The organism is Streptomyces sp. NPDC102259 (assembly GCF_044766465.1).
In the GTDB taxonomy this organism is placed as follows: Bacteria; Actinomycetota; Actinomycetes; order Streptomycetales; family Streptomycetaceae; genus Streptomyces.
In genome coordinates, this window is sequence record NZ_JBIWMA010000021.1 from 1 (window position 1) to 115343 (window position 115343).

At 73.7% G+C, this 115343-nt stretch carries 72 protein-coding genes, 2 pseudogenes and 1 riboswitch; of the genes and pseudogenes, 27 read left to right on the forward strand and 47 right to left on the reverse strand.

The annotated features are described in order from the left end of the window. Positions 1-285, forward strand: a pseudogene (locus tag ACIRPU_RS34300) (IS110 family transposase); the annotation flags it as partial. A 237-nt stretch (positions 286-522) separates the two neighbouring features. Here the strand turns inward: ACIRPU_RS34300 and ACIRPU_RS34305 are convergent. The 3 genes from ACIRPU_RS34305 to ACIRPU_RS34315 all read right to left on the reverse strand — a co-directional run bounded on the left by ACIRPU_RS34305 (position 523) and on the right by ACIRPU_RS34315 (position 4608). After that, the gene (locus ACIRPU_RS34305; RefSeq protein WP_355702930.1) at positions 523-1491 is read right to left on the reverse strand and encodes a zinc-binding dehydrogenase; all 969 of its coding nucleotides are present in this window, start codon (positions 1489-1491) and stop codon (positions 523-525) included. Between the two features lie 152 nt (positions 1492-1643). Then, the gene (locus ACIRPU_RS34310) at positions 1644-2846 is read right to left on the reverse strand and encodes an acyl-CoA dehydrogenase family protein (protein WP_403874397.1); all 1203 of its coding nucleotides are present in this window, start codon (positions 2844-2846) and stop codon (positions 1644-1646) included. Between the two features lie 109 nt (positions 2847-2955). After that, positions 2956-4608, reverse strand: a complete 1653-nt coding sequence (locus ACIRPU_RS34315) for an acyl-CoA carboxylase subunit beta (RefSeq protein WP_403874398.1) — start codon at positions 4606-4608, stop codon at positions 2956-2958. 231 nt (positions 4609-4839) lie between these two features. On the opposite strand from ACIRPU_RS34315, the gene ACIRPU_RS34320 reads away from it, so the two are divergent. Then, the gene (locus ACIRPU_RS34320) at positions 4840-5631 is read left to right on the forward strand and encodes a putative protein N(5)-glutamine methyltransferase (protein ID WP_384110284.1); all 792 of its coding nucleotides are present in this window, start codon (positions 4840-4842) and stop codon (positions 5629-5631) included. 12 nt (positions 5632-5643) lie between these two features. Here the strand turns inward: ACIRPU_RS34320 and ACIRPU_RS34325 are convergent, their stop codons facing one another. The 14 genes and pseudogenes from ACIRPU_RS34325 to ACIRPU_RS34390 all read right to left on the reverse strand — a co-directional run. Continuing rightward, entirely contained in the window at positions 5644-6984 is a 1341-nt protein-coding gene (locus tag ACIRPU_RS34325; protein ID WP_403874547.1) for a condensation domain-containing protein, read from the reverse strand. Positions 6985-7003: 19 nt separating this feature from the next. Next, positions 7004-7822: an arylamine N-acetyltransferase gene (locus tag ACIRPU_RS34330; protein WP_403874400.1), complete on the reverse strand. Its 819-nt coding sequence runs from the start codon at positions 7820-7822 to the stop codon at positions 7004-7006. Positions 7823-7882: 60 nt separating this feature from the next. Then, a complete protein-coding gene (locus ACIRPU_RS34335) occupies positions 7883-23485 on the reverse strand; it encodes an SDR family NAD(P)-dependent oxidoreductase (protein ID WP_403874401.1) in 15603 nt (5200 codons plus the stop codon). A gap of 198 nt (positions 23486-23683) precedes the next feature. After that, complete coding sequence (locus ACIRPU_RS34340) at positions 23684-24952, reverse strand: cytochrome P450 (RefSeq protein ID WP_403874403.1); 1269 nt, start codon at positions 24950-24952, stop codon at positions 23684-23686. A gap of 41 nt (positions 24953-24993) precedes the next feature. Then, positions 24994-25704, reverse strand: a complete 711-nt coding sequence (locus ACIRPU_RS34345; RefSeq protein WP_403874405.1) for an O-methyltransferase — start codon at positions 25702-25704, stop codon at positions 24994-24996. Next, positions 25701-25934, reverse strand: a complete 234-nt coding sequence (locus tag ACIRPU_RS34350) for an MbtH family protein (RefSeq protein ID WP_384110297.1) — start codon at positions 25932-25934, stop codon at positions 25701-25703. Before ACIRPU_RS34350 ends, ACIRPU_RS34345 begins: the two co-directional genes overlap by 4 nt. A gap of 14 nt (positions 25935-25948) precedes the next feature. After that, complete coding sequence (locus ACIRPU_RS34355; protein WP_384110299.1) at positions 25949-27190, reverse strand: cytochrome P450; 1242 nt, start codon at positions 27188-27190, stop codon at positions 25949-25951. Next, positions 27187-30120, reverse strand: a complete 2934-nt coding sequence (locus tag ACIRPU_RS34360; RefSeq protein WP_403874408.1) for an amino acid adenylation domain-containing protein — start codon at positions 30118-30120, stop codon at positions 27187-27189. The genes ACIRPU_RS34355 and ACIRPU_RS34360 overlap by 4 nt, the downstream gene beginning before the upstream one ends. 1 nt (position 30121) lies before the next feature. Continuing rightward, on the reverse strand, positions 30122-31687 hold the full coding sequence (locus ACIRPU_RS34365; protein WP_403874410.1) for a class I adenylate-forming enzyme family protein: 1566 nt from the start codon (positions 31685-31687) through the stop codon (positions 30122-30124). A 204-nt stretch (positions 31688-31891) separates the two neighbouring features. Beyond that, on the reverse strand, positions 31892-32569 hold the full coding sequence (locus ACIRPU_RS34370; RefSeq protein ID WP_403874412.1) for an SDR family NAD(P)-dependent oxidoreductase: 678 nt from the start codon (positions 32567-32569) through the stop codon (positions 31892-31894). 104 nt (positions 32570-32673) lie between these two features. Next, positions 32674-33696, reverse strand: a complete 1023-nt coding sequence (locus ACIRPU_RS34375) for an LLM class flavin-dependent oxidoreductase (protein WP_384110308.1) — start codon at positions 33694-33696, stop codon at positions 32674-32676. Next, positions 33641-34942: a 3-deoxy-7-phosphoheptulonate synthase gene (locus ACIRPU_RS34380; RefSeq protein ID WP_403874415.1), complete on the reverse strand. Its 1302-nt coding sequence runs from the start codon at positions 34940-34942 to the stop codon at positions 33641-33643. The genes ACIRPU_RS34375 and ACIRPU_RS34380 overlap by 56 nt, the downstream gene beginning before the upstream one ends. Before the next feature lie 168 nt (positions 34943-35110). After that, a complete protein-coding gene (locus tag ACIRPU_RS34385) occupies positions 35111-35269 on the reverse strand; it encodes a type II 3-dehydroquinate dehydratase (RefSeq protein ID WP_403874417.1) in 159 nt (52 codons plus the stop codon). A gap of 76 nt (positions 35270-35345) precedes the next feature. Then, positions 35346-35495: pseudogene (locus ACIRPU_RS34390) on the reverse strand (type II 3-dehydroquinate dehydratase); the annotation flags it as partial. 382 nt (positions 35496-35877) lie between these two features. On the opposite strand from ACIRPU_RS34390, the gene ACIRPU_RS34395 reads away from it, so the two are divergent. Beyond that, the gene (locus tag ACIRPU_RS34395) at positions 35878-37185 is read left to right on the forward strand and encodes a LuxR C-terminal-related transcriptional regulator (protein WP_403874419.1); all 1308 of its coding nucleotides are present in this window, start codon (positions 35878-35880) and stop codon (positions 37183-37185) included. Between the two features lie 197 nt (positions 37186-37382). Here ACIRPU_RS34395 and ACIRPU_RS34400 read toward each other — a convergent pair whose 3' ends face one another. Further along, on the reverse strand, positions 37383-38618 hold the full coding sequence (locus ACIRPU_RS34400) for a CaiB/BaiF CoA transferase family protein (RefSeq protein ID WP_403874421.1): 1236 nt from the start codon (positions 38616-38618) through the stop codon (positions 37383-37385). Positions 38619-38624: 6 nt separating this feature from the next. Beyond that, on the reverse strand, positions 38625-39854 hold the full coding sequence (locus ACIRPU_RS34405; RefSeq protein WP_403874423.1) for a cytochrome P450: 1230 nt from the start codon (positions 39852-39854) through the stop codon (positions 38625-38627). A 418-nt stretch (positions 39855-40272) separates the two neighbouring features. On the opposite strand from ACIRPU_RS34405, the gene ACIRPU_RS34410 reads away from it, so the two are divergent. From ACIRPU_RS34410 to ACIRPU_RS34425, 4 genes are read left to right on the forward strand one after another with little or no spacing between them, the layout of a single operon-like run. Continuing rightward, a complete protein-coding gene (locus tag ACIRPU_RS34410; RefSeq protein ID WP_403874425.1) occupies positions 40273-41433 on the forward strand; it encodes a DegT/DnrJ/EryC1/StrS family aminotransferase in 1161 nt (386 codons plus the stop codon). Further along, positions 41430-42524, forward strand: coding sequence for a Gfo/Idh/MocA family protein (locus ACIRPU_RS34415; protein WP_403874427.1), 1095 nt, complete (start codon positions 41430-41432; stop codon positions 42522-42524). The genes ACIRPU_RS34410 and ACIRPU_RS34415 overlap by 4 nt, the downstream gene beginning before the upstream one ends. Continuing rightward, complete coding sequence (locus ACIRPU_RS34420) at positions 42524-43189, forward strand: HAD-IA family hydrolase (protein ID WP_355702908.1); 666 nt, start codon at positions 42524-42526, stop codon at positions 43187-43189. The genes ACIRPU_RS34415 and ACIRPU_RS34420 overlap by 1 nt, the downstream gene beginning before the upstream one ends. Then, a complete protein-coding gene (locus tag ACIRPU_RS34425) occupies positions 43186-44157 on the forward strand; it encodes an ROK family protein (protein ID WP_403874429.1) in 972 nt (323 codons plus the stop codon). Before ACIRPU_RS34420 ends, ACIRPU_RS34425 begins: the two co-directional genes overlap by 4 nt. A gap of 35 nt (positions 44158-44192) precedes the next feature. Here ACIRPU_RS34425 and ACIRPU_RS34430 read toward each other — a convergent pair whose 3' ends face one another. After that, on the reverse strand, positions 44193-45527 hold the full coding sequence (locus ACIRPU_RS34430; protein WP_403874431.1) for a LuxR C-terminal-related transcriptional regulator: 1335 nt from the start codon (positions 45525-45527) through the stop codon (positions 44193-44195). 571 nt (positions 45528-46098) lie between these two features. On the opposite strand from ACIRPU_RS34430, the gene ACIRPU_RS34435 reads away from it, so the two are divergent. After that, complete coding sequence (locus ACIRPU_RS34435; protein ID WP_403874433.1) at positions 46099-47706, forward strand: bifunctional 3-(3-hydroxy-phenyl)propionate/3-hydroxycinnamic acid hydroxylase; 1608 nt, start codon at positions 46099-46101, stop codon at positions 47704-47706. A gap of 244 nt (positions 47707-47950) precedes the next feature. Here ACIRPU_RS34435 and ACIRPU_RS34440 read toward each other — a convergent pair whose 3' ends face one another. After that, positions 47951-49147, reverse strand: coding sequence for a cytochrome P450 (locus ACIRPU_RS34440; protein WP_403874435.1), 1197 nt, complete (start codon positions 49145-49147; stop codon positions 47951-47953). Positions 49148-49334: 187 nt separating this feature from the next. On the opposite strand from ACIRPU_RS34440, the gene ACIRPU_RS34445 reads away from it, so the two are divergent. Beyond that, on the forward strand, positions 49335-50357 hold the full coding sequence (locus ACIRPU_RS34445) for an NADPH:quinone reductase (RefSeq protein ID WP_403874437.1): 1023 nt from the start codon (positions 49335-49337) through the stop codon (positions 50355-50357). 83 nt (positions 50358-50440) lie between these two features. On the opposite strand, the gene ACIRPU_RS34450 is transcribed toward ACIRPU_RS34445, so the two are convergent. Beyond that, positions 50441-51442: an acetamidase/formamidase family protein gene (locus ACIRPU_RS34450; RefSeq protein ID WP_403874439.1), complete on the reverse strand. Its 1002-nt coding sequence runs from the start codon at positions 51440-51442 to the stop codon at positions 50441-50443. Positions 51443-51648: 206 nt separating this feature from the next. Between ACIRPU_RS34450 and ACIRPU_RS34455 the strand changes: the two genes are divergently transcribed. Then, positions 51649-52269: an NADPH-dependent FMN reductase gene (locus ACIRPU_RS34455; RefSeq protein WP_355702900.1), complete on the forward strand. Its 621-nt coding sequence runs from the start codon at positions 51649-51651 to the stop codon at positions 52267-52269. A 243-nt stretch (positions 52270-52512) separates the two neighbouring features. On the opposite strand, the gene ACIRPU_RS34460 is transcribed toward ACIRPU_RS34455, so the two are convergent. Continuing rightward, the gene (locus tag ACIRPU_RS34460; RefSeq protein WP_403874441.1) at positions 52513-68526 is read right to left on the reverse strand and encodes a type I polyketide synthase; all 16014 of its coding nucleotides are present in this window, start codon (positions 68524-68526) and stop codon (positions 52513-52515) included. A gap of 269 nt (positions 68527-68795) precedes the next feature. Here ACIRPU_RS34460 and ACIRPU_RS34465 point away from each other — a divergent pair, with 269 nt between their 5' ends. Both ACIRPU_RS34465 and ACIRPU_RS34470 read left to right on the forward strand, forming a co-directional pair. Then, the gene (locus ACIRPU_RS34465; RefSeq protein WP_403874443.1) at positions 68796-69587 is read left to right on the forward strand and encodes a thioesterase II family protein; all 792 of its coding nucleotides are present in this window, start codon (positions 68796-68798) and stop codon (positions 69585-69587) included. A gap of 5 nt (positions 69588-69592) precedes the next feature. After that, a complete protein-coding gene (locus ACIRPU_RS34470) occupies positions 69593-70768 on the forward strand; it encodes a hydroxymethylglutaryl-CoA synthase (protein ID WP_403874445.1) in 1176 nt (391 codons plus the stop codon). Between the two features lie 56 nt (positions 70769-70824). Here the strand turns inward: ACIRPU_RS34470 and ACIRPU_RS34475 are convergent, their stop codons facing one another. Beyond that, positions 70825-71601, reverse strand: a complete 777-nt coding sequence (locus ACIRPU_RS34475; RefSeq protein ID WP_403874447.1) for an alpha/beta fold hydrolase — start codon at positions 71599-71601, stop codon at positions 70825-70827. Between the two features lie 64 nt (positions 71602-71665). Here ACIRPU_RS34475 and ACIRPU_RS34480 point away from each other — a divergent pair, with 64 nt between their 5' ends. Then, positions 71666-72097, forward strand: a complete 432-nt coding sequence (locus ACIRPU_RS34480; protein WP_403874449.1) for a MarR family winged helix-turn-helix transcriptional regulator — start codon at positions 71666-71668, stop codon at positions 72095-72097. 165 nt (positions 72098-72262) lie between these two features. Here ACIRPU_RS34480 and msrA read toward each other — a convergent pair whose 3' ends face one another. From msrA to ACIRPU_RS34510, 6 genes are all read right to left on the reverse strand, one after another. Beyond that, a complete protein-coding gene (msrA, locus tag ACIRPU_RS34485) occupies positions 72263-72775 on the reverse strand; it encodes a peptide-methionine (S)-S-oxide reductase MsrA (protein WP_403874451.1) in 513 nt (170 codons plus the stop codon). Between the two features lie 137 nt (positions 72776-72912). Next, complete coding sequence (locus ACIRPU_RS34490) at positions 72913-74001, reverse strand: FAD-dependent oxidoreductase (RefSeq protein ID WP_403874453.1); 1089 nt, start codon at positions 73999-74001, stop codon at positions 72913-72915. Then, positions 73998-74153, reverse strand: a complete 156-nt coding sequence (locus ACIRPU_RS34495; protein WP_403874455.1) for a hypothetical protein — start codon at positions 74151-74153, stop codon at positions 73998-74000. Before ACIRPU_RS34495 ends, ACIRPU_RS34490 begins: the two co-directional genes overlap by 4 nt. Before the next feature lie 215 nt (positions 74154-74368). Next, positions 74369-75130, reverse strand: coding sequence for a CbtA family protein (locus tag ACIRPU_RS34500; protein ID WP_403874457.1), 762 nt, complete (start codon positions 75128-75130; stop codon positions 74369-74371). Positions 75131-75154: 24 nt separating this feature from the next. Further along, complete coding sequence (locus tag ACIRPU_RS34505) at positions 75155-75376, reverse strand: CbtB-domain containing protein (RefSeq protein WP_307166805.1); 222 nt, start codon at positions 75374-75376, stop codon at positions 75155-75157. Between the two features lie 36 nt (positions 75377-75412). Continuing rightward, positions 75413-75555: riboswitch (cobalamin riboswitch) on the reverse strand. A gap of 79 nt (positions 75556-75634) precedes the next feature. Next, complete coding sequence (locus ACIRPU_RS34510; RefSeq protein ID WP_403874459.1) at positions 75635-76735, reverse strand: enoyl-CoA hydratase/isomerase family protein; 1101 nt, start codon at positions 76733-76735, stop codon at positions 75635-75637. Between the two features lie 555 nt (positions 76736-77290). On the opposite strand from ACIRPU_RS34510, the gene ACIRPU_RS34515 reads away from it, so the two are divergent. The 7 genes from ACIRPU_RS34515 to tgmB all read left to right on the forward strand — a co-directional run bounded on the left by ACIRPU_RS34515 (position 77291) and on the right by tgmB (position 84333). After that, positions 77291-78520, forward strand: coding sequence for a hypothetical protein (locus tag ACIRPU_RS34515; protein ID WP_403874461.1), 1230 nt, complete (start codon positions 77291-77293; stop codon positions 78518-78520). 134 nt (positions 78521-78654) lie between these two features. Further along, positions 78655-79215, forward strand: a complete 561-nt coding sequence (locus ACIRPU_RS34520; protein WP_403874463.1) for a (2Fe-2S)-binding protein — start codon at positions 78655-78657, stop codon at positions 79213-79215. Positions 79216-79266: 51 nt separating this feature from the next. Beyond that, the gene (locus tag ACIRPU_RS34525) at positions 79267-80262 is read left to right on the forward strand and encodes an FAD binding domain-containing protein (RefSeq protein ID WP_403874465.1); all 996 of its coding nucleotides are present in this window, start codon (positions 79267-79269) and stop codon (positions 80260-80262) included. Then, positions 80259-82385: a xanthine dehydrogenase family protein molybdopterin-binding subunit gene (locus tag ACIRPU_RS34530; protein ID WP_403874467.1), complete on the forward strand. Its 2127-nt coding sequence runs from the start codon at positions 80259-80261 to the stop codon at positions 82383-82385. Before ACIRPU_RS34525 ends, ACIRPU_RS34530 begins: the two co-directional genes overlap by 4 nt. Before the next feature lie 243 nt (positions 82386-82628). Next, complete coding sequence (locus ACIRPU_RS34535; protein ID WP_403874469.1) at positions 82629-82916, forward strand: DUF1232 domain-containing protein; 288 nt, start codon at positions 82629-82631, stop codon at positions 82914-82916. A 222-nt stretch (positions 82917-83138) separates the two neighbouring features. Then, positions 83139-83330: a putative ATP-grasp-modified RiPP gene (gene tgmA, locus ACIRPU_RS34540; protein ID WP_020129087.1), complete on the forward strand. Its 192-nt coding sequence runs from the start codon at positions 83139-83141 to the stop codon at positions 83328-83330. Positions 83331-83346: 16 nt separating this feature from the next. Beyond that, positions 83347-84333 carry an ATP-grasp ribosomal peptide maturase gene (gene tgmB / locus ACIRPU_RS34545; RefSeq protein WP_403874471.1) on the forward strand — a complete coding sequence of 329 codons (987 nt, stop codon included), beginning with the start codon at positions 83347-83349 and terminating at the stop codon, positions 84331-84333. A gap of 128 nt (positions 84334-84461) precedes the next feature. Here tgmB and ACIRPU_RS34550 read toward each other — a convergent pair whose 3' ends face one another. The 14 genes from ACIRPU_RS34550 to ACIRPU_RS34615 all read right to left on the reverse strand — a co-directional run bounded on the left by ACIRPU_RS34550 (position 84462) and on the right by ACIRPU_RS34615 (position 103432). Beyond that, positions 84462-84707 carry a DUF5133 domain-containing protein gene (locus tag ACIRPU_RS34550; RefSeq protein ID WP_355702884.1) on the reverse strand — a complete coding sequence of 82 codons (246 nt, stop codon included), beginning with the start codon at positions 84705-84707 and terminating at the stop codon, positions 84462-84464. Positions 84708-84812: 105 nt separating this feature from the next. Continuing rightward, positions 84813-86582, reverse strand: a complete 1770-nt coding sequence (locus ACIRPU_RS34555; protein ID WP_403874474.1) for an ABC transporter ATP-binding protein — start codon at positions 86580-86582, stop codon at positions 84813-84815. A 26-nt stretch (positions 86583-86608) separates the two neighbouring features. Then, positions 86609-87469, reverse strand: a complete 861-nt coding sequence (locus ACIRPU_RS34560; RefSeq protein ID WP_403874476.1) for an aldo/keto reductase — start codon at positions 87467-87469, stop codon at positions 86609-86611. A gap of 168 nt (positions 87470-87637) precedes the next feature. After that, entirely contained in the window at positions 87638-88915 is a 1278-nt protein-coding gene (locus ACIRPU_RS34565) for an ABC transporter substrate-binding protein (RefSeq protein WP_403874478.1), read from the reverse strand. Beyond that, positions 88912-90024 carry a branched-chain amino acid ABC transporter permease gene (locus ACIRPU_RS34570; protein WP_355702880.1) on the reverse strand — a complete coding sequence of 371 codons (1113 nt, stop codon included), beginning with the start codon at positions 90022-90024 and terminating at the stop codon, positions 88912-88914. Before ACIRPU_RS34570 ends, ACIRPU_RS34565 begins: the two co-directional genes overlap by 4 nt. Next, positions 90017-90913, reverse strand: coding sequence for a branched-chain amino acid ABC transporter permease (locus ACIRPU_RS34575; protein ID WP_384110422.1), 897 nt, complete (start codon positions 90911-90913; stop codon positions 90017-90019). Before ACIRPU_RS34575 ends, ACIRPU_RS34570 begins: the two co-directional genes overlap by 8 nt. Further along, a complete protein-coding gene (locus ACIRPU_RS34580) occupies positions 90910-91887 on the reverse strand; it encodes an ABC transporter ATP-binding protein (protein WP_403874481.1) in 978 nt (325 codons plus the stop codon). The genes ACIRPU_RS34575 and ACIRPU_RS34580 overlap by 4 nt, the downstream gene beginning before the upstream one ends. Next, a complete protein-coding gene (locus ACIRPU_RS34585; RefSeq protein WP_351756333.1) occupies positions 91884-92666 on the reverse strand; it encodes an ABC transporter ATP-binding protein in 783 nt (260 codons plus the stop codon). Before ACIRPU_RS34585 ends, ACIRPU_RS34580 begins: the two co-directional genes overlap by 4 nt. A gap of 494 nt (positions 92667-93160) precedes the next feature. Beyond that, positions 93161-94450 carry an acyltransferase gene (locus ACIRPU_RS34590; RefSeq protein ID WP_403874483.1) on the reverse strand — a complete coding sequence of 430 codons (1290 nt, stop codon included), beginning with the start codon at positions 94448-94450 and terminating at the stop codon, positions 93161-93163. Beyond that, positions 94447-96648, reverse strand: a complete 2202-nt coding sequence (locus ACIRPU_RS34595) for a glycosyltransferase (RefSeq protein WP_403874485.1) — start codon at positions 96646-96648, stop codon at positions 94447-94449. Before ACIRPU_RS34595 ends, ACIRPU_RS34590 begins: the two co-directional genes overlap by 4 nt. Positions 96649-96719: 71 nt before the next feature. After that, the gene (locus tag ACIRPU_RS34600) at positions 96720-97604 is read right to left on the reverse strand and encodes a hypothetical protein (RefSeq protein WP_403874487.1); all 885 of its coding nucleotides are present in this window, start codon (positions 97602-97604) and stop codon (positions 96720-96722) included. Between the two features lie 338 nt (positions 97605-97942). Continuing rightward, positions 97943-99331: a helix-turn-helix domain-containing protein gene (locus tag ACIRPU_RS34605; protein ID WP_403874489.1), complete on the reverse strand. Its 1389-nt coding sequence runs from the start codon at positions 99329-99331 to the stop codon at positions 97943-97945. Positions 99332-99439: 108 nt separating this feature from the next. Further along, on the reverse strand, positions 99440-102310 hold the full coding sequence (locus tag ACIRPU_RS34610; protein WP_403874491.1) for a LuxR C-terminal-related transcriptional regulator: 2871 nt from the start codon (positions 102308-102310) through the stop codon (positions 99440-99442). Between the two features lie 201 nt (positions 102311-102511). Further along, positions 102512-103432, reverse strand: a complete 921-nt coding sequence (locus tag ACIRPU_RS34615; RefSeq protein WP_403874549.1) for an alpha/beta hydrolase family protein — start codon at positions 103430-103432, stop codon at positions 102512-102514. 307 nt (positions 103433-103739) lie between these two features. On the opposite strand from ACIRPU_RS34615, the gene ACIRPU_RS34620 reads away from it, so the two are divergent. The 4 genes from ACIRPU_RS34620 to ACIRPU_RS34635 all read left to right on the forward strand — a co-directional run bounded on the left by ACIRPU_RS34620 (position 103740) and on the right by ACIRPU_RS34635 (position 108416). Further along, positions 103740-105527, forward strand: a complete 1788-nt coding sequence (locus ACIRPU_RS34620; protein WP_403874493.1) for a PucR family transcriptional regulator — start codon at positions 103740-103742, stop codon at positions 105525-105527. Positions 105528-105736: 209 nt separating this feature from the next. Then, complete coding sequence (locus ACIRPU_RS34625; protein WP_403874551.1) at positions 105737-107101, forward strand: diaminopimelate decarboxylase; 1365 nt, start codon at positions 105737-105739, stop codon at positions 107099-107101. 71 nt (positions 107102-107172) lie between these two features. Next, entirely contained in the window at positions 107173-107388 is a 216-nt protein-coding gene (locus tag ACIRPU_RS34630; protein ID WP_403874495.1) for a hypothetical protein, read from the forward strand. 137 nt (positions 107389-107525) lie between these two features. Then, on the forward strand, positions 107526-108416 hold the full coding sequence (locus ACIRPU_RS34635) for a Gfo/Idh/MocA family protein (RefSeq protein ID WP_403874497.1): 891 nt from the start codon (positions 107526-107528) through the stop codon (positions 108414-108416). Between the two features lie 132 nt (positions 108417-108548). On the opposite strand, the gene ACIRPU_RS34640 is transcribed toward ACIRPU_RS34635, so the two are convergent. Beyond that, the gene (locus ACIRPU_RS34640) at positions 108549-109436 is read right to left on the reverse strand and encodes a GNAT family N-acetyltransferase (RefSeq protein ID WP_403874499.1); all 888 of its coding nucleotides are present in this window, start codon (positions 109434-109436) and stop codon (positions 108549-108551) included. A gap of 230 nt (positions 109437-109666) precedes the next feature. Here ACIRPU_RS34640 and ACIRPU_RS34645 point away from each other — a divergent pair, with 230 nt between their 5' ends. Further along, complete coding sequence (locus ACIRPU_RS34645) at positions 109667-110758, forward strand: PP2C family protein-serine/threonine phosphatase (RefSeq protein ID WP_403874500.1); 1092 nt, start codon at positions 109667-109669, stop codon at positions 110756-110758. Here ACIRPU_RS34645 and ACIRPU_RS34650 read toward each other — a convergent pair. Next, complete coding sequence (locus tag ACIRPU_RS34650; protein ID WP_403874501.1) at positions 110715-112958, reverse strand: MMPL family transporter; 2244 nt, start codon at positions 112956-112958, stop codon at positions 110715-110717. The genes ACIRPU_RS34645 and ACIRPU_RS34650 overlap by 44 nt on opposite strands. A gap of 146 nt (positions 112959-113104) precedes the next feature. Here ACIRPU_RS34650 and ACIRPU_RS34655 point away from each other — a divergent pair, with 146 nt between their 5' ends. Both ACIRPU_RS34655 and sthA read left to right on the forward strand, forming a co-directional pair. Beyond that, positions 113105-113311 carry a hypothetical protein gene (locus ACIRPU_RS34655; RefSeq protein ID WP_355702865.1) on the forward strand — a complete coding sequence of 69 codons (207 nt, stop codon included), beginning with the start codon at positions 113105-113107 and terminating at the stop codon, positions 113309-113311. 62 nt (positions 113312-113373) lie between these two features. Next, positions 113374-114777, forward strand: coding sequence for a Si-specific NAD(P)(+) transhydrogenase (sthA, locus tag ACIRPU_RS34660; protein ID WP_403874502.1), 1404 nt, complete (start codon positions 113374-113376; stop codon positions 114775-114777). 37 nt (positions 114778-114814) lie between these two features. Here sthA and ACIRPU_RS34665 read toward each other — a convergent pair whose 3' ends face one another. Beyond that, positions 114815-115276 (reverse strand): DUF5709 domain-containing protein, encoded by a 462-nt coding sequence (locus tag ACIRPU_RS34665; protein ID WP_355702863.1) that lies wholly within the window; start codon positions 115274-115276, stop codon positions 114815-114817. Between the last annotated feature and the right edge of the window lie 67 nt (positions 115277-115343).

Below are 115343 nucleotides of genomic sequence, written 5' to 3' on the forward strand. Positions count from 1 at the left end.
CTCGGACTCGCGGCGTTCGGCGCGGTGAGAACCAAAGACACCTACCTGCAAGCCCGTTACAAGCGGCTCACCGCTCGCCGCGGCCCGCTCAGGGCCCTGGTTGCCGTCGAGCACTCGATCATCACCGCGATCTGGCACATGCTCACCGACAACGTCACCTACCGCGAGCTCGGCGGCGCCTACTTCACCCAGCGCGACCCCGAACGCGCCACCCGCCGCGCGATCAACGCCCTCAACCAGCTCGGCTACACCGTCACCCTCAACCCGCGAGGAGCCACAGCCTGACCACCCCACGCCCAAACACCCGGCAGCCCCAACGGCCACCGGACACCCAGTCCTGCCCAAACAACCCCTGACCTGGACCTATTTACGCGTCAGAGTCGATTTCTGCCGGACCTCCCTCTTCAGGCGCTTGAAGTCGGCACGCCCGGCCCCCGTTGCCGGCTCCGTCGAGGCCCTCGCGCCGCCGGGCCGGGCGCAGGGGCTGCCGGGGCGCACGCTCCGTGCGCCGTGCCACGCGTCCTACGGCCAGCTCAGTACGAGGTTGCCCCGGACGTCTCCGTCCAGCAGGCGTTTGAACGCCGCGCGCGCGTCCTGGGGCGGCAGCACGTCGTCCACGAGGGGCCGGATCCCCGTGGTGCGCATCAGCGCCAGCATCCGCGCGTACTCGTCCCGTGTGCCGCTGAACGACCCGACGATGTTGATCTGGTGGAAGTAGACCCGGTGCAGTCGGGCCGGTGAGACATCGCCGGAGGTGGCGCCGGCGACGACCACCGTGCCACCGGGGCGCACGCTGTGCAGGGAGTGCGTCCACGTCGCCCGGCCGACGCTGTCGATGACGGCGTCCACCTGTTCGGGCAGTTGCGCCTTCGGCTCGAACACCCCGTGGGCGCCCAGGCGTCCGGCCAGTTCTCGCTTGTCGGCGGTACGGCTGGTGGAGTACACCCGGAGTCCGCCGGCCGCCCCCAGCGTGATCAGCGCGGTGGAGAGTCCGCCGGCGGCGCCCTGCACGAGCACCGAGTCGCCGGGCTGCAGCCTGGCCTTGGTGAAGAGCATGCGGTACGCCGGCAGCCAGGTGCAGATCAGACAGGCCGCCTCGGCCCAGGTCAGCTGGTCAGGGACCGGCAGCAGGCTGGCCGCGGGAGCGGCGATGTACTCGGCCAGCGTGCCCGGCCGGGCGCCGGCGAGCTGCGCGGCCGGCAGGATCAGGGTCTCGTCCGCGGTGCCCGGCGGGGACTCCAGTACGGGATAGAGCGCCACGCGCCGGCCGTCGGGGTCCTCCCCCGCCGCCTCGCAGCCCAGGATCCGCGGATACCTGTCGTGGTTCAGGCCGACGCCTTTCAGGGTCCACAGGTCCTTGTGGTTGAGAGAGACGGACCTGACCCGGACGCGCAGCCACCCGTCGGGTACCTCGGGGTCGGGACGCTCGCCGACGACCAGGGCGGCCAGCGGGTCCTCGGCGTCGGGACGTGCCGCGTAGACGGCCTTCACCTTCCCGCCCTCCCGCCCCGGTGCAGGCCCGGCGGGCGATGGCCCGTGGCTCGAAGGGGAGGGGGAATGTCGTGCCGCTGCATGGCAACTCCTCGTGGTGCCGGGGGGGCGGGTGACGCGCGCTGCCGGGCGGCAGCGGAACGCTCGGACCGTCAGCGGAATGCCTGGGTGCCGGTGACCGCCCGGCCGATGCTGAGGGTGTGGACCTCTTCGGTCCCCTCGACGGTGACCACGGCCTCCAGGTTGGACATGTGCCGCATCACCGGGTATTCGAGGGTGATGCCGTTGGCGCCGAGGATGCTGCGGGCCGTGCGGGCGACCTCGGTCGCGGCGCGCACGTTGGCGAGCTTGCCGAGGCTGAGCTGCGTGGGCATCAGCCGGCCGGCCTCCTTCAACCCGGCCAGCCGCAGCGCGGTCATCCCGGCGTGCGTGAGGTGCACCACCATGTCCGCGAGCTTGCGCTGGGAGAGCTGGAAGGAGGCGAGCGGCCGGCCGAACTGCTCGCGAGCGACGGCGTAGTCGAGCGCGCTGGCGTAGCAGGCGCGAGCGGCGCCGACCACACCCCAGATGATGCCGAAGCGGGCCTCGTTCAGGCAGGAGAACGCGGTCTTCAGACCGCGGGCCCCGGGAAGGGCGGCCGAAGCGGGGACCCGCACCTCGTCCAGGGTGAGCCCGGCGGTGTTCGAGGCGCGCAGGGCGAGCTTGCGGGTGATCTCCTCGGCGACGAATCCCGGGGTGTCGGTGGGCACGAGGAAGGCGCGCACCTCGTCCTCGGCGTGCGCCCAGATCACGGCGACGTCCGCGAGGGTGCCGTTGTTGATCCACGCCTTGGTGCCGTTGAGCACCCAGTCGTCGCCGTCGCGACGGGCGTACGTACGCATCGAACCCGGGTCGGAGCCCGAATCCGGTTCGGTCAGGCCGAAGCAGCCGAGCGCTTCACCGGCGGCCATGCGGGGCAGCCACTCCCGCCGCTGCTCCTCACTGCCCCATCGGTGGATGGCACACATGGCGAGGCAGCCCTGCACGGACACGAAACTGCGCAGTCCGGAGTCCACCGCTTCCAGTTCGCGGCAGGCCACCCCGTAGGCGGTGGCCGAGAGCCCGGGGCAGCCGTAGCCGTCCAGCTGCATCCCGAGCAGCCCGAGCGCGCCGAGTTCCTTGGCGATCGAGCGGGGCAGCTCCGCGCGCTCGTACCAGTCGGCGACGTGCGGCAGCAGCTCGGTCGTCGCGTAGCCGCGCACGGTGTCGCGCACGGCCCGCTCGGCGGCGCCCAGTTCGTCGTCCAGAGCCAGGAAGTCATGGGGATCGGGTGTCTTCACCGGCTCGGAACGCGTAACGCTTTCGGAGAGACTCATATGTGCACGCCCTTTTCGGTCCGTCAGCTGTCAGGTCCGGTCCCGCTGTGTATCCGGTCGTTCCGTCGCGTCCCCGCCTCCCCCCTCCCCCCGGGGGGCCGGGTCCCGCTCAGAGCGGGATGTTCCCGTGCCTGCGGGGAGGCCCTTCCGCGCGTTTGGTCGCCAGGAGCCGCAGCGCCCAGCCGATGTGCGCGCGGGTGCGCGACGGCTCGATGACCGCGTCGACGTAGCCGCGCTCGGCCGCGCCGTAGGGCGTGGCCCGGTCCTCGTACTCCCGTACCAACTGGGCTCGGCGTTCCGTCAGTTCATCGCCTTCGAGGGCCGCCAGTTCCTTGCGGTACAGGATGCCGACGGCTCCCGCCGCGCCGGTCACGGCGATCTGCGCGGTCGGCCAGGACAGGTTGACGTCGGCGCCGAGGTGCTTGGAGCCCATGGCGCCGTACGCACCGCCGTACGCCTTGCGCGTGATCACCGTGATCTTGGGGACGACCGCCTCCGCGTACGCGTAGATCAGCTTGGCGCCCCGCCGGATGATGCCGTCCCACTCCTGGTCCACGCCGGGCAGGAAACCCGGCACGTCCACGAACGTCAGGACGGGCACGTTGAACGCGTCGCAGGTGCGCACGAACCGCGCCGCCTTCTCCGAGGCGTCGATGTCCAGGCAACCCGCGACATGGAGGGGCTGGTTGGCGACGATCCCGACGCTGCGCCCGTCCACCCGGCCGAAGCCGACGACGATGTTGGGCGCGAACATCCTCTGCACCTCGAGGAACTCGCCGTCGTCGAGCACCCTGGTGATGACCTCGTACATGTCGTAGGCCTGGTGGGCCGAGTCCGGGACGATCGTGTCGAGTTCGAGGTCGGTGGCGGTGGGCCCCTCGGCGCTCGAACCCGCCGGTCCCGGCGGGGAGAAGACCGGCGGCACGGAGAGGTTGTTGCTCGGCAGATAGCTGAGCAGGTCCTTGACGTAGGACAGCGCGTCGTCCTCGTCGGAGGCCAGGTAGTGCGCCACCCCCGAGCGGGCGTTGTGCGGGCGGCCGCCGCCGAGGGTCTCGAAGTCGACCTCCTCGCCGGTGACGGTCCTGATGACCTCGGGCCCGGTGATGAACATGTGGCTGGTCCGGTCGACCATGACGGTGAAGTCGGTGAGCGCCGGCGAATACACCGCGCCCCCGGCGCAGGCGCCCATGATCAGCGAGATCTGCGGGACGACGCCGGAGCAGCGGACGTTGTGGTAGAAGATCTCGCCGTAGCGGCCGAGCGTGCCGACCCCCTCCTGGATGCGCGCGCCTCCGCCGTCGTTGATGCCGACGAGCGGGCAGCCGACCTTGGCCGCGAGCTGCATCAGTTTGACGATCTTGTCGCCGTGCACCTCGCCGAGTGTTCCCCCGAACACGGTGGCGTCCTGGCTGTAGATGGCCACCGGGCGGCCGTCGATCGTGCCGGTGCCGGTGACGACGCCGTCCCCCGGGGCGTGACTGTGCTGAGCGCCGGGAGCCGGCGCATGCCGGGCCAGCGCGTCGAGTTCGACGAAGGAACCGGGGTCGAGCAGGGCGTCGACGCGCTCGCGGGCCGTTCCGCGCCCCTTCGCCCGCTGGCGTTCCACCCCGGCGGCGCTGCCGGCGTGTATCGCGGCGTCGGTGCGCCGTCGGAGGTCGGCCAGCTTGCCCGCCGTGGTGCGCGGGTCCGGCGTGTCGGGAGTGTCGGGGGTGTCGGCGGCCGCGACCGTGGAGACCTTCGCGGGGCCGGTGACCGTGCTCATGATCGCCCAGCCGCCCTCCACCGCGCGGCCCGCACGGCCGTCGACCCACAGTCGACGTCAACTTCCTTGGTCACAAACTCCATTGACCTCTCCTGCTAAGCTGCCTGAACCGTCCGTTGATCACCGTAAGTTGATATCCCCCCACGCCACATCCCCCGGCCTGACGGCACGTGACGCATCCGCGGCCGGCGCATCGGCGCGGCCGGCCGGGTTCTTCCCCGAAAGGCTTCGATGTCGATCACTCCCGCCGATGAGGTGCTGTCACGCACGGTGACCACCCTGCGTGGCGCTGGATGCGTGTTCGCCGAGGAGGAGGCGCAACTGCTCCTCGACGCGGCCGCGACACCCGCCGAGCTGGACGTGCTGGTGCACCGCCGCGTCGTCGGCGAACCGCTCGAAGTCATCCTGGGCTGGGCCGAGTTCTGCGGCCTGCGGGTCCGGGTGGACGCCGGTGTGTTCGTCCCGCGTCAGCGCACCCGCTTCCTGGTCGACCTCGCGGCGGAGCTGGCCCGGCCGGGCGCGGTCGTCGTCGATCTGTGCTGCGGAAGCGGAGCGATCGGCGCCGCCGTCGCCGCGCGGGTCCCCGGGATCGACCTCTCGTGCGCCGACGTCGATCCGCAGGCGGTCCGCTGCGCCCGGCTGAACGCCGGCCCCGACGCCCAGGTGTACGAGGGCGACCTCTACGACGCGCTGCCCGACTCGCTGCGCGGCCGCGTGGACGTCCTGGTCGTCAACGCGCCGTACGTGCCGACGGACGAGATCGCGCTGATGCCGCCCGAGGCACGCGACCACGAACCGAAGCACGCGCTCGACGGCGGCGCCGACGGTGTCGAGGTGCACCGGCGGGTCGCCGCCGGCGCGTCGGCGTGGCTGGTGCCGGGCGGCAGCCTTCTGATCGAGACCAGTGAGGAGCAGGCGCCGCTCACCGCGCGGGCGATGGCCGACCACGGCCTCGTCCCGCGCGTGTCGACGAACGACGAGATGTACTGCACGGTCGTCGTCGGAACCCGCGCGGGCGAGTAGCGCGCCGGGTCCTCACCCGACCGGAACAGGCGTACGGTCGGTGAACTCCCGCAAGGTCGCCCCGACATGGTCGTGGACCGCGTCCATCTGCTCTTCCGTGAAGCACTCGGTGCTGTAGGGCATCTCGATGCGGAAGCGGTCGCGGACCGTCGTCAGCGAGGCGAGCACCGGGCCGTGCTGCAGGAACGACGGCGCCTTGCTGGACACCGCGAAGCCTCGCATGTCGACGATCTCCAGTCCGGGCGGGGACGGCGGGAGGGTGACGCGTCCGATGTTGGTCATCACCAGGCTCGCCGCCAGCAGCTGCGGGGTGGCCAGCAGCCGGTCCAGCGAGCGCAGTTCCAGGGCCGGGTCACCCCGGTCGACCGCGGCGCTCAGGCCCGCGCCGAGACGACGGCCGAGCGCCACGAGGTCGGCCCCCGCCGGTACGTCGACCAGATCCTGGTACCACGAGGCCGCGGGGACCATCACCTCCCGGCTCAGCTCGGGCTCCACCCGCTCGCGCAGGTCGACCGTGGAGAAGCAGGCCAGCCGATGGCCGGCGTACTCCGCGGGCAGGGCCGCACGTACGGCTTTCAGAATCGCCGCGCCGACCAGCCCGTGCACCGACACCTCGGCGCTCCTGGCGTTGGCGAGGAGCGCGGTGGTCTCGGAGGCGGTCAGCCGGAGCCGGCGTGACTGGGTCCGGCCCCGCCCCGGCGCGACTTCGCCGGACCGGGCCGCGAGGTACGGAAGTGCGGCGACGGGGGCGCCCTCGGCCCGGTCGAGCCGTGCCTGCACGTAGGAGGCCACGTCGGCCTCGGTGACGGGTGCCAGGCGGTCGTCGATCGCCGCCGGCCAGTCCTCCTGGACGGGCCGGTCGGCCGGGAGCGTGCCGGCCTTGATGTCGGCGTAGTACCGCCACAGGCGGAAGCACAGGGCGGTCGCGCTGCGGCCGTCGCAGATCGCGTGGTCGACGCCGAGGAGCAGCGTGTCCTCGTGCTCGCCGGTCAGCAGCACCGCGCGGACCAGCGGGCCGCCCAGCGGCAGCGGCGTGTTCCACTCCTGGACCAGCACGTCCGGGCCGTCGGGACGCACGACCGGGCGCGGCAGCTCGTCGGGCTTCAGCAGGCTGAGGAAACCGCCCTCGGCGTCCTGTTCGAGGCGGCTGCGCAGTGAGGGGTGGTCGGCCAGCACCGCGGCGAACGCCGCGTCGAGCGCGTCGGGGTCGACGCCGCCGCGCACCGTGCACATGCGCACGGCCTGCGTTCGCATCTCCCCTGCGTACAGGCTCTCCGAGCGGGATAGGTGGCGACGCATGTGCATCCTGTTCTGTCGACGGGAGACGAGCGGGGTGGGCCCTGCGTCGAGCAGGGGGACGGTGTGCCGTGCTTCAGTCGAGCGTGCCGCCGAGGATCCGGTCCCGGACCGCGCGCAGCTCGTCGTCGTCGGTGATCGTCCGGGACCTCTCGATGCCGGCCCGCACCGTCAGGAGGCGGCGGCCCTTGAGCACCACCTGACCGTCGGCGACGGCCCGGCTGTGCAGCTGGGGCGCGCTCTCCTGGTTCACCGCGGCCAGCTTCACGTTCGCCAGGTCCTGGAAGGCGCACCACTCGGCCGGCTCGCGGACCTTCGGGGTGAGGCGGAAGACCACGCTCCAGCGCCCGAGCCGCGGCCTGCGCTGCAGGAGCACGCCGTCGCCGTCCTCGACGAGGCGGTAACGGCAGCCGTACTGCGCATGCTCGCGCCCGTCCGTGGCACCGTCGAGGCGCAGCGGTTCGAGGAAGGACGGTCCGGCGTATCCCACGTCGACGAGCCAACGCACGCCGTCGACGTGGGCCACCATCAGCATGTGCTCGACATCGACGCCGTAGTCCGCCTCCCCCTCGGCCGTGGTGCCGGCGATCAGGTCGGCCTCGTAGCCGAGGTCGCGCAGCAGGCGCTGGAACAGCCGGGTCATCTGGACGCAGCCGCCGCCGTGGCCCGCCGCGACGACGGCGTCGAAGGTCGCGTCCTGGTCGAAGTCGACCAGATCGACCACCTCGCCGCTCGCGGTCGGCACGGCCAGGGAGCCGGTGCTGCTGAACGGCACGGTTTCCATGTGCCGCTTGTGCAGCCGGACGAGGGTGGCCAGGTCGGGCGCGGGACGCCCGGCCCGCTCGCTGTCGTGACCCAGCCGTCGCAGATAGCTGTCGGTGTCGAACACGGTCACTGCCTCTCTGCCTCGGGGAGTGGCGCGGCGCGTCCGGTCGCTGCCGCGGGTGCGGATCTGTCAGGCATCGGCCTTCGTGCCCTCCATGCGTGCCAGCAGGTAGCCGGTGAGCGCGGCCGGGGTCGGGTGGCCGAAGACGGCCGCGGGCGCCAGCGCGGTGCCGGTACGGCCGCCGAGGCGCCGGGACAGCTCGATCGCCAGCAGCGAGTCGAGGCCCAGCTCGAAGAACCCGCGCCGCGCGTCGACCGGCTCGGCCGGATCCAGTTCGAGCACCTCGGTCAACTGCGCTCGCACCAGGTCCAGTACGGTCCGCTCCCGTTCCTCGGGGCTCTGCCCCTTCAGCAGGTCCTGCCACCCGTTCTCGACGGCCTCGCCCCGTTCCGCCGTGTGGGCGGCCGACCGCCGGCGCGACCGGACCAGCCCGCGCAGCAGCGGCGGCACGGGACGGCCCGCGGCCGGGGCGGCCCACTGTTCGGGCCGGCCGGGCACCGGGAACCCCTCGCCGGAGCGCAGTGCCTCGGACACCGCCGACAGCGTGACGTCCTGGTCCGGCGCACCGTCGGCCTCGGCCTCGGCCGCGGCGGGCAGCAGCACCGGGGCGCAGCCGGCGAGCCCGGCGGCCCGGCGGCGGGCGACGATCGCCCGCGCGAAGCCGTCGGCCGCGGCGTTCGCCGGATGGTGCGCCGGCCCCAGCAGGGCCGCTGCCGACGTGATCACCAGGAACAGGGCGAGCCGGTCGTCGGCGGTGAGCTCGTCGAGGTGCCGCAGCGACTCGCTGCGCGCGGCGATCACCTCGGTGAGCCGGTACGCGTCCAGTTCCGCGAGCCGGGTGTCGTCCGGCAGCCCCGCGGCGTGCACCACGCCGGTGAGCGGGTGGTCGTCCGGGATGCCGTCCAGCAGGCGTCGCAGCGCGTCCCGGTCGCCGGCGTCGCAGGCCCGTACGGTCACCGACGCGCCGAGCACGGTGAGTTCGGCGGCAAGCGCCTCGGCGCCCTCGGCGCCGGGTCCGCCCCGGCCGGCGAGGACGAGGTGGCGCACCCCGTGCTCGGCGACCAGGTGCCTGGCCACGCGGGCGCCGGCCGTACCGGTGCCGCCGACGATCACGACGGTGCCGTCCGGGTCGACGGCCGGGGCCGTCGCGTCCGTCGCGTCCACCGGTACCAGCCGCGGGACGTGCACCCGGCCGGCCCGTACGGCGGCCTGCGGTACGTCGGCGGCCAGGACGCGGCCGAGGCTCGCGTCACCGGAGTTGTGGTGCGGGGCGTCGGCGTCCTCGGGCGAGGTGTCGAGCAGCACGAACCGTCCCGGGTACTCGGCCTGGATCGCGGCGAACATCTCCCACACCGCCGCCGATGCCGGGTCGAGCCCCGCGGGACCGGCGCCCAGGGGACCGCCCGGCACCGCGGCGCGGGTGCGCACCACCAGCCGGCGGCCCTCCAGGTCCGGCTCGTCCAGCCACGCCTGTGCGACGGCGAGCGCACGCCGGCAGGCGTCCTCGGGCTCCCGGCCGGCGTCCACGTCGAACACCGCGGCCACGCCGTCCGCGGTCGACGGCTCGGCGGCGAGGGCGAACACGGCGCCGTCGCCGTCGACGGTGACGACCTCGACGGCGGTGCCCGCCTGCCCGGTGTCGAGCGGGACCCATTCCGTCCGCAGCGCGGGGCGCCGCCGGCCGTCCGGCGCAACGGTCGCCGGCCGGGCCGTGACGCGGGCCGCGGTGAGGACCGGAAGGCCCGCGTGGTCGACGGCTTCCAGCCGCACGCGGTCGCCGGTCCGCCGTAGCCGGACACGCAGCGCCGAGGCGCCGGACGCGTGCAGCACGACCTGCCGCCAGGCCGACGGGACGTGACCCGCGGGGAAGCCCGCCGCGTGGGCCGCGGCCTCCAGCAGCAGCGGGTGGACGCCGAAGCGGGCGGCCTCGTCGCTCCGGTCGGCGGGCACGGCCACCTCGGCGTAGGTGTCCGCGCCGCGCCGCCACACCGCGTGCAGGGCTGCCGGTACGGTGGCCCCGGTCGCCAGGGGCAGTTCGTCGAGACCGACCGGTTCGGCGTCCGTCGGCGGCCAGGGGGCCGGGTCGGGCTCGGGCGCGGCGGCAGTGGTCGTCGGCGACAGCACACCTTGTGCGTGCAGGGTCCAGACCGGGCGGCGCCGGTCCGTCGTGGCGGGCGCCGACCGCACGGTCACCGGGCGGCGGCCGCCGGCGACGGCTCCGTCGACGCAGATCTGCAGCCGCACCGCGTCGCCGGGGCGCAGAATCAGGGGCGTCCGCACCTCCAGCTCGTCCAGGTTCCCGCAGTCGACCTCGTCCCCGGCCCGGATGGCCAGCTCGACCCAGACCGAGCCGGGCACCTCGACCGGACCGCCCTCCGTGCCGGCGGTGAGCCAGGGCTGGTCGTGCGCCGAGAGCCGTGAGACGGCCATCAGCCCGTCCGACTGCGGCAGTTCGACCATCGTGGCGAGCAGCGGATGCTCGGTGCGGGCCAGACCGAGAGCGGCGGTGTCGGTCGTCGGCGCGCTGCGCAACCAGTAGCGCCGGTGGTCGAACGGATAGGTGGGCAGTTCGCGGCAGAGTTCCCGCCAGTCGGCCGGTTCGGCCGGCACCGTCGTCTCCCAGGAGACCGGCAGGCCGGCGGCGAAGGCCTCCGCGAACGCCGTCGTCAACCGCTCCCGGCCGCCCTCGCGGCGTCGCAGGGTGGCCAGCACCGGCGTGGTCCGGCCGGTGTCCTGGATGATGTCGAGGAGAGACGGGACCAGCCCGGGGTGGGCGGAGACCTCGACCATGGCCCGCGCGTCGGCGCTCACGGCGCGGACGGCGTCATCCAGTTCGACCGGCCGGCGCAGGTTGCGGAACCAGTAGTCGGCGTCCAGGACGTCGTCCGGGCCGATCCAGCGGCCGTCGACGGTGGAGTAGAACCGGCAGCCCGGGACGAGGCCGCGCGCCGGCCGTTCCCCGATGCCGTCCAGGGCGGCCAGCATCGGCTCCCGGAGTTCGTCGACGAGGAACGAGTGGGACGCGTAGTCCGCCCGGATCCTGCGGAACCAGAGCTGCTGGTCGGCCATGGCGGCGGCCAGCTCCTCGATGGCGGCGCGTTCGCCGGAGACGGCCACGGTCGCCGGACCGTTCACCGCGCCGATCTCCACCCGGCCCCGGTAGTCGGCGAGCATCTCGGTCATCCGGGCGCGGCTCACGCCGACCACCAGCATCGCACCGGTGGACGGCAGTTGCGCGGCCATGCGGGAGCGCAGCACGATCGCGCGCAACCCGTCCTCCACCGACAGCAGACCCGCGACGCACGCGGCGGCGATCTCGCCCTGGGACGCGCCGAGCACCACGTCCGGCACCACGCCGGTGGACGCCCACAGCTGGGCCAGGCCGGTCATCATGACGAACGAGGCGGGCTGTATCACGTCCACCCGGGACAGATCGTTCTCGCCGCCGAGCGCCTGCTCCAGCGTCCAGTCGAGGTCGTACTCGGCGAGCAGCGTGTCGCACCGCTGCACCCAGGCCCGGAACTCGGGCGAGTGGTCCATCAGTTCGCGGCCCATGCCGACCCAGTGGCCGCCCTGCCCGGGGAAGACGAACACCACGTCGGTGCCCGGTCCGGTGGAGCCGCCGGTCGGCGCACCGCCGGCGTCACCCGTGCCCAACGTCCGCAGCTGATCGACGAGTTCGGCGCGGTCGGCCGCGATCACGGTGGCTCGCGTCTCGTGGCGCGTCCGCCCGTGGGCCAGGGCGGCGGCCAGCGTCGGCAGCGGCGCGGTGCCGCGCTCGGCGAAGTCGGCCAACCGGCCCGCGAGCGCGGCCAGCCGGGCCGGGTTCCCGGCCGTCAGGACGAACGGCAGGGGGGCGTCCTCCGCGGGGATCCGTGACCGCTCGTCCGTGCGCTGCGGCGGCTCCTCCAGGATGAGGTGGGCGTTGGTGCCGCTGAGGCCGAACGCGGACACGCCGGCGCGGCGGGTCCGGCCGGGCCGGGACGGCCACGGCCGAGCGTCGGTCAGCAGCTGGATCGTGCCGCTGGACCAGTCCACCTCGGGCGTGGGGGCGTCCACGTGCAAGGTGGCCGGCAGGACCTGATGGCGCAGGGCCAGCACGGTCTTGATCACGCTCGCCACGCCCGCGGCGGCCTGAGTGTGCCCGATGTTGGACTTCACCGAGCCGAGCCACAGCGGCTGCTCGGGGCCGCGCCGGCCGTAGGTGGCCAGCAGCGCCTGGGCCTCGATCGGGTCGCCCAGCCGGGTGCCCGTGCCGTGCGCCTCCACGACGTCCACGTCGGCGGGCTCCACCCCGGCGACCGCGAGGGCGCGCCGGATCACCCGCTGCTGCGCCGGTCCGTTGGGCGCGGTGAGCCCGTTGGAGGCGCCGTCCTGGCTGATCGCGGAGCCGCGTACCACGGCGCTGACGGCGTGTCCGTTGGCATGGGCGTCGGTCAGGCGTTCCAGCAGCACCACGCCGACGCCCTCGCCGTTGCCGGTGCCGTCGGCCGAGGCGGCGAAGGCCTTGCAGCGGCCGTCGGCCGCGAGCCCGCCGTTCTTGGCGAACTCGACGTACGCGCCCGGCGTGGCCATCACGGTGACGCCGCCGACCACGGCCAGCGAGCACTCCCCGTTGCGCAGCGCCTGCATGGCCAGGTGCATCGCCACCAGGGAGGAGGAGCAGGCGGTGTCCACGGACACGGCCGGGCCGGTGAAGCCGTACACGTAGGACACCCGGCCGGAGACCACGGAGAGAGCGCCGCCGGTGCCGCGCAGGCCGTCGGACTGCGCGTCGCCGCCGAACATGCCGTAGCCCTGGCCCATCACGCCGACGAACACGCCCACGTCGGTGCCGCGCAGGGTGGCCGGGTCGAGGCCGCCGTCCTCCAGCGCCTCCCAGACCACCTCCAGCAGCAGGCGCTGCTGCGGGTCCATCGCCACCGCCTCGCGCGGGGAGATGCCGAAGAAGCCGGCGTCGAACTCCGCGGCGTCCGTCAGGAAGCTGCCGGCCTGCACCGGGAGGGTGGACAGGTCCCAGCCGCGGTCGGTCGGGAAGGGGGATCGTCCCTCCCCGCGGCGCATCAGCAGATCCCAGAAGTCGTCCACTCCCCGTACCCCGCCCGCCAGTCGGCAGCCGAGTCCCACGACGGCGATGTCGTCGTGCGCCCGGCCGGCCACCACCGGCGCCGCCTCGGCGGGCGCGGCGGTGCCGGCCAGCTCGTCGCGCAGGAATGCCGCCAGCTGCCGGGGGGTCGGATAGTCGTAGACCAGGGTGGCGGGCAGGGTCAGCCCGGTCGCGGCGCCCAGGCGGTTGCGCAGTTCCACCCCGCCGAGCGAATCCATGCCGACGGCCTGGAAGGCGTTGTCCGGATCGATGTCGTCGGCGGACCTGTGTCCCAGGACCAGGGCGGCCCGCGAACGGACCAGGGTCAGCAACCGCGACGCCTGCTCGGCCGGGGACCCGCCGGCCAGCGCGGCCAGCAGATCGCCCGCGACGGCCGTGCCGCCCGCGCGTCGACGCGCCCTGACGAGCTGTCGCAGCAGGGGCTGGACCGGACCGCCGGAGGCCGCGTCGGCGCGGGCGGCGGCGAGATCCAGTTTGATCGGCACCAGATGCGCCTCGCCGCTGTCGAGGGCGGCGTCGAGCAGGGCGAGTCCTTCGTCCGGACGCAGCGGCAGCACGCCGCCGCGGCTCATCCGGGCCCGGTCCGCGGCGTCCAGGTGCCCGGTCATGCCGCCGTCCTGGTCCCACAGGCCCCAGGAGAGGGCTACGCCCGGCCGGCCGGCCGCGCGGCGCGCCGTCATGAGTCCGTCCACGTAGGCATTGGCGGCGGAGTAGTTGGCCTGTCCGGCGGAGCCGAGCAGGCCGGCCGCCGAGGAGAACGCCACGAACGCGGCGAGACCGCTGTCCCGGGTCAGTTCGTCCAGGTGCCGCGCGCCCTCGGCCTTCGGGCCGAGGACCGCGGCGAGGCGGGCCGGATCCATCGCGCCGAGCAGCCCGTCGTCGAGGACCCCGGCGGTGTGCACGACGGCGGTGAGCGGACGGCCGGCCGGAATGCCGGCGAGGAGCGCGGCCACGGCGTCGCGGTCCGAGACATCGCAGACGGCCACGGTCACCGTGGCCCCCAGTGCGGACAGTTCGGCCACGAGTTCCTCGGCGCCTTCGGCCGCCGGTCCGCGTCGGCCGGCCAGCAGCAGGTGCCGGACGCCCCGGGCGCGGACCAGGTGGCGGGCCACGAGCGCGCCGAGGGAGCCGGTGCCGCCGGTGACCAGGACGGTGCCCTCGGGGTCCACGACGGGCTGCTCGGCGTTCTGCTCCGCGAGCGGCCCGGCGGGCGCCAGGCGGGGCACCAGGAGGGTGGTGCCGCGCATCGCCGCCTGGGGTTCGCCCGAGGCCAGGGCCGTGGCGACCGCCGCGTCGGTGTTCGCCCCGGAGTGCAGGTCGAGGTCGAGGTCGAGGTCGAGCAGCAGGATCCGGCCCGGCATCTCGGCCTGGGCGGCGCGTACCAGGCCCCAGACGGCTGCCGAGGGGACGTCGGTGACGGCGGCCGGGCCGGCGGGCACGGCGCCGCGGGTCACGACGACGAGCCGGGCGGCGGCCGGAGCCTCGTGCTGCCAGGCCTGGAGCACCGCGAGCACGTCCGCGAGCAGCGGCCGCGCTTCGCGGCCGACGGCGACCTCGAGCACCGCGGTGGTCGGCGGGCTGTGCCGCCGTTCGTCGTCCTCGGCCCCTGCGGTGATCCGCCCGGCGAACGCCGTCACGTCCGCGGGGCTCGTGACCGGAGCCGTCGCCGTCGTCGGCTGCTCGGGCGGCACCGTGGACGGCTCCGTGGCGGTCCAGACGACTCGGTACATCGCGTCCGCGGCGGCGGCACCGCCCACGTCCTGCGGGCGGATCGGCGCCGCCGTCCAGGAGCGGGCGGACAGGACCGGGAGGCCGGACTCGTCGGTCGCATCGAGGGTCCACCGGTCGTCGCCCAGCGGGGTCAGCGTCGCCCGCAGGCGGCGCGCGCCGCTCGCGTGCAGCACGACCTCCTCCCACACCGCGGCGACTGTGGCGTCTCCTGCCACCGCCCGCGTCACCGCGTCCAGCAGGGCCGGATCGAGGCCGAACCGCGGAGCGTCATCCGGGTCGGCGCCGTCGTCGGGGAGCGCGACCTCGACGTACGTGTCCTCGCCACGGCGCCACACGCCCAGCAGTCCGAGGCTCTCCGCGGGCGTCTCGACCTGCTCGGCCCCGGCCGGCGGCCAAGCGTGCGGCTCCGGGCCGGAGGCGGCCGGCGTGCGCGCGGACAGTTCACCGCTCGCGTGCCGGACCCAGCCGCCGGAGCCGTCCTGGGCGCCGTGGATCGTGACCGGACGGCAGCCCTGCTCGTCGGCCGCCCCCACGGCGATCTCCACCCGCACCCCGGCGTTCGGCGGAACGACGAGCGGGGTCTCGACGGCGAGGCGTGCCACCGTCCCGCAGCCGACCTCGTCGCCGGCCCGGACGGCCAGGTCGAGGAGGGCCGCGGCGCTCACCACGGTGACCCCGTGCACCCGGTGTTCGTCCAGCCACGGATGCGTGGCCGAGGACAGCCGGGCGGTACCGACGAGCCCGCCGGTGTCCGGCACGGGGACGATGGCGGACAGCAGCGGGTGGTCGGCGGCCACCTGCCCGAGGCCGGTCGCGTCGGTGCGTCCCGCGGCGGTCCTCAACCAGTAGTGCGTGCGGTCGAAGGCGTACGTCGGCAGCTCGACGGCGGGCGGGCCGGCCGGGAGCAACGTCCGCCAGTCGGCCGGTACGCCCCGTACGAACAGCTCGGCGAGCGCGCCGATCGCGGTCTGTGCCTCGTCGTGTCCGTCGCGCAGCATCGGCGTGCACACCGGCTCGGCGCCCGAGGCGGCGGCCGTCTCCAGCATCGGCCCGGTCAACGCCGCGCCCGGCCCGACCTCGACGAACAGCTTTCCGCCCTGGTCGAGCGCGGCGGCCATGCCGTCGGCGAAGCGCACCGTGCGGCGTATGTGCTCGACCCAGTAGTCGGCGCTGGCCATGTCGCCGTCCTGGTGGGCGACGACACGGATCCGCGCCGGCCGCCAGATGACGTCGGCGATCGCCGCGCGGAACTCGGCGAGCATCGGGTCCATGCGGGCGGAGTGGAAGGCGTGGGAGACCTGAAGTCGCTTGACCTTGCGGCCGCGTGCGCGCAGCGCGTCGGCGGCGGCGAGCACCGCGTCCTCGTCGCCGGACAGCACCACCGAGGAGGGCTGGTTGACGGCGGCGACGTCGACACCGGAGCCGAGGAACGGGCGGACCTCGTCCTCGCCCGCGGCCACGGCGGCCATGGCACCGCCGGCGGGCAGCGCCTGCATGAGTCGGCCGCGGGCGGCGACCACGGTCGCCGCGTCGTCCAGCGAGAGCATTCCGGCGACGTGGGCCGCCGTGATCTCGCCGATGGAGTGGCCGAGCAGCAGTCGCGGGCGGACGCCCCACGACTCGGCCAGGCGGAACAGCGCGGTCTCGACCGCGAACAGCGCCGCCTGGGTGTAGACGGTCCGGTCCAGCAGTGCCGCCCGCGGGCTGTCCGGTTCGGCGAGGACGACGTCCCGTACGGACGTCCCGACCGCGCCGGAGAGCCGGTCGTCCAGGCGGGCGCAGGCCTCGTCGAAGGCCGCCGCGTACGCCGGGAAGCGGGCGTACAGCTCGCGTCCCATGCCGGGCCGTTGCGAACCCTGCCCGGGGAACACGAACACCACTGACGCGGCGGCGTCGGCAGTCGCCGTCCCGACGGTGGCGCCGGGGACGGGCTCGCCCGCGGTGATCGCGTCGAGCCGTTCGACGAGGGTGTCCCGGTCCGCCGCGGCGACGACGGCCCGATGGGCGAGCAGGGCGCGGCCCTCGAGCAGGGTCCGCGCCGTGCCCGGCAATGACGGCCCGGTCGCGACGGCCGCGCGCAGCCGCTTCACCTGGCCCGCCAGAGCGAGCGGGCTGTGCGCCGAGACGACGAAGGGCAGTACGGCGTCGGCTTCGTCGTCCGGCGGTTCGGGCGCGGAGGCCGCGGTGCCGGGCACGTCCGGTTCGGCCGGGGCCTGTTCGAGGATCAGGTGCGCGTTGGTGCCGCTGATGCCGAAGGAGGAGACGGCGACCCGGCGGGGCCTGCCGGTCTCGGGCCAGGGGCGTTCCTCGGTGAGCAGGGCGACGGTGCCCGCGGACCAGTCGACGTGCGGCGTCGGCTCGTCCACGAAGAGGGTCGCGGGCAGGACGCCGTGTGTCAGGGCGCCGACCATCTTGATCACCGAGGTCACGCCGGCCGCGGCCTGGGTGTGGCCGAGGTTGGACTTGACCGAGCCCAGCCACAGCGGCCGGTCGGGCGAGCGGTCCCGCCCGTAGGTGGCGATGATCGCCTCGGCCTCGCTCGGATCGCCGAGCGTGGTGCCGGTACCGTGCGCCTCCAGCGCGTCGACCTCGTCCGGTGCGACCCCGGCGGCGGCCAGCGCCGCGCGGATCACCCGCTGCTGCGACGGGCCGTTCGGCGCGGTGAGGCCGTTGGACGCGCCGTCCTGGTTCACGGCCGAGCCGCGGATCCTCGCGAGGACGCGGTGGCCTCGGCGTCGCGCTTCGGACAGCCGCTCAAGGAGTACGACGCCCACGCCCTCGGACAGCACGGTGCCGTCGGCCGCGGCGGCGAAGGCCTTGCACCGGCCGTCCGCGGCCAGTCCGCGGGCGCGCGAGAAGCCGGTCACGCCGACCGGGGAGCCCATGACGGCGACGCCTCCGGCGAGGGCGAGTTCGCACTCGCCCTGGCGCAGCGCCTGTGCCGCGAGGTGGATCGCCACGAGGGACGAGGAGCAGGCGGTGTCCACCGTCATGGCCGGGCCCTCCAGCCCGAACACGTAGGACACCCGGCCGGAGGCGACGCTGCCGGCGGTGGCGGTGGTGGTGAAGCCCTCGAGTTCGGCGGGCACGTCGGTCAGTGAGCCGAGGTAGTCGTGGATCGACATGCCGGTGTAGACGCCGACGCGTTCCCCGCGCAGCGACGACGGGTCGATGCCCGTGTCCTCCAGCACCTGCCAGGTGGTCTCCAGCAGCAGCCGCTGCTGCGGGTCCATGGCCAGGGCCTCACGCGGGGAGATCCCGAACAGGGCCGCGTCGAAGTAGCCCGCGTCGTGCAGGAATCCGCCCCGCCGTGTGTAGGCCGTGCCGGCGCGGTCGGGGTCGGAGTCGAAGAGGGAGTGGAGGTTCCATCCGCGGTCGTCCGGGAACTCCGACATGCCGTCCCGGCCGTCGGCGACCAGCCGCCACAGTTCGGCGGGCGAGGTGACGCCGCCCGGCAGCCGGCACGCCATGCCCACGATCACGACGGGGTCGTCGTCCGTGGCTTCGGCCGGCGCGGCGGGGCGCACGGGTGCGACGGCGTCGACCGTGCCGCCGACCTGTTCGAGCAGATGCCGGGCGAGCGCCCGGGGCGTGGGGTAGTCGAAGACGAGCGTGGCGGGCAGCTTGACGGCGGTGGCCGCGGACAGCCGGTTGCGCAGTTCGACGGCGGTCAGCGAGTCGAAGCCGATGTCGCCGAACCGCTCGGAGTCCATGGCGGCGTCGACCTCGCCCAGACCGAGGACGACCGACACCTCGGTGCGGATGAGGTCGAGAACCAGCTCGGTCCGCTCCTCGTCGGAGAGCCCGGCGAGCCGGCGGGCCAGCGCGCCCGCCGGGCCGACGCCGGCCCGGGCCGTCCGCCGTGGCGGACGCACGAGGGCGCGGAACAGCGGGGGGACGGTCCCGTCCGCGGCCGCCTCGGCGCGTACGGCGCCGAGATCGAGCCGGATCGGTACGAGGAGCGGGTTGCCCGAACGGATGCCGAGGTCGAAGAGGGTGAGTGCCTCGGCCGTCGACATCGGACGGACGCCGCCCCGGCTCATCCGGGTGCGGTCGACCTCGGCGAGCCGTCCCGTCATCCCGGTGACGGGGGTCCACAGGCCCCAGGCCAGGGACACGGCGGGCAGTCCCGCCGCTCGCCGGGCCGAGACGACCGCGTCGACATAGGCGTTGGCCGCCGCGTAGTTGCCCTGGCCCGCCGAGCCGAAGACGCTCGCGGCCGAGGAGAACGCGGCGAAGACCTGAGGCGGCCGTTCGCGGGTCAGCTCGTCCAGCAGGCGCAGCGCGCCGGCCTTCGGCGCGAACACGCCGGCCATGCGGTGCGGGTCCAGGCCGGCGATGACACCGTCGTCCAGGACGCCGGCGGCGTGGATGACGCCGGTCAGCGGGTGTTCGGCCGGGACGGAGGCGAGCAGCGCGGCGAGCGCGGCACGGTCCGACACGTCGCACGAGGCGACGACGACGGACGTGCCCTGTTCGGTCAGTTCGTCGACGAGCGCGGTCACGCCCTCGGCTGCCGGGCCGCGCCGGCTCGCCAGCACCAGTCGGCGCACCCCGTACGTGTTCACCAGGTGCCGGGCCAGCAGCGCGCCGAGCACTCCGGTGCCGCCGGTGATCAGCACGGTGCCGTCCTCGGCGAACTCCATGGGCGGGTCGGCTTCGGTGAGCCGGACGCGGCCGAGTCGCGGGGCGAGGACGTCGTCGTCGCGCACGGCGGTCTGCGGCTCACCGGTCGCGAGGGCCGCCGCGATCGCCCGGTCCCGGTCGGCGCCGGACTCGATGTCGACCAGGACGAACCGGCCGGGGTTCTCGGCCTGCGCCGCGCGCAGCAGTCCCCACACCGCGGCGCCGTCCGGGTCGGTGACCGGTCCGGGTGCCGGCACCGCGCCCCGGGTCGCCACGACCAACGGCACGGCCGCGAGCACCGGCTCCTCCAGCCAGGCCTGGAGCACCCCGAGGACCCGGCCCAGCAACGGCAGCGGGCCGTCCCCGGTGCGGGTCGCGGCGTCGGCGTCGGTGTGTGCGGTGAGGTCGAGCACGGCGAGGTCGGGCGCCGGCTCGCCCAGGTCCCCGGCGAGCGCGGTCCGCGCCACGTCGCCGGAGGTGGTGACGACGGCCAGGTTGCCCGCCGGCTGCCCGGCCGCGTGCGGCACGCGCTCCCAGTCGAGCTGCCACAGCGTGTCGGGGGCCTGACGGGCGGGCTCCGCGTCCAGGTCGGACATGGGCAGGGAGACCAGGGACCGCATGGTCAGGACCGGCGCGCCGGTCTCGTCCGCCGCGTCGAAGGACAGGGCGTCCGTACCGCACGGCGCGACCCTGACGCGCAGTGCGCCGGCGCCCGCCGCGTGCAGTCGGACGCCGTTCCACGCGAACGGGAGGACGTTGCGGTCGTCGTCGCGCCGGTGGAAGGCGTTTGCGTGCAGCGCGGCGTCCAGGAGCGCGGGATGGATGCCGAACTTCTCGATGTCCTCGCGGTGTTCGGCGGGCAGCACGGCTTCGGCGAAGATCTCCTCGCCGCGCCGCCAGACGGCGGTCAGTCCGGCGAAGGCCGGTCCGTAGTCGTATCCGCGGTCGGCGAGGCGGGCGTAGAAGTCGTCGGTGTCCTCCCGCCGTGCGCCGGACGGCGGCCACTGGCCGAAGTCGAATCCGCTGCCGCCGGTGTCCGTGTCGGCGTCGGCGGGGAGGTCGGCCAGCATGCCCGCCGCGTGGCGGGTCCAGCCCGCCCCGTCCCGGGAGCTGTACACCCCGACCGGGCGGCGCCCCGTCGCGTCCGTGCCGCCGACCGCGACCTGGACCCGGACGGCGCCTTCGGCCGGGAGCACGAGGGGTGACTCGATCACGAGTTCGTCGAGGACTCCGTGGCCGAATTGGTCGCCGGCCCGGATGGCCAGGTCGACGTAGGCCGTGCCGGGCACCAGCACCCTGTTCTGGATGCGGTGGCCGGCCAGCCAGGGATGGGTGGCGAGCGACAGCCGCGAGGTGAAGACCAGGCCGTCGGTCTGCGGCAGTTCCACCACCGCACCGAGAAGCGGGTGGTCGCTGGTCACCTGGCCCAGTGCCTCGGCGCTGGTCCCGGCGCCCGGCATGGTGATCCAGTACGGCTGGTGGTCGAACGGGTAGGTGGGCAGCTCCACCGGGGCGGGCCCGCGGCCGGGGACGGCCGTGGTCCAGTCGACCGTCACGCCGCGCACGAACACCTCGGCCATCGAGGCGAGCAGCCGGTCCGTGCCGCCCTCGTCCCGGCGCGTCGAGCCGACCGCGAGGACGTCCGCGTCCAGTTCCTCGGCGATGTCGGTGACGGCCGGCACCAGGACGGGGTGCGCTCCGAGTTCGACGAAGACCCGGTGGTCCTGGGCGATCAGCTCCCGGACGGCCGGATCGAACAGGACCGGCTGCCGCAGATTGCGGTACCAGTAGTCGGCGTCGAGCCGGTCCTCCTCCCCGAGCCACCGGCTCTCCACCGTGGAGTAGAAGGGGATGCGCGGCAACGACGACGCCAGCCCGCCGAGGTCGGCCTCCAGGGTGGGCCTGATGCTCTCGACGTAGTGGCTGTGCGAGGCGTAGTCGACGGGAATCCGACGGAACCGGAAGTCCTGTTCGGCCGCGTGAGCGGTGAGTTCGCCCAGGGCGGCGCCCTCACCGGCCACGACCACCGTGGACGGCCCGTTGACCGCGGCGATCTGCAGCCGCTCGGCCCACGGTGCGATCAGGGCGCGCACCTCGTCCACCGGCAGCCCGACGGAGGCCATCCCGCCGCCGCGCGGCAGCACTTCGTCGATGGCCTGGCTGCGCAGGGTCACGACCCGGGCGGCGTCGGCGAGGGACAGCGCGCCGGCCACGCAGGCCGCCGCGATCTCGCCCTGCGAGTGGCCGATCACCGCGTCCGGGACGACGCCCGCGGACTTCCAGACCTCGGCCAGGGCCACCATCACCGCGAAGCACACGGGCTGGACGACGTCGACGCGCTCCAGCTCGGCGCCGTCGCCGCGGAGCACGTCGGTCAGAGACCAGTCGACCCACGGCTCGAACGCCTCCTGGCACTCGGCTATCCGAGCGGCGAAGACCGGGGAGGCGTCGAGCAGTTCGCGCCCCATGCCCGCCCACTGCGTGCCCTGCCCCGGGAACGCGAAGACGGTCTTGCCGGGCCCGGTCTGGCCCGCGACACCGGTGACCACGCCGGTGCCGGAGCGGCCTTCGGCCAGCAGCGCGAGTCCGGAGAGCAGCTCGTCCCGGGTGCGCGCGAGGAGTACGGCCCGATGGCTCATCAGCGCGCGGCCGGTCACCAGGGCGGAGGCGAGGTCGCCGAGCGCGACGCCGTCGTCGACGCAGCCGCCGAGCAGCCGGGCCTGGTTGGCCAGCGCCGTCGGAGTACGGGCCGAGACGATGAACGGAAGCGTGTGCTCCGGCTCTGTCGGAGCGGCGGCGGGGGCCTGGGCCCCCAGGGTCTCGGGAGCCTCCTCCAGGAGCATGTGGACGTTGGTCCCGCTCGCGCCGAACGAGGAGATGCCGCACCGGCGTGGCCGCCCGCTCTCCGGCCACTCGCGCCCCTCGGTGAGCAGCTCGACGGTGCCGGAGGACCAGTCGACCTGCGGGGTCGGGGCGTCCACGTGCAGGGTCGCCGGGAGGTGACGGTGGCGCAGTGCGAGCACGGTCTTGATCACGGCGGCCACGCCGGAGGCGGCCTGGGTGTGGCCCAGGACGGACTTGACGGAGCCCAGGAGCAGCGGCCGTTTCGGGTCGCGGCCCTGCCCGTACGTGGCGATGAGCGCCTGCGCCTCGATCGGGTCGCCCAGGGTGGTCCCGGTGCCGTGGGCCTCGACGGCGTCGACGTCGTCGGTGGACAGACCCGCGGCCGCCAGCGCGCTGCGGATGACGCGTTGTTGCGAGGGCCCGTTCGGGGCGGTCAGCCCGTTGGAGGCGCCGTCGGAGTTCACGGCCGAGCCGCGGATCACGGCGAGGACCCGGTGCCCGTTGCGCTCCGCGTCGGAGAGCCGTTCCAGCAGCACGACGCCGACGCCCTCGGCCCAGCTGCTGCCGTCCGCGGCGGCGGCGAAGGACTTGCAGCGTCCGTCGAAGGCGAGGCCGCGCTGGCGTGCGAAACCGACGAACCCGCCCGGGGTGGCCATCACGGTGGCCCCGCCGGCGAGGGCCAGCGAGCACTCGCCGCGGCGCAGCGCCTGGGTGGCCAGGTGGATGGCGACCAGCGACGAGGAGCACATGGTGTCGACGGTGACGGCCGGGCCCTCCAGCCCGAGGCAGTAGGACACCCGGCCGGAGGTGATGCCGCCGGCGCTGCCGAGCGCGCGCTCCAGGCTGAGGAAGTCCTCCACTCCGGGGAGGTCGGGCGCGTAGTCCTGGTGCACGATGCCGGCGTAGACGCCGGTGTCGGAGCCGCGCAGGCTCTGCGGGTCGATGCCCGACCGCTCCAGCGTCTCCCAGCACACCTCGAGGAGTTGCCGCTGCTGGGGGTCCATCGCCATGGCCTCTTGCGGGGAGATCCCGAAGAACCGCGCGTCGAACTGGGCCGCGTCGTGGAGGAAGGCGCCCTGGTTCACATAGGTCGTGCCGGGGTTGTCCGGGTCGGGGTCGTAGAGCCCCTCGAGATCCCAGCCACGGTCGTCCGGGAACGGCGTGTACACGTCCGCGCCCTCGGACACGACCTTCCAGAAGTCCTCCGGACCGGCGATCCCGCCCGCGAAGCGGCAGCCGATCGACACGACGGCGATCGGCTCGGAGGCGGCGGCGAGCAGCCGGGAGTTCTTCTGCCGGAGGCGCGCGGTCTCTTTGACCGAGGCGCGCAGAGCCTTTACGAGATCCTGTTCCGGCGTGCTCAAGTCCGTCCTCCAGGCTTGTCGAAATCGAACGCGTCGGGGCGTCGGTGCGGTTCACGCCGACCGACGGCGCCCCGTGCCGCCGGTGCCGCGGTTGCGGGGTTCGGCCGAAGTCCCCGGGTGGGCGGGACGGTTCCCGCCGCTCCGGGAGCGGGTGAGTCGGTGTGCGGGCGCTGCCCGCGCCGTGGCGAGGGCCGGCCGCTACCGCGTCGGCCGCACCGCGTGGGGGTCTGTCACGACCGTGACCGGCAGGTGCACCGGTCCGAAGAAGAGCACGGACGGCCGCCACCGCGGCGCCCCGGCGGGGCGCAGCGCCGGCCCTCGGGGCAGGGCCCCGCACACGGTTTCGACCAGCAGCTTCGCCAGCGCCGCTCCGAGGCAGAAGTGGATTCCGGAGCCGAAGGCCAGCGAGGCGGTCTCGGGGCGCTCGATGTCGAACTCCTCCGGCCGGCCGAACGCCTCCGGGTCGCGGTTGGCCCCGGCCAGGAGGAGCACCACGACCGAGCCCGCGGCTATCGGCACCCCGCGGATCTCGGTGTCGCGTGTCGCGTAGCGGCGGGTGATGTGGTAACCCCCGCAGTAGCGGAACGCCTCGGCGGCCGCCCGTTCGGCCTGCGTCGGATCGGCCGAGAGCCGCTCCAGCCCGTCGGGGTGGGTCAGCAGGGTGTGCATGAGGTTGCCGAGGGTGTCGCTCAGGGTCGTCAGTCCGGCCCCGAAGACCGGGAGCACCGCGAGCGCCAGCTCACGGTCGGTCAACTGCTCGGGGTCGCCCGCCTGCTCCACCATGCAGGCGCTGACGAGGTCGTCGCCGGGCTCGGTACGCTTGCGGGCGATCAACTCGGTGAAGAAGGCCGCGAGTTCGGCCGCGGCCTCGTCGGCCCGTCTGCTCATGGCCGCCTTGGCCGCCTCGTCGGCGGCCGGGTCGGGCGCCGGGACCGCTTCGTTCAGCAGCGTCCAGCAGCGGGCGTGTTCACTCGCGGGGATGCCCAGCAGGCCGCCGAGCACGGCCAGGCTCACCGGCACGGAGACGAGTTCCTGGAAGTCGGCGACCTGGCCGGACGGGACGGCTGCGAGCCGGTCGAGCGCGCGCAGCACCTCCTTCTCCGCCAGTGGGCGCAGCACCTGCAGCCGGCGTGCGCTGAACCCCCGCGACAGCTGCCGCCGCAGCCTGGTGTGGTCCGGCGGGTTGCGGAAGAACAGCGACGAGAGGAACTGCTCCTGGCCCGGCGACGGCCGCCAGCCGGGGATGTTGGCCGCCATCCAGTCGGTGTCGACGACCCGGAAGGTCTCCTGGTCGCCCAGGACCTGCCGGCAGTCCGCGTACCGCGACAGGAGCGTCATGCCCGTCCGTTCGCTGCGGTGGACGTCGGCGAGTTCACGGAGCCGGAGGTAGTGGGCGAACGGGTCGTCGCCGGTGCCCGGCGCCAGCACGAACCGCACCAGCTCCTCGATGTCCTGCCCGGTCGTCATGGTGCTCCCCTCGTCGGTGTCGTCGGGCTGCCGCCCGGTCCTCAGGCCGTACGCCGCGCGATCCAGAGGCCGTCGCGTACCGGCAGGATCACGCCGTCGAAGTCGGGGTCCTCGGCGAGCGCCTTGTTCATGTTCCGTACGCCGACCAGCTCGTTGGAGGGCTCGGCCGCCTCCCCGGCGACGACGCCGCCACCGCAGAAGGCGTTGTCGATCATGAAGAAGCCGTTCACCTCGAGATGCGCCTTCGACAGCTTGAGCAGCTCGGTGGCGAGCGAGGGGTCGCTGCCGAAGTACCGGTGCTTCATGATGTCCTGGAAGATCAGGTCGTAGGAGCCGAGCTCCGGGATCAGCTCGAAGGCGTCGCCGACGAGGATCTCGACGCGGTCGGCCATGCCCGCGCGGTCGATGAAGTCCGCGGCACGCGCCGCCCGTTCGGGGTCGAGTTCGATGCTGGTGACTTTGCCGCCCTCGGGCAGCGCGTACGCCAGCCACAGGGCCGAATAGCCGATCGCGGTGCCGATGTCGAGCACACGCGTCACGGCTTCGCCGCGCAGCGCGGTGAGCGTCCGGACGATCGCGCCTTCGAGTCGCCCGATGACGGGGATGCCCTCGTCCCGCGCGACCTTCTCCATCTCCATCATGACGTTGTTCAGCGGCTCGGGCAGCGGCGCCTGGCGGACCAGGGCGGTGGCGAAGATCTCCCGCTGGTCGGTGCTGTCCTGCGGGACGATGGGCAACGATGTGTTGATCACGAATGAATTCCGTTCTGCTGGGTCCGGTCGCCGGTCGCGGTGAGCGAAGCCGGCCGCAGGTCACGCCAGTTCTGCTCGACGTGGAGGAGACAGTCGGTGCGGGAGGCGGGTCCGGACACGACCTGCCAGCCTCCGGGTACGGCGAGATACGCCGGCCAGAAGGAGTACTGCAGCTCCGCGTTGCGCAACACGAGATAGTCCGCGTCGTCGTCTTCGAACACAGGGGACACGCCGTGCTCCTCGGTCAGGGGGACAGGGCCGCCGGATCTGCTTCGAACGCGACGGGCAGGGTGTTCATGCCGTGCAGGATGCTGGAGTAGATCCAGGTCTCCGGCGCGGTCTGCCGCACGCCGGACACCGTCCGGCGCAGGCTGTCGAGCACGGCCTCGATCTCGACCCGGGCGAGGTAGTGCCCGAGGCAGTAGTGCGCGCCGAAGGCGAAGGTCAGGTGCTTGTTCGGCGTGCGGGTGAGGTCGAAGCGGTCGGGGTCCGGGAAGGCGTCGCCGTCCCGGTTGGCCGAGGCGATCCAGGCGCTGACGATCTCGCCCGCCCGGATCAGCTGTCCGTTCACCTCGACGTCGGCGGTGGCCGTCCGGCCGCCGTGCAGCGAGGGCACGGTCCAGCGCAGGACCTCGTCGGCGGCCGTCTGCAGGTTCAGGGCGCCGCTCTTGAGCGCGTCCCACTGCTCCGGGTTCTCGATCAGCGCCAGCAGACCGCCGGAGATGGCGTGCCGGCCGGTCTCGTCGCCGCCGATCATCAGGCCGTAGCAGTTGGCCATCAGCTCGGCGTCGCTGAGCGGCTCCCCGTCGACGCGGCAGTTGGCGAGCAGGCTCACCACGTCGTCGCCGGCCCCGCCGCGCCGGGTCCGCGCCAGGTCGGCGAAGTAGAGCAGGATCTCGCTCTTGGCGGTCCAGGAGTCCTCCGCCGGGGCGTCCGCGTGCTCGGAACTCCATGCCTGCGAGGTGAGGCCGAGCAGGTACTGCCGGTCGCACCGCGGCACGTCGAGCAGGTCGCACACCGCGCCGAGCGGGATGTTCGCGGAGACGTCCCGGACGAAGTCGGATTCGCCCTTGGCGACGGCCACCGCCATGAGCTCGTCCACCGTGCGGCGGACGCCGTCCTGGACGGCGGCGAGCACCCGCGGGGAGAACGCCCTCGTCAGGATCGTGCGGATCTGCTGGTGACGCAGTCCGTCGGTCACCGCGAGCATCGTCCCCGCGGCCGCGTCCCCTCCGGTGAGCAGGGTCGGCAGGCCGTTGCCGTGCTCGGTGGTGAACTCCCGGCTGCGGTAGACCTCCACCGCGTCGGCGTACCGGGTGATCACCCGGAACGCCGGCTGCGAGCCGCGCGCCGGCTGGCGGTGGAAGGGGCGCTCGGCCCGCAGCCGGCGCCACACCTCGGTCAGGTCGTGCTCGGCGTGCAACCGGGGGTCGGCGAGGTCCAGTTCGTCCAGCCGGTCGGGGGCGACCAGGGGCAGCGACGTCATCGGGCGCCGCCTTGCGTGGGGGTGGCGACCGCGGCGAGCGCGCGGACCGTCGGGTTGTTGATGATCTCCTTGGGCGAGACGGCGAAACCGGCGGCGCGGGCCCGCTGGATCACGCTGATGGCGAGCATGCTGTCGCCGCCGAGGGCGAAGAAGTTGCCGTCGACGTCCACCGAGGCGACCCCGAGCAGCTCCCCGAAGATCGTGCAGAACGCCTCCTCCGCCGGGGTGCGCGGCGCACGGCCGCCGCTCGCCGACGCGACGACCCGGGGCGCCGGGAGCGCCGACCGGTCGAGCTTGCCGCCCGGGGTGACCGGGAAGGCGTCCAGCACGACGACGACGGCGGGCACCATGTGGTCGGGCAGGAACCGGGACGCGTGCTCCCGCACCCCGGCCACGTCGAGCGTCACTCCGTCCCGGGGCGTGACGTACCCGACGAGCACATCGCGCTCCCCGTCCACGCCGCGGACCGCGGCCGCCGCGTGGACGACGCCCGGGCAGTCGGCCAGGACCGTCTCGACCTCGCCGAGTTCGATCCGGAAGCCGCGCAGTTTCACCTGGTCGTCGACGCGGCCGTGGAAGGCCAGGGTGCCGTCGGGCCGCCAGGAGACCATGTCACCGGTCCGGTACATGCGGGAGCCGGGCGGCCCGAACGGATCGGCCACGAATCGCTCCGCGGTGAGCCCCGGGCGCCCGAGGTATCCGCGTGCCAGCCCGTCGCCCGCCACATACAGCTCGCCGGGCACACCCGGCGGCAGCGGCTGAAGTCCCTTGCCGAGCACGTAGACCGAGGCGCCGGCGATGGGCCGTCCGATGGCAGGCGTGCCGGCGCCGGTCAGCGGTTCGCTGCAGGTGGCACAGACGGTGACCTCGGTCGGGCCGTACGCGTTGACCATCCGGCGCCCCGGCGACCAGCGCGCGACCAGGTCGGCCGAGCAGGCCTCCCCCGCGGTCATCAGGGCCCGCACTCCGGCCAGTTGCGCCGGGTCCACGCTCGCGGCGGCCACCGGCGGCAGCAGCAGACGCGTCACGCCGTACTCGGTGATCACCTCGGCGAGGACGTCACCGGCGAGCGGGACGTCCGGCGGTACGACCAGCGCGGCGCCCACGTGGTACGCGCCGAGCAGTTCCGCGATGAACGCGTCGAAGCTCGGCGACGCGAACTGCAGGAGCCTGCTGTCACCGTCCAGACCCATGCCCTCGGCCATGGTGGTGGCCAGGTCGACGAGTCCGGCATGGGGCACGGCGACGCCCTTGGGCCGTCCCGTGGTGCCGGAGGTGTAGATGACGTAGGCGACCTCGGCCTGCGCGGGAACCGGGTACGGGTACTCCGCTGCGTCCGCCTCGTCCGTCCCGGCGGTCCCGCGCACCGTGTCCCGTACCTCCGGCCGGTCCAGGACCAGGGATTCCGGCAGGTCCGCGAGAGCGGTGGTGGAGTGCGTGCAGACGAGCGACGGCGCGGCGTCCTCGAGCATGAACGCGACCCGCTCGGCGGGATAGCCGGGATCGACGGGCACGAACGCGGCTCCGGTCCGGGCCACCGCCAGGACGGCGACGACGAGGTCGACCGAACGGGGCAGCGCCAGCGCCACCAACCGTCCGGGCGCTGCTCCGCGGTCGGCGAGCAGCCGGGCGAGCCGGTCCGCGCGCCGGCCGAGCTCGGCGAAGGAGAGGGTCTCACCGGCCGACAGCAGCGCGGTGGCGTCCGGGGTCCGGACGACAGGGCGGCGCAGCAGCTGGGAGAGCGTGCGGGGCGGTGCCGCGGTGCCGGTGTCGTTCCACTCCCGGAGCATGCGCCGTCGCTCCGCCGGAGGCAGCAGGTCCACCCCGCCGACGCGCTGGGTCGGGTCCTTCGCCACGGCGCCGAACAGCCGGGTCAGCACCTCCAGCATCCGTTCGACGTCGGCGCGTTCCAGCAGGTCCGGCCGGAAGTCCAGGTCCAGCCGCAGCCGATCGCCCGTCCCGCGCACCCGGAAGGCGAGCGCCCCGGGCGCCTGCGGCCGTTGCTCCACGGCCACCACCCGGATGTCGGCGACCGCCGCCGGCTCGCCGCAGTCGACCGACACCAGCGTGTCGAAGATGCCGTCGACCGCGCGGGGCGCCAGGACGCCGGTGAGCCGGGCCTGTTCGTCGGCCAGCCGGAAGAACACGTCGAGCAGCGCGTCCCGCGCGGGAGCCCGCACCACCACCGGCCGCGGCTCGGCCAAGCGGCCGGCCATGATGTCGATCCCGAGGAAGCGCGGCCGGGCCGCGACCCCGAGCACGACGTCGTCCCGGCCGGTCAGCCAGCCCAGCAGGATGCCGAACACGCCCTGCGCCACCGTCTCGAAGGCCAGCCCGTGGTCGTGGGCCATCCGCAGCAGGGCGCTGCCGACGTCCGCGGGCAGCTCGCCGCCGACCCGCTCGACCGGGCCCGGCCGCGTGGGGGACGCCTGCCCGCCCACCAGGGTCGGCTCGGCCTCGGCGAGGTGGGTCGACCAGACCAGGTCGGCCGCTTCGCGGTCCTGGACGGCCAGCCAGCCGGCGTAGTCGGCGTGGCTCGGCACCCGCGGCAGGTCACCGTTCCCTCCGCCGTACACGGTGAGGAGTTCGTCGATGAGCACGCGGTGCGACTGTGGGTCGACGGCCGTCGGCGCGCTGCTCAGCCGGAGCCGGTGCCGTTCGGGGCCGAGCCGGGCGAGCAGCAGCCGCAGCGGGACCGCCGGGCCCTCGTCCTCCTCGGCGTCGAGCCGGTCCAGTTCGGCGTCGCGCCGGGGCCCGTCCACGGTGCCGAGGTCGACGTCGCGCCAGGGCAGTTCCGCGTCCGGCGCCGACCGCAGGTGCGGGTGGCGCCGGGCCAGTTCGGCGACGGCCCGCCGCAGCACGGCGCCGTCCAGGGGGCCGTCGACGTCGACCAGCGTCACCACATGGGAGGGAAGGGTCGCTCGCGCCATGTCAGCTCGCCGTCCCCTCGGCCCGCACGGCCCGTTCCACGGCCTCGGTGCGCAGCCGCACCCGGTCCGGCTTGCCGGGACCCACCAGCGGCAGAGTCTGCCGCAGTTCGATCTCGGCGGGCACATGGTTCGCCGACAGCGCGGCGGTGACGTGCCGTGCCAGCACCGCGCGGTCCAGGGTCACGCCCTCGCGCGGCACGACGGCGGCGCAGATCCGCTCGACGCGCTGCTCGTCCTCGACGCCGAAGACCGCCGCGGCCTCCACGCCCGGATGCTCCAGGAGCACGCGCTCGACCGCGCTCGGGTGGACCTTGATGCCCCTGACCTTGATCACGTCCGCGATCCGGCCGTGCAGGTGCAGCAGGCCGGCCTCGTCGAGATGCCCGATGTCCCCGGTGTGCACCCAGCCGTCCCGCACCACACGCGCCGTCAGTTCGGGTTCGTTCCAGTAGCCGGCCATCTGCCACCGGCCGATCACGCACACTTCGCCGGCCTCGCCGACGGGCAGTTCCCGGCCGTCGGCGACGGAACGGATGCTCACCCGGACGGCCTCCGGCGGGCGGCCGACGGTGGCGCGCAGCTCCGGGTCCAGATGGTCCTGCGGCGTCAGCAGGCTGACCAGTCCGGTCTCGCTGGTGCCGTAGACCTGGAAGAGGACGGGGCCGAGCGCCTTCACCGCGTGGGCCAGCCTCTCGGGCGCCGCGGGGCTGCCGGTGTAGAACACCTCGCGCAGGCTCGTCAGGTCGGTATGCGCCGTATCGGGGTGTTCGGCCAGCGCGTTCACCTGCGGTGAGCCGAGCACGAGGCGGGTGATCCCGTGGCGGGGGACAGCGCTCAGCACCTCGGCGGCGTCGAAGCCGGGGTGCAGGACGACGGCGCCGCCGGCGACGATCGTGTCGTCCGCGGTGGCGCCGCTCGAGTGGGTGAGCGGTGCGGTGACCAGGCAGCGGGCGCGGTCACCGCGGACCGCGGAGGTCGCGACCATCTCGTTCTTGACCGCGTAGGGCCAGCTGACGCCCTTCGGCTTGCCCGTGGAGCCGCTGGTGTAGGTCACGACGGCGATCGTGCCCTGCTCGGCGGTGCCGAGGTCGAGGTCACCGGGGACGGAGAGGTCGATCGCGCTCGGGAGGGCGCCGGCGCCGCCGAGCACCGCGACCGGCGGACGCTCGGGCAGGGAACCGCAGAGCTCCAGTGCCCGCGCGATGTTGTCCCGGTCGATGGCGAGCATGGCCGGCCCCACGTCCATGAGGATGCCGAGTTGCGCCTCGGCGGACAGCTCGTCGGAGGGGTCGACCGCGTTGACCCCTCGGATGTGCACCGCGGTGGCGCCGACCAGGTTCGCCGCGTAGCGCAGTATGAGGGTGGCGGGCGTGTTCGGGTTCGTCAGTACGGCCACCGCGCTGCCGGGGCCGACGCCGTGCTCGCGCATCCGGGCCGCGGCGGAGACGACGGAGTCCGCCAACTCCAGGGCGGTGGTGGGCGTGTCTCGGTGAACGAGCGGCACGCCACCGGGGTCGGCGCTCAGCTTCGTGAGGATCTGGCGCACGTAGTGCTCATGGCCTTGCACCTACGTTCTCCCATGCAGCTCGGTGGTCTACGGGCACGTTCGGGCATGGCGTGTCGGATGCCCGGGCCGGGTGTGCGGGGATCGTCCGGCGGGCTGCGTCGACCTGCGCCCTGATCCCGACCACCGTAGGTTCCGGCCGGGCGGGCTCACATCCCTCGGGCTGGTAGCCCGGCAGCGCCGCGGTGCGGTCACTGTCGACGGCTGTCAGGGGGCCGCCATCCGAAGGACTTGCCCGGTGAGGGAGTCGGCGGCGGTCCCGGTGAGCATCGATGCGGTCCGGGCCGCCCGCGCGGAGAACTCGGCCGCGGTGGGGATCCGGCCCGTCCGGGTGCCGAGTTGGTCGACGGACAGCGGCGCGGTGAGCAGATGGGCCGTGATGCCCAGCGGCGCCAGTTCGATCGCCAGGGCGCGGGTGAGGCCCTCGAGCGCGGTGCGGACGGTGGCGTTCTCGGTCTGGGCGCCCGCGGCGTCCGCGACCGTGATGATCCGGCCGCCACCATTCTTGATCATGGGGTCGAGCACGGCCCGGCAGGCCAGGAAGACCGCACGCAGCGGTACGGCGGTCGTCTCGGTCCACTGCTCCCGGGAGAGCGCGTGCAGTTGCCCCGAGGCGGCCACGGGGACGACGGTGAGCAGGACCGACGGTTCGCCGAGGCCGGCGCACACCCGCTCGATCGCGGCGTCGGCGGACTCCTCGTCGGTCCAGTCGGTGCGCACCGCCATCGCCCGGCGGCCCAGGTCCTCGACCCGGGCCGCCGTGGTCGTACAGGCGGATTCGTCGGCGTCGAGCAGGGCCACGTCGAATCCGTCCGCGGCCAGCGCGAGCGCCGTGGCGGCCACGGTGTCGGTACCGGCTCCGGCGATGATCGCCACCTGCGACATTCCCCCACCCTTCATCCGGCGCGGGCCGATTCGCCCGCATGCGCCAGAGAGTAGGGCGGTCCGAGCCCGGCCGACATCGGTCGGGTTGGTAGTCGTGGGGTGGGTCAGCGGCTCAACTTGCGTACCTCGGGGAGCACTTCGGCGCCGAGGAGCTCGATGATCCCGGCGACCCGCGCGAACGGCATCCCGCCGAGGTCGATCTGGGCGAGCAGCCGGTCGTGGCCGAACAGCTCGTGCTGCCGGCCGATCCGGTCCACGATCTGCTGCGGGCTGCCGAGCAGCAGCGCGCCGTCCTCGCCCCGCTGCAGGTCGAACATCTCGCGCTCCCCCTGGAGCCGGCCCCGGGAGTGGTGCGCGGCGTACGCGGCCCAGTGGCCGTAGAACTGATCCACCTCGGCGGGGGTGTTCGCGACGTGAAGGTAGTTGGTGGTGGCCACCGGCAGTTCCGCCGGGTCGTGCCCCGCCTTCTCCGCCGCCGCCCGGAACACGGTGAACGTCTCGGTGAAACGGGAGAGGGCGCCGCCGGTGGCGCCGACGAGGATGGGCACGCCGAGCGATCCGGCCCGCTTCGCGCTCCCCCGGTTTCCGCCGACGCCGACCCAGACGGGCAGCGGGTAGCGGTTGGCGCGGGGGACGACGCCGGCGCTGGTGAGCGGCGGACGGTGGCGGCCCGACCAGCTGACCCAGGGCTGGGCGACGATCTTGCGCAGCAGCTCGAAGTGGTCGGTGAACAGGCTGTCGTAGTCGTCGAATTCGTAACCGAACAGGTCGAACGGCTCGGGGAACGCGCCTCGGCCCACGGTGATCTCGGTGCGGCCGCCGGAGATCAGGTCCACGGTGGCGAAATCCTCGTACACCCGCACCGGGTCGAGGACCCCGATCAGCGTCGTCGCGCTGGTGAGCTTGATGCGCGTGGTGGCCTGGGCGATCGCGGCGAGCACGACGGCGGGTGAGGACACCGCGTAGTTCGGATGGTGGTGCTCTCCGACGGCGAAGACGTCCAGGCCCGCCTCGTCGGCGAGCACGGCGGCGCGCACGATGTCGGAGATTCGCCTGCCGACCGGCGCGACGTCACCGGTCGCCGGATCCGGGGTGAGGTCGGCGAGGCTGATCAGTCCAAGTTCCATGCGGACATCCTGTCAGGACGTCCGTGGCGGTCGCAGGCGCGTGGGCGCGTGGCTGAGTGCGCATCAGTTCCGCCAGGAGCGTGGCCACTCGCATGGCCTGACGGGCGTTCAGCCGGGGGTCGCACGCGGTCTCGTAACGGCGCGGCAGGTCCGCCTCGCCGACGCCCGCGCCCAGGCACTCGGTGACGTCGTCCCCGGTCAGCTCCAGATGCGCGCCGCCGGGGTGGGTGTCGAGTTGCCGGTGCACCTCGAAGTACCCGGCGAGTTCGTCGAGGACGTGGTCGACGCGCCGGGTCTTGTGGCCGGTCGGCGCGACGAAGGTGTTGCCGTGCATGGGGTCGCACTGCCAGACCACCGGGTGTCCCAGCGCGGTCACCTTCTCGACGATCGGCGGCAGCACGTCGCGCACGCGCCGGTGCCCCATCCGGCTCACCAGCGTCAGCCGGCCCGGCACTGCGTCCGGGTCCAGCCGCCGTACGTACTCGACGGCTTCCTCCGGAGTGGTCGTGGGACCCAGCTTCACTCCGACGGGGTTGGCCAGCAGTTCGGCGAACCCGATGTGGGCGCCGTCGAGTCGGCGCGTCCGCTCCCCGATCCACAGGAAGTGCGCCGAGCCGCTGTAGGGCCGGCGGTCCCCGGGCGGCCCCGGCCGCAGCAGCGCGCACTCGTAGTCGAGCACCAGCGCCTCGTGGCCGGTGAAGACCTCGCCGCCCGTGAAGGCCCGCACGAAGTTCATCGTGACCGCCGAGGCGGCATGGGCCCGGAGCATCCGGGCCGGGTCGGGCGCCCGCTCCGCGGCGGTGGCGGCGAGGCCGTTGACCATGTCGCCGCGGTAGACGGGCAGCCCGTGGGCGTCCACCGCGGCGGAGCGGGGCTTGGCGTACTGCCCGGCCATCCGGGCCAGCCGGACGACGGGCAGGCCGCCCGCGCGGGTTAGCAGGGCGGCCATGCGGGCCAGCAGGTCGAGGTTCCCCCGCAGATGCGCCTCGGTGTTGCCGACGAAGGTCTCGGCGCAGTCGCCGCCCTGGAGAACGAAGGCCGCGCCGTGCGCCACCTCCGCGAGCCGGGTGGTGAGGCGGTCGGCCTCGGCGGGCAGGACCAGCGGCGGCGCCGAGCGCAGCACCTCACGGACGGCCCGCACACCGGCCGGATCCGGCCAGTCGGGTTGTTGCGCCGTGGGCCGGGTGACCGCGGCCGCGAGCGGCAGCGGGGCCGGGCCGGCACCGGACGGATCCTGGTGCATCATCGGCGCTGCGGGGACACGGCACGCCGCGGTGTCACGGCCGCCGGTCGTCGGTGGCGGGGGTTGCGGGCGTCCGGCGGCGGGAAGCCGGCCGCGGCCCGTTCGGCAGTCATCACTGTCCGCTCCCGGTGAGGTGGCAGGGTCACGACGTCGACGTGCGGGTCCGGAGCCTCACGAGCGCCCGGCGCCGGCCTCGGACAGCCGCACGAGCGCCCGTGCGGCCAGTCGGTGGCCGAAGGCGCCGAGGCCGACGACGACGCCGGAGGCGAGCGGTGCGAGAAGGGATTCGTGCCGGAAGCGTTCCCGGGCCCAGAGGTTCGTCGGGTGCACCTCGGTCCACGGCCGGCTCTCCCTCCCCCTCCCGTTGGACCGAAATCACTTCCCGGCCCACTTCCGCCACTTCGATCGCAACCATTTTCTCGATATCCCCGAGAGTCTCCCGGCCATACACTTCCGACTCATGCTCGCCGAGAATTCCAAGATTCGGCATGTTCAATAAAAGAATGGCGTTCATGCCCACCTCTCCATGCGGCGGAATCCGGCCGTCGGACACCATCACGATCCAGGCCGCAAGGCTCGCCCCACCCCCACTCACACCACAACCGCACGACTTGACAGTCCTGCACACCGACGCGCAGAGCAGCGAATCGGCCCAGCTCAATGGCCTGCCCAAGCCGCACCTCGGACAAACCTGCGACAGTCGCGCATCCCACCGGACTCCCCACGGACCCCAACCCGAACAAGAGTCGGTAAAAGATTCGTCAACTTTCTTGCGTCATGAAATCAATCTTTCGGGATCAAATAACTGGCCCAAATGACCACCATTGACAACCGCGAGAACCCGCCCCTAGTCTCACTCGAGAATGCCGGAGTTCGCATTGTATAGACGGGGGTTTGCTTTGCAGAACAGCATGTTAGCCGAGTGCGACACTCCCCACATGGCGGTTTCCGCACTGGAATGCACGGCATCGTCATGCCGTACCGCCCCCTTCGTCTCGTCGGCCCGGCGACACTGGCGCGACGGCCGGCTGGACGACGGCATCGGCATCGCCGAACAGGCGCTGCACGACGGATGCGCGACGGACAGTCCCTGCCGCGCCGAGGCCGCGTTCGTCCTGAGCCTCCTGCTCGCGCAGGTGCGAAGGACGGACCACGCCCAGGCGGTACTGGAGACCGTCGACGCACTCGTCCGGACGCGCGGCGACGACCAGCTGACCGCGACCGCGACCCTCACCCGGTCCGAAGTCGTCCTCGCCACCGGTGACTTCGGAAAGGCGGCCAAGCTCGCCACCGCCGGACTCGGGGAAGCCAAGCGGTCCGGCCTGAAGGCCTGGACACCGCTCGGACACTTCGTGCTGGCACAGTCCGCACTGCGCCAGGGTCATCTGTCCACAGCCGTCCGCTACGCGCAGAAGCTCAAGGAAGACACCGTCTTCCAGCGGGAGATGCTCCACGCCGGCCAGGCCGCCTGGGCCGTGATCCAGATCGCCGAGGCCAAGAAGGGCAGGCGCCACGCCGTGCCGCTGGGCGCCGAGTTGCTCGCCGCGGACGCGGCCGTACGCCAACTCTCGATCGCCGAACCCGCGGCACTGCCCTGGCTCGTCCGGCTCATGCTGAACTGCGGCCGCAAGCAGCTGGCCGGACACGGCGTTCAGGTCTGTCAGCAACTGGCCGCCGAGAACCCGCACTTCAGCTCGTTGCAGGCGACCGCGGCCCACGCCGCCGGACTGCACGACGAGGACCTCGGCAAGCTCCGGCTCGCCGCCGAGTCGCACGTCGATCCCTGGGCGAGGGCGTCGGCCAACGAGGACATCGCTGTCATGCTCGCCCGCGGCGCCGACGACCGCACCGCCCCGGCGCGCGACCTCCAACAGGCGCTGGACGCCTACCTGCAGACCGGAGCGTGGCGGGACGCCTCACGCATCGAGTCCCAGCTGCACAGCGCCGCGGACGCCGACAAGGTGGGCCGGCACCAGCGAAGGCGGGAGATCCCGGAACTGACCGACGCCGAGTACGCCGTCGCGTATCTGGTCGCCCAGGGCTTCACCAACGGGCAGACCGCGGGCCAGCTCTTCCTGTCGCCGCACACCATCGCCTTCCATCTGCGCAAGATCTTCCGCAAGCTGGGGGTGGAGTCCCGCGTGCAACTGGCCAGCGCGTGGAACGACCTGGCCGTCCGGCAGACGGGGATACGCGAGCACACGACGAGCGCCGTCGCGACGGGCCGGCCCCGGCTGTGCTCGTAGCGGAGTCATCGCCCCGACGCCGACGGACGGCGCCGCCGGCCCGTGGGGCGGCGGCGCGGCGCGCCTCACGCCGGTGATCCCGGGGGCGCCGTTCGCGGTGGCCGGGGCGCAGGGCCGATCTGCCGGGGCCGGCGGGCGGCCGCGTCGCCGGTGAGGCTGCGCCGTGCCGCCCGGGCGCGTCCGCGACCGCCCCCGGCTCAGGCCGGGGAGACCTCCGGCACACAGGAGACGGCGCCGCAGCGCCGCAGGCCGGCGATGTCAGCGGCGGAGCGGCCCAGTTCGCGCAGCACCCGCGCGGTGTGCTCGCCGAGCGCCGGGACCGGCCCCATCGGCAGCTCCACGCCTTCGAAGGTGAACGGCGGCAGCAGTCCGTGCACGGTGCCGCCGGGGGTCTCCACCGGACGCCAGCGGCGGCGCGCGGCCAGCTGCGGGTGGTCCAGCAGGTCATCGACCCCGTTGACGCGGGCACACGCGATGCCGACGGCGTCCAGGTCGGCCACGAGCCGGTCCGCGGCCGTCGCCGAGGTGTGCTCGGCGACCAGCGCGTCCACGTCCTCCCGGTGCCGCACCCGGGCCACGTTCGTCGCCCAGGCCGGGTCGGTCGCCAGCTCGGGCCGACCCAGGAACCGCGCGGCGAACCTCGCCCACTCCCGGTCGTTCTGCACCCCGATGACCACGTGCGTGCCGTCGGCCGTGGGATACGCGTCGTAGGGCGCCACGCTGGGATGCGACAGGCCCATGCGGCCGGGCGGACGTCCGGTCCCCTGTGCGTGGTAGATCTGGTAGCCCATCCATTCGCTGGTCGCCTCCAGCATCGAGATCTCCAGCGCGGCGCCCGCACCGCCCACCCCCCGCCCCACCAGCGCGGCGAGGGTCGCGGAGAGGGCGTACATGCCCGCCGCGATGTCGGAAGCGGGGATGCCCGCCTTCGCCGGGCGGTCGGCTGCCCCGGTGACCGAGACCAGGGCCGCCTCGCACTGGATGAGCATGTCGTAGGCCCGCTTGTCCCGGTAGGGGCCGGTGCTCCCGTACCCCGACATGTCGACGGTCACCAGGCGCGGGTGGCGGGCCCTCAGCTCGGCGGCCCCGAAGCCGAGGCGCGCGGCCGCGCCCGGGGCGAGGTTCTGCAGGAAGACGTCGGCGGTGGCGACGAGCTCGGTCAGGACCTGCCGCCCGCCGGGCGACTTCAGGTCGAGCGTGACCGATTCCTTGCCCCTGTTGAGCCAGACGAAATGACTGGCCAGTCCGCCCACGCTGGTGTCGTAGCTCCGCGCGAAGTCCCCGCCGTCCGGGCGCTCCACCTTGATCACGCGGGCGCCGAGGTCGGCCATGTGACGGGTGGCCAGCGGTGCCGCCACCGCCTGCTCGACGGCGACCACGGTGACGCCGGCGAGCGGCAGGCCGAGGCCCGCGGGCGGTTGCGTCCGGGGCATCCCGCGTCACCGCCCCTCGGGCGTGAGCGCCACCGGCAGGGAACTCATGCCGTGCAGGATGCTCGAGTAGATCCACTCCTCGGGGCCGGTCTGCTCGGCCGAGCCGACCAGGCTGCGCAGGGCGCCGAGCACCTCCTCCACCTCGATCCGCGCCAGGTTGTGCCCCAGGCAGATGTGCGAGCCGAAGGCGAACGTCAGATGCTTGTTCGGGCGGCGGTCCAGCGTGAAGCGGTCCGGGTCCGGGAACACCTCGGCGTCGCGGTTGACCGAGGGGGTCCACACGGTGACGACGTCGCCCTCCTTGATCGGCCGGCCGTTCACCTCGGTGTCGGCGGTGGCCGTCCGGCCGCTGTGCAGCGACGGCACGGTCCAGCGCAGCACCTCGTCGGCGGCGGTCGCGAGATCGGCCGTGCCGTCCTTGAGCGCCCGCCACTGCTCCGGGTGCTCGATGAGCGTCTTCAGACCGCTGGAGATCGCGTGCCGCCCGGTCTCGTCGCCGCCGATGATCAACCCGTAGCAGTTGGCCATCAGGTCGCGGTCGCTGATCGGCTCCCCGTCGATACGGCAGTTGGCCAGCAGGCTGATCACGTCGTCGCCGTCGCCGCCGCGCCGTGTCGCGGCCACATCGGAGAAGTACAGCAGGAGTTCGCTCTTCGCCTGCCAGGTCGCCTCCGGGGAGGCGTCGGCCTCGTCGGAGCTCCAGGCGTGCGAGGTGCGGTCCAGCAGGTACCCGTGGTCGGCCTTCGGCACGCCCAGGAGATCGCAGATGGCGCCCAGCGGGATGCTCGCCGACACGTCGCGGACGAAGTCGCACTCGCCCTTCTCCAGGGCGACGGCGAGGAGGTCGTCGACGCTGCGGCGCAGGCTGTGGCGGATCCGTGCGAGCGTCTTCGGCGCGAACGCGGCGTTGAGGACGTTGCGCAGCCTGGTGTGCTTCGGGCCGTCGGTGACCGCGAGCATGGAGCCGGCCGCGGGGTCCCCTCCGATCAGGAGGTTCTCCAGGGCGTTCCCGCGCTCGGTGGTGAAGTGCTCCTTGTCACGGTAGACGGCCATCGCGTCTGCGTAGCGGCTGAGCACCCAGAAGCCTGGACGGTCCGCTCGCGGGGGCTGCCAGTGGAACGGCCGCTGGGCACGCAGATGACGCCACACCTCGGTGAGGTCCCGCTCGGCGTGCAGCCGGGGGTCGGCGAAGTCCAGGGAGTCGAGCTCATCGGGGCTGACGACGGGGCGGGTCATGATCCGGGCCCTTCCGCGACGGGGGTGAGAGATCGGCAGTCTCGGCGCGCCGCCGGGCCGGTGGCCCTGTCCCGGCACGGGTTTCCGCTGCCCGCCCGCCACCGTAGGCTCGCGGCGGACGCCCCGGCATCCTTCACACGGGTAGTGCGGCCGCCCCCGCGAAGCCGCCGTACGGGTGGCCCCGCCCCGCCGCCGCCGCGCCCCCGGCCGGGTACTACCAAGTCGTGCGATGCGACGGCCGCGACCCGCTGCCTACGGTGAAGCGACACTCGATCACCTCGCCTCTGGATGCCCTGCCCCTTCTTCCGGGGCGGTCCGCGAGACGGCGCAGGACATGGACCCTCTCCACGGTGGACGGCCGAGGCTGCTCGGAGGGAACCCACCGTTGCGGGCGGGAGACAAGAGGAGAGTTGCCAGCATGAATCCCCGGCCCGCCCCGACCTTCCCGGCCTGGCCCCAGTTCGACGACACCGAACGTGAGGCTCTCGAACGTGCGCTGGCACAGGGCCAGTGGTGGCGCATGGGAGGCGGTGAAGTCACCGCCTTCGAGGAGGAGTTCGCCCAGTATCACGGTGCCGGGCACGCGCTGGCCGTCACCAACGGAACGCATGCGCTGGAACTCGGGCTGCAGACCATGGGCGTCGGTCCGGGCGACGAGGTGATCGTCCCCGCGATCACCTTCATCTCGTCCTCGCAGGCGGTGCAGCGGCTCGGCGCGGTCGCCGTGCCCGTGGACGTGGACCCCGGGACGTACTGCATCGACGTCGCCGCGGCGGCCGCGGCCATCACCCCGCGCACCAAAGTGATCATGCCCGTGCACATGGCCGGGCTGATGGCGGACATGGACGGACTGGAGAAGCTCGCCGCCGACGCCGGCGTGGCGCTGCTCCAGGACGCGGCGCACGCACACGGGGCGCGGTGGCGTGGCCGGCGGGTCGGCGAACTGGGCTCGGTCGCCGCGTTCAGCTTCCAGAACGGCAAGCTGATGACCGCCGGCGAAGGCGGCGCCCTCGTCTTCTCCGACGAGGAGATGTACGAGAAGGCGTTCCTGCGGCACTCTTGCGGCCGCCCCCGCACCGACCGCCACTACCTGCACCAGGTGGCCGGCACCAACATGCGGCTCAACGAGTTCTCGGCCGCGGTGCTGCGCGCCCAACTCGCCCGGCTGGACGGCCAGATCACGGTCCGTGAGGAGCGGTGGCCGGTGCTGTCCGCGCTGCTGGCCGACATCCCCGGAGTCCGGCCGCAGGCCGACGACGACCGCTGCGACCGCAACCCCCACTACATGGCCATGTTCCGGCTGCCCGGCTGGTCCGAGGAGCGGCGCAACGCCCTGGTGGAACAGCTGGTGAAGGCGGGGCTCCCGGCGTTCACGGCGTTCCGCGCCGTCTACCGGACCGACGCCTTCTGGGAGGTCAACGCCCCGGACGAGACGGTGGACGAGGTGGCCGCGCGGTGTCCGAACGCCGAGGCCATCAGCGCGGACTGCGTCTGGCTGCACCACCGGACGCTGCTCGGCTCCGTGTCGGCGCTGACGGACGCCGCCGCCATCATCGCCGAGCTGGTGCGCGCCGGATGACCGTACGCACGTTCCTGGTGGGACTCGGCTGGTCCGGCCAGGAGATCTGGCTTCCCCGGTTGCTGGCCCACGACGGCTACGACGTCGTGGCCGCCGCCGACCCCGATCCGGCGCGCCGCGCCGCGTTCACCGCCGCGACCGGACGTCCGGCCTTCGCGGATCCCGGCGCCTTCGACACCGGGCGGGCCGACCTCGCCGTCGTCGCCGTCCCCAACCACGCCCATGCGCCGGTCGCCCGGGATCTCCTGCTGCGGGGGCTCGCCACGTTCGTGGAGAAGCCGGTGTGTCTCTCCGTCCGGGAGGCCGAGCTCCTCGCCGACGCCGAACGGCTGGGCGGCGCACCCCTGTTGGCGGGCAGCGCCTTCCGACACCGGGCCGACGTCGCCGAACTGGCCCGGCTCGTCCCGTCGCTCGGCCGTGTCCGCAACGTCGACCTGTCCTGGATCCGGGCCCGCGGGGTGCCCCAGGCCGGGGGCTGGTTCACCAACCGCTCGCAGGCGGGCGGCGGTGTCCTGTTCGACCTGGGCTGGCACCTCCTCGACGTGCTCGACGCGGTCGTCGGCCCGTTGACGTTCGATCAGATCGCGGCGGTCGCCACGGGCGACCATGTGAACGACGCCGACTGGACGGCGGCCTGGCGCCGCGACCCGCCGGCCCCGGGCGTCACCGCCGACGTCGAGGACACCGTGCGCGCCTTCCTGGTGGCCGAGGGCGGCCTCTCCGTCGGGCTGCGGGCCAGCTGGGCCTCGCACGGCGCGACGCACGACATCACCACGATCCGGGTCGAGGGCACCGCCGGGACCGCGACCCTGCGCTGCACCTTCGGCTTCAGCCCCCATCGCGTACCGCGGCCCGGGATCACCCATGTCCGGGCGGGAGAGGTCAGCGACATCCGGGTGCCCGCGCAACCGGTGGGCGCCGAGTACGACCGTCAGCTCTCGGCACTGAGCACGCTGCCGCTCGCGCCCTCCTCCCGGGGCCGGGCGATCGAGGGCGCCCACCGCATCGTCACGGCCATCGAAGCGATCTACGCTGCCGCGGCCACGTCCCTGGTGCCGGCCGGACCGGCCGAGTTCAAGGCAGGTGAGTGATGACGACCGTCGCGCCACGCAGCGCGGTGATCTTCGACCTCGACGGCGTCCTGGTCGACAGCCACGAGGTGATGGGCAGGGCCTTCACCGTCGCGTACGCCGAGGTGGTCGGTGACGGCCCCGCCCCGTTCGCGGAGTACCAGCGGTACCAGGGCCTGTACTTCCCGGAGATCATGCGTGTCATGGGCCTCCCTCCGGAGATGGAGGAGCCGTTCGTCCGTGAGAGCTACCGGCTGGCCGACCAGGTCCCGGTGATCGACGGGATCGTGGACCTGCTGCAGACCCTGCGGGCCCGCGGACTGGGGCTCGCCGTGGCCACCGGGAAGGCCGGGGTGCGGGCCCGCTCGCTGCTGGAGACCCTGCGCATCGTCGAGTTCTTCGACCATGTGATCGGATCCGACGAGGTCGAGCGCCCCAAGCCGGCGCCGGACATCGTGCTCCGGGCGCTGCGGCTGCTCGACGCCCGGGCCGAGGAGACCATCATGGTGGGGGACGCTCCCGCGGACGTGCACAGCGCCCGGAGCGCGGGCGTCACCTCCGCCGGGGCGACCTGGGCGACCGTCGACGAGGACGGCCTGCTGGACGCCGGACCCGACCTGGTCCTGAAATCTCCCGCGGATCTGCTGGCCTGGTGTCCCCCGGCTCCGGTCGGCGGCCTGGGATGAACCCGACTTCCGCAGCCGCCGGCTCCCGGGAGCCGGCGGCCTGGCTCGGCATGGACATCGGCGGCACCAAGGTGGCCCTGCGTGCGGAGACCCCGGGCGGGGAGGTCCGTGAGCGCGTCGCGCGCTGGCACAGCCGCGGTGTCGTCGCCGACCTGGCCCGGCTCGCCACCGAGGTGGGCCTGTTGCACCGGGAGGTCCCGGGCGGGTTCGCCGCCGTGGGTATCGCGCTGCCCGCCACGGTCGGCCCGGACGATCATGTGGTGGTCTGGCCGAGCCGGCCCGAGTGGATCGGCCTGGACGTCCGCTGCGCCATGGCCAGGCTGTTCCCGGACACGCCGGTCGGCTGGGCCGACGACGGAGACCTGGCCGCGCTGGCGGAGGCGGAGGCGACCGGCTGCGCCGACGTGCTGTACGTCGGGGTCGGGACCGGCGTGGGAGGCGGCCTCACCTCCGACGCCGGCCCGCTCCCCGGCCTCGGCCGCGGCTCCTTCGAGCTCGGTCATGTGGTGACCGACCCTGACGGTCCGCCCTGCCCGTGCGGCCGGCGGGGCTGTCTGCAGTCCACCGCTTCCGGGCCGGCCACACTGGCCCGGGCGCGCCTGCTGCACGGCGCCGACGTGACGTACCGGCAGTTGCGGGAGGGCCTCGTGCACCAGGAGCCGTGGGCCGTGCAGGCCGTGGACCGCACCTGTCACCGGATCGCGCTCGCGGTCACCGGCGTCCGGGAGCTGATGCACCCCGCACTGGTGGTCGTGGGCGGCGGATTCGCCGCCGGGCTGCCCGGCTTCGTCGACCGGGTGGCGCACCATCTGCACGCCCTGGCCCGGCCGGGCGTGCCCGCGCCGCCGGTACGCGCCGCCTGCCAGGGCGGGCTCACGTCGCTGTACGGAGCCGTGGCCCTCGCCCGCGTCCTGGGGCGGCACCCGGCGCGTAGCGGCGCTCCGGCGAGCCCTGCTCCCCCCGGCTGAGCAGGGCCGGCGCGCGAGCGCGGGGCGACGGACCGTCAGATCCGGCTGTAGATCGGTAGGGGCGCGACGTCGACGGCCGGGTCGGCGGGGCCGGTGTCGAGTTCGTTCCAGATGACGGCCAGTTCGAGCCGGGACTTGACCCCTACCTTCTGGAACACCTTGCGCAGATGGAAGGCGACGGTGTGCCGGGACAGGAACAGCTGTTCCGCCGTCTCGCCGTTGGTCAGTCCCTGGGAGACCAGCTTCGCCACGGCGTACTCCGTGTCGGTCAGTCCCCGGACGCCGCTGCACGGCCGGCAGCGTTCACGGGAGCGCGGGCTGGCGTTGATACTCCGTAGCCGGCTCATGACCCGCGACGAGTCGCGCAGCGATCCCATCCGGGTGTAGGCGTGCATCGCGCGCTCGAAGTACCCCGCCGCCTCCGGGGATTCCTCCCGCCCTTCGCAGAGCCGGACGCCGATGTCCTCCAGCACCGAGGCGCGTGCCCAGGGATCGGTGTGGGACTCCGCGGCACGCCGCAGCTTGTCGAGGTCGCCCTCCAGCAGTGCGGCGGCGTGCAGGGCGGCGGCGCCGACCGAGTCGACGTCCGGGTTCTCGGCCGCGAGCCGCTCGGCGAAACGGACTCCCGCACGGGCGGGGCCGTGCTCGCCGACCCGGAGCAGCAGCCGGACCAGCCAGGGCACCGCCGCGGGTTCCGCCACCATCAGGCGGCGGGTGAACGTCTCGGACTCGAGCAGTTCCCGGGCGAGGGCCGCGGCCTTGTCGCGCCCCTTGCCCGCTTCGCTGAGCTGTACGACGGCCCACGCGGACTGTCCGATCGGGAACATCTCCCGGGCGAACACCGCGTCCTCCTCCAGCTTGCCGATGTAGTGCAGGGCGGCGGAGATGTCGCCCCGGCGCAGGGTCGTCGTGGCCAGTACCAGGTTCCCGATCGGGGTCCAGGCGGTCAGGCCGGTCTCGGCCGCGAGCCGCAGGCCTTGTTCGGCGAGCGCGGCCGCGTCCTCGAAGTCACCGGCGGCGAGCGCCACCTTCGCCCCCACGAGCACGGAGCTCGCGACGAGTTGGGGGTCGCCCTGCACCTCCGGCGAGGCGAGGAGCCGGTTCTGCAGGTCCGCCGCCTCTTCCAGGTGGCGGATGCCCACCTGGAACAGCGTCAGCAGCAGACCCGCATAGACGGAACAGCATCTGCCACAGAGGCCGCAGTCCGCCTCGACCGCCTCTTCGGCGAGGGCTATGGCACCCCTGAGGCTGCCGTCCTGCCAGTGCTCGTGAGCCCGGGTCAGGATTTCGGCGGTGACGCAGTCGATCGCGACGCAGGTCAGCAGTGTCGATTCTTCACAGGCATCCGGTTCGCGTGCTTGCCCGACCATGAAACCCCTCAACTCGACGGTCTGTGCGGTGGGGACCGGCGTCCGCTCTCGACGCCGCATCAGGACCGGCCGGACCCCGGTCGGTTCCTTGTGGGAAGACCTGGCGGAGCCACCGGTGAGGTGCTGTGCGCAGCACTCGCAAGCGCGTGCACATGCGCATACTGGGTGTGGTGAATCGATTCGCCCGGCCGGACCGCGTTGCCGCGGCCTGAACTCCGGAGCGGGGCAGCGGGTCGGCAACGTCTCCCCGTACCGCCGAGATCAGGACCGAGCGGCCGCCCGGCCTACGTCACCGGTCCGAGCCGCAGGCCACAGGGGGCGTGACCGCGCACCGCGTGGGGGGCGGGAGCGGCTTCCATGACTTCTCGACGTATCCCCCTCGTACTGGTGTCCGCATCGGTCTGTGCGCCGCCGTCAGGCTATGCCGCGCGCCGCAACCCCAGCATCCCCCAGTCTGACAGTCATACGAATGCCTCCCTGGTCGGGCCTTGACAACGCCACGCAGGCCGCCGGTAGCGTTCCGAAGCCGTTGCCCGCCGCATCACCTCACGCGGTACGGAGGCCTCTGGACATGCCCGGCACACCGCATCCGCCCCCACCCTTCCCGGACACCCCCGGCCCGGACGTCATCGTCGTCGGCCGGGGCCCGGTCGGCGCCGTACTCGCCATCCTGCTGGCCGACCGCGGCCATCGGGTGTGCGTCCTCGAGCGCCGGCCGGAGCCCTATCCGCTGCCCCGCGCGACGAGCTTCGACGGGGAGACCGCGCGTCTGCTCGCGACCACCGGCATCGGCGACGACCTGGCCGCAATCTCCGAGCCGGCGACCGGCTACCAGTGGCGCAGCGGGAGCGACCGGACCCTGCTCGACATCGCGTTCAGCCGTGTCGGCCGGTACGGCTGGCCGGACGCCAACACGATGCACCAGCCGACGCTCGAAGAGCTGCTCGCGAAACGGCTGGCGACGCTCCCGGGCGTCGAGACGCACCTGGGCCACCGCGTGGTGGACATCGCCCAGACGCCCTCGGGCGTCACGGCGACCGCGGTCACCGAGGACGGCGCGACCCGCACGTTCACCGCTCGGCACCTGGTGGGCTGCGACGGCGCCAACAGCTTCGTGCGCGAGCACATCGGCGTGTCCGTCACCGACCTCGGCTTCTCCTACGAGTGGCTGCTCTGCGACGTCCGGCTCGACCCGCCCCGCGAGTTCGTCCCGACGAACGTGCAACTGTGCGACCCGGCACGCCCCACGACGGTGGTCGGCAGCGGGCCGGGGCGCCGCCGCTGGGAGTTCATGCGCCTGCCGGGCGAGAGCGCCGCGGAGCTGGACACCACCGAGGCCGCCTGGCGCCTGCTCGCCCCGCACGGGGTCACCCCGGCCACGGCCACGCTGCTGCGCAACGCCACGTACCGGTTCCGCGCCCTGTGGGCCGACCAGTGGCGTTCGGGCCGCGTCTTCCTCGCCGGGGACGCCGCTCACCTGATGCCTCCGTTCGCCGGACAGGGCATGTGCGCCGGCATCCGGGACGTCGTCAACCTCGCCTGGAAGCTCGACCTGGTGCTGACGGGCCGGGCGCCGGACCACCTGCTCGACACCTACACGCTCGAACGCCGCCCCCAGGCCAAGGCGTCGATCACCGCGTCGGTCAAGCTGGGCCGGGTGATCTGTGTGACCGACCCGGCGGCGGCGGCCGACCGGGACGCGGCGATCCTGGCCAACGGCGGTGGCCGCCGGCGACAAGGCCCGCCCGCCGCCGAGCCGTTGACGAAGGGGCTGCTGCGGCCGCCCGGGGACGGGTGCGGTGGCGCGGGCGAGGTCCTGATCGCCGGCACGCTGGAGGCCGACGGCGTGCGGGGCCGCTTCGATCAGCTCATCGGCACCGGCTTCGTCCTGCTCACCACGGAGGATCCGGCCGAGCTGAGCGACGACCACGGGACGTTCCTGGCCGGTCTCGGGACACGCGTGGTACGTCTGGCGCCGCCCGGCTCACCGGCCGGGCCGGGCGAGGTCCGCGACGTCGACGGCGTCTACCACGCCTGTCTCGAACGACTCGGCGCGGCGAGCATCCTGGTCCGGCCCGACTACCACGTGTTCGGCACCGCCGGGCCGGGCGGCGCCACCGCTCTCGTCGACGCACTGCGCGCACAGTTGCGGGGCGCCCCGGTCGCGCGCGTCCACTGACCGGGCCGGCCGGGAGAGGGCGGACGGGGTGCCACGACCAGGAACCGTGACGCCCGTCTTCACGGCCCGGTCACCTCACGTCGCCGCACCACGCACGCCGAACGCCCGGCTCGGGTCCACCGGCCGGGCGTCGTGCGGGTCGGGCGTCGCGCGGGTCGGGCGTCGTGCGGGTCGGTCGTCGAGCGGGTCGGACGACGGGCCACCGGCGCACGGGCAGCCTCCGCACGGGCCACCGGCGCACGGGCTACCAGCGCACGGGCAGCCTCCGCACGCTCAGCACCGGCGTACGGGCCCGCAGCGGGACATCCTCCAGCGGCTCGTCCAGGGCCAGTTCCGGCAGCCCCTGCACGAGCGTCTCCAGCGCGACGCCGAGCACGGCGCGCCCCAGGCGCTGACCGACGCACGCGTGGGCGCCGTAGCCGAACGCGATGTGGCCGGAGGCGTCCTCCCGGCCGAGGTCCAGCTGCGCGGGACAGCCGAACTGGGCCGGGTCGCGGTTCGCCGCCGGCAGCGAGACGGTCACCGTGTCTCCCTCACGGACCAGTTCGCCGTGCAGGAGCGTGTCCTTCAGCGCCGTGCGGAAGATCTGGTACTGGTTCACGGTGGTGTGGCGCAGCAGTTCCTCCACCGCCGACTCGGTGCCCCGGCCCGATTCCGCCGCGGCGCGGAAGGCCGCGAACGGCTCGCCGTGGTGGAGCAGCGCGAGTGCCGCGGCCGCCACGGCTCCCTCACAGGTGGCGAAACCGGCGACGAAGACCACCAGCAGCATGTTGGTGATCTCACGGTCGGAGAGCCCCTCGACCGCCGTCAACCGTCCCAGGAGGTCGTCGCCGGGCGAGGTCCGGGCCCGCTCGACCAGGTCACGGGTGAGGAAGAACGCCCGCTTCTCGGCGGCGAACTCGTCCTCCAGCGGCACGTCGTCGTCATTGGCGGTGTCCGCCAGCGCGGCCAGCGTGGGGGTGTCCTCGTAGGGGACGCCGACGACCTCGGAGAGCACCCTCAGCACCAGCGGCCGGATGTAGCCGGGCAACAGGTCGGCGGGCGAGCCCTGGGCGCGCAGGGAGTCCAGTTGCCCGGCCGCGATCTCCTTGATGCGCGGGGCGAGTTCGGCCATGCGGCGCGTGCCGAACTCGGTGGTGAGCATGCCGCGGTAGCGCGTGTGCTCGGGCGGGTCCATGTGGATGAACATGCCCGGGATGATCGGCATGGAGGGGAACGGCTCACCCTTCTTCAGCATCGGGAAGTGCGCCGTATGGAAGTTGTGGCTGAACGCGGGACTGCTCAGCACCTCCTTGGCCACCTCGAGCCCGGTGGCCAGCCAGCCGACGTGCCCGTCCGGATAGAGCATGCGGGACAACGGCGCCGCCTCGGTCAGGATCGTCGGCGGGGCGAAGTGGTCGGTCCGGTCCACGAGTTGCTGGTAGGTGATGGGCGCTGCCATACGACATCCTCCTCAGGCCGGGCAGAACCGGCGGACCGAAGCGACGTTAGTGATCCCCGGCCGTCCCGCCATCCCTCACCTTGACGGGCATCGCGGGAAGCGCTGTGCCGCCGGAACCGCGGCGGTTAGCCTCGCGGCCGTGGGACGGCTTCCGGTTCCACAGCGGCTCCCTGTCGAAGGAGTGCCAGTGAAGGCGATCGTCTATGCGTCGGTGGGAAACCGGGATGTCCTCGAACTGGTCGACCGGCCGGTGCCGGAGCCGGGTCCCGGCGAGGTCCGGGTCCGGGTGGCGATCTCGGGGGTGAACGCCACCGACTGGAAGTGCCGCAGGTTCGGTCACGTCGAAGGACGCCTGATGTACCCCGAGGTGACCCCCCATCACGACGGCAGCGGCGTGGTCGAGGCCGTCGGCCCCGGCGTCGCCGCGCAGCGCGTGGGAGAACGGGTGTGGATGTGGGAGTCGGCGTGGCGGCGGCCGCAGGGCACCGCCGCCGAGTTCGTGGTGCTGCCGTCCCGCCAGGCGGTGCGACTGCCGCCGGGCGCCTCGCTGGAGCTGGGCGCGAGCCTCGGGCTGCCCGCGCTGGCGGCGCACCGGTGTCTGACCTCGGCGCGGCCCGCGCCGGCCCGGCTCGGGCCGGACACGCTGGCCGGGCACACCGTGCTGGTGGCGGGCGGCACGGGCGCCGTCGGCCACGCGGCGGTCCAGCTCGCGCTGTGGAGCGGTGCGACGGTGATCGCGACGGTCGGCACCCCGGAGAAGGAGAAGCTGGCGCGCGCCGCGGGCGCCGGGCATGTGGTGCGCCACCGGTCGGACAGCGCCGCGGCGGACATCCGCGCGATCGCGCCCGCGGGGGTGAGCCTGATCACCGAGGTGGCTCCGTCCGCGAACCTCGATCTCGATCTGGAGGTGCTCGCCCCGGGCGGCACCGTCGCCGTCTACGGGACGGAGGGCGACGGCGAGGTCCGGCTGCCCACCCGGCTGCTGGTGGGCCGGAACCTGCGCTACCAGTTCGTGCTGGCGCTGACGCTGTCGCCCGAGGAGAAGGACGCCGCCGTGGCGGACGTCGCCGCGGCGGTCGCGGACGGAGCCCTGACCGTGGGCGAGGAGGCGGGGCTGCCGCTGCACCGCTACCCGCTCGACCGCACCGGCGACGCCCACGACGCGGTCGAGAGCGGGGTGACCGGCAAGGTGCTGATCGATCTCGGCTGAGGGACGACCCTCGGCCCCCACGACCCTCGGCGCCCTCGACCCTCGGCGCCCGGACGGATGCCGGCCGGCGGCCCGACGGCCCGTCAGCTGTCCGGGCGCAGCCACCGGTCGACGCGCGACCGCAGCTCCGCCGGGAAGACCTCCTTCGGCAGCAGGCCGTGCACGCCCTTCGGCGGTCCGTCGAGGCCGACGTGCGGGGCGCCGCGCTGATCGGCGTACTGCGTGACGCGGAAGCTCGCCGAGATGCTGCACAGCGCGTACGCCTCGGCGGCGCCGACGCCGGTCGCGAGGCCGACCCAGGCGATCATGCCGCGGAGGCAGTCGATCAGGGCGTCGTCGAGGTTGTCGGCGAAGCCGAAGCCGATCCAGTGGGTGTCGGTCTCGGCCAGCGGTCGGGTCAGTCCGACGCCCCGGTGCAGGTCGTAACGCATCCGCAGTTCCTCCGCAGTGGACTTGATCGCCGTCTGGTCCACGAGGCCGTCCCCCTGCAGGGCGTGTACGTCGCCCACCCAGATCCGGCCACCGGGTTTGGCCACCGGCAGGAACAGCGACGAGCCGACGGTGAGTTCGCGCAGGGACAGGTTGCCGCCGTAGGCGCCGGCCGGCAGGGCGCTGACCGGGTCGTCGCCGGCCGGCTCGACCGCGACGATGCCGAGGAACGGCGCCAGGGCGAACGAGATCCCGTGCACGTAGTCGGCGCGGGTCCGGGTCTCGTCGAAGCGGAAGTAGTGCGTGTACGGCTCGTCGAAGTCGCGCGGGAGCGCGCCGGCGCCGGTCGGGAAGACGTTGCACCCCCAGTCCGCGAGCCGCAGCCGCACCAGCCGGCATTCGATCACGTCTCCGGGCCGGGAACCGGCCATTTCCACCGGACCGATCAGCTGGAAGGGGCAGCCCGGATACTCTTCCCGCAGGCGTGCACGCTCGGCGAACGACATGCCGAATTTCATCTCGTTCTGCCAATTCGTCCAAGTATTCGGGTAGTCGACCTCGTCCCCGGATTCGATCGTGGCGGCGGGCGGAGCCTTCGGATCAAGGATTCCAGAACGCACCTTTTTGTGCGTGGATTCCACCGTATACGTCGTCATGCCGACTGAAGGTAGACAGCGAACTGCCGTGCCAGCAAGGCCTCGTGGGCCATGGAGCCGAGAACTACCAACCTGACGGATGGCCCGCGAGGGGCGCCGGACCGACCCTGTAAACAGCTCACCAATAAGGCTAAAAAAGATCCATGACCGGACAGGTCGACTGTTATGGTGAGGCGATTTGAAAAACACAACAGGGAGTTTTTTCGTTGCGTATTCTCGCCATTTCCGGGTCACTGCGTCAGGACTCGTTCAACACGCGTCTGCTGCGTGCACTGCCCCCGCTGGCACCCGAGGGAATGGATATCGAACTCTTCGACGGCCTGGGTGAGGTACCCCTCTACGACCAGGACCTCGACGTCGTGGACTGCCCGAAGCCGGTACACCGGCTGCGCACGGCGATCGCCGAGGCGGACGGCCTGATCATCGCGAGTCCGGAGTACAACGGCTCCATTCCGGGAGTGCTCAAGAACGCCATCGACTGGGCCTCCCGTCCGATGGCCAGGTCCGCTCTGCTGGCCAAATGCGTCGTCACCATGGTGGCCACGCCCGGCCCCGGTCTCGGCCGCAACGCCCTCAGCGATCTGGGGCGCGTGCTGCGCGACTGCCACGCGTTCGTGATCAGCGGCCCGTGGGTGCACCTCACCGAGGCCCCGGCGAAGATGGAGGACGTCGTGGCCGAGGGCGGTGAGGTCACGACCGTCCTCACCGACCCGAGGACCCGCCGGCTCGTGGACATCCAGCTCACCTCCCTCCAGCAGGCCGTCAAGGAGGAGGCCGGACGGCACGCGGTCGCCCCGTTGCTGTCGTTCCTCCAGCCCCGGCAGTGAGCGGCCCTTACGGCTGACCGCCGTATCCGTCCGAAGGGGGCTCCCCGTGCACCGGGAGCCCCCTTCGGTGTGCTCAGGCCCGCGCGGCCTCGCGCAGCGGTCCCGCTCCGCGGGCGGTCGGCGCGGCGTCCGCTCCAGGACCCGCGCCACGACGTCCTGGGCGACCTGGACGACCCGCTCCGCTCCCGCCGGGCCGTCCAGGTCGCGCGGCTCGTGCGGCTCGTGCGCGGCGCCGACGCCGTCTCAGCCGGAGGCGCCCAGAACCCGCTGCACCAGGCTGCCGACGTCCATCGCGTCGATGTCGTCCTCCCCGTCGTCGTCCCGGGCCGCCGCGACCGCCTCGGCCCGCTCGCCCCCGCCGTCCTCGGCGAGGGCGAGCAGCGTCTCCAGCACCCCCGCCTCCTGGAACCGCTCCAGCGCGACGGTGGCCAGCACGCGCCTGAGGTCCTCGTCCCGGACGCCGAGGTCGTCCCCGGGATCGCGCAGCAGTTCCTCCCGCAGGTAGCGGACGAGCGCCTCCGGGGTCGGATAGTCGAAGACCAGCGTGGACGGGAGCTTGAGCCCGGTGGCGGTGTGCAGGCCGTTGCGGAAGTTGACCGCGGCCAGCGAGTCGAATCCGACCTCCTGGAATGCCTGGGCGGGGCCGATGGCGTCGGCGCCGCTGTGCCCGAGGACCGCCGCCGCCTGGCCGCGCACGAGCCGCAGCAGAATGCGGTCCTGTTCGGCCTCCGCGACCGCGCGCAAGGAGTCCAGCAGGGAGGAGGTGGCCTCGCCGCCGTCGTCGGCCGCCGCCGCCCGCAGCACGTCCGCCGCTTCCGGCAGATCCGCGAACAGCGGGCTGGGCCGGACGGAGGTGAACGCCGGGACGAAGGCGGCCCAGTCCATGTCGGCGACCGTGACGGCCTTCTCACCCGCCTCCACCACCTGCGCCAACGCGGTGACCGCCTGCCTCGGGTCGATCGGCAGGACACCGCGGCGCCGCAACTGCGCCAGGGTCGCCTCGTCCATGCCCACTCCGGTCTCGTCCAGCGCGCCCCAGGCGATCGAGGTCGCCGCGAGGCCCTGCCCCTGGCGCCACTCGACGAGTGCGTCGAGCACCGCGTTGGCCGCGCCGGACGGGCTCTGGCCGCCGCCGCCCCAGACACCGGCGATCGAGGAGAACACCACGAACGCGTCGAGCGGTGTGCCGGCGTACCGCTCGGCCAGCCAGACCGCCGGTTCCACCTTGGTCCCGAAGACCGCCGCGAGGTCCGCCGCTCCGGTGTCGTCGAGAAGGCTGGTCTGCGTGATGTCGGCGGCGTGCACCACGGCGGTGAGCGGCCGCTGCGGATCGGCGGACAGCAGCTCGGCGAGCCGCTCCGTGTCCCCCAGGGCGCAGTACTCCAGCCCGGTTCCCCACTCGCCGAGTTCGGCGCGCAGACGGTCCACGCGGTCCTCGGGCGCACCGGCGGTCGTGGTGACGACCAGCCTGGCCGCCCCGGCCCGCGCCAGCCACAGCGAGGCGTGCCGGCCGAGCCCTTCCGCGCCGCCGGTGACCAGCACCGTGCCGCGCGGCCGCCAGCCGCCGTCGGCGGACCCGGGCACGGGCTTGCGGACGAGCCGGCGGACGTAGACGCCGGAACGCCGGATCGCCAGCTGGTCCTCGCCCGAGGTGCCGCTGAGCACGCCCAGCAGGTGCTGCGCCGTCCGCGGCCCGATGATCGCCGGCAGGTCGATCAGACCGCCCCACCGGTCGGGGCGTTCCAGCCCGACGACTCGGCCGAGTCCCCACAACGCCGCCTGGGCGGGCGCGTCGAGGGCGTCGCGGATGCCGATGTTCACCGCGCCCCGGGTCGCGCACCACAGGGGCGCGGTGACGCCCGCGTCACCGAGCGCCTGGACGAGCGTGAGGACCGACGCCGTGAGTGCGGTCGGGTCCTGCGGGCCGGTGCCCGGACGCTGACAGAGGGCTTGCAGGGACAGCACACCGGACACCTCGCAGTCGGCGAGGACGCGGGTGAGCCGCTCGGCGAGCGCGGACCGGTCCGTGTCCCCGGCCGTCAACAGCAGGTGGTCGAACCCGAGCCCGGTCATCGCCGTCAGCAGCTCGTCGGGCCGTGCGCCGTCCGGTACGACGACGAGCCACCGGCCGCCGGGAACGCCCACGGACTCCCGCTCCAACGGCTTCCAGGTGACGGTGTAGCGCAGCTTCGCCGCGGTCGAGCGCTCACGCCGGCCCCTGCGCCAGTCGGTGAGGACGGGCACCAGCGTGCTCAGCGCCTCACGCTGGTCGGTGGAGAGAGCCAGCAGCTCGCCGAGCGAGCCGATGTCCGTGTCTTCGACCGCCGTCCAGAAGTCGTCGTCCGTGCCCCCGGCCGCCCCGGCGTCGTGGTCGGATGCCGTGCCTTCGCCCAGCCAGTAGTGCCGACGCTCGAAGGCGTACGTCGGCAGGTCGTGCGCGGGGGTGACGCCGGTCGGCAGGACCGCTGCCCAGTCGACCGCCACACCGCCGGTGAAGAGCTGGGCGGCCGAGGCCAGCAGACGCCCGAGGCCGCCGTCATCGCGCCTGAGGGTGCCGCAGACGATCGGACGGGACGGCCCGGCCACGCTGTCGTCCGCCAGGTCGGTGACCGGCTGGACCAGCACCGGGTGGGCGCTGACCTCGACGAAGACGCCGTGCCGCAGCCGCAGCAGCTCCGCGACGACCGGCCCGAACCCGACCGGTCGACGCAGGTTGCGATACCAGTAGGCGCCGTCCAGGACCGAGTCCTCGGTGACCTGTTCGCCGGTCACCGTGGAGTGGAACGGCACCCGCGGCGCGCTCGCCTCGACGTCCGCGAGCGCCTGCGCCAGCACCTCCTCCAGATCTTCGACGTGCCGGGTGTGCGAGGCGTAGTCCACCGGCACCCGCCGGACCCGGACCCCCTGCGCGGACAGCGCGTCGAGGGCCTCGCCGAGTGCCTCCGTGTCCCCCGCGACCACGGCCGACGCGGGGCCGTTCACGGCGGCGACCTCCACCCGCCCGTCCCAGGGCAGCAGGCGGCGGCGCGCCTCTTCCGCGTCGAGAGCAACCGACGCCATCCCGCCGCGCCCGGACAGGGTGGCCGCGATGGCCCGGCTGCGGACCGCGACGATCCGGGCGGCGGTCTCCAGCGACAGCGCCCCGGCCACGCAGGCCGCCGCGATCTCGCCCTGCGAATGTCCCACGACGGCGTCGGGCAGCACGCCGACCGCGGCCCACACCGCCGCCAGGCCGACCATCATCGCGAAGCTCGCCGGCTGGACGACGTCGACGCGCTCCAGCATCTCGGCGTCGGCGTCGCCGCGCAGGACGTCGATCAGGGACCAGTCGATCCAGGGGTCGAGGGCGCGGGCGCACTCCGCGATCCGCTGCGCGAACACCGGCGAGGCGTCCAGCAGGTCCCGCCCCATGCCGGCCCATTGGGACCCCTGGCCCGGGAAGACCAGGACGACCTTGCCCGGGGGGACCGCGGCGCTGCCGGTGACCGTGTGCGGCGCGCTCTCGCCCCGGGCCAGGGCCTCCAGACCGGCCAGGGTCTCCGCGCGCGTCCCGGCCACGACGACGGCCCGCTCGGTGAGCGTCGCCCGCGCGGTCACCAGGGCCGAGGCGACCGCGGGGAGCGACGGACCGGCCGGGTCCCCCAGGAACGCGGCCGTCCGGGCGGCCTGCGCGGCCAGTGAGCGGGGCGTCCGGGCCGACAGCACCAGCGGGAGCACGGGGGGCGGGGTGTCCGGGCCGGCCGGGGGCGCGAGGGCGGCGGGCCGGGCCTCCTCGGGGGCCGGGTCGGCCTCCTCGAGGATCAGGTGCGCGTTCGTGCCGCTCGCCCCGAAGGCGGAGACGGCGGCGCGACGCGGCCGGTCGCCGCGCGGCCACTCCTGCGCCTCGGTGAGGAGCCGCACCGCACCGGACGACCAGTCCACCTGCCGGGTGGGCTCTTCGACGTGCAGCGTGCGCGGCAGTACGCCGTGGCGCAGCGCCTGCACCATCTTGATCACGCCGGCGACCCCCGCCGCGGCCTGGGTGTGCCCGATGTTCGACTTCAGCGAGCCCAGCCACAACGGCTCCTCGCGCTCCTGCCCGTACGTCGCCAACAGCGCCTGGGCCTCGATCGGATCACCGAGCACGGTGCCCGTCCCATGAGCCTCCACCACGTCCACGTCCGCCGGCCCCAGACCCGACGCGGCCAGCGCCTGCCGGATGACCCGCTGCTGCGAGGGACCGTTCGGCGCCGTCAACCCGTTCGAGGCACCGTCGGAGTTCACCGCGCTGCCACGCATCACGGCGAGGACGCGGTGGCCCTTCTCCTGGGCGACGGACAGCCGTTCCAGGACGACCACGCCCACGCCCTCGGACCAGCCGGTGCCGTCGGCCGTGGACGAGAAGGCCTTGCACCTGCCGTCCGCGGACAGCCCCCGCTGCCGGGAGAACTCCAGGAAGGCGTCCGGGCTCGCCATCACGGTCGCGCCGCCGGCGAGCGCCAGGGAGCATTCGCCCTGCCGCAGGGCCTGCGCGGCCAGATGGATCGCCACGAGCGACGAGGAACAGGCGGTGTCGACGGTGACGGCCGGGCCCTCGAATCCGAACACATAGGAGATCCGGCCCGAGGCCACGCTGGAGGAGGTGCCGGTCATCACGTAGCCCTGGGCTTCTTCGGGCACGCTGCGCAGGCGGGTGACGTAGTCGTGGTGGACGATCCCGGTGAAGACGCCGACGTCCCGGCCACCGGCCGAGAGCGGGTCGATGCCCGCGTGCTCCAGCGCCTCCCAGGAGGTCTCCAGCAGCAGCCGCTGCTGCGGGTCCATGGCCAGGGCCTCGCGCGGGGAGATCCCGAACAGCCCGGCGTCGAACTGCGCGGCGTCGTGCAGGAATCCGCCGGCGCGCGTATAGCTGGTCCCGGGGTGGGCCGGGTCGGGGTGATAGAGCCCTTCGAGATCCCAGTCGCGGTCGATCGGGAACCCGGAGACGGCGTCGCGTCCGTCGGCGACCAGTCGCCACAGCTCCTCGGGGCTGTTCACGTCGCCGGGCAGCCGCGTGCTCATTCCGACGATCGCGATCGGCTCGTTCGCGTACGACGGTACGGCGACGGCGACCGAGGGCTTCTCCCCCGACAGATACGCGGCCAACGCCGCCGGGGTCGGGTGGTCGAACACCGCGGTCGCGGGGACCTGTACGCCGGTGAGGTCGTGGAGCCGGCGGCTGAGGCGGACCCCGGTGAGGGAGTCGAAGCCGAGGCTCTTGAACGGCTGGTCCTCGTCGAACGCCTCGTCGCCGCGGTAGCCGAGGACGACGGCGGTGCTCTCCCGGATCAGCTCCAGGAACGTCCGGCGCCGGTCCGCGTCGGAACGGCCGACGGCGGTCACCACGTCACCGGCGGGCTCGGCCTCCGGCAGCGCCCGCGCCGCGCCGCTCTCGCCCGGCGCGGGCTCGTCGAGCCAGTAGCGCCGGTGCTGGAAGGCGTAGGTGGGCAGCTCGGCGGCGAGCGTGCCGGTGGCCGGGACGCCGAGGACCGCCGGCCAGTCGACGGCCACGCCCCGCGTGTGCAGCCCGGCCAGCGCGGTCAGTACGTCCGGCGTCGCGCCGTTCTCGCGCAGGGTCGGGAAGCAGCCCTCGGCCGGCACGTCGGGCGATTCCAGGGCCATGGCGACCAGGGCGCCGCCCGGGCCGACTTCGGCGAAGGTGACCGCGCCCTGCGCGCACAGAGCGGTGACGGCGTCGGCGAACCGCACGGGGGCCTCGACCTGTTCGACCCAGTGCTCCGGGGTGGCCAGCCGGCCGTCCGTGACGAGGGCCCCGGTCACGGTGGACACGACCGGCAGCTCGCCCGGCCGGTACGTCAGCCGTTCGGCGACGGCACGGAACTCCTCGCGTATCGGCGCCATCAGCGGCGAGTGGAAGGCGTGGCTGACCGGGAGCCGGCGGGTCTTGCGCCCGCGTGCGGCCAGCTCACGGACGACGGCGAGCACGGCGTCCTCCTCGCCGGACAGCACCAGCGAGCCGGGACTGTTGACGGCCGCGACGGCCACGACGGCCGGTGTGCCCGGGGCGCGCGCCAGCAGATCGGCCGCCTCGGCCTCGGTGGCCTGGACGGCGGCCATGGCGCCGCCCTGGGGCAGCCCCTGCATGAGCCTGCCGCGCGCCGCCACCAGTTCACCTGCCTCGGCCAGGCCGAGCACGCCGCTCACGTGGGCCGCGGTGATCTCCCCGATGGAGTGGCCGGCCACGAGATCGGGGTGCACGCCCCAGGAGGCGAAGAGACGGAACAGCGCGGTCTCCAGCGCGAACACGCACGCCTGGGTGTACATGGTCCGGTCGAGCAGCTCGCTCTCGGCGGAGCCGGGCTCGCCGAACGCCACCTCGGCGAGAGGCCGTACGCCGTGATCGCCCAGATGGCGTTCCACGGCCGCGCAGGCGTCGGTGAACGCCTCGGCGAACACCGGGAACGTCTCGGCCAGGGCCCGGCCCATGCCTGCCCACTGGCTGCCCTGGCCGGTGAAGAGGAAGGCCAGCTTGCCGTCGGCCGGGCCGCCCATGACGTCGGCGGCGGAGCCGTCCGCCAGCGCGCGCAGCCCGACGAGCAGCTGGTCCCGGTCGCGGGCCAGCAGCACGGCACGGCAGTCGAGTTGGGCGCGGCCGGTGGCGAGCGCCAGGGCGGTGTCCGTGAGGGACGCCTCCGGGCGGCCGGCCAGGAAGTCGGCGAGCAGGGCCGCCTGACCGCGCAGCGCGACAGGGCTGCGCGCCGACAACGGCACAGGAACCGGCACCGACACCGGCGCCCGGGCGGGATCCGGCGCTCCGGCCGTGCGGCCCGGCTCGGCGCCGGACGCCGCGGACACGGGGCCCGGACCGGACGCGGACGCCTCCGGTCCCGGGGCCTCTTCGAGGATGACGTGGGCGTTGGTGCCGCCGATGCCGAAGGACGACACACCGGCCCGGCGCGGGCGTCCGGTCTCCGGCCAGTCACGGCCCTCCGTCAGCAGCCGGACGTTGCCCGCCGCCCAGTCGACATGGGTCGAGGGACGGTCGACGTGCAGCGTGCGCGGCAGTACGCCGTGGCGCAGCGCCTGCACCATCTTGATCACACCGGCGACCCCCGCCGCGGCCTGGGTGTGCCCGATGTTCGACTTCACCGAGCCCAGCCACAACGGCTCCTCGCGCTCCTGCCCGTACGTCGCCAGCAGCGCCTGGGCCTCGATCGGATCACCGAGCACGGTGCCCGTCCCATGAGCCTCCACCACGTCCACGTCCGCCGGCCCCAGACCCGACGCGGCCAGCGCCTGCCGGATGACCCGCTGCTGCGAGGGACCGTTCGGCGCCGTCAACCCGTTCGAGGCACCGTCGGAGTTCACCGCGCTGCCGCGAATCACGGCGAGGACCGGATGCCCGCGTCGCCGGGCCTCGGAGAGGGGTTCGAGGAGCAGGAGTCCGGCGCCCTCGGACCAGCCGGTGCCGTCGGCGGCGTCGGCGAACGCCTTGCAGCGCCCGTCGGATGCGAGGCCGCGCTGCCGGGAGAACTCCACGAAGGTCTCGACGTCGCCCATCACCATCACGCCGCCGACGAGTGCCATGGAGCACTCGCCGAGCCGCATCGCCTGGGTCGCCAGGTGCAGCGCCACCAGTGAGGAGGAGCACGCGGTGTCCACGGTGAGGGCGGGGCCGACAAGGCCGAGGTGGTAGGCGATCCGGCCGGAGAGGACACCGCCGGAGCTGCCGGTCAGGCGGAACCCCTCGGCCTCGGCGGCCCGGTGCAGCCGTATCGACCAGTCGTGGCTGTTGATGCCCGCGAACACCCCGACGTCCTGGCCGGCCAGACCGGTGGGGTCGATGCCGGCCCGCTCGAACGTCTCCCACGCCGTTTCGAGGAGCAGCCGCTGCTGCGGGTCCATCGCCAGCGCCTCGTTCGGCGAGATGCCGAAGAAGGCCGCGTCGAACCCGGCGGCGTCGTCGAGGAAGGCGCCGTGGCGGACGTAGGTGGTGCCCGGGTGGTCGGGGTCGGGGTGGAAGAGTCCGTCGGTGTCCCAGCCACGGTCCTCGGGGAAGGGGCCGACCGCGTCGATTCCCTCGGACACCACCCGCCACAGGTCCTCCGGACTGCGCACCCCGGCCGGGAAACGGCACGCCATCGACACGACGGCGATCGGTTCCGCAGCGGGCGGCGTCTCCTGTCGTGCCGGGGCCGCGGGGCTCGCCGGTTCGCCCAGGAGCTGGGCCCGCAGGTGCTCGGCGAGCGCGACGGGCCTCGGGTAGTCGAAGATCATCGCCGGGGACAGGGTGAGGCCGGTCTCCGCGGCCAACCGGTTGCGCAGTTCCAGCGCGGTCAGCGAGTCGAACCCGGCGTCCTTGAACGTCCGGTCGGCGCCGATGGAGCCGGGCCCGGCGTGGCCGAGGACCGCCGCGGCGTGCCGGCGCACCGATGCGAGGAGTGCGGCGGTCTGCTCGGCGGGCGGCAGCCCGGTGAGTCGCCCGGTCAACGTCGGCCGGACGTCCGTGACCACGGCCCGGGCGGCCGGGCGACGCCGCGGGACCAGGCCGCGCAGCAGGGCGGGGACCGGGGCGTCGGCGGCCGCGAGGGCGGCCGGGTCGAGCTTGGCCGCGACACACCGCGGCCCGGCCCCCAGCGCGGCATCGAAGTGGGCCATGCCCTCGGCGTCGGAGAGACCGGCCATGCCGATGGACTCGTTGCGCCGCAGGTCGGCGCGGCCCAGGTGCCGGGTCAGTCCGCTGGACCGGCTCCAGTAGCCCCAGGCGACGGACACCGCGGGCAGCCCGAGGTCGTGCCGGCGCGCGGCCAGCGCGTCCAGCGCGGCGTTGGCGGCGGCGTAGTTGCCCTGCCCCGGGTTGCCGAGCACCCCGGCGGCCGACGAGAAGAGCACGAAGGCGGCGAGGTCCAGATCCCGCGTCAGTTCGTCCAGGTGCAGCGCCGCGTCGACCTTGGGTCGGAACACCGCGTCGAGGCGGCTCGGGGTCAGCTCGGTGAGCACGCCGTCGTCGAGGACCCCGGCGCTGTGCACGATCGCGGTGAGCGGGTGCTCCGCCGGGACCGCGTCGAGAAGTGCGGCCAGTCCGGCGCGGTCGGCCACGTCGACGGCGGTGACCGTGACGTGCGCGCCGAGCGCGGTCAGTTCGGCCGCCAGTTCGCCGGCGCCCTCCGCCGCGGGGCCCCGCCGCCCGGCGAGTACGAGGCGCCGTACGCCGTGCCGGGTGACCAGGTGCCGCGCGGTCAGGGCGCCGAGGGTGCCGGTGCCTCCGGTGATCAGCACCGTGCCCGCCGGGTCCAGCGGGCGGGCGGCTCCGGCGGGGGCCGGGCCGGCCAGCCGGGGCACCTCGGTGCGCCCGCCCCGGATCCGCAGCCAGGGTTCGTCGCCCGTCGCGACGGCGGGCACCCGTGCCCGGCCCGCCGCGTCGGCCTCGACCAGCACGATCCGGCCCGGGTGTTCCGACTGGGCCGAGCGCACCAGACCGCCGACGGCGGCCGCGCCCGGATCGGTGCCGTAGGGGACCACGACGGCGAACCGGGTCTCGTCGGCGCCCGGAGCCGCGACGAACGCCTGGAGCACGGCCAGCGCCGCGGCGACCGCCGCCCGCGGCTCCCCGGGTTCCGCCTCGTACACCAGCAGATCCGCGCCGGTCGCCGCGGTGACGTCGGCCGCCGTCCCGACCTGCCGGACATCGGCCGCGGCCGGTTGCGCGGGGCTCCACTCTCCCCACTGGACGGCGAAGAGATGGTCCGCCGGCCCGCCGCGGTCCTCGGTGACCGGCCCGGCGTCGAGGCGGTCGACGGTCATGACCGGCCGGCCCGCCTCCGTGACGAGTTCCAGGCCCGCCACCCGACGGCGCTCTCCGACCGGCGTCGTGACGCCCGACCGCACACGCAGCGCGGACGCGCCGGAGGCCAGCAGCCGCACCCCGGTCCACCGCGTGACCCGGGTGTCCTCGGGCAGGACCGTGCGGACGGCGGCATCCAGCAACGCGGGATGGATGCCGTAGCGCGGAACGTCGCCCAGCGCGGATTCCGGCAGCGCCGCCTCGCGGGGTGCGCCGAGTCCGGGAAGGTCCGCGACCTCGGAGAAGGGAGCCAGGACGCCGTGCGCGTGCCGTGTCCACGGCCCGTCCGGCGCGCCCGCCTCGGCTCGGGAGTGCACTTCGACGGGCCTGCGCCCGTCCCCGCCTGCCTCGCCGACGACGATCTGGACGACACGGCCGCCGTGGCGCGGCAGGGTCACCGACCGGTCGACGGTCAGCTCGTCGGCGACGGGTGTGCCGGTCTCGTCGCCGAGGCGTACGACCAGTTCCACGAGCGCGGCGTCGGGTACGACCACCGGGTCGCCGGCCGCGGAGAGCCAGGGATGCGGCGCGGCCGACCACCGGGCGGTGGCGACCGCGCCGCCCGGGTGGGGCGTCCGGACCACCGCGCCCAGCAGCGGGTGCCCGGCGTCGGCGAGCCCCAGCGACGCCAGATCGCCTGCGGGCACCCCCCGAAGCCAGTAGTGCCGCCGGTCGAAGGCGTACGTCGGCAGCTCCACCCAGTCCGCTCCCGGAGCGGGCAGCAGGCCGGTCCAGTCCACCGCCACCCCGCGCACGAACAGTTCGGCCATCGAGGCCGCCAGCCGGAGCGGACCGCCGTCGTCCCGGCGAAGCGACCCGGTGACCACCGCGGGCACGGCGGCCTCGTCCAGGATCTCCGTGACCGCCTGCACCAGCACCGGATGGGCGCTGACCTCGACGAACACATCGTGGCCCTGGTCCAGCAGCCGACCGACGACGGGCCCGAACCGGACCTGCCGACGCAGGTTCCGCCACCAGTACTCGCCGTCGAGAACGCCCGCGCCGACGACCGGCTCACCGGTGACGGTCGAGTGGAAGGGCACAGCCGGAGCCTTGGCGTCGAGCCCGCCCAGCGCCTCCTTCAGCGCATCGCGGATGTCCTCCACCTGTTCGCTGTGCGAGGCGTAGTCCACCGCGACCCGGCGCACCCGCACGCCCTCGCCGGCCAGCTCCGCCAGCACCTCGTCGAGTGCGTCGGCCGCACCGGACAGGACGACGGAAGCGCTGCCGTTCACCGCCGCGACCGACAGCCGGCCGCCCCAGGGCCGGATGCGTTCCGCCGCGGCGTCGGCGCTGAGCGCGACCCACGCCATCCCGCCACGGCCGGACAGCCGCGCGGCGATCGCCCGACTGCGCAGCGCGACCACCCGCAGCGCGTCCTCCAGCGACAGGGCGCCGGCCACACAGGCCGCGGCCATCTCACCCTGCGAGTGCCCGACGACCACGTCCGGGCGCACGCCCACCGACTCCCACACCGCCGCCAGCCCGACCATGACGGCGAAACTGGCGGGCTGTACGACGTCCACCCGCCGCAGCAGCTCCGGATCGGCGTCGCCGCGCAGGACGTCGAGCAGCGACCAGTCGGCCCACCGTGCGAGCAGGCGCGCGCAGTCGCCGACCCGCTCGGCGAACACCGGTGAGTGGGCGAGCAGTTCCCGTCCCATGCCGGCCCACTGCGCGCCCTGGCCGGGGAACACCATGACGACACGGCGAGGCGCGTCGGGCGCGTCGGCGGTCCCGCGCACCACGGCGTGGCTGCTCTCCCCCGCGGCCAGCGCCGCCAGCGCGTCCAGTGCCTGCGCCCTGCTGACCGCCAGGACGACGGCCCGCTCCTCCAGGACGGCCCTGCGGGACACGAGCGCCGAGGCCACGTCCGCCCATGAGTCGCCGGAGCCCTCGAGGAGGGACGCCAGTCGCCGGGCCTGGCCGCGCAGCGCGCCCTCGCTGCGGGCGGAGAGCACCAGCGGCACCACGGCGGGCGCCGCCGACGGCTCCTCGCCCGCCGCCGGCTCCGCACGGGGGGCCGGCGCCGGTGCTTCCTCCAGGATCACGTGGGCGTTGGTGCCGCTGAGCCCGAAGCTGGAGACTCCGGCCCGGCGCGGCCGTCCGGTGTCCGGCCAGGGTCGGTTCTCGGTCACCAGGGACACCGCACCCGCCGACCAGTCGACCTTCGTCGTCGGCGCGTCGACATGGCGGGTGGCCGGCAACACCGCGTGCCGCAGCGCCTGCACCGTCTTGATCACACCGGCCGCGCCCGCCGCGGCCTGGGTGTGGCCGATGTTCGACTTCAACGACGCCAGCCACAGCGGAAGTTCCGGGTCGCGCCCCTGGCCGTACGTGGCCAGCAGCGCCCCGGCCTCGATGGGGTCCCCCAGCACCGTTCCCGTGCCGTGACCCTCGACGGCGTCGACGTCGGCGGCGGACAGGCCGGCCGCGGCCAGGGCCCGGTTGATGACCCGCTGCTGGGCGAGACCGTTCGGCGCGGTCAGGCCGTTGGACGCGCCGTCCTGGTTCACCGCCGAGCCGCGCACCACCGCGAGCACGCGGTGTCCGTGGCGGCGGGCGTCGGAGAGGCGTTCCAGCACCAGCACGCCGGCGCCTTCGGCCCAGCCGGTGCCGTCCGCGGCCGAGGCGAACGACTTGCAACGGCCGTCGCTCGCCAGCGCCCGCTGCCGGGAGAACTCGACGAAGGTCCGGGGGGTGGCCATGACCGTGGCGCCGCCGGCCAGCGCCATGGAGCACTCCCCCGTGCGCAGGGCCTGGGCCGCCAGATGGAGGGCCACCAGGGAGGAGGAGCACGCCGTGTCCACGGTGACGGCGGGCCCGGTGAACCCCAGCACGTAGCTGACGCGCCCGGATGCCACGCTGGCCGCCCGGCCCGCGGTGGCGAACGCCTCGACCGCCTCCGGTACGGCGCCGGAGACGGCGTACTCCTGCTCCATCACCCCGGAGAAGACGCCCACGTCGGCGCCCCTCAGGGTCGACGCGTCGATGCCGGCGTGCTCCAGCGCCTCCCACGAGGTCTCCAGCAGCAGTCGTTGCTGGGGATCCATGGCCAGTGCCTCGCGTGGCGAGATCCCGAAGAAGCCGGCGTCGAACTCTCCGGCGTCGGTCAGGAATCCGCCCCGGTCGACGTACGAGGTGCCGAAGCGGCCGGGATCCGCGTCGAACAGGCCTTCGGTGTCCCAGCCGCGGTCGGTGGGGAACGGCGACAGCGCGTCGCGCCCCTCGCAGACCAGACGCCACAGCTCGTCGGGACCGCTGACGCCGCCGGGCAGGCGGCAGGCCATGCCGATGATCACCACCGGGTCGTCCGCGTCGACGGCCGCAACGGCCTCCCTGACCGGCCGGGGGCCGCCGAACACCTCGGCGCGCAGGTGCTCGGCCAGCGACCGCGGGGTCGGGTGGTCGAAGGTGACGGTGGTGGGCAGCCACAGTCCGGTGCGCTCGGTGAGCCGGTTGCGCAGTTCCACCACGGCCACGGAGGTGAGGCCGAGGTCGCGGAACGCACGGTCGGCCGTGGGGGTTCGCGGAGCGGACCCGGGCAGCACGCCCGCGGTCTGCTCCATGACCAGCTGTTCCAGTCGGGCGCGCCGGGCCCGCTCGTCGAGAGGGGCCAGTTCGTCGTGGAGCGCTGCCGTGACGGCCTCGTCGGGACGGCTCTGCGCGGAGACCTCGGGGAACACCGCCCGCAGCGGTGGCGGCACCACGGCGTCGGCGGCCGGTCGACGCACGTGGAGGCAGAGCAGGGACGTACGGCCCCCTCCGAGGAGGGTGTCCACGGCGGACAGCCCGGCGCGGACCCTGCGCGGATCGGCGGCTTCGTCCTGCGGCCAGCCGAGGAAGGACCCACCGTGGCGGCGTGCCAGGGCGTCGGCGAGGACGGCGAAGAGGAGCCGGTCCGAATCATCCGTCCCATCGACCTCGTCCGCCCCACCAATCCCGTCCGGCGTGCCCGTGCCGCCGGTCGCGACCATCGGGTCGGCCGGATCGGCGATCACCAGGAACGTCCGTCGGTGGGACTGTCCGGCCGTGGCGGCGGCCAGGAAGGCTGCCGGGGCCAGGTCGCCGGCCGCGTGGATCACAGCGGCCACCGGAGCGGCCACGTCGTCGATCGCGGCTCGCAGGGACCGCTCGGCGCCGGACGACCACCGCACGTCCGCCCCGGCGACCTCCGGATCGAGTGCGCGCTCCTCGCCCACCAACAGCAGGTGCCGGACCTGATGGACCGCGACCAGATGGCGGACGAGCGCCGCCCCGCGCACCGTGTCGGCGCCGGTCACCACGACGGTGCCCGCCGCGCCGGGCCAGGGCCGCCGCGGTCGATCGGCCACCGGCACCCGCGCCAGCCTCGGCACGTACGGCACACCGGCCCGCAGCGCCGACCACGGCTCGTCCGTCCCGAGCACCGGCGTCAGAACGGCCGGCAGCGGCTCGCTGTCCGCATCCAGATCGACGACGACCAGCCGGTCCGGGTACCGCGTCCGCAGAGCGCGCGCGGCGGCCCGCCGTGCGGCCTGCGCCGGATCCGGCGCACCGTCCTCGGGGCGCACCGGCACCGCGCCGCGGGTGAGGACGAGCAGACGGCCGCGGCCGTGTTCCGGCCGGGCGAGCCAGTCGGCCAGCCGCTCGGCGAACCGCCGGGCGTCGGTGCCGGCCGCCGCCAGGGAATCCCGGCCGGTGTCCTCGGCCGGCAGGACCACGGTCACCTCCGCGGTGCCGTCGGCGTCGGCCAGGTCGGTGTGGTGGGCGGCGCCGCCCGGCCAGGCGGCGGCCAGTGCGGCGGCCCCCGGGCCCACCAGCGCCCAGGACGCGGGAGCGGCTCCGGACCCCGGGGCGGCCGTCCGCACCCAGTCGACCTCGAACAGGTCGTCGTGATGACCGCTCGCGGCGTACCGCAGCACGGCGGGCTGCTCGGCGAGCCTGCGCCGCGTGATCTTGCCGGAGGCGGTACGCGGGATCGCGGCGACCTCGTAGATCTCCTCGGGCACCTTGAAGGCCGCCAGCCGCGCGCGGCAGAGGTCGACCAGCGCCGCGACGTCCAGCTCGTCGGCGGCCGGGACGACGTAGGCGACCGGTACTTCGCCGAGGGTGTCGTGCGGCCGGGCGGTCACCCCGGCGTCGGCCACTCCCGGGGCCGTGCGCAGCACCGTCTCGACCTCCTCCGGGTGGAGGTTCTCGCCGCCCCTGATCACGAGGTCCGACCTGCGGCCGCAGACCGTGAAGTAGCCGTGTTCGTCGCGCCGGGCCAGGTCGCCGGTGCGGTACCAGCCGTCCCTCATCGCCGCGGCGGTCTCCTCGGGCCGGCCGTGGTAGCCGAGCATGACGTTCGGACCACTGACCCAGACCTCGCCCTCGCACCCGGTGGGGACGTCCGTGCCGGTGTCGGGATCGACGAGGCGGACCTGGACCCCGGGTACCGGCAGCCCGCAGGAACCGTCGACCCGCATGCCGTCGGGCGGGTTCATGGTGATCGCCCCGCAGGTCTCCGTGCTGCCGTAGGCGTCCACCAGCGGCGCGCCGAAGCTCTCGCGGAAGGCGCGGCACAGCTCGGGGTCGGCGACCGCGCCGCCGACCAGGCCGATCCGCAGGTCGGGCAGCGAGAACGGCCGGCGGCGGATCGTCTCGACCAGGTAGTGGTACGTGGTGGGAACGCCGGCCAGGAAAGTCGACCGGTGGGCGCGCAGAGCCGCCAGGACGTCCTCGGCGGACGCGCCGTCCAGCAGGTGGGCGCTCGCCCCGACCACGGTCACCGACAGCACGCACGCGATGTGGGAGAGGCTGTGGAACAGCGGCAGGGGCCACAGCACCCGGTCCTCCGGCGAGAGCTCCGGTATCGGAACGTAGCAAGAGGCGACGGACCAGAGGCAGTTGCGCTGGGTGGACAGCACCCCCTTCGGCTCTCCGGTCGTCCCCGAGGTGTAGAACATCCACGCCGGTTCGTCCAGGCCGAGATCGTCCGGCGCGGGCGTGGCGGGCTCGGTGACGGCCAGTTCGTCGAAGGAGCGGGTGCCCTGCGGTGCCGGCGCGGCGCCCGTCACCAGCACCGTGGCGCCGGATGCAGGTGCCGACGGACGGAGGAACTCCGGCGCGTGCACGGCGTCGGTGACGACCACGGCGGCGCCGCTGTCCGCCAGCAGCCAGTCCAGCTCGGCCGCGGTGGAGGCCGGGTTGACCGGCACGCCCACGCCGCCGGCCCGGACCACGGCGAGGTAACTCTCCACCATGGAGACGCAGTTGCGCAGGCAGATCGCCACCCGGTCACCGCGCCGCACGCCGAGTCCGGCCAGGTGGCCGGCCAGCCGACGCGTCCGCTCCTCCAACTGATCGTAGGTGACCGCCCGTCGGCCGTCCGAGAAGGCGACCTTGCCCGCGAAGCGGGCCGCATTCCTCTTGAGGATGACGGGCAGGACGTCGATCAGGTCAGCACGCACGGGTCGCACGTCCTTTCACGGAGCGGCTCGTCCGCCGGCGGCGCGGCGGTGCCGTCGGCCTTCACGAGTTGTCGCGGCGCTCGAAGGAGATGCTCAGGCGCGGCCCTTCGGCTCCATCCTTCTGGAGGCTAGGTCGACCCCCGCCACCGAACATCCCTCAGCCTGGTAGGAGATCGCCGGGGCCCGCACCGCCCGCTACCAGGGCGGGGGATGCGCGCCGGATCCGGCCGTCTCTACGGTGGGCGGCGACGACCAACCCAAGGAGCGGAATGTCCACGCGCGAATCCCCCCTCGCCTCACCGTGGATACGGCGGTACGCGCCCGCGCCCGAGGCGCCGGTCCGGCTGGTGTGTCTGCCGCACGCGGGCGGCTCGGCGACCTTCTACAGCGGCCTGGCCCGCAGGCTGGCCCCGGACGTCGACGTCCTCGCCGTGCAGTACCCCGGACGCCTGGAGCGCCGGGCGGAAGCCCCGATGAAGGCACTGACCGCGCTCGCCGAAGCGCTCGTCGCCGAGCTGACGCCCTGGACCGACCGCGCGTTCGCCCTCTTCGGGCACAGTATGGGCGCGATGGCGGCCTTCGAGACGGCCCGCCGGCTGGAAGCCGTCGGCCGTCCCCCGGTGGCCCTGTTCGTGTCGGGACGCGGGGCGCCGTCCCTGCACAGGCGGGAGTTCGGCCCACAGCTGGACGACGCCCTTCTGCTCCGGCAGATGCGCGGACTGGGCGGCACGGACCCGCGCGTCTTCGCCGACGAGGAGCTGATGCGGCTCGCCCTGCCGGTCATCCGCGCGGACTACCGCATGGTGGAGGACTATCGCTACGTGCCCGGCCCGCCCCTGGGGTGCCCGGTGACCGCGCTCAACGGCCGGACCGACCCCAAGGTCTCCGCCCCGGGCGTCGATGCCTGGCGCCACCACACCACGGCCTCGTTCGACTCTCTCACCTTCCCGGGCGGCCACTTCTATCTGGTGGACCGGCACGAAGAGGTGACGACCGCGCTCACCGACCGTCTGTCGGCGTGCGTCCAGCTAGAACACGACGACAAGCAGAGGTCGGTGTAGAGAGCATGACCGGCGATCGCGCCATAGGAATTCACGATCTGTCATGGGCGACGACCGAGTTCGTCCTGCCGCACACGGCACTCGCCGATCACAACGGCACCGAGATCGGCAAATACCATGTGGGCATCGGGCAGCGGTCGATGAGCGTGCCCGCCGCCGACGAGGACGTCGTGACCATGGGCGCGGCCGCCGCCGCGCCCCTCGTCGCCCGGCACGGCACCGATCGGATCCGGACGGTCGTGTTCGCCACGGAGTCGTCGATCGACCAGGCGAAGTCGGCCGGTGTGTACGTCCATTCGCTGCTCGGGCTGGCATCGGCCACCAGGGTCGTCGAACTGAAGCAAGCCTGCTACGGGGCGACGGCGGCCCTGCAGTTCGCCATCGGCCTCGTGCTGCGTGACCCCGCGCAGCAGGTCCTCGTGGTCGCGAGCGACATCTCCAAGTACGACCTGGACAGCCCGGGTGAGCCGACCCAGGGCGCGGCAGCGGTGGCCATGCTGGTCGGCTCGGATCCGTCGCTGGTCCGCATCGAGGAACCGTCGGGCCTGTTCACCGCCGACGTCATGGACTTCTGGCGGCCCAACTACCGTGACGCCGCGCTGGTCGACGGGCAGGAGTCCATCACCGCATATCTCCAGGCGGTGGAAAGCACCTGGAAGGACTACCAGGGGCAGGGCGGCCGTTCGCTCGACGAGTTCACCGCGTTCTGCTACCACCAGCCGTTCACGAAGATGGCCCACAAGGCCCACCGCCACCTGCTGAACACCTGTGGGTACGACGCCGACGAGGCGCGGCTCTGGCGAGCCGTCGGGCGGACCACGGCCTACAACAGGGTCATCGGCAACAGCTACACCGCGTCGGCGTATCTCGGTCTCGCCGCACTGCTCGACCAGGCGGACGACCTGACCGGCCGGCCCATCGGCTTTCTCAGCTACGGCTCGGGCAGTGTCGCCGAGTTCTTCGCAGGGACCGCCGTCCCCGGCTACCGGGAGCACCTGCGGACCGCGGCGCACCAGGAGGCGATCGACCGGCGTCGGCGGCTCGACTACGCCGCCTACCGCGAGCTGCACGGGCGGTCCTTCCCGGCCGACGGCGGCGACCATCCGACTCCGCCGCAGACCACCGGGCCCTTCCGGCTGGCAGCGCTCCGCGGCCACAAGCGCATCTACGAGAGGCGCTAGAGCCGGGGCGCTCACGGCGGCGCGGGTCTCTGCCGTGACGGCCGACCGCGAGGGAGTCATCGCGGATCGCGGACGTGCCCCCCGGTCTCCGCGGCGAAGCCGTCGAGCAGGGCGAAGGTGCGCGCCGGCTGTTCGAGATGGGGCAGGTGGCCCGCTTCCGCCACGACTTCGAAGCGGGCGTTCGCGAACGACGCGGCGTACTCCTTGCCGTACGCCGGGGTCACGATGCGGTCGCTCTCGCCCCACAGGACGAGGGTGGGGACGGTGACGGCCGCGAGGCGGGGTCGGAGGGCGGGGTCGCTCATGGCGGGGCCGCCGGAGAAGACGCGCAGGGCCGCCATGTTGCCCCGGAGGACGGCGAGTCGCTCGGCCGGGACGGTCGCCGGGTCGACGTAGAAGCGATCGGAGTCGTGGTACGCGTACTCGGCGACGCCTCGCGGGTCGAGGGCGAAGAAGTCGCGGATCGGTTCGCCCTCGACCTCGATGCCGACCGGGTCCATCAGAACGATGCCGCTGATCAGGCCCTGGGTGTCGGCCGCGGCCAGCTCGGCGGCGATCCAGCCGCCGAGCGAGGAGCCGACGACCAGGACGTCGGACAGGTGGCGCTCGCGGAGGAGGCGGAGGTAGGCGGCGGCGAGGTCTGCCACGCGGTTGAGGCCGTCGGGCCGGGGGGTGCCGTTCCAGCCCGGGTGGGTGGGCAGCAGGGTGGGGGCGGTCGCGGCGAAGTGCTCGGCGATCGAGGCGACGGTGGCGGGCCCACCGCCGCCGTGCAGGACGAGGACGGGGCGGCCGGCGGCGGGACCGGATTCAGTGAGCGTCAGTTCCGAAGTCATGACCAGGACACTAACTAAGGATGTTTATATAAGCAAGTTTAGTCATGGTGCTAACCTGATGAGCATGCCCGTTGAACCGCAGATCCTCGGAAGGGCCGTGAAGGCCGTCCAGTACCGCCAGCACCGCGCGCTCGACAGCCGCCTCGCGTCCGTCGGCAGCACGCTCGCGCAGTGGGACGCGCTACGGGCGATCGACCGCACGCCGGGCGTCAGCGCACGGGAGTTGGCGGCGGCGACGTTCCAGAGCGAGCAGGCGTTCGGCACGCTCGCCGGACGGCTGGCGGCGCAGGGGCTGGTGGACCGGCGGCCCGGGCGCGGCCGGCGTCTCGAGCACCACCTCACCCCCGAGGGGGAGCGGGTGCTGAAGGCGGGCCACGAGGTGGCGAACTCGGTGCTCGCGGAGTGCTTCGAGGGCCTGGCGGAGACGGAGCGAGAGGCGCTGCTGGAACTGCTGCGGAAGATCGAGGGGCGCCCCGAAGCCGAAAGCGGCCCCTAGGACAAGCGGCCCCTAGGGCACGGTCACCCCTGGGTTCCCTCAGAACATTTCCGCCTGGCTTCCCGGGACGCCTGGTCCGGCAGGCCCCGGAGCGATGTCCGGGGCCTGCCGGGTTGCCGCGCGGGCCCGGCACGACGTCCGCGCCGGTGCCGACGGCGGGGTGGTTCAGCCCTGGGTGCGGGCCGGAAGCCGCCATCCGGGGCGGGGGAAGTGGCAGGTGTAGCCCTCGGGGTAACGCTCCAGGTAGTCCTGGTGCTCGGGCTCGGCCTCCCAGAAGGGGCCCACCGGCTCGACCTCGGTGACGGCCTTGCCCGGCCACAGTCCGGAGGCGTCCACGTCGGCGATGGTGTCCTCGGCGATCCGCTTCTGCTCGTCGTCCACGTAGTAGATCGCCGAGCGGTAGCTGAGGCCGATGTCGTTGCCCTGGCGGTTCTTGGTGCTCGGGTCGTGGATCTGGAAGAAGAACTCCAGGAGCGCGCGGAAGTCGGTCTTCTCGGCGTCGAAGAGGATCTCGATGGCCTCCGCGTGAGTGCCGTGGTTACGGTACGTGGCGTTCGGTACGTCACCCCCGGTGTATCCGACCCGGGTCTCCGTCACACCCGGGAGTTTGCGGATCAAGTCCTGCATCCCCCAGAAGCATCCGCCCGCAAGCACGGCCCTCTGTGTCTGCGCTGCCATCTCAGCACCTTCCGTCTCTCTCGCCTCGGCCACGTGCGCTGCTCGCTCGCACACCGTCGGCGTCCCAGCCTCTGTGGATACAACAGCACGTGGGAGGCCTGAACAATTCCACGCGGCGCCGGGGCACGCTCACCGCCCTATCCCGTGCGTCCCAGCCGGAAGCGGGGGTGCGGCTCGGCCCGGCCGGTGGCCAGGTCGGCCGCCATCGCGCCGACGAGCGGCGCGAACTTCGCGCCGTGTCCGGAGCACGGGGAGACGATGACGAGCGGGCCGTGGCGGTCCAGCACGAAGTCCTCGTCCGGGGTGGTGGTGTAGAGGCAGGTCGCCTCGGCGACCGGGTCGGGCTCCAGACCCGGGAGGCGGTCGCGTACGAAGCCGCTGACCCGGGTCCGCGACGACGGGTCGACGACCCCGCTGCGGGTGCGGGCGGTGGCCGGGGTGCCGCGGTCGTGCTCGGCGACCTTGACCGCGGGGAGCGGACCCCCGTCGCTGCCGGACGGCAGGCCGTAGAGGTGCAGCTCCCCGTCCCAGATCAGGGTCGGCCACTTGACGGCCGGGTCCCGCTGCCGGAAGTGGAAGACCTGCTGCTGGGTCACCCGCAGCGGTGGCAGGGCGACGGGCAGTCCGAGCTCGGGCAGCCACGCGCCGGCCGCGACCACCACCGTGTCGGCGACGATCTCGCGGCCGTCGTCGGTGTGCAGCCGCGCCCTATCGCTCCCCCGGACGTCGATGCCGGTGACGCGGGTGCCGATGATCGCCTCCGCCCCGTGGTCGATCGCCCGCCGTACGCAGGCCCCGACGGTCCCGTCTGCGTCGACCACGCCCGCGTCCGGGTGGTAGAGCACCGGGTCGGTGATGCGGATGTACGGCCAGCGCTCCGCGGCGGCTTGCGGGCCGAGGAGTTCGTGGGGCACTCCGGCCGCACCGAGGAGATCGGCGATCGCCCTCGGGTCGTGGTCCTCGCCCATGTCGAGGCCACCGGTCGTGCGCAGCAAGGGGGTCGAGCTGTCGTCCTCCAGCTCCCGCCACTGCTCGTACGCCTGTCCGGTCAGCCGTACGTAGAGAGGGTCGGCGTACGCCCGCCGGAAGATCCGTGAGCTGCCGTGCGAGCTGCCGTGCCGGTGGCCGACGTCGTACGCCTCGATCAGCGTGACCTCGTGGCCCCCGCGGGCCAGTTGCCAGGCGGTGGCCGCGCCCATGAGTCCGGCGCCTACTACGGCGATCACAGTCCCTCCCCAGGGATCCGGCCGGTGCCCGTGAGCGGAACGCGGGCCGTGGCAGCGGACTCGATCGTACGGGCGACCAGGTCCTCGGGTCGCAGGTGGAGGGGGTGGAGCGGGTCGCAGGTGGAGGGGGCGTAGCGGGTGGGCCTCGCCACCGGCGCGGGCTCGGAGTCCTCGGCACGGGCCGGCGGGGCGAGGCTTTCAGCCCGCGGACGCCCGGTCCTGGGCAGGCCGCAGGTCGGTGGTCTCGGGCGCGGGCGCCGACCGGTCCCGACGTGCGGCCACGATCATCACGGCGGGCCCGCGCACGCGAGAGGGCCCCCGGGATGGTTTCCGTGGGCCCTCTCGTCGGGTCGTGACGCCGGTCAGGTCACCGGGGGGCGGCCACCGGCGTGCCCGCGGTCACCGTGGCGGGCCTGGGGTGCAGCAGCCGTTCGGCCAGTTCGCCGAAGACGAGGCCGAAGCCCGTCCAGAGCGTGACCTGCAGGGCGAGGGCGGACAGGCGGAACCGCCACAGCAGGGCCGCCGGGAAGTCGCTCGGCACCTCGTTGACGGCCGGCAGGAACTCGTAGGCCACTCCGATGACGAGCACGAAGCCGAGGACGGCGGCGACGGTGGCGTGCCAGGCGCCCAGCCTCGGCGCCAGCCGCTTGCCCAGGATCACCGCGGCGACCGCGAGGAGGACGCTGAGCACCATCATCAGGAAGTACAGGGTGGTCCGCTTGCCGATGGTGTCGGCGTCGCCGACCGCGGGCGGATTGGCCGGGTACTTCAGGAACGGCACGACGTACACGGCCAGCAGGGCGGTCCCCGACAGGAGCAGGGCCGTGGCCCGCGGGGTGAACCGGCCGACGCGGCCGAGGGCGAAGCAGAAGGCGAGGGCGGCGATGCCGCCGAAGGCCACCCCGTAGATCAGCACGCCGGTGGCGAGGCCGGCCGTGGACTGGAGGCTGCGGGAGACGAGTTCCACCTCGTGGTGCTCGTGGCCTGCGGCGTGGGACTCCTCGAAGCCGATCGCGCTGTCGACGTTCGGCTCACCGAGGAAGTAGGCGACGATCAGGGCGAGCACGCCGGCGGCGAGGCCGGCGAGCATGCCCCGCACGAGCAGATTCCTTACCGTTGCGGAGTTCATGGGTGTGCTGGGGTTCCCCTCGGATCAGTGGCAGGGGAAACCGAGCAGGTGGCGGGCGTCGTGCACCCACTCGTGAACGTCCTCGCCGGAGACGACGGCGGTCGCGCCTTGCTCCGCGCCGACGAAGTACAGCAGGACCAGCATCAGGACGCCGAAGAAGACCGCCCACGGGGCGATGTCCTTCAACGGCAACTTGGCGGGTACGACGGGCGTGCTGGTAGTCGGCTGGGCGACATGCTGCGCCATGGCAAGACCTCCTCTGGGAGTTCGCGTCCCATCTCGGTGGTGCACATGACGACGGCCACGGGTCTGACTCGCGGTGCGCCCCTTCGGGGTACACCGTCCACAGTGGCGCGACCGTGCCGGATTCCCACCGGCTTCCGTCTCGCCGTCGTCGATATCAGAGCGACGGTACCGCGTGTGGGGCCGTCGGCCAATACCGCCCCACCTGGCGTGATACCCCTCTCCACGGCCAAGTGGCCCGGATCACCGCGTCGGTTCGGCTCACCGGGCTGCCTCCGGGGCCGCCTCCGCGGTCGCATCCGGGGTCGCATCGGGTCCGGGCAGCCCGAGTTCACGCTCGCCGAGCGGAGTGAAGAAGCGCTCCACGTCGGCCGCCGTGACCTCGGCGAGAGTGGCCGGCGACCAACGCGGGTCGCGGTCCTTGTCGATGACCTGGGCCCGGATGCCCTCGACCAGGTCGGGCGTGGTCAGGGCCGCGCAGGAGACGCGGTACTCCTGTTCCAGCACCCGCTCCAGCGCGCCGAGCCGCGCGGCGCGGCGCACGGCGGCCAGGGTGACCTTGAGTGCGGTGGGCGACTTGGCCGACAGGGTCTCAGCGGCCTCCTTGGCCGCCGGGTCGCCGTGGGCGAACAGCCGTCGGACGATCTCCTCGACGGTGTCGGCCGCGTAACAGCTGTCGATCCACTCCCGGCGCCCCGCCAACTCCCCCGCGGGCAGCGGCTGTGCATGGCGGTCCAGGGCTTCCCGGACGGGCAGCTCGGCGAGGTCGTCGACGAAGTCGCGGAGCGACCCGGACGGTACGTAGTGGTCGGCGAGCCCGCACAACACCCCGTCCCCGGCGCCGATCTGCGCCCCCGTCAGGGCGAGATGGGTGCCCAGTCCGCCGGGGGCGCGGGCGAGCAGATGGGTGCCGCCGACGTCCGGCACGAAGCCGATGCCGGTCTCGGGCATCGCGATCCTCGACCGCTCGGTGACCACCCGGACGCTGCCGTGCGCGGAGACGCCGACACCGCCGCCCATCACGATGCCGTCCATCAGGGCGACGTAGGGCTTGGGGTAACGGGCGATGCGGGCGTTGAGGTGGTACTCGTCGCGCCAGAAGGCGGCCGAGGCGGTGCCGTCGCCGTCGCGGGCGTCGTCGTGGACGGCGCGGATGTCGCCGCCCGCGCACAGGCCGCGCTCCCCCGCCCCGGAGAGGACGACGGCCCCGACGCCCGGGTCGCGCTCCCAGACGGCCAGCGCCTCGTCGATCCGGCGCACCATCGTGTGGTTCAGGGCGTTGATGGCCCTCGGTCGGTTGAGCGTGATGTGGGCGGCTCGGCCGGCGGTGTGCAGCAGGACGGGGTCCTCGATGTCGTTCATCCGGATGCCTCCGTCAGGCCGCGGGCCACGATGACGCGCATGATCTCGTCGCTTCCTTCCAGGATCCACTGGGACGCACAGGTCATGGACGATCTTCTCCAGGACGATCCTCTCCAGGACGATCTTCTCCATGCCGTGCTCGCCGGGGAAGCCCCGGCCCCGTGGAGGCAAGGAGCCCGGTCGGTCACCGGGCAGCCGGTGCCGGTGGCGCACCGGGCACGCGGACAGGGCTCGCCCCGAAGCGGATGGTGGGCGGGCCCTGTCCACCGGCTCCGATTCTCGGTTCCCGGACGCCGGCGGGCCCATGAGTGCGGGGTCACCGGCCGTGGTGAACGGCGCACACCCCGTACGAGTGGCGCGCACCCCCGCACGGGCCGACGGCGGACGGGCCGGATCCGGACGCGTGACGTGTGTCGCGCCGGGGAAGGTGCATCCCGGCGGGGCGCCTCCCGACGTCCACGCCACCGCCCCGCTTGATCGCACACCCCCCGTGGCGAGTGATACTGGCCTTCGCACGTCGTCGCCACGTCGTCACCCGCCCTCACGAATGGACTCATGCTCATCTCCGCGACCGTTCCGCCCACGACGCCCTCCACGGTGTGGCAGACCCGTGGCCGTCACACCGGCCCCGCCGCTCCGGACGTCCTGCGCAAGCACCTTCAGGCACTCAAGGACGCCGGGACCGTCCAGGACTTCATGGAGCTGCCCGACGCCGACACCCCCGAGGGGGAGACGGCCTTCGAGGCCCGGTGGCTGGTCGACGAGGAGGTGACCGTCCGTGCCCGGCTGAGGCTCGCCGAGTGGTCGGGCCCGGGCCAGGAGTGGACGCTGACGGCGGAGGCGGAGCGGCCGTGGGACCAGCGGTGGCCGTCGCCCGCCGGCATGTTCTGGTCCTGGGACGCGGACACCCCGTGGGGCAACGAGACCGTCACCGGTGAGCGGTTCCTCACCGCCAATCCGCTCCCGGCGGACGACAAGGAGCTGCGGCGCGCGCTTCGGGGCGCACTGCGGGACACCTGGACCGTCCACCTCGTCGTGCACGAGGCCATGACGCCCGACGAGCACGGCCGGCGGTCGCTGGTCCCGCTGCTGCCGCCCGGCCTGCACCACCGGGTCATCGAGCACCGCGCGGCCCCGCACCAGCTGCGCACCGTGAACTGGGCCCTCAAGGAGTCCGGGGTGGAGGTGCCGCGCGGCGGGGCGCTGGTGCTGCCCGGCGTGCCCGCTCCGGCCGACTACGACCCGGTCGACCACTCGGTGCGCAGCGTGTTCCTGGACGGCTCGCATCCCACCGAGCTGCTGGACGCGGTACGGCGCTTCGCGGCGCTGCCCAGGCCGCTGCCGCAGGACGCCGACGCCGCGCTCACCGCGCTGCGGGAGGAGTGGCAGCTGCTCACCCCGCAGGAGGAGCTCGCGCGAGAGCGCGAGCTCGTAGTGATGTACAAGGAGGCCCTGGAGGCGATGACGGAGTCCCGGGACCTGTACCGGGAGGCCGCCGAGCACGCCCACGAGGCGCTGGCCGCGTACCGCGAGGCGGCAGCCGAGGCCGGGGAACCGCGGCAGGCGCCGGTCAGGAAGAGCGGCTCGCCGTTCCAGCAGCTGGGCCGGACCCTGGAGCGCTTCAGGGAGACGACCAAAAGCCTGCGCCCGGTGGCGTCGGCCGTTCCCGGGGCTCGGGTCGGGCCGCCGGACCAGGACCGCAACACCGGCGCCACGGGTGCCACAGGAACCGCTGGTGCCCCTGGTGCCACGGCCGGCGACGAGCCCGAGGTGGCCGACCGGTAGACGGCCGGTAGACGGCCGGTAGACGGCCGGCAGGCGGCCGGGCCCGAATTGCCTCGTACCGGGACGTGTCACACGCCCCACTCTGGATACGCGGTCCCCACGGCACCACGGACCGCCCCGGAAGGGACCAGGACATGGGCAGCGAGCACGGCCCCCGGTCATCGCCCCACCGATCCGACACGACGCTGCGCGTCAACGGCAAGCCGCACACCCTCACCGTCGACCATCGACGCGTGCTGCTGGACGTGCTGCGGGAGGATCTGGACCTCACCGGCGCGAAGAAGGGCTGCGACCACGGTCAGTGCGGCGCGTGCACGGTCCTCGTCGACGGGCGGCGCGTCAACAGCTGTCTGCTGCTCGCCGTCGCCCTGGACGGCAGCGACGTCACGACCGTCGAGGGCCTGTCCGGCGACGGCGAGGAGCCGCATCCGCTCCAGCGGGCCTTCCTGGAGCGCGACGCCTTCCAGTGCGGGTACTGCACACCCGGCCAGATCTGCTCGGCGGTCGGCGCGCTCGCCGAGGCGGAGTCGGGCCATCCCTCGCACGTCACGGACCCGGCGGCGCCCTCCGGACGGCCCGTCGCGCTGGACCGGGACGAGATCCGCGAGCGGCTCAGCGGCAATCTCTGCCGCTGCGGCGCGTATCCCCGCATCGTCGACGCGGTCGAGGACGTGACGGGGGCGGGCGGCACATGACCGGGCCGACGGCCCAAGGGCACGACCGGGGCAACCAGAGGACGTGATCCGGTGGACACCTTCGCCTACGTACGGGCCGGCAGTCTCGCGGAGGCCGCCGAAGCCTTCGCCGCGCACCCCGGCGCACGCTATCTGGGCGGCGGCACCAACCTCGTCGACCTGATGAAGCTCGGCGTGGAACGGCCGACCGCCCTCGTCGACGTCACCCGGCTCCCGCTGAACGAGGTGACGGAGCTGCCGGACGGGTCGCTGCGGATCGGCGCCCTGGTGCGCAACAGCGACCTCGCGGCGCATCCACGCGTGCGGGACCGTTACCCCGTACTCTCCCAGGCGGTGCTCGCGGGCGCCTCGGGCCAGCTGCGCAACGCCGCCACGACGGGCGGGAACCTGCTCCAGCGCACCCGTTGCCCCTACTTCCAGGACGTCTCCAAGCCGTGCAACAAACGGGAGCCGGGCAGCGGCTGCGCGGCCCGCGCCGGCGTGCACCGCGACCACGCGGTGCTCGGCCACTCCGAGCACTGCATCGCCACCCACCCGTCGGACATGGCCGTGGCCCTCGCCGCGCTGGACGCCGAGGTCGAGCTGTACGGCACGGCCGGCGTGCGCCGGGTCGCGGCGACCGAGTTCCACCGGCTGCCCGGGGAGGAACCGGAGCGGGACACGGTGATCGAACCCGGCGAGCTCATCACGGCCGTCCTGCTGCCGGCCGCCACGGCCGGGCTGCCGTCCGCGTACCGCAAGGCGCGCGACCGGGCCTCGTACGCCTTCGCGCTCGCCTCCGTCGCCGTGGTCCTCGAGGTCGCCGACGGTGTCGTCGCGCAGGTGGGGATCGCCTTCGGGGCGCTGGCCCACCGCCCCTGGCGGGCCCGGCGGGCCGAGGAGGCGCTGCTGGGCGCGGCTCCCACCCGGGCGGCCTTCGAACGCGCGGCCGAGCTGGAGCTGTCCGAAGCCCGGCCGCTGCGTGACAACGCGTACAAGGTGCCGCTGGCCCGCAACCTCGCCGTCGACGTCCTGACGCGGCTCGTGCCGCACGAGGAGGACTCATGACCGCCGTGGGCGCTCCCGCCGAGCGCAGGGAGGGCCGGGAGAAGGTCACCGGAACCGCCCGCTACGCCGCCGAACAGCCCCTTCCCGGGCGGCTGTTCGCCCGCCCCGTCCCCGCGACGATCGTGCGGGGCCGGGTGACCGACGTCGACGCCGCCGCGGCACTGGCGCTGCCCGGTGTCGTCACCGTGCTCACCCATCGCGACGCGCCCCGCCTCGCCGCACCGGACGACGCCACCCTCGCCGTGCTCCAGAGCCCCGAGGTGCCGAACCGGGGCTGGTTCGTCGCCCTGGTGGTGGCCGACAGCCCGGAGGCGGCCCGGGCCGGCGCCGCCGCCGTACGGGTCACCTTCGCCGAGGAGACGCACGACGTCACGCTCAGCGCCACGCACCCGCGGGCGTACGTCCCCGAGAAGGTCGCCGGGACGTCTCCCGGCGCACGGGAACTGGGCGACCCCGACGGCGCGTTCGCCGACGCGGACGTGCGGGTCGACGTCGGCTACCGGGTGCCGCCCCTGCACAACCACCCCATGGAGCCGCACGCCAGCACCGCGCACTGGGACGGCGAACGGCTCACGGTGTACACCTCCAGCCAGGGCACCACGGCCGTGCGTAGCGTGCTCGGCACGATGTTCGGGCTGGCGAACGAGCGGATCACGGTCCGCGCCGAGCACGTCGGCGGAGGCTTCGGGTCCAAGGGCACGCCCCGGCCGGACGTGGTCCTCGCCGCGATGGCCGCATGGCACACCGGGCGCCCGGTCACCGTGGTCCTCCCCCGCCGCGTGCTGCCCACCTCCGTCGGCCACCGGGCGTCCACCCTGCACCGACTGCGCCTGGGCGCGGACTCCGAGGGCCGGCTGACGTCGCTCGTGCACGAGGTGACCACGTACACGTCCCGCATCAAGGAGTACGTCGAGTACGCGGGCATCCCGGCCCGCGTCATGTACGCCGCCCCGAACCTGCGCAGCCGGCATCACGTGGTCCGGCTCGACGTGCCGACGCCTTCCTGGATGCGGGCGCCCGGTGAGGCGCCCGGGATGTACGCCCTGGAGTCGGCGATGGACGAGCTGGCCGAGGCACTCGGGATGGACCCGGTCGAGGTGCGGGTCCGCAACGAGCCGGACGCCGAGCCGGACAGCGGCAAGCCGTTCAGCAGCCGGCACCTCGTCGAGTGTCTGCGGGAGGGCGCCCGCCGGTTCGGGTGGTCCGACCGGGACCCCCGTCCCCGGACGCGGTCCGCCGGTCCGCTGCTGCTCGGGACGGGTGTGGCCGCCGCCACCTACCCGGTGCAGGTGTATCCGTCGAAGGCGGCGGTGCGCGCCCTGCCGGACGGGTCCTTCCTCGTCGAGGTGAACGCCGCGGACATCGGCACCGGCGCCCGTACGGTCCTGGCGCAGGTCGCCGCGGACGCCCTGGGGGTGCCCCTGGAGCGGGTGCGGATCCGCGTGGGCGACAGCGATCTGCCGGCGGCCCCGCTGGCGGGCGGCTCCTCCGGGACCGCCTCCTGGGGCTGGGCGGTGCACGAGGCCTGCGTGCGGCTCGCCGCGCAGCTGGCCGAACGCCAGGGCCCGTTGCCCGAGCAGGGGTTGGAGGTCCTCGCCGACACCGAGGGAGCGGCCGACGCCGAAAGTCCCTTCGCGCGGCACGCGTTCGGGGCGCACTTCGCGGAGGTCTCCGTGGACACGGTGACAGGCGAGGTGCGGGTGCGCCGGCTGCTCGGGGTGTACGCGGCGGGACGCATCCTCAATCCCCGTACCGCGCGCTCCCAGTTCGTCGGCGGGATGACCATGGGTCTGGGCATGGCGCTGACCGAGGGCAGCACCCTGGACGCCGCCTTCGGCGACTTCGCGGAGTCGGATCTCGCGGCCTACCACGTGCCCGCGCACGCCGACGTGCCGGACATCGAGGCGCACTGGATCGACGAGGACGATCCGCATCTCAACCCCCTGGGCGCAAAGGGGGTCGGCGAGATCGGCATCGTGGGCACGGCGGCCGCCGTCGGCAACGCCGTGCACCACGCCACGGGCGTCCGCTTCCGCGAACTGCCGCTCACCCCCGACCGGGTGCTGGCGGGCCTGCTGGAGCCTCCTCGGCACCCGACGCGGCAGCCGACACGGACCGGCTGACCCCCGGCTGACCACGGGCCGAGCGGACGTCGGTCCGCGGCGCCCCCGCCCCCCCCCCGGACGCGACACGCGACGTGACCGCGCCCCTCGCGTGGGCCGTCCGGCGCGCTCCGCCACTCGGACGCGGCGGCCGTGTGCGTCGCGTCCGATGCGGTAATCCCGCCGGAAAGGGGAATCCGGAAACCGAAGGCGGGGAAACCAGATAGGGACAGACGCCGCGCGACGGACCATATGGGAGGGCCCGTGGATGCGCCAACCACGCTCGTCGTCGTCGCGGTGCTGGCGGCGGTGGCCGTGTTCGCCGTGGCCGCGGCCGTGCTCGTGCGTCTGGTCCGGGCCCGCCGGGGCCTGAGGCGAGCAGGGCTTCCCACCGGGCCGCGCTGGGTGTTCTGGGGCGCGGTCCTGTACTTCGTGCTTCCCACCGACGTACTGCCGGACCCCGTCTACCTCGACGACATCGGCGTCCTCCTGCTGGCCCTGCGTACCCTGCGCCGCACCCCCGACGAGGCCCCCGAGCGCCTCCCCGACTGACCGTCCGGGAAGAGGTTTTCACCCCCGCTCGACCCGATCTCCCCTGCTCCGCGCCCTGTTCGAGGCGCGACCGCGCGGTGATCACGGAGAGTAAGGAAACCAACCACCCGTTCGATTCGTATAAGTGACTGAAGGACGCACCTATCCAGCACCAGCAGCGGGCCCGAGTGACGTCGCACAGCGGCACCGCTTGATCGAAGCAGTACCGACGAGGGAGAGACGATGCAACCGTTCACGCTCAACTACGCACGCCCAGCGGCCGAGTTGGAGTTCAGCACTCCGTACGCCTATGACCCCGGAATGCAGTTGAACGTCACTCTCGACGGCCGGATCGCCGCTCGTGACCACGCCCTCCTGAGAGAACTCGGGACGACGACCTCGACGGCGGGCTCCAAGACCCACTTCGACGACTGAACACGGGCCGACAAAAATGACCGTGCTCATCCTCACCTGTGAAGAGGACGTCACGGCGGACATGGTGGTCGTGCACCTGAACGCCGCGGGCGTCCCCGTCGTCCGGCTGGACCCGGCCGACCTCACCCACTCCGTCGCGCTCTCCGGCGAGTACGTGCACGGTGCCTTCCGGGGCCACCTGTCGTCCGCCGGACGGCTGGTGAGCCTCGAGGGGCTGCGGTCGGTGTGGGTCCGCCGGCCCGGCACGGCCGCGGCCCGGGCCGCCCAGCCGTCCCCGTGGCTCACGGAGGAGGCCTCGCAGGCGCTGTACGGCATGCTCCGCGGTACCGGGGCGCGCTGGATGAACCACCCGGACGCGTCCCAGCGCGCCCGGCACAAGCCGTGGCAGCTGCGGCTCGCGCAGCTCAGCGGGCTGCCCGTGCCGGCCACGATCGTCACCACGTTCCCGCAGGCGGCCCGCGAGTTCGCGGACCGCTACCCGGATCTGGTGGTCAAGCCGGTGTCCGGGGCGCATCCGCAGGATCCGCCCCGCGCGGTGCCCACCACCCGGGTCCCGCCGGGCGCGGACTTCGCCGCCGTCGCCTACGGTCCGACGCTGCTCCAGCGCCGGGTGGCCAAGCGGGCCGACATACGGCTGACCGCCGTCGGCGACCGCATCCTGGCCGCCCGCAAGGAGACGGCCCCCGGCGGCGACCGCGACGTGGTGGACGTGCGCTACTCGCCCTCCACCACACCGTGGCGTCCCGTCGACGTCCCGCCACGCCTCGCCGAGAGCGTGCGGAGGTATCTGCGGGAGGCGGAACTGGCCTACGGCGCCTTCGACTTCGCGGAGGACGCCGACGGGACGTGGTGGTTCCTGGAGTGCAACCAGTCGGGCCAGTTCGGCTTCGTGGAGGTGGACACCGGGCAGCCGATCGCCCGCACCATCGCGGAGTGGCTGGCCGGGGCGCCCCCGGAGAACGACGCCCGGCAGACCGACCGCTGCGGCTCCACCGCCTCGTGAGACGTCAGCCTCGTGAGAAGTACGCGTCGTGAGAAGTCCGCCTGGTGAGACGTCCGTCCCGTGAGACGTGCGGGCGCGGCGGGCGCCGTCGGGCGCACCGCCGCGCCGGGTCCGGCTCGGGACCGCCCTCAGACGGCCAGGGACAATCCGCTCCCCGTGTCCTGCGCGGGCACGACCGCCGCGGACTCGAGCAGGGCGTCCGCCGCGGCGACCGCCTCCCGCACGTCGGGCGTGTCCATCAGCACGCACAAGGTGTACGTCACGTCCTGTAGTTCACGAGCCGTCTGCGGCCTGTCCCACTCCGCCTGAGCGATCCTCAGCGTCGCATACCGGGTCAGCAACGTCCTGGCGACCTTCGGGTCCGGAACGATCACGAGCGCTCCTCTCTCCTGTTTGCGCTGCGTGTGCCCGGACCTGGGCGAATCATGCACGGCGGGCGCGAATGTCACCCGCCGGGGTCATGATCCGGCCACCTGCGCTCAGGCGACCTGCCCGCTGTGCAGCTCCGTGTACGCGCCGCCCCGGTGCAGGAGTTCGTCGTGCGTGCCCGTCTCCAGGATCCGCCCCTCCCCCATCACCACGATCCGGTCCGCGCCGCGCACGGTGGACAGCCGGTGCGCCACCACGAAGGTGGTGCGGCCGCGCAGCAGCCGGGCGAGGGCCTGCTGGACGAGCGCCTCGGAGCGGGTGTCCAGCGCGGACGTCGCCTCGTCCAGGACCAGCACCTTCGGGTCCCGGATCAGGGCGCGGGCGATGGCCAGCCGCTGCTTCTGCCCGCCCGACAGCCGTGCCCCGCGCTCACCGACGAGGGTGTGCAGACCGGCTGGGAGCCGTTCGACGAACTCCAGCGCGTTGGCGTCGCGCAGGGCCGCGCGGACCGTCTCCTCGTCGGCCTCGTCCTCCATGCCGTAGGCGACGTTCTCGCGGATCGTGCCGTCGAAGAGGATCGACTCCTGCGGCACCACCGACACGAACCTCCGGTAGGTGCGCAGGTCGAGGGTGTTCATGTCGGCCCCGTCCAGCAGCACCCGGCCCGAGGTCGGCCGGATGAAGCCGATGACGAGGCTGAGCACCGTGGACTTGCCCGCGCCGGACGCCCCCACGAGGGCGACCGTCTCCCCCGGAGTGACCGAGAGGGTGAAGTCGCGCACCGCCGGGCTGCCGCCGTCGTAGGTGTAGCCGACGTCCTCGAAGGTCACGGAGCCGTGCACCGCGGCCAGTTCGGACCTGCCCTCGTTGTCCTCCAGTTCGGGCGCCTGGAGGACCTCGCCGACCGACCGCACCGACTCGAGGCCCTTGGTGATGACCGGGGCCAGCCCGGTCAGGGTGGTGGTGGAGTTGGTGAGGGTGGTCAGGAAGGCGCTCAGCATCACGACGTCACCGGCGGTGACGCCCCAGACGCCGTAGTACGAGATGAGCGCGGCGCCGGTGAGGACGAGCACGCCGATCACGTTGAGCAGCACCCAGGCCAGTGAGCCGAAGCGGCCGTTGAGCAGGTCGAGGCGCATGCCCGAGGTGAGCAGACGGCTCAGGGTGCCGTCCATGCGGCGCAGCGCCTTGCCCTCGAGCCCGTGGGCGCGGGTGACCGGGATCAGACGGGTCATCTCGGTGACGCGGGAGGAGAGGGTCTCCACCTCGTGCCGGAAGTCCTCGTTGTGGCTGCGCAGCCGGGCCCGCAGACGGTCCACGAGGACGGCGGCGACGGGCACGACGACGAGGAAGACGGGCACGAACTCGGGGGTGCGCACGGCGATGATGACGAGGCCGCCGGTGAGCACGGTCAGCGCGCCGAGTCCCTGCTCGGCGGTCTGCTGCACCATCTGCTCCACGGTCTCCACGTCCCGCACCACCTTGGCCTGGAGCACGCCGGCACTGACCCGGGAGTGGTAGCCGATGGACAGCTGCTGCATACGGGTGCACAGCGCGGAACGCAGGGTGGTGCCCATGCGACGGACGCTGCCGTAGAGCAGCCGCACGTAGAGGAGGTGCAGGGGGTAGTTGACCAGCAGGATGAACAGGATGACGCCGGTGCTCGTCCAGAGCGTGCCGATCGGCTGGTGCTGGACGACGGTGTCGATGATGGACGCGGTGATCAGCGGCAGCAGCCAGACCGGGCTGTGCTTGACCGTGAACACGCCGACCGCGCCGGCGAGGCTGCGCCGGTCGGCGCGCAGGAGGTAGGCGAGGGTGCGGATCGGGTGCTCGCCCCGGTACCGGTGGTCGAGCGGTCTTTCGTACGACGACGCCATGGCCGGCGGTCCTCCCGGTGGTCGTGTCAGAGGGCGGCGTCCAGTGCGGCGAGTTCAGCGGCGGTGAGGACGAGGTCCGTCGCGGCGAGCGAGTCGAGGATCGTCTCCGGGCGGCTCGCGCCGGGAATGGGGACCACGACCGGTGACCTGGCGAGCATCCAGGCCAGGCACACCCGTTGCGGGCTGACCCCGTGGGCTTCGGCGACGTGGGCGAACGGCGCGTAGGAGGAGCCCAGTTCACGGGCGCGGGAGATGCCGCCGAGCGGGCTCCACGGCAGGAACGCGATGCCGAGCTCGTCGCACAGGCGCAGTTCGGGCTCGCTGGAGCGGAAGGCCGGGGAGAACTGGTTCTGTACGGCGACCAGCCGCCCGCCGAGGATGTCGTTGGCCTGCCTGATCTGCTCGGGGTTCGCGTTGGAGACGCCGGCGGCGCGGATCTTTCCCTCGTCCAGCAGCTCGAGCACCGCGCCGACCGACTCCGCGTAGGGGACCCGCGGGTCGGGGCGGTGGAACTGGTACAGGCCGATGGCCTCCACGCCGAGCCGGCGCAGCGACGCCTCGCAGGCGGCCTTGAGGTGTGCGGGGCTGCCGTCCAGGGTCCAACTGCCGTCGCCGGGGCGCAGATGGCCGCCCTTGGTGGCGACCAGGACGTCGCGTCCCCGGTCGTGGCCGGCGAGGGCCTTGGCGATCAGGGTCTCGTTGTGGCCGACCTCGTCGGCGTGGAGGTGGTAGGCGTCCGCGGTGTCGATCAGGGTGACGCCGGCGTCCAGCGCGGCGTGGATCGTGGCGAGGGACCGGGCCTCGTCCGGTCGTCCCTCGATCGACATCGGCATGGCGCCGAGGCCGATCGCGCTGATGTCCAGGTCACCGATACGGCGGGTCTGCATGGGCTCGCGGCCTCTTTCGGATGCGGGCGGGCAGGGGTGAGTCCGGTGCATCGCAAGGTGATCGCGGTGCACCGGACGTCCCCCAGCCTGGCCCCGCCGTCGGCCGCGGGTCCAATGGAGATAAGCGAACGCATTCAGCAGCACGGCCGCTGAATCACGGGAGTGCGGTCAGGAGCGGCCCGCCAGGTACTCCGTCACCCCCGGCGCCTGATGCGCGTCCTCCACGCCCACCAGGCCGCCGACCGCCTTCGCGTCCGGCTTGAGCACATAGGTCGACAGGGCGGCGGGGCGGGACACGTCGGAGAAGTCCTGCGGGGAGCCGAGTCCGGTGTCGACGTTCTTCTGCGCACGGTGCGCCTTCACCACGTCCTCCCGGGCGAGGCTGCCGGCCGCGCAGGCCTTCTTCAGGTCGGCGCCGAGCAGTTGGGCGGCGTTGTATCCGGACAGCACCCCGGAGTCCACCGGGGAGGCCGGGTACTTCTTGCCGTACGCGGTCACCATCTTCTGGACACCGGGCAGGTCCGAGCTGACGGCGGGCGCCGCGCTGACCACGTTCAGCAGGCCCAGCAGGGCCGGGGCCGCGGGCGTCTTCAACAACTGGGGCGCGAAGCCGGGCGCGCTGCTGACGACGGGCACCTTCAGTCCGCGGGAGGCGGCGACGCCGACCAGGGAGGCAGTCTGGGCGGGGCCGGCGCTGATCAGGACGGCCTTCACGCCCGCCTTGCTCAGGGCCGACACCTGCGCGGTGAGGTCCGTGTCCGTCGCCTTGATCTTCTGCGGGACGATCTTCAGCCCGGCCTGCTCGGCCGCCCAGGTCGAGCCCTCCAGGGCGTTGGCGCCGTAATCGCCCTCGAAGTAGACATGGCCGATGGAGTCGCCCTTGGCGAGGCCCTTGGCGCGGGTGAGGAAGTCGACGGCCGCGAGCATGTCGACGTCGTAGGTGGTGCCCATCACCTGGACGGAGTCCTTGCCGAGCAGGGAGGCCGCCCAGGCCTGCGGGAAGGTGAGCAAGTGGTCGCTCTCGATGTCGTCGAGGAGGGCGGCGACGACGGGGGATCCGATGACCTGCGGCAGCGCGACCACGTCCGGGGCCAGGTCGGCGTAGGCGGCGACCGCCTTCTGGACGTCGTAGCCGTGGTCCTTGACGACGATCTCGACCTTCCGGTCGCAGATGCCGCCGCCGGCGTTGGTCTCGTCGGCCCACATTTGCTGGGCCTGCACGATGCTCTTGCCGAGGGTGGCGTAGGGGCCGGTCAGGTCGGTGAGGGCGCCGAGTCTGATGGTCTTCGCGGTCACGCCGGGGCCGGACTTGACGCCGTCGGCGCTCTCGGAGCCGCTGTCGCCGTCCGCCTTGGAGCTGCAGCCGGTGGCCGCGAGGAGCAGGGCCGCGAGCGCGGCGGCGAGAAGGGTTGCGGGGGCGCGGTGCCTGTGGTGCGTGCGGTTCACGGGGTGGGCTCCTTGGTTCGTACGGCGGAGGCGGAGGGAAGGAGGGCGGGCGCCGGGGCCGGGGAGGCGGGGCGCAGGCGGGTGCGGACGCGGCGGGTGATGCCGCGCAGTCCGTCGGGGGCGTACAGCAGGACGAGGACGATCGCCGCGCCGTAGAGGTAGCGGGCCGCCTCGGTCGGGCCCACCCCGCCGTCGGTGGTGCCGGGGGTGGTCACCAGCGGCAGCTGGTCGGCGTATCGGGTCATCAGCAGGGGCAGGGCGGTGACGAAGACGGCGCCCGCCGCGGCCCCGGCCACCGAGCCGAGACCGCCGATCACGATCATCGCCAGGTAGTCGACGGAGAGGGCCAGGCCGAAGTAGTCGGGGACGACCCGGCGGAAGGCCAGCGCGAGCAGCACCCCCGCCAGACCCGCGTACATCGACGACACGACGAAGGCCGCCGAGCGGTGGCGGGCGACGTCGACGCCCATCACCGCGGCCGCCGTCTCGCTGTCGCGCAGGGCCGCGAGGGCCCGCCCAGGGCGTCCGCGCAGCAGACCGCGCGCGGTCCACCAGGTGCCCGCCAGCAGGGCGAGGCCGAGGAACCACAGGCGTTCCTCCGCGCCGAACGGCACGCCGAGGACGACGAGTCCCGGGTCGTCGTCGGTGAAGGAGAACCCGCCGATGCTCAGCGGGGGCACGGAGCGGCCGTTGAACCCGCCGGTGACGGAGTCGGCGGTGAGCAGCACGTGGTGACCCAGGAACACCAGGGCGAGCGTGGCGACGCCCAGGTAGATGCCGCGCACCCGTCCGGCGACGGGACTGAACAGCCCGCCCGCCGCCCCGGCGAGCAGCACGGCGAGGAGCGCGGCGAGCGCGGTCGGCAGTCCGGGGCCGGGTTCGCCGGCCAGCCAGGTGTAGCCGTAGGCGCCCACGGCGAGGAAGAAGGCGTGCCCCAGGGAGAGCTGACCGGCGGTGCCGGTGAGCAGGCCGAGGCCGACGGCGCCGATGGCGGCGGCCATCGAGAACAGGCCGATGCGCAGCCAGAAGGCGTCCAGGTAGAAGGGCGGCGCGCACAGGAGGAGGGCGGCCAGGAGCACGACGGCGCCCTTGGGGATGCGATCAGACACGAGCCGCTCCCTTCGCGCCGAACAGTCCGGTGGGCCGCACCAGCAGGACGGCCACCATGACGGCGTACGGGGCGACGTCGCCGAACCCCTCGCCCAGCACGTGCAGTTCGGTCTGGTAGCCGGCGACCAGGGCCTCCGTCAGGCCGATCAGGAGGCTGCCGGCCAGGGCGCCCGGCGGGGAGGTCAGACCGCCGAGGATCGCCGCCGGAAAGGCCTTGAGGGCGATCTGACCGGTGGTGCGTTCCAGCCCGGGGGCGGGGAACGCGGCGAGGAACACGGCGGCCAGGGCGGCCAGGGCGCCGGCCAGGCACCAGGCGAGCATCCGCACCCGGCTCAGCCGTATCCCCATGAGGGAGGCCGCCTCCGTGTCCTCCGCGGCGGCCCGCAGGGAGAGGCCCCAGGACGTGAAGCGGAACAGGGCGAAGACGGCGCCGATGGCGAGCGCGGAGACGGCGATCGCGGCGAGCCGGCTGTCGGCGACGGTCACCGGGCCCAGGCGGGTCACCGAATCGCCCCACGGGTCGCCGAGGGTCAGCAGGTCGCCGCCGATGCGCCGGGAGAGGTCGGTGAGCAGCACGATGTCCACGCCGATGGTGACGATGGTCTGCACATGGGCGGCCTTCGGGTCGGGGTCGCCGCGTTGCAGCAGCAGCCGGTCGAGGGCTCCGGCGAGCGCCCCGGTGGCCAGCACGGACACCGCGAGGGCGCCGGCGAAGCCCAGGTCGTCGTGGAGGACGGCGACGAGATAGCCGCCGAACAGCAGCAGCGATCCGTGGGCGAAGTTGAGCACGCCCGACGCCTTGAAGATCACGACGAAGCCGAGTGCGACCAGGGCGTAGACCGAGCCGAGCGCGAGCCCGGTGAGGATGCTGTCGAGGAGGGCGGTCATACGGGGTCCCCTTCGGAGTGGGTTTCCTCTTCGAGGGCGGTGCCCTGTGCGGTGGTGGTGTCAGGAGCGGCGGTGGTGTCAGGAGCGGCGGTGGTGTCCTGTGCGGTGGTGCCCGGCGCGGCAGCGGGGTCCGCGCCGGGGGTGTCCTCCCCGGGGGTGTCCTCCCCCGGGGTGCCGAGGTAGGCGCGCAGCACTTCGGGATGGCGGCGGACCTCGTCGGGGGTGCCGTGGGCGATGCGCCGGCCGAAGTCGAGCACCGTGACCTCGTCGGCGAGACGCATCACGAGGCCCATGTCGTGCTCCACCAGCAGCACGGACAGGCCGAGTTCGGCGCGGACGGTGTCGATCACCTCGACCGTCCGGGCGCGCTCGGCGCCGTTCATACCGGCCACGGGCTCGTCGAGCAGCAGGACGCGCGGCTCGAGACAGAGCGCCCGGGCGAGCTCCACGCGTTTGCGGTCGCCGTACGACAGCAGGGCGACGGGCGTCTCGAAGCGGGCGGCCAGCCCGGTGAGTTCGGCGATCTCCCGGGCCCGCGCGAGGTGGGCGCGCTGTTCGCGCACCGCTCGGGGCAGGCGCAGGGCGGTCGCGGCGAAGCCCGCGTGGGAGAGGACGTGCCGGCCGAGCATGAGGTTGTCGGCGACGGTGCCCTCGGTGGTGACGATGTTCTGGAAGGTGCGGGCCACCCCGAGGGCGGCGATCCGGTGGGGCGCGAGGCCGGCGAGTGACGCGTCGCCGAGCCGGACCTGGCCGGACGACGGGCGGTACAGGCCCGACAGGACGTTGAAGCAGGTGGACTTCCCGGCGCCGTTGGGGCCGATCAGGGCGTGCACGGAACCCGGGGCGACGGTGAACGACACCGCGTCCAGGGCGGTCAGGCCGGCGAAGCGCACGGTCACGTCCCGGACCCACAGTTCCGGGGGTGCTGCCGCGTCCCGGCCCGGGGCGGTGCCGGTGGTGGGGCGCGGGCTCACGCGGCCCCCTGGTCGCCGGCGTCGTCACCGAGGTAGAGGCGCCGTACCGCGTCCGTGCGCGCGAGGTCGTCGGCGGGGCCGGACAGCCGGACCTCGCCCACTTCCAGGACGTACGCGTGGTCGGCGAGGGACAGCGCCATGCCCGCGTTCTGTTCGACCAGCAGGACGGCCGTGCCCTGGGCGTTGATCTCGCGGATCACCTCGGCGATCCGGAACACCATGCGGGGGGCCAGGCCGAGGGAGGGCTCGTCGAGCAGGAGCAGCCGTGGTGCGGCCATCAGCGCCCGGCCGATGGCGAGCATCTGCTGCTCTCCCCCGGACAGCAGACCGGCCGCCTGCCGACCGCGTTCGGCGAGCACGGGGAACAGCGTGTACACGCGGTCGCGAGCCTCCCGGACCTGTTCGGGCGCCCGTCGGCCGAGGCCGAGGCCACCGGTGCGCAGGTTCTCCTCCACGGTCAGGCCCGCGAAGACCCGGCGGCCCTCCGGGACCTGGACGACGCCGGCCCGCACCGCCGCCACCGGGTCACGGCCGTCCAGGACCGTGTCTGCGTAGCGGATGAGGCCGGCCGTGACGGTGCCGCGGTGCAGGCGCAGGGTGCCCGACACCGCCCGCAGCAGCGTGGACTTGCCGGCGCCGTTGGCGCCCAGCAGCGCCACGACCGCGCCGTGCGGGACGGTCAGGGACACGGAGCGCAGGGCTGACAAGGCCCGCCCGTACGTCACGTCGAGACCCTCGACATGCAGTGCGGGCCGCTCCTGCGGGGGTACTGCGGGCATCGCGGCTCCTCGGGTCCGTGCCGGCGGGCACGGAGTTTCGGTGGAAGGGGAGCTCACGACAACACGACGGAGGAGGGGCGGTACAGGCACGGACGCGGGGTCGCTGCGCCGCCCCAACAGGAGGTCGGCGGGGTTGTGCGGGTGCCCAGGCAGGCGGGCCGGGCGCGCCCGCCGGAGGTGGGGCGGGGGAGCCCGGGGTGCGGGCGGCGACGCAGAGGGACCGAGGCGCGGGCGGTGACGCAGGGGTGCCCAGGGGTGCGGGCGGTGACGCAGGGGGCACGGGGGTGCGGGCGGTGACGCAGGGGGGCCGAGGTGCGGGCGGTGACGCAGGGGGCACGGGGTGCCGCCGGCGTGGACGCAGAGGGACCGAGGCGGCCGAGGCAGCGCCGGCGTGGACGTCGGCGGGCCGAGGCGCCGCCGGTGTGGACGCCGGAACCGAAACGGGTGCCGCCGCGTTCCGCGGTGGCACCCGTGATCGTCGGTCGGGGCGATTCCTACTTGGCGCGTCGCGCCTTGCTCTTGCGGCCGTCGGGCCACAGGCGCGGCTTCCTCTTCGCCGCGATGTCCTCGATCCAGCCGGTCGCGAGGATCATCGCCGCGATGAGGGGCCAGACCAGCACGAACATCCAGAACATGTACGAGGAGTCGAGGGCGGCCATGCCGCTCCCGCTCTCCAGGAAGGGGAGTCCGTACGCCAGGTCGATGATCGGGACGGTGGCCATGATCAGCAGGTTGTGCCACAGGTAGATCGTGACGGCCCGGTTGTTGGAGAGCGTGATCAGCCTGTCCCAACGGGCCAGCCCGCGCGGGAGTTCCTGCCACGAGGGCGAGTACTGGAGCAGGATCACCACGAACCCGAAGGACCAGGCCGCCTGGGCCAGCGGGATGTCGTTGAGGTCCCAGCCGTCCGGTCCCAGGTGCCCCGAGGCCCACCACAGGCCGAACGCCATGACGAGCACGGAGCAGGAGACCGCCGCGTAGCGGGGTATGCGCGCGAGCACCCCCTCCTGGTGGGCGAAGCCCAGCACCCAGCAGCTGCCGTAGACGGCGAAGTCGCTGACCGCGTTGCCGGTCTCGCCGGGTATGGAGACCACTCCGGTGCCCACCACCGCCGTCAGCGCCAGCGGCGCGAACAGGGTGACCCAGGGCGCTCTGCGGAACGCCCACAGCAGCAGCGGCGAGGCGATCACGAACCACAGGTACGCCCGCAGGTACCAGAGCACACCCGCGGCCTGGACCGCCCAGGTGTTCTCCAGCAGGCCGGACTTGGAGCCGATGTCCCAGGGGAACGGAGGCGCGCCGAGCGGGACGACGTAGTTGAGGAGTTCGACGACGCCCAGGGTGCCCCCGTGGTCGGGGTCGTCCAGCGGCTTCCAGCCGCCCGCGAACATCAGCGTCAGGACGACCGCGCCGAACAGCCACAGCGGCGGCAGCAGTCGCCGCACGCGGTCCCGGATCACGCCGAGGGGCGGACGCTTCAGCGAGCGCGCCATCAGCGAGCCCGCCAGGGCGAACATGACGCCCATGGACGGGAACACCACGGTGAGCCAGGCCCAGCCGAACAGGTGGTAGACGACCACCCGGACCAGGGCGATCGTGCGCAGCAGGTCGAGGTAGCGGTCGCGTCCCGGCCTCTTCGCGGCGGGCGGGCCGTCGGCCGCGGCCGTGGCCCCGGCCGTGGCGGACGGTTCCGGGAGGGTTCGCTCGGTCCGCTGCCGGGGGACGCCGAAAGCCGGCGTCCGCTCGGAACCCGCGTTCTTCCCGGTCGGGTAACCCTGGGTCATGCGACGGGCCTCCGGTCGTGGGTGCTGCCGGTGTGCTGACGCGGCGCAGGGCCGCCGGGCGCCTCGACGGCGCCGGTGCGGCGCAGCTTCTGCCAGCGCAGCCGGCCGCCGGTGAGGGCGGTGATCCAGGACTGGAGCAGCACGACGTACATGAGCTGGCGGTAGAGGATCTGCTGGAGGGGCAGCGAGATCAGGTGGGTCATGCGTTCGCGGTCGAGCCGGAAGGCGTAGGCCGCGCAGACCGCCTGGACGGCGAGGACGCCCAGCCAGGCCACGATCGTCCTCTGGGTGGGGCCGAAGACCACTCCGTAGAGGAGGAAGACGTCGATGAGCGGGGCCAACAGCGGGGCCAGGACCATGAACAGCGAGACGAACGGCAGACCCACGCGGCCGAACCGGCCGGACGGGCCACGCTCGAAGACCGCCCGGCGGTGCTTCCAGATCGCCTGCATGGTGCCGTACGACCAGCGGTAGCGCTGGGACCACAGCTGCTGCACGGTCTCCGGGGCCTCGGTCCAGGCCCGGGCCTTCTCCGCGTACACCACCTTCCAGTTGTCGCGGTGCATGGCCATGGTGATGTCGGTGTCCTCGGCGAGCGTGTCGTCGCTCATGCCGCCCACCCGCTCCAGGGCCGAACGGCGGAAGGCGCCGACCGCGCCGGGGATGGTGGGCATGCAGCCCAGGACGTCGTACATCCGGCGGTCGAGGTTGAAGCCCATCACGTACTCGATGTGCTGCCAGGCGCCGATCAGCGAGTCCCGGTTGCCGACCTTGGCGTTGCCGGCCACGGCGCCGACCTTCGGGTCGCCGAAGGGCTGCACCAGTTCGCGGACGGTGGACGGCTCGAAGACCGTGTCGCCGTCCATCATCACGATGAGGTCGTACCGGGCGTTGGCGATGCCCCGGTTGAGGGCCGCGGGCTTGCCGGCGTTGTGCTGGCGGACGACCCGGACGTTCGGCAGGCCCATGTCCTCGACGATCCGCGCGGTGCCGTCGGAGGAGCCGTCGTCGATGACGAGCACCTCGATGGGGTGCTCACTCGCCATCAGCGAGCGGACGGTGTTCTCGATGCACTTGGCCTCGTTGTAGGCCGGGACCAGCACCGAGACCGGTTCGGTGACCGGCGGGCCCCAGTCGAATCCGGGCCGGCGCACCCTGCGGGCGTGCAGGGCGGACAGCACCAGCATGAGCCCGAACCGGCTGATGACCAGGACGCCGATCACCGCGAGGCCGACCATCAGCACCCCGGTGACGTTCTCGGCGGCCTGGACCAGGAAGATCCACGCGTTGCCCTTCCACAGGTCGAGGCCGGTGACCGGGGTGTGTGCGCTGGGCGCGCCGAGGGCGGCGGTGAGGTTCTCGAACTCGTAGCCCCGGGACTGCAGCTCGGGCAGGAACCGGTCCAGCGCCTGGACCGTCTGGTGGCGGTCGCCGCCGGAGTCGTGCATCAGGACGATCGCGCCCTTGCCGCCCTTGGGGGTGGCGCGCCTGATGATCTCCTCGACGCCGGGCTTCTTCCAGTCCTCGCTGTCGGTGTTGTTGACGACGGTCAGGTAGCCGAGTGAGCCGATGTACTCGGTGACCGGCCAGGACTTGTCGTCCATCGCGTCGGCGAAGGACGAGTACGGCGGGCGGAACAGCGAGGTGCGGATGCCCGCCGCGCCGGCCAGGGCGAGCTGGTTCTGGGACAACTCCCAGGAGATACGTTTCTTCGACTGGAAGGACAGGTCGGGGTGGTTGAAGGTGTGCAGGCCGACCTCGTGGCCCTCGTCGACCATGCGCTGGACCAGGTCCGGGTAGCGGGAGGCCATGGTGCCGGTGACGAAGAAGACGGCGTGCGCGTGGTGCTTCTTGAGGACGTCCAGCACCTTGGGGGTCCAGACCGGGTCGGGACCGTCGTCGAAGGTCAGGACCAGCCGGTGGTCGGGCACCTCACGGCTGGTGCTGCGGCCGCCGCGGCTGTCGATGACCGGGCCGCCGTCCAGGATCTCGTCGGGCACCTTGTCGACGGCCGCCTCGGGCTGGATGCGGTGGTCGGCGAGGATCTCGCTGTGGACGTAACCGCGCACCATCAGCATCGCCATCATGGCGACGAGGACGAGGCTGGGCAGCATCAGGCGCATCGGTACGCGGCGGCGGCGGGCGGCGCTGTCACGGGCCGCGACTGCGGCCCTGCGACGGCGGGCGGGGAATGCCATCGGAAGGTGTGCTCCAGAAAGGGACCGGATGGGACCGGAAGGGAAGTGAGCGGGGCTGCGCGGAGGAGGTGTCAGCCGACGGACGCGGAGTTCGCCTCGCCGAGGATCTCGCCCGTCAGGCCGGTGTCGTCGACGGCGCTGGGCGAGGCGCTCGCACCGCCGTCGGGCTGGCTCGCCTCGGGCGAGGCGACCGCGGAGTCCGATACCGCGGGGCTGGACGCGGTCGCCGTGGCGACGGGGTTCACGGGCTTCGTCCCGGTGGACGCCTCGGGCAGCGCGGACGCCGCCGGCCGACCGGCGCTCGCGGTGGCGCCGGGCGCGTCGGTCACGCCGTCGCCCGTGGACGACACCGACGCCGCGGAATCCGACGAGCCGGTCTTCGGGGCGGCGCTGTCCGAGCCCGAGGGGCTCGCCGAGGCCGAGGGCACGGACGAGGTCTCGACCTGCCCGACGGGCGTGTCGTCGCCCAGGCCCGGCAGCGGCAGCCAGGGGGCGCTGGAGTTGCCGGAGACGAGGGTGCCGACGATGACCAGGGCGTACACGGCGCAGACGACGCCGACGGCCACGCCGAGCAGCCGCAACCGGCGGCTTCGACGGCCCGACTCGTCGACGAAGACGGGCGTGCCGGCGCCCTCCTGGGAGTCGAGCCGGTTTCCGGAGGCGCCGGCCGCGGACACCGGGTCGATGCCCCCGAGCCGCACGGTCAGTTCGTCCGCGTCATGGAGGGGCTCGGCCGCGCCGACGTCCGTGAAGGCCGGGTACACCGCGGTGCCGGCGGGCAGGGGGGCCGCCGCCTCGGTGCGCGCGGAACCGGGTTCCTTCGCGGCCTCCCAGAAGCTCCCGGCCCGTACCGCTCTCGCCTGAATGCCGGTTCGGCGCCCGGCGAAGAGGGTGCCCTCGGGCCCGGATGTATCGTCCGACCCTTCAGGTTGGGCGTCATCCAGCCAACGTTCCACTTACCCATCCCCCACGAGACTGCTGCGGGGTGCGCAGACGATGCCAGGCACACGCCGACCGGACCAAGCCCCCACCTGGTCCGAGCGCCCCCCGAATAGTTGATGCTTGGACGGTGACTATAACTCACCTAGTGAAAGCGTGAAATTTGTGTCAGAAGTGTGAAGAAGACGGTCTGCTAACGGTGACTGAAAACAATCCTCGCACAACCGTCCGGTACGGATGCAGACCCATCTCACAAGGCGGACGACATGCACAGGTGGGGCATGGACGACCGATCGGGAATTCGGGTCATCCGGCGCTTGTCGCGCCATAAAAGCGGAACACCGGCGGCGGGCGCTCAGCGGGTGCGCAGTCCCCGCGCCGTCAGGGCGAGGCTGATCTCCACCAGGTCGGTCGGCCGGGACAGGGAACGGCCCGTCAGCTGCTCGTAGCGGCGCAGCCGGTTGAGAACCGTGTTGCGGTGGCAGTACAACCGCTCCCCCGCCCGCTGGGCGGAGCCGTCGCAGGCGAGCCAGGCGGCCAGGGTGTCGAGCAGCACGGCCTCGTCGGCGGGTTCCAGACCGCTCAGCGGTCCGAGCACCCGCTCGACCAGCGCCGCACCCAGGTCGGGCGTGGAGACCACCAGTGCGGCCGGGAGGTGCTCGGTCAGCCGGATCGTGCCGCCGGTCAGCGGGCACATGCCCAGCGCGATGTCCGCGAGGCGGCGGGCGTCCCCGACCGCGGCCAGTCCCGACACCGCTGTGCTGACCCCGGTCCGCGCGCTGCCGAAGACCGGCGGGACGGCGGTCGACGGCACAACGGTCGGCGGGACGGCGGCGGGTGGGACGGCGGCGGGCGAGACAGCGGTCGACGGGGCCTGCCGCAGGCCGGCGTCCCGACCACCGGCCCCGCCCACGCCCTCGCTCTCGCCCTCGGCTTCGTTCAGCAGGACGATGCCGTAGTCCACCTCCGCCCCCGTGTGCCAGTACACGCGCCTGCCCCGGCCGTGGGCGGCCCGCGCCCCGGCGCCGTCGGAAGGACAGCCGGCCGTCACCGCCACGACGACGTACCGGCCCTCCTCGGGGAGGTCCAGGGCGTGGGCGGTATCGGGCAGGTCCGCGATCCGGCTGGCGCCGTCGAGCAGGCCGCCGGCCAGCACCCGCAGCCGGTTCTCGCGCCGCCAGGCGAGCTGCCGTTCGACCTGCCGGTAGGCGTCCGCGACGAGGGTGCAGTGCTCGTCGACGAAGTTCCACACGTCGGTGGCGATGTGCACGAGCAGCCGCACGTCCTCGGGAGCGGTGCGGCAGGTCTCCTCGATCAGGCCCTGCCACACCAGGGACCCGCCCAGCCGGAACGCGTGCAGCACGGCGTCCAGTGGAAGGCCCTGTTCCGCGCGGGTCGCGCCGATCTTCCACGAGCACCGGCGGGCCGCGTCGCGGCTGCCGCGCGGGTCGATCAGCGAGGACACGCTGTGCCGCAGCGAGCGGTGCACCTCCTGCCAGATGGCGACGGGATCGCTCGTCACGGCCGCGCGGTAGGCGGGCTCCTGGTCCTGGAGCGCGGCCACCAGCCGGTCGGTGAGGTCGGGCAGATCCGCCAGGAGCACCCGGGCGGCTCGATGCAGGACCCGGAGGGCGTCGGCGTCGATCAGCGACCGGACGGGCTGCGGATGCGGCCGGGGTCCGGGCGCGGCCGGCACGCCGGGCGCGGGGCGGAACACGGTCCGTGACCGTAGGGCCTGATGCATCGCGGTCCTCCCCCGGGGCAGTGTCCAGCCGTCCGACTCGTCCTGCCACGAAGGATGGCATACCGTCCGGTCGGTCCCTAGGGGTGTGCACCATTGTTTTCGGTCCGATCAACCCTCCTGTCCGGCCTTCTCGACCATGCGCACCAGTTCGACGCGGGAGCGCACCCCCAGCACCGCGAAGACCTTCCGCAGGTGGTAGTCGACGGTTCGGGTGCTGACCGAGAGGGTCAGCGCCACCTCCCGGTTGGTGGCGCCCTCGGCGACGCACCGGGCGATCCGCAGCTGCTGCGGCGTCAGTCCGCCCAGCCCCGCAGCCCGCACTCCGCCGCCCGGCGCCACGCCGCCGGCCCGCAGTTCGGCGCGGGCTTGGTCCGCCCAGGCCCGCGCGCCGCAGCGTTCGAACCCGACCAGGGCGGCGCCGAGACGGTCGCGGGCCTCGCTCAGCCGGCGGCGCCTGCGCAGCCACTTGCCGTGCAGCAGTTCGGTGCGGGCGCGTTCGAAGACGCCGCCGACGGCCGCGTCGTGCTGGTCGAGCGCGTGCCGGTACAGGGCGTCGGGCCGGTCCGCCGGGGCCAGCAACGCGCGGCAGCGCGTCAGCTGGGCGGGGGCCTGGGGGTCGGCGCCGAATTCGGCCCACCGGGCGAACTCCTCGACGACCTCGGTGACGCCGTCGTCGGCCCGTCCGATGGAGGCGGCGGCCTCCACGAAGCAGGGCACGGCGAGCATCCACACCGCGAAGTGCCCCCTGCGCGGCCCCGGACGCACGAGCGGCCCGAGCCGGTCCGCGGCCTCCCGGGGGCGCCCGCGGGCGAGGTCGGCGCGGGCCGCCGCCCACTCCGCCAGCGTCGCCGCCTGGACGAGGCCGTGCCGCAGGGCCGTGGCCAGCGCCGCGTCCGCGTGGGCGGCGACCTCCTGCGGAGTGCCCTCGATCGACGCGGCGAGGGCGAGTACCGCGTGGTGGTGGGCGGCCGTGTTGCGCTGCCCGGTCCGGTGCGCGGCCCGCAGTCCCTCCTCCGCGTGGGTCCTGGCCAGCACGTGCCGTCCGGCCCGCAGTTCGGCGTAGGCGAGGTACTCGCGGGCCGGCGCGAGGGCCGCGGCGGTCCCGAGGGCACGGGCGGCGGCCAGGGCCCGTGCCCCGGCGCGGCGGGCGGCGGCCAGGTCGCCCAGCAGCAGCGCGGCGGCGGCCGCGCGCAGCGCCGTGTCCGGCTCGTCGGCGGCAGCCGCGCCCGCCCCGGCGCCCGCCGCCTCCGCGTCCGCGTCCGCCACCAGCCGCCGCAAAGGCACCGCCGCCTGCGCGAACCGCCCTTCGAGCAGAGCCCGCAAGCCGGTGCCGTAGCAACACGGCGCGGCGGCACCGCCCACACTCGCCGCCACGCTCCTGGGCGCGGGCCCGCCCCGGGCTCCGGACCGGTCCGTCGGAAGGTCCCCGAGCGGCCCGGTGTCGGGCCGCGCGTCGGTGCCCGGGGGGCCGTCCCCGGTGCTCAGCAGGTGGAGGCATCCCTGGGCGTCGCCCGCGGCCCAGGCGGCGTCCACCGCGGACAGGAGGGCCGACTGTGCCTGTCGGGGGGACGACCCTGCGAGCAGCCGGGCCGCCAGAAGCAGGGATGCGCGGGCCTCGTCGACCGCGCCGTCGTACAGGACCGTGGTGCCGCGCACCAGCTCGACACGGCCGCGCAGCGCCGCGGGCACCGCGCTGTCCCGGGCCCTGTCGAGGAGCCGCAGGGCCCGGTGCGTGCGTCCGCCGAGCAGGGCCTGCTCGGCCGCGGCCGTATACCACTCGGCGCGCCGCGTGCCGTCCTCGGCCAGTCCGGCGGCGTGGGTGTACGCCGCGCACCGCAGGCTTCGCGGGTGCGCCGGGTCGTCGGCGGCCGCGGCCAGTTCGGTCGCCGTCCCGGGCCGGGGCACCGCAGGCACGGCGGGCACGGCGGCGGACCGCGCCCGGTGCAGCAGGACGTGCAGACCGGCGGCTCCCGCGTCCTCCAGCGCCCGGGCCAGCGCGCGGTGCGCGGCACGGCGCCGCTCGGGTCGCGCCCCCGCGTACACGGCGCGGCGCAGCAGATCGCTGTGGAACCCGACCTCGCCGTCGACCCGGACGAGCACGTCGGGCAGCGGATCGAAGGGCGGCGCGGGCCCCACGCCGGCGGTCGTCCCCCGCAGGTGCTCCGCTCCCCGCCGGGCGAGTGCCAGGCCGATCCGGGCGCGTTCCGAAAGTTCCGTACCTACCGCGCCTACCGTGCCTTCCCTGTCGTCCGCGTCCTGTACGGCCGCCGCGACCGTCAGCAGCAGGTCCTCCTGCGCGGAGGTGAACCCTGTCAGGAAGCCGCCGGCCAGGCCGGTCAGGAGCTCGGCGTCGGCCGGCGGACCGGGCAGCCTCAGATGACCGCGGATCTGGGCGGGCGACAGCCGCCGGACCATGGCCAGCAGCAGGGCCGGACTGCCCTCGGCCGCGTCCACCAGGTCGTCGCGCACGGCGCGGTCGAGAGTCCCGCCCGTCGCCTCGTCCAGAAGCGCGGCCGCCTCCGCCGGGGAGAGCGGATCGACGTGGACCACCGGCAAGGCGGCGAACTCCCGGTCGACGGGGCGGTGTCCGGACACGCTCAGCAGCACGCTCACCCGGCCGTTCCCGCGCAGCTGCTCGGCCGCGCGGCCCACCGCGGCCCTGGTGAGCGCGTCCCACCGATGCGCGTCGTCGACGCACACCAGCAGTGGCCTACCGGCGGAGGCGGTCCGCAAGGCGTCGAGGAGTACCGCGCAGGGCGGGCCGGCGTCGGACCACGGGCCCGCCGGTGCGCCGAGGGCGCCCAGCAGCGCGCGTAAACCCCCGAGAGGTACGGCCGACGCCACCCGGTCGGCCCGCACACCGACGACGAACGCGGCCGGGCACGAGCGGGCGGCGCGGGCCAGGAACGCCGTGCGGCCGCAACCGGGTTCACCGGTCACCACCCGCACACCGCCGCCGGCGGTCGTCTGTCCGGTCATTCCCGTGACGTTACGTACGGGTAACGGGTGGCGGAAGCCGTGCGACCGGGCCGGCGACGAGGGCGACGCGGGCCGTTCGGGGCCTGTCACCAGTGGGTTCGTGCGCAGCGGGCGTGGCACACCTTGTGCCGGGTCCCAACGGCCGTCGCCGCGCCGCGTGCACGGGCACAGCGACGGCGGCCCCGTTCTCCTCACGGTGTCTCAGGACGTGTGCGGGCAGTTGCCCCGGTACTCGTCGATCGTCGTGCTCGGCCGGGGCAGCGGGCACAGGAACTGCTCGTAGCGCGTGTCGTTGTCGATGAAGCGCTTCAGCCATGAGATGCCGTACTTCGCGATCGTCGTGTTCGACGAGTTCGGGGTGAAGTGGGTGGCGTTGTTCAGCTCCAGGTAGGCGCGGTCCAGGGAGGACGGCAGGCTGGAGTAGAACGGCTCGGCGTGGCTCGCGACGGGGGCGACCGTGTCGCCGTCGGCGCCGACGATCAGCGTCGGGGTGACGACCTCGGGCCAGGACTTGTCGAGGTTCCACGGCGTGAGCGGGATCGCGGCCTGGAGCGAGGGCCGCGCCTTGGCGGCCTCCAGGCTGCCCCCGCCGCCCATCGAGTGGCCCACGACGCCGAGCCGGCCGCTGTCGACGCGGGTACGGACGGAGCTGACCTGCGTGAGGTGGTCCAGGGCCGCGAGCAGCTGACGGCCACGGGAGTCGGGCTGGTCCAGCGTGGTGAGGGTGTCGATGGTGAAGACCACGAAGCCCTGGGACGCCAGCCGCGGGCCCAGCCAGGCGATGGACGACTGGGTGGCGGTGTAGCCGGGTGAGACGGCGATCGCGCCGAACGTGCCGTCGCCGGTGCTGGTCGGGTAGTAGATCGTGCCGCCGCCGAAGCCGGTGACGCTGAGCGAGGACACGGTGGTCTGGGAGACCGCGTACGGGCCGCGCAGCGCCTCGATGCTCGCGGTGGTCGGCGCCGGTCCCCGCTCGTAGGGGTTGTCCGCCGCCTGCGCGCCGGGACCGCTGACCGTGGTGAGTCCGACGACGGCGGCGACCGCCGCAGCGAGCCGGGCGAGCTGTCCTGACCTGCGGTGGGGGGAGCCGGTGGCGGGGCGGTGGGCCGCACCGGGGCGCACGTGATGCTGCACGACGAGTCGTCCTCTCGGTCGGGCGGGCCCCGAGGGGCGCCGCCGCTGGGCTGGCGGTGCCACTGTCGGGTCGGGACCGGCGCGCGGGGATCGGCGATGTCACCGGTCTCGTGGACATCGGTCTCGTGGACATCGGGCTTGTGGGCGCCGGGCCTGTGGGCGCCGATCTCGTGACTTTCCACCGGAGGAACCTGGGGGACGGGCCCGGTGCGGCCCGTACCGCGGCCCGTGACGCCTATCGTCGGCGGGGAGCACACGGGGTGCGTCGTGGGGACGAGGGCGGGAGCGTCGGACGATGAACGAGGAGGATCCGGCCCCGCGGGAGGCCGCCGCGACCCTGCGGTCCCTGCTGGCCTTCGAGGACGGCAACGCCGTGCGGCTGCTGTGCGCGCCCGCCGCACCCGACACCGTCGTCCGGCGGATCGCGGTCGGCCTGGACGAGCTCGACGACTTCGACGACCCCTACGACCCCGAAGACCTCGACATCCCGGACGGTCCCGACGGTCCGGACGGACGGGAGCCTGGTCCGAGCCCGGGTCCGGGCCGTCCGGCGGGCGCGGGCGTCCTGCTGCTGGCCGTGGGCGCCGCCTCGGACGCCGGTACCGTGCGGGAGGCCGCCCGGCGGGGCGCCTGTGCCGTAGTGCTGGGCGCCCCGGGCGCGAAAGCCATCGATCAGCAGGTCACCGGTTCACAGGACTCCGGTTCACAGGTCACCGGTCCGGTGGAGGCGGCCCGGGAGACCGGCGTCGCCCTGCTCACCCGCGCCGAGGGCACCGGCTGGGCCGAGGCCGCCGCGCTGCTGCGGTCGGCGCTCTCCTACGTCCAGGCCGGTCGGGCCGAAGACGCCGAGGCGCTCCGGGGCCCGGAGACGGCGCCGTCCCTCGCGGTCCTGGCGGCGCGGGTCGCGGCGTACGTGAAGGGGTCGATCACCATCGAGGACACGCGGTTGCGGGTTCTGGCCCACTCCGCCACCGGTCCCGGCGCCGACCCGCTGCGCCGGACCGTCATCCTCGGCGGCCGGGTGCCCGACTGGCGGGTAGCCGAGCTGCGACGCAGCGGCCTGTTGCGCGCCCTGTGGACCTCCGAGGACGTCATCCACCGGCCCGCCGACGGCGACAGCCCGGAGCGGCTGGTCGTCGCCGTGCGCAGCGGGCGGGAGGTTCTCGGCTCGATCTGGGCCGCCTCGGACGGCGCCGCCCTGGCCCCGGACGCCGCCCGTCATCTGCGGACGGCCGCCGGGCTCGCCGCTCCGCTGCTGGTGCGCGAGCGGCTGAGCGAGAGCGGTACGGCGCACCGCCGGGAGGCCGCGCTGCGCGGTCTGCTGCACGGTCTCGGGGACCGGCGTACGCACGCCTGGTCGCTGGGGCTGTCCCCGGACGCGCCGTGCGCGGTGGTGGTGGCCGAGCGGCGGTCCGGCACACGGTCGGACGACCGGGCCCTGGACGTCCTCGCCCTGGAGATCTCCGCGCACCGTCCCGGCACCGGGATCCTGCGGGACGGCGACCGGCTCGCGCTGTTCCTCACCGGGGACGCCCCGGCGGCGGACCATGCGGCGGCCGTGCTCGGCGTCGTGCGCGAACTGGACGCGGTCGTGACGTCGTTGCCGGGTTCTCCTGCGGTGTGGCTGGGGGTCGGCCCCGTCGTCACTCCGGAGCGGGCCGACCTGTCGTACGGGCGGGCCGGGCTCGTCGTCCGGGCCCTGCGGGAGCGGGAGGCGCGGGCGTCGGCCGCCGGACGGCCCCGGCCACCACGGCACGCCGACGCGGCCGGGGCGGGCGCGGCGCTGGAGGTGCTGCGGATCCTGGACGCGGCGCGTCCGGTGTGGGAGTCCGGGGGCGGTCCGGTCCACGACCTGGTCCGCATGGACCTCGCCGCGGGCGGTGAATTGGTACGGACCCTGGCGGCGTACTTCGACGCGGGGGGCGACGTATCCGAGGCGGCCCGTCGCCTGGTCGTGCACGCCAACACGCTCCGTTATCGCCTGGGCCGGGTCCGGGAGCGGTACGGCGTGGACCTCGACGATCCCGACACCCGGCTGCTGCTGACCCTCGCGGCCCGGCTGGTCCCGCCCGAGGGGACCTGAGCGCTCGGGTGCTCGAGGGCCCGAGGGCTCGAGGGCCCGGTTCCGGCTGTCCCGCTGTCCGGCTGTCCGGCTGTCCGGCTGTCCGAGGACACAAAGGTTCCGCTTGTCTTTGGCCCGGTCTCCAAAGACGTGCGTCCTGCGCGGGAGGAGTCTGGAGGTGTCACCCGACCGCGTGACACCCTTCCTCGCCCGAAGGAGACGAGCACGTGCTGCTCCCCACCGAGAACCAGCGGACCGACCAGCCGACCGACGACTCTCCCCTCGCCCTCGCCGTCCGGCAGGCCGTCGCCGACGGGCTGCTCGGCGAGGACCGGCCGCTGGCCGGCTTCGTCGACGTGCGGGGCGTGCGCGACAGCGTCGCCGGCCTGCACGAGGCGTTCGCTCAGGTACCGGACGTCCTGCACACCTTCGCCGCCAAGGCCTGTTCCCTGGTGCCCGTGCTGCGGCTGCTCGCCGACGCCGGCATGGGCTGCGAGGTGGCGAGCCCCGGCGAGCTGCGTCTGGCGCTGGACGCGGGGTTCGCCCCGGCGCGCATCGTGCTGGACTCGCCGGCGAAGACCCGCCGGGAGATCCGGGAGGCCCTCGCGCTGGGCGTCGCGCTCAACGCGGACAACCTCGACGAGCTGGACCGGATCGACGCCCTGCGCCCCGAGGACTGTGCCTCGGTGCTCGGTGTGCGAGTCAACCCGCAGGTCGGCGGCGGGTCGATCGGCGCGATGAGCACGGCGACCGCGCACTCCAAGTTCGGGGTGGCCCTGCGTGACCCGGGGGCCCGCACCCGCGTCGTCGAGGCCTTCGCGCGGCGGCCCTGGCTGACCCGGCTGCACGCGCACGTGGGCTCGCAGGGCTGCCCCCTGCCGCTGATCGCGGAGGGCCTGGCGCAGACGCACCTGCTCGCCGAGGAGATCAACGCGTACGTCGGCCGCCGCCAGGTGACCAGCCTCGACCTGGGCGGCGGGCTGCCGGTGAACTTCGCCGACGACACGGTCACGCCCACCTACGCGGAATACGTGGCCGCGCTGACCGCCGCCGAACCGGCGCTGCTCGACGGCCGCTACCAGGTGGTCACCGAGTTCGGCCGCTCCCTGATCGCGAAGAACGGCTTCACGGCCGCCGTCGTCGAGTACGTCAAGGACGCCGGTGGACGCCGGGTCGCGCTCACCCACGCCGGCGGGCAGATCGCCACCCGCACCGTCTTCATGCCGGAGGCCTGGCCGCTGCGGGTGTCCGCGTACGGCCCGGACGGCACGCCCAAGCGGACGCCCCTCGTCCGGCAGGACGTCGCCGGGCCGCTCTGCTTCGCCGGGGACGTCGTGGCGCACGACCGGCCGCTGCCCGCCCTCTCCGAGGGGGACCTGGTGGTGCTGCACGACACGGGCGGGTACTACTTCTCGGCGCACTGGTCGTACAACAGCCTGCCGAGGCCCGCCGTGTACGGCTACCGGTTCGAGGGCGGTCGGGTCGCGTTCGCCACGATCCGGTCCGCGCAGACCGTGCGGGAGATCTCCGCGGAGAGCGGTCTGGCCCAGGCGGACGCCCTGCTGACGGGTTTCGCCGCGCCGCCCCGGCCCTGACCCGCGCCCGGCAGGCATCAGCGGCCCGATTCTGAGCACTCGGCATCCCGTCGCCTGCCGAGGAGAGAACCGTGCTCTGGGTCGCCGTACTGCTGCTGCCGCTGCTGTCCGTGCTGCTGACGGTCATGGACCGGGTCGAGGAACGCCTGCTCGCGCCGGTCCGGGCCAAGCGGCGCCATGCCGGGCACCGACGGCATCTCCGCCTGATCCGGGGCACCACGGCCGCCCACGCGGTGGCGGACGGTTCCCGCTCGGACTCACGCTCGGCGGAGGCCCGGGCGGCCTGACGGCCCGGGGTACCGCCGGGGTGTCCCGGGCTGTCCCGGACGACGGCGGTGTGCGAGGCTCGCGGTCGGAGTCGGAGTCGGAGTCCCGGCGAGGACGTCACCCGTCACGTCGGTCGGCATCAGGGAGAGTCAGCGGTATGCGCATCGGTCTGCTCGGCACCGGCCCCTGGGCACAGATGGTGCACGCCCCCGTTCTGGAAGCGCACGACGCGCTCGACTTCGTCGGCGTCTGGGGCCGCCGCCCGGAGGCGGCGAAGGAACTCGCCGACCGGCACGGGACACGGGCCTACGACGACGTGGACGCCCTGCTCACGGACGTGGACGCGGTGGCCGTCGCACTGCCGCCGGACGTCCAGGCGCAGCTCGCGGTGCGGGCCGCCGGGGCCGCCTGTCATCTCCTGCTCGACAAGCCCGTCGCCGCGACGGTGGCGGGAGCGCGGGGCGTGGTCCGGGCCGTGCGGGAGGCCGGGGTCGCCTCGGTCGTCTTCTTCACCACCCGGTTCGGGCCCGAGGCCGGCGCCTGGATCGCCGAACAGGCCCGGGCCGGAGGATGGTTCACGGGGCACGCCCAGTGGCTGGGCGACGTGTTCCACGGCGCGGGGGACCACCCCTTCGCCACACCCTGGCGCGGCGAGAAGGGGGCGCTGTGGGACGTGGGTCCGCACGCGCTGTCCGTGCTGCTGCCGGTCCTCGGCGACGTCCGCCGGGTGGCGGCCGCGGCCCATGGTCCCCGGGACACCGTCCACGTGGTCCTGGACCATGTGGACGGCGCCTCCAGCACGGTGACGCTCAGTCTGACGGCCCCGCCCGCGGCCACGGGCGTGGGCTTGGAACTGCGCGGCACGGCCGGGGTGACGCGGCTCCCCCAGGGTGGCGGCGACGCCGCCGACGCCCTCACCCGGGCCGCGGACGAACTGCTCGCGTCGGCCCGTGCCGGCCGCCCCCACGCCTGCGACGCCGCGTTCGGGCTGCGCGTCACGGAGATCCTGGCCGACGCCGAGGCCCTGCTGACGGACGAAGCGCGCTGACGCACCGGCCCTCGCAGCCCCTGAATCCGGCCTGAACCCGGCCTGAACCCGGCCAGGACCCGCCAGGACACGCCAGGACACGGCGGGACACGGCGGGACACGGCGGGACCTGGCCCGGGGCTCGGTCGGCTGTCAGCCGAGCTCGAAGTTCACCCGCTCCCGCACGATCGGATAGCCGGCCTTCGCGAAGTGCGCCGCCATCGGGAAGTTCCCCTGGTCGGTGGCGGCTGCGACGAACTCGGCACCCCGCTCGACGAGATAGTGGGTGCACTCGGCGAGCAGGTCGTAGGCGTAGCCGTGACCCCGGTGGTCCGGCAGCACGCCGATGAAGCCGACGCAGGGCCCTGAGGGGTTGTGGGCCGGGATGTGGATGCCGGCCAGTTCTCCCTCAGGGGTCCGGGCGACCTGCCACCACTCGCGCGGCGACGGGCACCAGCGGAAGAAGTCGATCTCCTCCTGGGCGGCCCGGTCGAGGCCGCCCTCCCCGATGGCCTTGCGGGCGTGGACGTCGAGGGTGTCGGAGTGGATGCGGCGCAGGGCGTCGAAGAACACCGCGTCGTCCGGTTCGGGGGCGAAGCGCAGGCGGCCGGGGCGGTCCGGCAGTCCGCACTCGGGGGTCCAGCGGTACACGAAGCGTTCCACCAGCGGGGTGTGGCCGGCCGCGCGGGCGGCGGCGTGGCGGACCTCGGCGGCGGCCCGCATGGCGGGGTCGTCGCGCCAGCCGCCGGGCATGACCAGTTCCAGGCCGACCTGCCAGGGGGCGGTGCGCAGGAGTTCGGCCGCGGCCTCCTCCTCGCCGTCGGCGAAGTCGAACCAATGCACCACGAGCGGTTCGGTGTCCTCGGGCCCGCCCCACCAGACGGCGCGGGCGACGACCCGGCCGTCCCGCAGGGCGACGCGCTTCCAGTCGGGCCGGTAGGCGATCCTGCCGAAGGCGTCGGCGGCGCGCAGCGGGTCGGGCAGGGTGTCGAAGAGATGGGCGTCGCTCTCGTCGAGAGCGCGGATGACCAGATCGGTCACGGATTCCTCCGGGTCGCGTACGGCGTGGTGCGCTCCCGGGGCGTCGGACGAGGGTCAGACGCGGCACGCCGGGGTCACGGGGTGGGAGCGCGGGATGAATGCGGTTCGCATGGCGCTCGCCTCCTTCCGTGGGTGTCCGGGCGTGCGCTCACACGGTAGAGGACCCTCCTCGATCACGTCCACGGGTTTTTCGGCGTGCGCCCGCCGCGGCCACGGTGGAGCGTGGGGATGTGGGACGACTGGACGGGGAGCGGCGGGGCTGGCTGCGGGGCGCGCCGCCGCCGCGCTGGGTGCGGGCGCTGCCGCTCGTGCTGGCCGCGGGCGTCTGCGTCGCCACCCTGGTCAGTCCCGAGCCGCTGGACATCGGGTTCATGCTGGGCGCGATCCCGCCGCTGGCGGTGCTGTCGTACGGTCCGGCGGCGACCGCGCTGCTCGGCGCGGCCGTGATCGTGATGCTCAACCTGCCCGCGTTCCAGCTCGACCAGCCGGGCCAGACCGATGTGCTGACGGTGTCCTTCGTCGCGGTGCTGAGCGTGTTCGTGGCGTTCGTGCGCCGTCGCCGGGACGCCCAGCTGGACACCGAGCGCACGATCGCCGAGGCCGCCCAGAACGCCCTGGTGCCGCCGGTCCCCGAGCGGGTGGGTCCGGTGCGCTGCGCGGGTCTGTACCGGGCGGCGCAGCGCGGGACGCTGGTCGGCGGTGACTTCTTCGACGTCCGCACGAGCGAGCACGGGGTGCGGGCGGTGCTGGGCGACGTCCAGGGGCACGGGTTGGCGGCGGTGGCGACGGTGGCCTCGCTCCTGGGGGCGTTCCGGGAGGCGGTGCTCGACCAGCCGGACCTGGCGCGGGTCGCGGCCCGGCTGGACCGGCGGCTGACGGTCGACTCGGCGCGGGTCCGGCACGCCGAGCTGTTCGCGACGGCGGTCCTGCTGGAGTTCACGCCGGACGCGGACGCCGTGAGCGTGGTCGTCTGCGGGCATCCGCCGCCGGTGCTGCTGCGCGGGGGCACGGCCACGGAGCTGGACGTCGTCCCGTGGACGCCCCTGGGGCTCGGTCTCCCGGAGGGCGCCCCGCTCACCGCGCACGTCCTGCCGCTGCGCCCCGGCGACCGCCTCTTCCTGGCCTCCGACGGCGTCTCGGAGGCCAGAGACGCCGACGGAGTCTTCTACCCCCTGCTCGACCGGCTGCCCGCCCTCGCCGCCGACGCCGACCCGGCGGCGACGGCCGAACGGGTGTGGACGGACGTCCTGCGGCACTGCCCCGCCGTCCGCGACGACGTCACGATGCTCGTTCTCGAGCCGGTGGGTCGGGCGGACCGCTGAGGGTCTCCGCGTCGCCCTCGGTGTCGATGTGCGGCAGGATCCGGTCCAGCCAGTGCGGGGTCCACCAGGCGTGCGAGCCCAGCAGGGTCATGACGGCGGGCACCATGAGCAGCCGTACCACGGTGGCGTCGATCAGCACGCTGACGGCGAGGCCGAGGCCCAGCATCTTGACGACGATGTTGTCGCTGATGATGAACGCCGCGAACACGCTCACCATGATCAGGGCCGCGCAGGTGATGACCCGGGCGGTGATCTCCAGGGCGTGGGCGACCGAGTCCTTGGCGTCGCCGGTGCGCAGCCAGGCCTCGTGCACCCGGGACAGCAGGAAGATCTCGTAGTCCATGCTGAGGCCGAAGATGATCGCGAACATCATCATCGGCACATAGCTCTCGATGGGCACGTCTCCGTGCACGCCCAGCGCGGGCCCGCCCCAGCCCCACTGGAAGACGGCGACGACCACGCCGTACGAGGCGGTGATCGACAGGACGTTGAGGACGGCGGCCTTGACCGCGACGAGGAGGCCGCGGAACACGGCGAGGATGATCAGGAAGGCGAGCAGGACGACCACGCCGATGATCAGGGGCAGCCGGCTGGCGACGATGTCGCGGAAGTCGACCTGGGCGGCCGTGGTGCCGGTGACGTAGCCCTTGGCGTCGTAGCCGGAGACCGCGTCGGGGAGGGTGTCGTCGACGAGCCGGTTGGTCAGCTCGGTGGTGCTCGCGTCCTGCGGGGCCCGCTGGGAGTAGACGGTGGCGAGCAGCACGTCGCCGTCGCTGGTGGGCGTCAGCGGGGTGACCGTGGCCGCGCCGGACACCGCGCCCAGGGTCTTCTGCGCCTGGGTGGAGAGGTCGGAGCGCTTGTCGGAGGGGACGGACGTCTGGTCGATGACGACGGTGAGGGGGCCGTTGGAGCCGGGCCCGAAGGCGTCGGTCATCAGGTCGTAGGCCCGCCGGTCGGTGAAGGAGGTCGGGTCGGCGCCGTCGCCGATGTGGCCGAGCTGGATGGAGAAGACCGGGATGGCGAGGATCGCGATGACGGCCACGCCGGCGCCCAGGTACTGCCAGGGCCTGCGTTCGACGCGTTTGGCGTAGCGGTGCCAGGTGCCGTGCGGGACGGCGCCCGGTTCGGCGTCGGTCTCGGCGACCGGCTTGCGGACGTGGTAACGGTCGACGTGTCTGCCGATGAGCCCGAGGAGGGCCGGCACGAGGGTGAGGGCGCCGATGACTGCGGTGACGACGGTGACGGCGGCGGCGAGTCCGAGTTTGCCGATGAAGGACACCCCGGACGCGTACAGACCGAAGAGCGCGATGATCACGGTGGTGCCGGACACGAGCACGGCGCGGCCGCTGGTGGCGGCGGCGTGTCCGGCGGCCGCGACGGGATCGGCGCCGTCCATCAGGTTCTGCCGGTGCCGGGTGGTCAGGAAGAGGGCGTAGTCGATGCCGACGCCGAGTCCGATCATGGTGGCGAGGGTCGGCGAGACGGTCGCGAAGGTGAAGGCGGCGGCCAGCAGTCCGAGGCAGGCCAGTCCGCCGACCACGCTGATCAGGGCGGTGACCAGGGGCAGTCCGGCCGCGATGACGCTGCCGAAGCCGACGAGCAGGACGACGATGGCGACCGCGAAGCCGATCAGCTCGCTGATCCGGTCGTTCGCGGCGGGCCGGGCGAGTTCGCCGAGCGAACCGCCGTACTCGACGTCGGCGCCGGCCGCCCGCAGCGGCTGGACGGCTTTGTCGACGCCGGTCAGATAGTCGTCGCCGAGGGTGGAGGGCTGTACGTCGAAGCGGACGGTGACGTAGGCGGTCTTGCCGTCGCTCGACACCGGGCCGACCTTCGACGACGTCACGGAGAGCGGGTCCACGGCCGTGAGCACGTGGGGGAGCTTCTGGAGGTCGCCGACGGCCGTGGACAGCTGGGAACTCAGCGTGCTCACGGACTGGTCGTCGTGCAGGACGATCTGGCTGCTGTAGCCGCCGGCCTGCGGGTCGTGCGCCTTGAGCAGGTCCAGGCCCTCGGTGGACTGCACGCCCGGCAGCTGGAAGTTGTCCTCGTAGGTCCCGCCGACGGAGCGGTTGACCGCCTGGAGGGCCACGACGGCCACGATCCAGGCGACGATGACGATCACGAAGTGACGGGCGCACCAGGCGCCAAGCCTGCGCAGTCCCCCGTGGTGCGGGTTCCCGGCGGTGGGGGGTGCCATGGAGCCATTAGACGCCGGGCCGATCTTCCCGGCATCTCAGCCGCAGCTGATCGGATTGCAGGCTGCGGCTCCAGGATGAATGGTGTTAGTGGACCCGATGACCGCACCGGGCCGAAGCCTTCCTTCGGACGCGAGGAGCAGACATCATGCCGACGTCAGAACCCGGCGCCGCCCAGCCCTCCCCGGACCGCGCCACCCCGGACAAGCTGCTCCACACCCGTACCGGCACCGAGGTGTCGCCGGAGGACATGGTCCTCGCCACCGGCCGGGACATCACCCCGCGCAATCTCGAGTGGGCGCGGCGCAAGCTCGCCGAGGAGGGACCCAGCGCGATCGAGAAGCTGCTGCCCTAGTAATCGGGGCAATCGAGGCTCACCCTTTCGCGGCGGGCCCCGCGGCTGCCAGACTCCCGAGGATGCCCGACTTCGACATGCTCGTCCTCGGATCAGGTCCCGGCGGCCAGAAGGCCGCCATCGCCGCGGCCAAACTGGGCCGCCGGGTCGCCGTCGTCGACCGCCCCGACATGGTCGGCGGGGTCTCCCTCCACACCGGCACCATTCCCTCCAAGACCCTGCGCGAGGCGGTGCTTTATCTCACCGGCCTCACCCAGCGGGACCTGTACGGACAGAGTTACCGCCTCAAGGAGAACATCACCGTCGCCGATCTGACCGCCCGTACCGAGCACGTGGTCGGGCGGGAGATCGATGTCATCCGCAGTCAGCTGTCCCGCAACCACGTCGCCCTGTTCGCCGGCACCGGCCGGTTCGTCGACGCCCACACCGTCGCGCTGCGCGAGATCACCGGACAGGAGAGGCTGATCAGCGCGGACCACATCGTGATCGCCACCGGGACGCGGCCGGCCCGGCCGGACAGTGTGGAGTTCGACGGGCGGACCATCCTGGACTCCGACAACGTCCTGACGATCGAGCGGGTCCCGCAGTCCATGGTGATCGTCGGGGCCGGTGTGATCGGCATGGAGTACGCGTCCATGTTCGCCGCGCTCGGCAGCAGGGTCACGGTGGTGGAGAAGCGGGCCGGGATGCTCGACATGTGTGACGTCGAGGTCATCGAGTCGCTCAAGTACCACCTGCGGGACCTGGCGGTGACCTTCCGTTTCGGGGAGACGGTCGCCGCCGTGGAACGGCATGCGCGGGGTGCGCTGACCGTGCTGGAGAGCGGCAAGAAGATCCCCGCCGACGCGGTGATGTACTCGGCGGGGCGGCAAGGCCTGACCGACGATCTGGACCTGGACAAGGCCGGGTTGGCGGCCGACCGGCGCGGCCGGATCGAGGTCGACGAGCACTACCGCACGCCGGTTCCGCACATCTACGCCGTCGGCGACGTCATCGGTTTCCCGGCGCTCGCGGCGACGGCGATGGAACAGGGCCGGGCGGCCGCGTACCACGCGTGCGGCGAGCCCGTCGGGCAGATGCACCACCTCCAGCCGATCGGCATCTACACGATCCCGGAGATCAGCTTCGTGGGGCGGACGGAGGACCAGCTCACCGAGGAGAGCGTGCCGTTCGAGGTGGGCATAGCCCGCTATCGCGAACTGGCCCGCGGGCAGATCATCGGCGACGCCCACGGCATGCTCAAACTGCTGGTCTCGCCCGGGGACCGGAAGCTGCTCGGGGTGCACTGCTTCGGCACCGGAGCCACCGAGCTGATCCATATCGGGCAGTCGGTGATGGGCTGTGGCGGGACCGTCGACTATCTGGTCGACGCGGTGTTCAACTACCCGACGCTGGCGGAGTCGTACAAGGTGGCCGCCCTCGACGCCACCAACCGGCTACGGCAGTTGGACCGCATCGGCGACTGAGGGCGGTGGGCCGACCCCCGGGGCGGACCGGGGGCGCTCACTCCTCGACGATGTGGACGGCGGCCTCCTCGGCGCCCGCGGCCCCGCCGTCGATGCCCACGTCCTGGGCGATCTCCTGTGAGGTGGCGTCGGGGTGGGCGCCCTCGTCGGGGGCGACGAGCCGACCCGCGCGCCGGTCACCGACCTCGCCGTCGACGGGTTCGCCCTCGCCGTCGGGGAGGTCGCCGACGCCGTCGCCGACCGGTTCCGAGACGTCCGGGACCTCCTGGGCGAGGCGCTGGTCGAGGCTTTCGCCGTCGTGCTGTTCGGCCGCGGTGGTGCCGTACTTGGTCACGCCGAGCGGCTTCTCCGGCGGGGAGTAGCCCTCGTCGAGGGTGTCGTCGTAGGTGCGTTCCCCGACGGCGTCCTGGAGGTCGAGCGGGGCGGCGTCCTGCTGTTCCTCGTTCGTTCCGGTGGGCTGGTAGACGTCGTCGCCCATCGCCTCGGACTCCGTACCCATGGGTTGCTCCTTCGCCGTCGGGGGCTGTCGTCTCCCCGTCCGCGTTTCCCGTGCGGCCCACTCCAAT

Coding starts and splice junctions, on each gene's coding strand:
- ACIRPU_RS34310 (WP_403874397.1), bottom strand. CDS start 2,846: ATGAGTCTCTCCGAAAGCGTTACGCGTTCCGAGCCGGTGAAGACACCC.
- ACIRPU_RS34315 (WP_403874398.1), bottom strand. CDS start 4,608: ATGAGCACGGTCACCGGCCCCGCGAAGGTCTCCACGGTCGCGGCCGCC.
- ACIRPU_RS34320 (WP_384110284.1), top strand. CDS start 4,840: ATGTCGATCACTCCCGCCGATGAGGTGCTGTCACGCACGGTGACCACC.
- ACIRPU_RS34340 (WP_403874403.1), bottom strand. CDS start 24,952: ATGACGACCGGGCAGGACATCGAGGAGCTGGTGCGGTTCGTGCTGGCG.
- ACIRPU_RS34355 (WP_384110299.1), bottom strand. CDS start 27,190: ATGACGTCGCTGCCCCTGGTCGCCCCCGACCGGCTGGACGAACTGGAC.
- ACIRPU_RS34360 (WP_403874408.1), bottom strand. CDS start 30,120: ATGGCGCGAGCGACCCTTCCCTCCCATGTGGTGACGCTGGTCGACGTC.
- ACIRPU_RS34370 (WP_403874412.1), bottom strand. CDS start 32,569: ATGTCGCAGGTGGCGATCATCGCCGGAGCCGGTACCGACACCGTGGCC.
- ACIRPU_RS34375 (WP_384110308.1), bottom strand. CDS start 33,696: ATGGAACTTGGACTGATCAGCCTCGCCGACCTCACCCCGGATCCGGCG.
- ACIRPU_RS34380 (WP_403874415.1), bottom strand. CDS start 34,942: ATGATGCACCAGGATCCGTCCGGTGCCGGCCCGGCCCCGCTGCCGCTC.
- ACIRPU_RS34395 (WP_403874419.1), top strand. CDS start 35,878: ATGGCGGTTTCCGCACTGGAATGCACGGCATCGTCATGCCGTACCGCC.
- ACIRPU_RS34400 (WP_403874421.1), bottom strand. CDS start 38,618: ATGCCCCGGACGCAACCGCCCGCGGGCCTCGGCCTGCCGCTCGCCGGC.
- ACIRPU_RS34405 (WP_403874423.1), bottom strand. CDS start 39,854: ATGACCCGCCCCGTCGTCAGCCCCGATGAGCTCGACTCCCTGGACTTC.
- ACIRPU_RS34410 (WP_403874425.1), top strand. CDS start 40,273: ATGAATCCCCGGCCCGCCCCGACCTTCCCGGCCTGGCCCCAGTTCGAC.
- ACIRPU_RS34415 (WP_403874427.1), top strand. CDS start 41,430: ATGACCGTACGCACGTTCCTGGTGGGACTCGGCTGGTCCGGCCAGGAG.
- ACIRPU_RS34420 (WP_355702908.1), top strand. CDS start 42,524: ATGACGACCGTCGCGCCACGCAGCGCGGTGATCTTCGACCTCGACGGC.
- ACIRPU_RS34425 (WP_403874429.1), top strand. CDS start 43,186: ATGAACCCGACTTCCGCAGCCGCCGGCTCCCGGGAGCCGGCGGCCTGG.
- ACIRPU_RS34430 (WP_403874431.1), bottom strand. CDS start 45,527: ATGGTCGGGCAAGCACGCGAACCGGATGCCTGTGAAGAATCGACACTG.
- ACIRPU_RS34435 (WP_403874433.1), top strand. CDS start 46,099: ATGCCCGGCACACCGCATCCGCCCCCACCCTTCCCGGACACCCCCGGC.
- ACIRPU_RS34440 (WP_403874435.1), bottom strand. CDS start 49,147: ATGGCAGCGCCCATCACCTACCAGCAACTCGTGGACCGGACCGACCAC.
- ACIRPU_RS34450 (WP_403874439.1), bottom strand. CDS start 51,442: ATGACGACGTATACGGTGGAATCCACGCACAAAAAGGTGCGTTCTGGA.
- ACIRPU_RS34465 (WP_403874443.1), top strand. CDS start 68,796: ATGTCCACGCGCGAATCCCCCCTCGCCTCACCGTGGATACGGCGGTAC.
- ACIRPU_RS34470 (WP_403874445.1), top strand. CDS start 69,593: ATGACCGGCGATCGCGCCATAGGAATTCACGATCTGTCATGGGCGACG.
- ACIRPU_RS34475 (WP_403874447.1), bottom strand. CDS start 71,601: ATGACTTCGGAACTGACGCTCACTGAATCCGGTCCCGCCGCCGGCCGC.
- ACIRPU_RS34480 (WP_403874449.1), top strand. CDS start 71,666: ATGCCCGTTGAACCGCAGATCCTCGGAAGGGCCGTGAAGGCCGTCCAG.
- msrA (WP_403874451.1), bottom strand. CDS start 72,775: ATGGCAGCGCAGACACAGAGGGCCGTGCTTGCGGGCGGATGCTTCTGG.
- ACIRPU_RS34500 (WP_403874457.1), bottom strand. CDS start 75,130: ATGAACTCCGCAACGGTAAGGAATCTGCTCGTGCGGGGCATGCTCGCC.
- ACIRPU_RS34505 (WP_307166805.1), bottom strand. CDS start 75,376: ATGGCGCAGCATGTCGCCCAGCCGACTACCAGCACGCCCGTCGTACCC.
- ACIRPU_RS34510 (WP_403874459.1), bottom strand. CDS start 76,735: ATGAACGACATCGAGGACCCCGTCCTGCTGCACACCGCCGGCCGAGCC.
- ACIRPU_RS34515 (WP_403874461.1), top strand. CDS start 77,291: ATGCTCATCTCCGCGACCGTTCCGCCCACGACGCCCTCCACGGTGTGG.
- ACIRPU_RS34520 (WP_403874463.1), top strand. CDS start 78,655: ATGGGCAGCGAGCACGGCCCCCGGTCATCGCCCCACCGATCCGACACG.
- ACIRPU_RS34530 (WP_403874467.1), top strand. CDS start 80,259: ATGACCGCCGTGGGCGCTCCCGCCGAGCGCAGGGAGGGCCGGGAGAAG.
- tgmA (WP_020129087.1), top strand. CDS start 83,139: ATGCAACCGTTCACGCTCAACTACGCACGCCCAGCGGCCGAGTTGGAG.
- tgmB (WP_403874471.1), top strand. CDS start 83,347: ATGACCGTGCTCATCCTCACCTGTGAAGAGGACGTCACGGCGGACATG.
- ACIRPU_RS34555 (WP_403874474.1), bottom strand. CDS start 86,582: ATGGCGTCGTCGTACGAAAGACCGCTCGACCACCGGTACCGGGGCGAG.
- ACIRPU_RS34560 (WP_403874476.1), bottom strand. CDS start 87,469: ATGCAGACCCGCCGTATCGGTGACCTGGACATCAGCGCGATCGGCCTC.
- ACIRPU_RS34575 (WP_384110422.1), bottom strand. CDS start 90,913: ATGACCGCCCTCCTCGACAGCATCCTCACCGGGCTCGCGCTCGGCTCG.
- ACIRPU_RS34585 (WP_351756333.1), bottom strand. CDS start 92,666: ATGCCCGCAGTACCCCCGCAGGAGCGGCCCGCACTGCATGTCGAGGGT.
- ACIRPU_RS34590 (WP_403874483.1), bottom strand. CDS start 94,450: ATGACCCAGGGTTACCCGACCGGGAAGAACGCGGGTTCCGAGCGGACG.
- ACIRPU_RS34595 (WP_403874485.1), bottom strand. CDS start 96,648: ATGGCATTCCCCGCCCGCCGTCGCAGGGCCGCAGTCGCGGCCCGTGAC.
- ACIRPU_RS34605 (WP_403874489.1), bottom strand. CDS start 99,331: ATGCATCAGGCCCTACGGTCACGGACCGTGTTCCGCCCCGCGCCCGGC.
- ACIRPU_RS34610 (WP_403874491.1), bottom strand. CDS start 102,310: ATGACCGGACAGACGACCGCCGGCGGCGGTGTGCGGGTGGTGACCGGT.
- ACIRPU_RS34620 (WP_403874493.1), top strand. CDS start 103,740: ATGAACGAGGAGGATCCGGCCCCGCGGGAGGCCGCCGCGACCCTGCGG.
- ACIRPU_RS34635 (WP_403874497.1), top strand. CDS start 107,526: ATGCGCATCGGTCTGCTCGGCACCGGCCCCTGGGCACAGATGGTGCAC.
- ACIRPU_RS34650 (WP_403874501.1), bottom strand. CDS start 112,958: ATGGCACCCCCCACCGCCGGGAACCCGCACCACGGGGGACTGCGCAGG.
- ACIRPU_RS34655 (WP_355702865.1), top strand. CDS start 113,105: ATGCCGACGTCAGAACCCGGCGCCGCCCAGCCCTCCCCGGACCGCGCC.
- sthA (WP_403874502.1), top strand. CDS start 113,374: ATGCCCGACTTCGACATGCTCGTCCTCGGATCAGGTCCCGGCGGCCAG.
- ACIRPU_RS34665 (WP_355702863.1), bottom strand. CDS start 115,276: ATGGGTACGGAGTCCGAGGCGATGGGCGACGACGTCTACCAGCCCACC.